This is a genomic window from Burkholderia sp. PvR073 (genome assembly GCF_054055695.1).
The window spans coordinates 1-88,550 of record NZ_JBSRXO010000020.1 but is presented as its reverse complement, the minus strand read 5'-3'; the positions used below and the strand labels follow the sequence as shown (position 1 = coordinate 88,550).

Sequence of the window (88,550 nt, the reverse complement as noted above, 5' to 3'; positions counted from 1 at the left end):
GATGTCCGCTTCGTCGTTGTTCGTGACGTGCGGGATCATCACCCAGTTGCGATGCAGGTTCGCGCCCGAGATCTTCTTGATCCGCGACAGCGGCTTCGCTTCGAACGGGCCGAACTTCGAGAAGTCGACCTTCGGCCACGGCAACAGGTTCAGCTCGCCGCCGCCTGCCGGCGCGGCTGCCGCGGCCGGTGCCGCGCGCTGGCCCGTCATCACGCCCTTCACGAAGCCCGTGATGTCTTCCTTCGTGATGCGGCCCTTCGGACCGGAACCCTGCACGCGTGCGACTTCGACGCCGAGTTCGCGCGCGAACTTGCGCACGGACGGCGACGCGTGGCTTGCACGGTACTCGCCCGACGGTGCCGCGGCCGGTGCAGCTGCAGCCGGTGCCGGCGCAGCCTTCGCGGGTGCCGGTGCGGCGGCAGGTGCCGGCGCGGCCGCGGCCGGAGCCGGTGCGCTCGCCTGCGGCGCGGCGGCAGCCGGTGCGCCGGCGGCGTCGAGCAGCACGATCAACGTGCCTTCCGACACCGAATCGCCCACCTTGACCTTGATTTCCTTCACGACGCCAGCGGCCGGGCTCGGCACGTCCATCGTCGCCTTGTCCGACTCGAGCGTGACGAGCGACTGCTCCTTCTCGACCGTGTCGCCGACCTTCACGCCGATCTCGATCACCGGGACGTCCTTGTAGTCGCCGATGTCGGGCACCTTCACCTCGAGCGTGCCGCCCGACGCTGCCGGCGCGGCGGCCGGTGCCGCTGCGGCCTGTGCTGCCGGTGCCGGAGCTGCCGCCGGAGCCGGGGCCGCCGCCGGCGCTGCCGCGCCGTTCACCTGCGCCGCGGCGCCGCCTTCGAGCAGGATGATCAGCGAGCCTTCCGACACGGAATCGCCCACCTTGACCTTCACTTCCTTGACCGTACCGGCGGCCGGGCTCGGGACGTCCATCGTCGCCTTGTCCGACTCGAGCGTGACGAGCGACTGCTCGGGCTCGACCGTGTCACCCGCCTTCACGAGCACCTCGATGACGGGCACGTCCTTGTAATCGCCGATATCCGGCACCTTCACTTCGATCGCTTGACTCATCTTTTTGTGTCTCCATGGCCGCGCGCGCCCCTCCCGGAAGCGGCGCGCGGCATCACACGGCGCGTGTGCGTTAAACGGTCATCGGGTTGGGCTTCGACGGATCGAGGTTGTACTTGGCGATCGCGTCCGCGACCACCTTGCGCTCGATCGTGCCTTCGTCGGCCAGCGCGTTGAGCGCGGCGACGGTGACCCAGTGACGGTCGACTTCGAAGAAGTGACGCAGCTTTTCGCGGGTGTCCGAACGACCGAAGCCGTCCGTGCCCAGCACGACGAAGCGGCGATCGACCTGACCACGGATCTGGTCGACCAGCGCGCGCACGTAGTCGGTCGATGCGATGACCGGACCTTGCGTGTCCTTCAGGCACTTCTGCACATGCGACAGGCGACGCTCCTCGCTCGGATGGAGCAGGTTCCAGCGCTCGACTTCATGGCCTTCACGCGCGAGTTCGGTGAAGCTCGGCACGCTCCACAGGTCGGCCGCGACGCCCCAGTCGTTCTTCAGCAGGTCGGCGGCAGCGATCACTTCGTTGAAGATCGTGCCCGCGCCGAGCAGCTGCACGCGCGGCGCCTTCTTGTCGGCGTCGGCCTTCTTGAACGCGTACATGCCCTTGATGATGTCGGCCGCCACGTGCTCGCCCTGCGGAATCGCCGGGTGCTCGTAGTTCTCGTTCATCACCGTGACGTAGTAGTACACGTCTTCCTGGTCCTGCACCATGCGGCGCAGACCGTCCTGGATGATCACCGCGAGTTCATAGCCGAACGTCGGGTCGTAGCTCACGCAGTTCGGCACCGATGCCGCCCACAGGAGCGAGTGGCCGTCTTCGTGCTGCAGGCCTTCACCGTTCAGCGTCGTGCGGCCCGCGGTGCCGCCGAGCAGGAAGCCGCGCGAGCGCATGTCGCCCGCCGCCCATGCCAGGTCGCCGATCCGCTGGAAGCCGAACATCGAATAGAAGATGTAGAACGGCACCATGATCTCGCCGTGCGTCGAATACGACGTCGCCGCCGCGATCCAGTCGCACATGCCGCCCGCTTCGTTGATGCCTTCCTGCAGGATCTGGCCGGTTTCCGATTCCTTGTAGAACATCAGCTGGTCGGAATCTTCCGGCACGTACTTCTGGCCTTCCTGGTTCCAGATACCGATCTGGCGGAACAGGCCTTCCATGCCGAACGTACGCGATTCGTCCGGGACGATCGGCACGACGCGCTTGCCGAGTGCCTTGTCCTTCAACAGGATGTTCAGGATCCGCACGAACGCCATCGTCGTCGAGATCTCGCGGCCTTCGCCCGTGCCCTTCAGGAGCGGCTCGAATGCGTCGAGCGCCGGCACCGGCAGCGAGGTCGCCTTTTCGCGGCGATGCGGCAGGTAGCCGCCGAGGTCCATGCGCTTCTGGCGCATGTATTCGAGTTCCTTCGAGCCTTCCTCGAACTTCAGGTACGGCACGTCGGCGATCTGCTCGTCGGCGATCGGCAGGCGGAAGTGGTCACGGAACTTCTTCAGTTGCTCGACCGGCAGCTTCTTCTGCTGGTGCGTGATGTTCATCGCCTGGCCCGACTCGCCCATCCCGTAGCCCTTGATGGTCTTCGCGAGGATGACGGTCGGCGCGCCCTTCGTGTTGGTCGCTTCGTGGAATGCCGCGTAGATCTTGTGCGGATCGTGGCCGCCACGGTTCAGCGCCCAGATGTCGTCGTCCGACCAGTCGGCGACGAGCGCCTTCAGTTCAGGCGTGTTGAAGAAGTGTTCGCGGACGAACGCGCCCGACTCCGACTTGTACGTCTGGTATTCGCCGTCGACGACTTCCATCATGCGGCGCATCAGCGCGCCCGTCTGGTCGCGTGCGAACAGCGCATCCCAGCGGCTGCCCCAGATGACCTTGATCACGTTCCAGCCGGCACCGCGGAATTCCGATTCCAGTTCCTGGATGATCTTGCCGTTGCCGCGCACCGGACCGTCGAGACGCTGCAGGTTGCAGTTGATCACGAACACGAGGTTGTCGAGCTTCTCGCGGCTCGCCATGCCGATCGCGCCGAGCGATTCCGGTTCGTCCGTCTCGCCGTCGCCGAGGAACGCCCAGACCTTGCGGCCGGCGGTCTTCGCGATGCCGCGCGATTCCAGGTACTTCATGAAGCGGGCTTGGTAGATCGCCATGATCGGGCCGAGACCCATCGACACCGTCGGGAACTGCCAGAAGTCCGGCATCAGCCACGGGTGCGGGTACGACGAGATGCCCTTGCCGTCGACTTCCTGGCGGAAGTTGTCGAGCTGCTCTTCCGACAGGCGGCCGAGCAGGAACGCGCGCGAGTACACGCCCGGCGACGAGTGACCCTGCACGAACACGAGATCGCCGCCGTGCTGGTCGGACGCCGCGTGCCAGAAGTGGTTGTAGCCGACGTCATAGAGCGTCGCGGCCGACGCGAACGACGCGATGTGGCCGCCGACGTTGGTGTCCTTGCCTGCGCGCAGCACCATCGCCAGCGCGTTCCAGCGCGTGTACGAACGAATGCGGTGCTCGATGTCCTGGTCGCCCGGGATCTTCGCCTGCGCGGCAACGGGAATCGTGTTGATGTACGGGGTGTTGGCGGAGAACGGCAGGTGTTCGCCGTGCATGCGGGCGAACTCGATCTGCTTTTCGATCAGGTAGTGCGCGCGGCCAGTGCCCACGGAGGAGATTACGCCGTCGAGCGACTCGAGCCATTCAACGGTTTCTTGCGGGTCGTCGTCACGTTCGGCGGCGACATACTTCATCACTTCGTTCGGTACAGCGGACATTCTCGTCTCCTGGGTCCTGGAATGTGAGGATCGCTCTCATGCAGACGACGCGACGCGACCGGCTGCGGGCAAGCTCCGACGGATTGTAATGAGCGTGGACGGGCGCGCGCAACTGAATTTTCGAATTATGAGATCTTTTCTCGCAATGCGAAATATTGCTGCGCTGCACCCATGCATCGGGCCTCCGCGGCGCGCGCCGCGGGCACAAATCCGTTTCCGTTCAACATATCCGGTATAGGTTTTCCATGTATTGCGCTGCGCTACAATCCTGCCATGTTGACCGATCGGCTTTTCGCACGCTCGGCGCGACCGTCGGGCCCGCCGGCGGAGTCGCAGCCGTCCCGTTGGCACCACGGACCGTGGTGGTCCAATTCCTATTTGCTGACGCCGCTGCTGTCGATCCTCGTGTTTCTCGTGGTGATGAGCCTGATTCTATGGAGCCTCAATCGCCGCGAACAGCAGCAACAGGAAGACACGCTGTTCCGTAACGTCGCGTGGGCGCAGCAGCAGATCCGCCTGTCGATGACGGGTGCGCAGGAGCAGTTGCAGGCGCTGTCGCGCGATCTCGCGTCGGGCCGCCTCGACCAGAACGCGTTCCAGATGGCCGTCGCGGACGTGATGCAGACGCATCCGGAAATCCTCTATCTGAACTGGTACACCGCGCCCGGCGTGCAGCGCTGGCCGGCCGTGCACCCGCCGCTGCTCGGCCAGCGGCTCGCGAAGCCCGGCGACGCGCAGATGCAGGACGCCGTGCGCGGCGCGTATGACGAAGCGCGCAGCACGCGCCGCCAGGCCTATTCGCCGCTGATCTACGACGACTTCGGCAACGGCTTCATCACGCTGCAGACGCCCGTGATGCGCGGCGACCGCGAATATCTCGGCTCGATCGCCGCGGTGTTCTCGGTCGAAGGCATCCTGAAGCACGACATCCCGCAGGAGTTGTCGTCGAAGTACAAGATCTCGATCACCGACTCGAACAATCGCGAGCTGTCGTCCACGTCGACGCGCCCGCGCCTGCCGCGCGACTCCCATTACGACCTGCCGCTCGATCCGCCCGGCCAGGGGCTGACCGTGCGCGTGTACGCGTTCCCGCAACTCACGAACCTGACCAACAACACGCTCGTCTGGCTCGTCGCCGGGCTGTCGTGCTTCGTGCTGTGGAGCCTCTGGAGCCTGTGGAAGCACACGCGCCAGCGCTTCGAGGCGCAGCAGGCGCTGTACGCGGAGGCGTTCTTCCGCCGCGCGATGGAAAATTCGGTGCTGATCGGCATGCGCGTGCTCGACATGCACGGCCGCATCACGCACGTGAACCCCGCGTTCTGCCGGATGACGGGCTGGGACGAAACCGACCTGGTCGGCAAGGTCGCACCGTTCCCGTACTGGCCGCGCGACTCGTATCCGGAAATGCAGCGCCAGCTCGACATGACGCTGCGCGGCAAGGCGCCGAGCTCGGGCTTCGAGCTGCGCGTGCGGCGCAAGAACGGCACGCTGTTCCATGCGCGCCTCTACGTGTCGCCGCTGATCGACAGCTCGGGCCGCCAGACCGGCTGGATGTCGTCGATGACCGACATCACCGAGCCGAAGCGCGCGCGCGAGGAGCTCGCGGCCGCGCACGAACGCTTCACGACGGTGCTCGAAAGCCTCGACGCCGCGGTGTCGGTGCTCGCCGCCGACGAAGCCGAGCTGCTGTTCGCGAACCGCTACTACCGCCACCTGTTCGGGATCCGCCCGGACGGCCACCTCGAACTGTCGGGCGGCGGCTTCGACCGCGCGCAGGCGTCGTCCGACTCGATCGACATGGTCGACGCGTTCGCGGGCCTGCCGGCCGCCGCGCTGACGAGCAGCACGGCCGACGCACAGGAGGTGTACGTCGAGAGCATCCAGAAGTGGTTCGAGGTGCGCCGCCAGTACATCCAGTGGGTGGACGGCCACCTCGCGCAGATGCAGATCGCGACCGACATCACGACCCGCAAGAAGGCGCAGGAACTCGCGCACCAGCAGGAAGAGAAGCTGCAGTTCACGAGCCGATTGATGACGATGGGTGAAATGGCGTCGTCGATTGCTCACGAATTGAACCAGCCGCTCGCCGCGATCAACAACTACTGCTCGGGCACGCTCGCGCTCGTGAAGAGCGGCCGCGGCACGCCCGAGACGCTGCAGCCCGCGCTGGAAAAGACCGCGCAGCAGGCGCTGCGCGCGGGGATGATCGTCAAGCGGATCCGCGAATTCGTGAAGCGCAGCGAGCCGAAGCGCCAGCCGGCGCGGGTCGCGGACATCGTCGCCGACGCAGTCGGGCTCGCCGAAATCGAGGCCAGGAAGCGCAGGATCCGGATCGTCACGGAAATCCTCGCAAGAATGCCTATTATTTATGTCGACCCCGTGCTGATCGAGCAGGTGCTCATGAACCTGATGAAGAACGCGGCCGAGGCAATGGCCGACGTGAAGCCGGCGTCGGTGGACGGCGTGATCCGCGTCGTCGCCGACATCGATGCGGGTTTCGTCGACATCCGCGTGATCGACCAGGGTCCGGGCGTCGACGAAGCGACCGCCGAACGCCTGTTTGAACCGTTTTACAGCACCAAGTCCGACGGCATGGGCATGGGGCTGAACATCTGCCGTTCGATCATCGAATCGCATCGGGGGCGTCTGTGGGTGGTCAACAATGTCGAACCGGACGGCCGCATTTCCGGCGCGACATTCCACTGCAGCCTGCCCATTGGGGAACCCGCTGATCTCGGCCAAGGGGGGCGCGAGGCATCGGCATCACATACCGTTACGGGAGAACTATGAATAGCCCTGTCACCACCACTCAGGAAACCGTCTTCGTCGTCGACGACGACGAGGCCGTACGGGACTCGCTGCGCTGGCTGCTGGAGGCGAACGGCTATCGCGTGCAATGCTTCTCGAGCGCGGAGCAATTCCTCGATGCTTACCAGCCGGCGCAGCAGGCCGGCCAGATCGCCTGCCTGATCCTCGACGTGCGGATGTCGGGCATGAGCGGCCTCGAGCTGCAGGAGCGCCTGATCGCCGACAACGCCGCGCTGCCGATCATCTTCGTCACGGGCCACGGCGATGTGCCGATGGCGGTGTCGACGATGAAAAAGGGTGCGATGGACTTTATCGAGAAACCGTTCGACGAGGCCGAGCTGCGCAAGCTCGTCGAGCGGATGCTCGACAAGGCCCGAAGCGAAAGCAAGAGCGTCCAGGAACAGCGCGCCGCGAGCGAGCGCCTGTCGAAGCTGACCGCGCGCGAGCAGCAGGTGCTCGAGCGGATCATCGCCGGCCGCCTGAACAAGCAGATCGCCGACGATCTCGGGATCAGCATCAAGACGGTCGAAGCGCACCGCGCGAACATCATGGAAAAGCTCAACGTCAACACGGTAGCCGACCTGCTGCGCCTCGCGCTGTCGAAGAAGCAGGCCTGAACGTTGCGTGCGGCCGCGGGGCACCTGCCCGGCCGGCCGCACCCACGCACCCTCGCGCCGCGCAACGCAGCCCACTCGCGCGGCGCGGCCCGGCGCTTCCTCCCCGGGGCGCCGGCATCGCCGCCATGACGCTTTCCTTGTATTCGCTGTCGGACGACAGCAGGCGACCGGTATAATTGCGTGCTTTGCTGCGACGCTTCGTGCGCCGCACACTCGCATTCCAACTTCCCGGCAGGACCACCACCATGACAGCCCTCCTCATCGACGGCAACGCCCTCTCGAAGACCTTGCGCGCGCAGGCCGCCGAACGCGCCGCCGCCCTGACCGCCCGCGGCCACCAGCCCGGTCTCGCGGTGATCCTCGTCGGCGCCAACCCGGCGAGCGAAGTCTATGTGCGCAACAAGATCAAGGCGTGCGAGGACAACGGCTTCTTTTCGCACAAGGATGCGTACCCGGACACGCTGTCGGAAGCCGACCTGCTCGCGCGCATCGACGAACTGAACCGCGATCCGAAGATCCACGGCATCCTGGTCCAGCTGCCGCTGCCCGCGCACATCGACAGCCACAAGGTGCTCGAGGCGATCGCGCCGGAGAAGGACGTCGACGGCTTCCACGTCGCGAACGCCGGCGCGCTGATGACCGGCAAGCCGCTGTTCCGTCCGTGCACGCCGTACGGCGTGATGAAGATGTTCGAAGCGCATGACATCCCGCTGCAAGGCGCGAACGCGGTCGTGATCGGCCGCTCGAACATCGTCGGCAAGCCGATGGCGATGCTGCTGCTCGAAGCCGGCGCGACCGTGACGATCTGCCACAGCAAGACGCGCGACCTCGCCGCGCACACGCGGCAGGCCGACATCGTGGTCGCCGCGGTCGGCAAGCGCAACATCCTGACGGCCGACATGGTCAAGCCCGGCGCGACGGTGATCGACGTCGGCATGAACCGCGACGACGCGGGCAAGCTGTGCGGCGATGTCGACTTCGCCGGCGTGAAGGAAGTCGCCGGCCACATCACGCCGGTGCCGGGCGGCGTCGGCCCGATGACCATCACGATGCTGCTGATCAACACGATCGAAGCCGCCGAGCGCGCCGCCGCGGCCGCCTGATCGCGCTGTTCGCCCAGCCGGCGCGCATTCGTGCGCCGGCATCTCGCCGGTCGCCCTCGCGGCCGCGCGTCACACCGCCACACTCCGCCGCGTTTCGCCCGTATCCGACCCCGCGTCGAGCGTATCCAATCGCGTCGTTAGAAACTAACGATTGGAAAGCGCGCGATGCGCCCCAATAATGTCGATATCGGGCGCCGCTGCTTCGCGCCTCACCCTTTTCACCCCGGTTCATCCGGCAACAGACAGGGAGTCTTAATGTCCGCCAGCGCCAATACCAATCCGCTTCTCGATTTCACCGGCCTGCCCCGCTTCGGCGAGATTCGTCCGGAACATGTGACGCCCGCGCTCGACACGCTGCTCGACACCGCCAACCGCGCAGTCGACACCGCGAGCGCACCCGCGACGCCGGCGACCTGGGCCACGATCGTCGAGACGGTCGAGCAGGCGACGGAGCCGCTCGGGCGCGCATGGGGCGTCGTCGGCCACCTGAACGCCGTCGCCGATACGCCGGAACTGCGGGCCGCCTACGGCGAAAACCTGCCGCGCGTGACCGAATTCTGGTCGAGCGTCGGCCAGAACCTCGCGCTGTACGAGAAGTACAAGGCGATCGCCGCTAGCGCCGAATACGCGACGCTGTCCGCCGAGCGCAAGAAGATCCTCGACAACGCGCTGCGCGATTTCCGCCTGTCGGGCGCCGAGCTGCCGGAAGACCAGAAGCCGCGCTTCGCGGAACTGCAGGAACAGCAGGCCGCGCTGTCGAAGGCGTTCTCCGACCACGTGCTCGACGCGACCAACGCGTATGCGTACTTCGCGCAGGACGAGGCCGAACTCGCCGGCCTGCCGGGCGACGCGATCGAAGCGGCCCGCGAAGCCGCGCAAAAAGAAGGCAAGGAAGGCTGGAAATTCACGCTGCACTTCCCGTCCTACTTCCCGGTGCTGCAATACGCCGAGAACCGCGCGATGCGCGAGACGCTGTATCGCGCGTATGCGACGCGCGCCTCCGAACTCGGGCCGCAATACGGCGGCGGCAAGGCCGAATGGGACAACACGGCGATCGTCGCCGACGAGCTGAAGCTGCGCCGTGAAGAGGCGCAGATGCTCGGCTACCGCAACTTCGCCGAAGTGTCGCTCGCGCCGAAGATGGCCGAGTCGCCGCAGCAGGTCATCGCGTTCCTCGAGGATCTCGCGACGCGCGCGCGCCCGCACGCTGACAAGGACTGGGACGAACTGCGCGCGTTCGCCGCGAAGGAACTCGGCCTGACCGAACTCGCGCCGTGGGACGTCGCGTTCGCGGCCGAGCGGCTGCGCCAGCAGCGCTACGCGTTCTCGGAAAACGAGGTCAAGCAGTACTTCCCGGAACCGGCCGTGCTGAAGGGCCTCTTCACCGTCACCGAAACGCTGTTCGGCGTGCGGATCAAGCCGGACGACGCGCCGGTCTGGCACCGGGACGTGCGCTTTTTCCGCGTCGAGAACCGCGACGGTTCGCTCGTCGCGCAGTTCTATCTCGACCTGTATGCACGCGAAGGCAAGCGCGGCGGCGCGTGGATGGACGATGCGCGTGCGCGCGCGAAGCGCGGCGGCACCGTGCAGACGCCGGTCGCGTACCTGACCTGCAACTTCTCGGCGCCGGTCGGCGGCAAGCCCGCGTGCTTCACGCACGACGAAGTCATCACGCTGTTCCATGAATTCGGCCACGGACTGCATCACATGCTCACGCGCGTCGACGAGCTCGGCGTGTCGGGCATCAACGGCGTCGAATGGGATGCGGTCGAGCTGCCGTCGCAGTTCATGGAAAACTTCTGCTGGGAATGGGACGTCCTGTCGTCGATGTCGTCGCACATCGATACCGGCGCCGCGCTGCCGCGCGAGCTGTTCGACAAGATGATCGCCGCGAAGAACTTCCAGAGCGGCCTCGGCACGCTGCGCCAGATCGTGTTCTCGATGTTCGACATGCTGCTGCACGTCGACTTCGACCCGGCCGGCGCGACCGGCGTGAACGCGTTCGCGCGCGAAATCAACGAGCGCTACCACGTGATCCCGCAGGCAGCGTTCTCGCGCTGGCCGAACACGTTCAGCCACATCTTCGCGGGCGGCTATGCGGCCGGCTACTACAGCTACAAGTGGGCCGAGGTGCTGTCGGCCGACGCGTACGCGGCGTTCGAGGAAGCGGCCGCCGCAGGCGGCAGCGTGCTCGACGCGGCGACCGGCACGCGCTATCGCCGCGAGATCCTCGAAGTCGGCGGCAGCCGCCCGGCGATGGATTCGTTCAAGGCGTTCCGCGGCCGCGAGCCGGAAATCGACGCGCTGCTGCGCCACAACGGGATGACCTCCCCCGCGCACTGAGCACGCGCTGGCCGGTTCGTCCGGCTGCTTCGGAAGGCACCGCTTCGGCGGTGCCTTTTTTCATGGCGCGGGTGTTTCGTCGTTGGCGTCGTTGGCGTCGTTGGCGTCGTTGGCGTCGTTGGCGTCGTTGGCGTTGGCGGCAGCGTCGGCATCGGCATCGGCATCGGCGGCGGCATCGGCGGCGGCATCGGCGGCGGCGGCGGCGGCGGCGGCGGCGGCGTCAGCATGGTCGGCTTCATCGTCGAACAAGGAGAACTGCCCGTGCCGCTCGGCCGTATCCTCGTCGATGCGCACGCCGACGCCCAGCAGCCGCACGGCCTGAGCGCGCCGCTGCAGCCCCTTCGCGAGCAGCGTGACCGCCGTCTGCGCATTCGTCGCGTCGGCCACGCATTCGACCGTCGTGCGCTGGAAATCGGCGAAGCGGATCTTCACGTACAGCTTGCGGATCGCGCGCACCGCACCCGCGCGCGCGATCCGCGCGTCGAGCTGCACGACGAGGCGGCGGATCTCGTCCGCGCATTGTTCGAGCGTCGTCAGATCGGTCACATAGGTCGTCTCGACGCTGACCGACTTGCGCTCCTGGTCGGCCTGCACCGGCCGCTCGTCGATCCCGCGCGCCAGCTGGTACAGCCGTCGACCGAACGCGCCGAAGTCGCGATGCAGGTCGATCAGCGACCAGTCGCGCAACTGCGCGCAGGTCTGGATGCCGAGCCGGTCGAGCCGCGTGGCCGTCACCTTGCCGACGCCGTGCAGCTTGCGCACAGGAAGCGCCGCGACGAACGCATCGACTTCATGCGGGCGCACGACGAACAGGCCGTCGGGCTTGTTCCAGTCGGACGCGATCTTCGCGATGAACTTGTTCGGCGCGACGCCCGCCGACACCGTCACGCCCACCGTGTCGTACACACGCTGGCGGATCTCCCGTGCAATCAGCGTCGCGCTGCCCTGGCACAGTTCGGAGCCGCTGACGTCGAGATAAGCCTCGTCGAGCGACAGCGGCTCGACGTCGTGCGTGTAATCGCGATAGATCGCCATGATCTGCCGCGACGCCGCGCGGTACTTGTCCATCGCGGACGGCAGGATCAGCAGGTCCGGACACTTGCGCATCGCCAGCGCCGACGACATCGCCGAATGCACGCCGTAGCGCCGCGCCTCGTAGTTGCAGGTCGCGATCACGCCGCGCTGGTCGGGCCGGCCGCCGACCGCGAGCGGCCGGTTGCGCAGCGACGGGTCGTCACGCATCTCCACCGACGCGTAAAAGCAGTCGCAGTCGCAGTGGATGATCTTGCGCACGCGCGGCTGCGCTTCGCCAGGCGGCGGCTCGCACGGAGGATCGGCAGGCGGGATGATGGTCGGATTCACGGTGCCGATACTGTACAAAAACACAGTGCCGGTTTCAACTGTCGCGTACTGCCGCGTTCGGGCGCCCCGTACCGGCGCGCTTCGCACGGATCGTACCGCCCGCGCGCACGGGGCGGCCCCTATACTCGTCTGTCACGACATACGAAATGCACAGGTGACGGATGAAGACGATCGGACTGATCGGCGGGATGAGCTGGGAATCGTCGGCGGAGTACTACCGGATGATCAACCGCCATTCGAAGGCGCTGCACGGCGGCCATCACAACGCGAAGAGCGTGCTGGTCACGGTGGATTTCGCCGAGATCGAAGCGCTGCAGCGCGCGCAGGACTGGGTCGCGCTCGGCGAACGGATGGCCGGCGCCGCGCGTCAGCTCGAAGCGGCCGGCGCCGATCTCGTCGTGCTGACGACCAACACGATGCACCGCGTACACGGCGCGATCGAAGCGGCGGTAGCGCTGCCGTTCCTGCACATCGCCGATCCGACCGGCGCCGCGCTGCGCGCCGCGGGCGTCGAGCGCGTCGCGCTGCTCGGCACGCGCTACACGATGGAATTGCCGTTCTATGCGGAGCGCCTGCGCGACAAGTTCGGCCTCGACGTGCTGGTGCCGGACGAAGCCGCGCGCGGCGACGTGCACCGGATCATCTACGACGAGTTGTGTCACGGCGTGATCGATGCGGCGTCGCGCGCAACCTACGTGGCGATCATCGACGAACTGGCGAAACGGGGCGCGCAAGCCGTGATTCTCGGCTGCACGGAAATCACGCTGCTGATCGGCGCGGACGATTCGCCGCTGCCCGTATTCGATACGACCGCGCTGCATGCGAAGGCGGCGGTCGAGTGGGCGGCGGCCTGACCACCGCGCGCCGTCGCGCGGCGGACCTCGGCCGGAGGCCGGCGCGCTCGCCGGCAACCCTCGCCGCGATTTGATGGCCGGATTATTCCACGCGGCGGGAATCACTATCTTGCCCGTCGCATCGCCTCGCGCCCGACGCCTCGCTCTCGCCCGCGGCACGGGGCCGGCGGGAACGATCCGCGAATTAGGCGGCGCGTGTCGCGCGGCCTCGCCGATTCAACTGGTTATCTATTGGTAATAAAGTGGGCGCAAATTGGTATTCGGGCGGCATCGCTTCAATCGGTGCTGCTCGTGCGCTCTCTTTTCCACCAACGGGAAACCGGAACATGAAACGACTCAAGTCCACGGTCGCTGCGATGCTCGCCATGTCGACCATGCTCGGCGCACACGCCGACCCCACCATCCACGCGTCGGCCCCGACGACACCCAACGGCGGTTTCGATCGCCTCACGTGGGACATCACGCCGGACGTCGTACCGACCACGATCAACGCCAGTTACTACTGGGCCACCCAGGTGTCGTCCGAACATGGCAGCCACCCGATCTATACCGGCATCCAGCCGCGCACCCAAAGCACCAACGTCGTGATCTTCAGCGCGTTCGGCGCCGGAACGGCGCCGCTGTCGGCGAATTGCCGCGGCGGTGCCGACGGCGGCTCGGGAACCTCGTGCTCGATCGGCTATGCGTGGAAAACGGGCCATGCCTACCGGCTGCAAATCGTCCATGCGCAGGCCGATCGCGCCGACGGACGCTCGACCATCGAAGGCTTCATCACGGACGTCGCAACCGGCGTCACGACACCGACCGGCAGCATCGCGGTGCCGGCAGACTGGGGCGGACTGTCGAACACCGCTTCCGTGTTCGACGAGTTCTTCCCGTTCAACGGCGCGTCGAGCGACCCGATGCAGCGGCCGTGCGTGCCGTACGTACGCTACACGACGTCGCTGCCGCATTTCTATCTGAAGGGGGTCGACTACCCGACGACCGAACGGTCGATCCGGCTGAATACGGGCAAGGACAAATGCGCGGCGCTGACCGGCACGCCGAACGCGCGGGCCACGCTCGTCAACACATCGACTTATCTGATCGAGAACGGCTTCCTACCGGGGAGCCCCGGCGCGCCGAAATGACATTCGGACGCTGAAAACAAAAAACCCGGCACGAGGCCGGGTTCCTGTCGACGAAGCGCGCATCGGTCATATGCGCTGCACATCGTCTGGTGTGCTTGGTTGCGGGGGTAGGATTTGAACCTACGACCTTCGGGTTATGAGCCCGACGAGCTGCCAGACTGCTCCACCCCGCGCCAGAGAAATAAATTATAGGGTGAGGAAGCACTCACGTCAACACCTTTGTCACAATTTCTTCGCGGGTCGTCGATATCGCGATGCGCGATGCGTGCTTCGCATCGCGTGTCGCGCGCGTTCGCGCCCCGTGCTCGCGGTAAGATGGCGGCCTTCGCATTCACCCCGCACGCATTCCCGTTCATGAAAATCGCCACCTGGAACGTCAACTCGCTCAACGTCCGCAAGCAACACGTGCTCGACTGGATCGCGCACAGCGGAACCGACGTGCTGTGCCTGCAGGAATTGAAGCTGCCGGACGAGAAATATCCGCGCGCCGATCTCGAGGCCATCGGCTACCGCAGCTGGTTCACGGGCCAGAGGACCTACAACGGCGTCGCGATCCTCGTGCGCGACACGCTCGCCGTCGACGAATCCGACGTCGTGCGCAACATTCCCGGCTTCGACGATCCGCAGCAGCGCGTGATCGCCGTGACGGTCGAGGGCGTGCGCATCGTGTCCGCGTATTTCCCGAACGGCCAGGCGCCCGACTCCGACAAGTTCGTCTACAAGATGCAGTGGCTCGACGCACTGCATGCGTGGCTGAGCGCCGAGCTGCAGCGCTATCCGAAGCTCGCGCTGCTCGGCGACTACAACATCGCGCCGGAAGACCGCGACGTGCACGATCCGGCGAAATGGGAAGGCCAGAACCTCGTGTCGCCGCAGGAGCGCGCGCACTTCGCGAAGCTGATCGAGCTCGGCTTCGTCGATGCATTCCGCCGCTTCGACCAGCCCGAGAAGACCTTCACGTGGTGGGACTACCGGATGCTCGCGTTCCGCCGCAACGCGGGGCTGCGCATCGACCACATCCTGCTGTCGCCTGCGCTCGCCGCCAACTGCACGTCGTGCGAAGTCGACCGCCTCCCGCGCACGTGGGAACAGCCGTCCGACCACACGCCCGTCGTCGCGGTCGTCGGCTGAGCCCCCCACCCGCTCGTGCCCGCGCTCAACCGCGCGCGGGTGCGGGCGGGGGCCCGAGATGAGCCCACAGGAAGCCGAATTCCGCCGCATCTGCTTCGGCACGCTCCAGATCGTCGGCGCTGCCGTGGCCGCCGTCCGTGTTCTCCCAGTACCACACCCGTTCGTGTCCGAGCGCATGCATGCGCGCGGCCATCTTGCGCGCATGCGCGGGATGCACGCGATCGTCGCGCGTCGACGTCGTCAGCAACAGCGGCGGATACACGACACCTTCGCGCACGCGGTGATACGGCGAGTAGGCGGCCAGCGCCGCGCCCTCGCGCGAATCGTCCGGGTCGCCGTATTCGTCGAGCCACGCGGCGCCCGCATGCAGCTTCGGATAGCGCCGCATGTCGAGCAGCGGCACGCGGCACAGCACCGCACCGAACAGCTCCGGACGCTGCACCATGCACGCGCCGACCAGCAGCCCGCCGTTGCTGCCGCCCTCGATGCCGAGCTGCGCGGCCGTCGTCACGCCGCTGCGGATCAGATCCTCGGCCACCGCGATGAAGTCGTCGAACGCACGCTGCCGATGCTCGCGCTGCGCGTCGACGTGCCAGCCCGGCCCGAATTCGCCGCCGCCGCGGATGTGCGCGAACACCGCGACGCCGCCGCGTTCGAGCCATGCGATGCCCAGTGCATCGCTATAGCCCGGCAGGTTCGGAATCGCGAAGCCGCCATAGCCTGACAGCAGGCAGGGTCGCGCGACGCGGGCGACGCCGTCGGGATGATCCAGCCCATCGAGTGCGTCACGCGGCCCGATCAGCGTGTACGGCACCACCGTGCCGTCGCGCGAGCGGGCATTGGCGCGCCGCACGGCGAGCCCGGCCGCGTCGAACCGCACCGGCGGCCGGTCGAGCAGCACGCGGCGCGACGCCGCATCGGCCGCGCGATCGGCCAGATCGGCAAGCCAGCATTCGGGGGGATCGAGATAGGTGTCGACGTCCACGTACACGTCGTCGTTCAGCGTAGACTCGACCGGCTCGACGTCGACTTGCGCGTCGCCCGGCCACTCGAACGGCCGCGCGTGCCACGTCCATGCGCCGTCCTCGCCCTGGCGCGGCTGCCACAGCATCGTGCGGTTTTGCACGTCGTCGAGCCAGCTCGCGATCAGCATCGTGCGGGTATGCGTCCACGTGCACGCGGACGTCGACGGCCGCGGTTCGAACAGCGTCGTGAGCTCACGCGCGCCGGCGAGGAACGCCTGCTCGCGGATCGCGAGCAGCGAGCCGCCCGCGTGACGCACGCCGCCGCAGTCCCAGTCGAGCCGCGGCTCCAGCACGAGCCAGCCCTCCCAGAAGCCGACCTCGACGTGCGTCGGCACGTCGTAGCGCGCCCACTCGCCCGCGTCGGTCAGCCAGTACGCGTGGGCGTCGAAGAAATCCACGCTGCGCCACGCGACGTGGCGGCCGTCGATCGGATCGAACGCCGCGCCCGCGCTGATGTCGTCGGGTTCGCCGCGAAACACGACCGGCGCATCGGCAAGCGGCGTGCCGCGTACCCAGCGGCGCGCGTCGTACGGATAGCCGGCCGCGGTCGCATGCGCTTCGCCGCGGTCCCAGCTCACGTAGACGGTATCGCGGTCGATCCAGCCGACCGTGTGATGCCCCGGCTCGTCGATCGTGAACCCGTCGTCGACGAAACGGCGCTGCACGAGATCGAACTCGCGCACGACGACCGCGTCGGCGCCGCCCGGTGACAGCGACAGCAGCGCGCGATCGCCGTCCGGGTACAGGATCGCGTCCTGCTCGAACACCCACGACTCGCCCTCTTGCGCGCCGAGCGCGTCGACGTCGAGCAGCGTTTCCCACTCGGGCCGGCCCGCGCGCCAGTCGTCCCAGCGCGCGCGGCGCCACAGTCCCTTCGGGTGGAGATCGTCCTGCCACAGGTCGTACGCCCACTCGCGCCAGCGGGTCGGAATCACCGGGCGTTCGCGCGGCAGATACGCCTGCGCGAGCCGCGCGGTGAGCGCGCGATACGCATCGTCGTCGCGCAGCGCGGCACGCGTGCGCGCGTTCTGCTCATCGACCCACGCGCGGGCGCGCTTGCTGTCGAGCGATTCGAGAAAACGGAAGGGATCGGCCCCGGCGGGCCAGCGGAAGGAATCGGACATGACGGATCGCACGTGACGGCAAACCGAGATTATGTCCGATCGCGGCATGCGCGATGCCCGCGCATGCCGCGACGGAGGCTCAAGGCTCCAGGTGCAGTTCCTGGATCTTGCGCGTGATCGTGTTACGGCCGATGCCGAGCCGCTCCGCCGCCTCGACCTTGCGGCCGCGCGTGAAGTCGAGCGCCTCGCGGATCACGGCCGCCTCGAAGCGGCGCGCGAGCTCGTCCATCACGTCGGCCGAGTTCTCGCGCAACAGCCGCGCAACTTCGGTGCGCAGCCCGTTTTCCCACATCGGATAACCGGCCGGCGCGCCGTTCGGTGCAGCCGCGACGGGCGCCGCCGTCAACGGCGCCGCACCGAGCGCCGGCTGCACGCGCAGCCCGTCGCCACCGCCGAGGCTCGCGCCGCCGTGCGCATCCATGCCATCGGCCGTCGCAGTCACCGGCGCACCTGCCGGCACGAGGTCGGGCGGCAGGTCCTTGATCTCGACCGTCTGCGCGGGCGCCATCACGGTCAGCCAGTTCGCGAGATTCTCGAGCTGCCGCACGTTGCCGGGGAACGACAACGACGTCAGGTACGCCAGCGCGTCGTCGGACACGCGCTTGGGCTCGACGCCGAGATCGCGCGCGCTCTTCTGCAGGAAGTGGCGCGTGAGCAGCGCGATGTCCTCGCTGCGTTCGCGCAGCGGCGGCAGCCGCAGCCGGATCACGTTGAGCCGGTGGTAAAGATCCTCGCGGAACAGCCCCTGCCGCACGCGCGCCTCGAGATTCTGGTGCGTCGCGGCGATCACGCGCACGTTCGCACGCAGCGGGTTGTGGCCGCCGACCCGGTAGAACTGCCCGTCCGACAGCACGCGCAACAGGCGTGTCTGCAGGTCGAACGGCATGTCGCCGATTTCGTCGAGGAACAGCGTGCCGTTCTCGGCCTGTTCGAAGCGGCCCTGGCGCGTCGTCTGCGCGCCGGTGAACGCGCCGCGCTCATGACCGAACAGTTCGGATTCGAGCAGGTCCTTCGGAATCGCCGCGGTGTTCAGCGCGATGAACGGTCCGTTCGCCCGCGGGCTGTGCCGGTGCAGCGCCCGCGCGACGAGCTCCTTGCCGGTGCCCGATTCGCCGGTGATCAGCACGGTCGCGGCCGAATGCGACAGGCGGCCGATCGCGCGGAACATGTCCTGCATCGCGGGTGCCTGGCCGAGCATCTCGGGCGCCTCGGCCACGCGCTCGTCCTGCGGCGCGCCGCTGCGCAGGCTTTCCTCGACCGCGCGGCGGATCAGCTCGACCGCCTTGTCGACGTCGAACGGCTTCGCGAGATATTCGAACGCGCCGCCCTGGAACGCCGCGACGGCGCTGTCGAGGTCGGAGAACGCCGTCATGATGATGACGGGCAGGTCCGGCAGACGCTCGTGCACCGCCTGCAGCAGCTCGAGGCCGGAGCCGCCCGGCATCCGGATGTCGGATACGAGCACCTGCGGCGTCTCGTGGTCGAGCGCGGCCAGCGCGTCGCGCACGTTCGCGAAACTCTTCGTCGCGAAGCTGTCCCGGGCGAGCGCCTTTTCGAGCACCCAGCGGATCGATTGATCGTCGTCTACTATCCAGATCGGCTTCATAGGTCGGTCAGTATTGGGGAATCCGGTGAATCGCCATGCTGCCGCTCAATGGTCGAGCGGCAGCAGGATCTGAAATTCGGTACGTCCGGGCCGGCTGTCGACCTCGATCATCCCGTCGTGCTGCTGCACGAACGTCTGCGCGAGCGTGAGGCCGAGGCCGCTGCCGTCGTCGCGCCCGGACACGAGCGGGTAGAAGATCCGGTCGCGGATCTCTTCCGGAATGCCCGGTCCGTTGTCGACTACATGCAAGTCCAGTGCCAGCTTGTACAGGCGCTTCGCGACCGTCACCTTGCGCGCGACGCGGGTGCGCAGCTCGATCTTCGCGTCGCCCTGCGCGATCCGTTCGCGCAGCGCCTGCGCGGCGTTGCGCACGATGTTCAGCAGCGCCTGGATCAACTGCTCCTTGTCGCCGCGCAGGTCGGGCACGCTGACGTCGTAGTCGCGCTCGATCGTGAGCCCGCGCGGAAATTCCGCGAGCATCACCGCGCGCACGCGTTCGCACACTTCATGAATGTTCACGTCGCCGACGATGTGCGGATGCCGGTGCGGCTCGAGCAACCGGTCGACGAGCGTCTGCAGGCGGTCGGACTCCTTGATGATCACCTGCGTGTATTCGCGCAACTCGCCGCGCTCGCGCTCGCTCAGCTCGAATTCGAGCAGCTGGGCTGCGCCGCGAATGCCGCCGAGCGGGTTCTTGATCTCGTGCGCGAGATTGCGGATCAGTTGCTTGTTGACCGCGGTCAGGTCGTGGATCCGTTCCTCGCGATCGGTGCGCGACTGCCGTTCGTTCTCGAACAGTTCGACGAGCACGAAATCGGGCGCGGTCTCGAGGAAGCCGACGATCGCATGCACGTGCAGCGCCTCGTGGCCGGGCCGGTCGAGCACCGTGTCGAGATGCGTCGCGTGAAAGCGCTCCTGGCCGATCGCGGTGATCGTCGACGCGAGCTCGTTCGCGTTCGGAAAAATCTCGCCCCACGGCCGCTGCGCGAGCTGCCGCCGAGAGATGTCGAGCATCGCCTCCGCGGACGGGTTCGCGAACGCAACCCTGAGCGTCTTGCGGTCGAGCACGATCACGACCGTCGGCAGTGCTTCCAGCCCCGCAAGCAGGCCCGAGCGCGCGAGCCGCTCGTCTTCCGTCAGTCGCTCGGGCTGCCCCGTCTTCGCCTTGATCAGATTCTTGAGAGCCATCTTGCGTATCGTCGCGCCTCACCGGGTGGGAACATGAAAATTTGCGGAACAAAAAAGGGACGGCTGGACGCCGTCCCCTTTCAGACTCCGCGGTTCCCGCCGCAGGCCGCGCGACGGGAACGAACCGGCATGACGGCGCTCACTCGAAGCGCCATCGCCGATTACAGCGAGTAGTACATCTCGAACTCGATCGGATGCGTCGTCATGCGGAACTTCGCCAGCTCCTGCTCCTTCAGCGCGAGGTACGCATCGAGCATGCTGTCCGTGAACACGCCACCGCGCGTCAGGAACTCGCGATCCTTGTCGAGCGCTTCCAGTGCCTGGTCGAGGCCCGCGCAGACGGTCGGGATCTTTGCATCCTCTTCCGGCGGCAGGTCGTACAGGTTCTTGTCCGCGGCTTCGCCCGGATGGATCTTGTTCTGGATCCCGTCGAGGCCGGCCATCATCAGCGCCGTGAAGCACAGGTACGGGTTCGCCATCGGATCCGGGAAGCGCGTTTCGATACGGCGACCCTTCGGGTTCGACACGTGCGGAATGCGGATCGATGCCGAACGGTTACGCGCCGAGTAAGCGAGCTTGACCGGTGCTTCGAAGTGCGGGACCAGACGCTTGTACGAGTTCGTCGTCGGGTTCGTGATCGCGTTCAGTGCACGGGCGTGCTTGATGATGCCGCCGATGTAGAACAGCGCCAGTTCCGACAGGCCGGCATAGCCGTTGCCCGCGAACAGGTTCTGGCCGTCCTTCCAGATCGACTGGTGAACGTGCATGCCCGAACCGTTGTCGCCGACGACCGGCTTCGGCATGAACGTCGCCGTCTTGCCGTACGAGTGCGCGACGTTATGGATGATGTACTTCGACCATTGCGTCCAGTCGGCGCGCTGAACCAGCGTCGAGAACTTCGTGCCGATTTCGTTCTGGCCCTGGCCCGCCACTTCGTGGTGGTGCACTTCGACCGGGATGCCGAGCTGTTCGAGCAGCAGGCACATTTCCGAACGCATGTCCTGGAACGTGTCGACCGGCGCGACCGGGAAGTAGCCGCCCTTCGTGCCCGGACGGTGGCCCGTGTTGCCGCCTTCGAATTCCTTGCCTGCCGACCACGGTGCTTCTTCCGAGTTGATCTTCACGAAGCAGCCCGACATGTCCGTGTTCCACTGGACCGAGTCGAAAATGAAGAATTCCGGTTCCGGACCAAAGTAGGCCGTGTCGCCGATGCCCGTGCTCTTCAGGTACGCTTCGCCGCGTTTCGCGAGCGAACGCGGATCGCGTTCGTAGCCCTTGCCATCGGCCGGCTCGACCACGTCGCAGGTCAGCACAAGGGTCGACTCTTCATAGAACGGGTCGACGAAGGCGGCGCTCGGGTCCGGCATGAGCAGCATGTCCGACGCCTCGATGCCCTTCCAGCCGGCGATCGACGAGCCGTCGAATGCATGACCGCTTTCGAACTTGTCTTCGTCGAACGCCGAAACCGGCACCGACACGTGCTGCTCCTTGCCGCGCGTATCCGTGAAGCGGAAATCGACAAACTTGCAGTCCTCGTCCTTCACGAGCTGCATGACGTCGGCGACGGTTTTACTCATAACCTCTTCTCCTGATTGAACAATTCCGGCGGACTGGGAACCGCCTCGTTTATCGAGCTGCCCGGAGTCTGGCTTTGGCGCAGCGCGCCCCGGGTCGACCGAATTCTATATAGCAGCTTCCGTGCCAACCATACACAGAAGCGACATGAATCGCGCCAGCCCGCGCCACTGCGGGGCCCTGCTGCGCGATTCCGGGGCCGGGCGCCGCACCGGTGCTCGCGGGATCGCACCGATATGGTGCAACCGATGAGAGGCGCCGGCGCGACGGAATCATTTTGGTGCATGCGCACCATTCTGCACTCTTTTGGTGAGCACGGGGCGGTGCATGCGCGGCAGGCCACGCGCACATCCGCGCGGCGCCGCCGCGCTAGAATGTTCGTTTGACCGAACCATACGGAGACCTCCTGCCATGAGTACGCTCGACCAGCTTTACGCGAAGGCCGAAGAACGCCGCACCCAAGGCGCGCTCAACTATGCCGGCGCACTGCTGCCGGTCGAGGCATTCGAACTGCTGCAGCTCGACCCGTCGGCGCGCCTCGTCGACGTGCGCACCCGCGCCGAGCTCGACTGGATCGGCCGCCCGCTCGTCGGCGACGGCCAGTACCTGCACCTCGAATGGACGCGCTACCCGGGCGGCGTGCCGAACGCCGAATTCGTCAACGAACTGAAGGCGGCCCTCCCGGCCGATACGCCCATCCTGTTCCTGTGCCGCAGCGCCGCGCGCTCGAAGCTCGCCGCGGTCGCGTCGTCGCAGGCCGGCTTCACGAAGGCGTTCGACCTGCTCGAAGGCTTCGAGGGCGGCAAGGACGCCGAAGGCCACCGCAAGACGGTCGACGGCTGGTGCTTCCGGAAACTGCCGTGGATCGGCGCCTGAGCGCACATCCGTTCAGGCACGCCCGACTGCCACATCGTCGAGCCGGGCGATGACATCCCGATGACGGGCCGCGTTGCGCGGCCCGTGGTTTTTGCGCGGTCCGTTTGCGCGATTGATCGCGGGCCGCTCAGGCGCGCGGCGCATCCGGCTCGACGACATCGCCGCCGAGCAGATGCACGCCTTCGCGCAGCTTCACGAACGCGGCCGCAACCGCTTCCGGCTCACCCTTCACGCCGAGATCGATATGCCGGCGCGCGTAGATGCCGCCGCGCTCCGCGTCGCCCACGCTCGGCAGGCTGAAGACGCGCACGCCCGGGAAGTCGCGCTCGATGTTCTCCATCAGCGGCGTCAACGTCGATTCGGGCAGTTCGAACACGAACAGCGAGCGCTCCGCGTGCGGCGTCACATGATGGAGATGCTGGTACTTCGTGTCGAGCACCCATTCGATCATCGGCCACGCCATCACCGGGAAGCCGGGCACGAAATGGAGATCGCCGACCGAGAAACCGGGAATCCGGTTATAGCCGTTCGGGATGATCGTCGCGCCCACCGGAAACACGCCCATGTTGAAGCGGTGCCGGTTTTCCGGCGAATCGAAATCGACCGGCGTGGCCGGATCGGTGTGCGTCTCGCGAATGCGCTCCGAAATCAGCGCCTTCGCTTCCGGATGCAGCGCGAGCGGCACGCCGAGCGCGGCGGCGGCGCACTGGCGCGTATGGTCGTCCGGCGTCGCGCCGATCCCGCCCGTGGAAAACACGATGTCGCCGGACGCGATCGCGCGTGCGAGCGTCGCGGTGATCCGCGCCGGATCGTCGCCGACGTATTCGGCCCAGTCGAGCGCGAGGCCGCGCGCGCCGAGCAGCTCGATGACCTTCGCCAGATGCTTGTCCTGCCGGCGGCCCGAGAGGATTTCGTCGCCGATGATGATGATGCCGATGCTCATGCCTGCCCCATGTCGATTGCAGTGGCGCGCGAACTCGCGCGCAGGTCGTCCAGCGCGCGCAGGCAATAGTGCCCGAACCACAGCGCCGAGAAGACCAGGATGAAAGCGTAAACCCAGATCATCGCCGCCGCCACGAACGGAAACAGCACCATCATCCAGACCGACGACACCCACACGAAGGTCGGCACGGTGCCGAGCAGGCCGGTCGCGACGCCGATGCCGATCAGCGGCCAGCGATGCTGCCGCACGAGCGCGCGGCGCTCGTCGCGGCTCGCGTGCTGGGCGAGCGCGTCGTAGGTCATCACGCGGTACGTGAGCCAGCCCCAGATCACGGGCGGCAGCAGCGCGAAGAACGGCGGAATCAGCCACAGCGGGATCGTGACGACGAGCAGCACGACGCCGACGAGCGCCGCACCGAGCGAATTGACCGCGCTGCCGAGGAATGTGCCGCCCCGCTTCGCCTCGAGCGCGGCGAACTGTCGGTTCGACAGGTGCTTGATCACGACCGGCATCGAGATTGTCGCGATCAGCAGCAGCACGGTCAGCACGATCAGCGGAATCGCGAGCGACACGACGACGAACGGCGCGACGACCGCATGCAGCTGCGACATCCCGATCGCGTCGAACGCGCGGTACAGCGCGGCGGTCAGCACGAAGCCGTCGAGCGCGCCGCGCGCGGCATCGATCAGCGCCTGCCACGAGAACCACAACAAGACGCCCCACAGCAGCGCCGAGACGACGAAGGGCATCAGGGTCAGCCACAGCATGCGCGGGTGCAGCGCGCTGGCGAACGCCCGGATGAAGGAGCGCAGCAAGTCGTTCATGCGAACCTGTATCGACGGAGAAAAACGGGGAAAGGATAAACCACACGGCCCGCATGCGCCAAAGCGCATGCGGGCCGTGTAGGGAAGCGGTTCAACGGGACGGTGACGAGGTCAGGCCGACGCCGCGCCGCGCTTCGCAGGAACGAGGCGCCGGAAGATCCGCACGAACGCGAGGCCGTGCTGCGCCCAGAAGCCGTCGCCGTAGGACACGCCCTCGACCTGCTCGCGGATGCCGGTCGGCTCGACCGTGCGGTTCCACGACGCGGTGCCGAACATGACGTCCCACCACGGGAACAGCACGCCGAAGTTGCAGCCGTACTTGGTGCCTTCATGGCCGTAGCCGACCGCGTGGTGGCGCCGGTGGAAAGTCGGGCTCACGAGCAGGCGCTCGCCGAGCCGGCCGAACGACAGTCGCGCATTCGTATGCTGGATGCTCTGCAAGAAGTTGGTGACCGCGGTCAGCACGACGAACTGCGACGGCGTCACGCCGATCACGAGCGCGATCGCGGCGAAGAAGCACGACTGGAGCACGTCGTCGAGCAGGTGGTTGCGGTCGTCGCACCACAGCGACATCTGCCGCTGGCTGTGATGGACCGCGTGCAGTTCCCACCAGATGCCGAACTTGTGCTGCCAGCGGTGATACCAGTAGCCGGCGAAGTCGAGCACGATGAGGTAGATCGCGAACGCGACGATCGGCTGCGAGGTCACGCCGGGCCACAGATAGTCGAGGTTGAAGTTCGCGACGCCGTGCAGGCGCAGCCACGACTGGAACTTGTCGAACACCGGCTGCAGCGCGAAGAAGAAGAACAGCGTATAGATGCCGAGCTTCGAGATCGCCGTGTAGATCACGTCGACCCGCACCGCGCGGCGGTTCTTCCAGCGCTCGACGGGCGCGAGCGCCTCGAGCGGGCGCAGCAGCGCGAACATCAGCACCATCTGCAGCGCGCCGATGATCACCCAGTACAGTGCGTCGTAGGTGTCCTCGTCATAGTCCATCAGGTTGAACTTGAAGAGGAGCGGCTGCACGACGTCGACGTACAGCCAGGTCTGGATGTCCGACACGAACGCATCGATCAGGTGCAGCATCGTTCGCCTCCGCCCGTCACGCGCCGTTTGCAGCCTTCCACGGCGCGCGGTCGTAGAAGTAGATCCCGTGCGGCGAACGGCCGACGGCGATCGTCTGCACCAGCTTGCGCGATGCCAGATCGATGATACCGACCTTCTTCGCGAAGCGGAACGTCACCCACAGCGTCTTCTTGTCGGCCGACAGCTCCATGTCGTCCGGCCCCGGCAGCAGGCCGGTGATGTCGCCGACGTTGGTGAGGGTGTTCTCGTCGAGAATGCTGATCGTGTTCGCGACCCGGTTCGTGACGGCGACGTGCGTGCCGTCGGCGAGCGAGCGGAAGTTGTGCGCGCCCTTGCCCGTGTAGATCTGCTTGACGACCTTCTGGTTGCGCCAGTCGACGACCGCGACGTAATCCGCGCCGGTCATCCCGACCAGCAGGAACTTGTCGTCCGGCGTGAGCCACAGGCCGGCCGGCACCTTGCCGACCTTCATCTTCCACTTGACCGTCTGCGTCGGCAGGTCGATCGCCGCGATCTCGCCGGACACCTGCAGCGACACGAGCAGCGTCTTGCTGTCCTTCGTGAACGCGAGGTGGCTCGGCATCACCGCCAGCGGCACGCGCTTCGCGAGGTGCACGTCGTGGCCGTCGTAGCTGTAGATGTCGACGCGGTCGAGCCGCAGCCCCGCCGCCGCGAACCACTTGCGGTCGGGCGAGAAGCCGAGCTGGTACGGATCGTCGATCCCTTCGACGGTGCGCTGCAGCTTGCCCGTCTTCGGATCGAGGAACATCAGGCTGTTCGAGATCGAATTTGCGACGATCAGCGACGAATTGTCGGGCGTCGCCATCAAATGGTGCGGCTCCTTGCCGGTCGGCATCGTGGAGACGACCTCGCGAGTCTGCTGGTCGATCAGGGAAAGCGTCGCTTCGGCCGAGTTGAGGATGATCACGTTATTCGCGTGTGCGGCCGGCGCCAGCACGGCGGCGGCCAGCGCGAGTGCGCGGCCGAGGGAAAGGAAAGTGCGCATGAAGACTCACGTCGTGGAACAGCAGTCATTGTAGAACGTTCGACCGGCCCCGCCGGTTGACGCAAGCCGGGGTTGCGCCACATCGACGCACGCCGCGCCGGCCGTGCGGCCGACTGCGGCAGGCGCCACGGGCCGGCCGCGGTCGGCAGCCGGCGCGGGGCCGGCGGGCCGCCGTGGCGCTAGCGCTGCATCGACTCCCACACCTTGTGCAGACGCTTGACAGAGACAGGCATCGGCGTGCGCAGTTCCTGCGCAAACAGCGAAATTCGCAATTCTTCCAGCAACCAGCGGAATTCCGCGAGCCGCGGATCGGCCACGCCGCCGCGCTGCGACACCGCGCGCTGGTACTGCTGCACAAGCGGCAGCAGCTCGCCGGACTGCTTCGCGTCGCGCGCCGGGTCGGCCTTCAGCTTGTCGATCCGCAACGCGATGCCCTTCAGATAGCGCGGGAAGTGCGCAAGCTGTGCGTAAGGCGTGTCGATCACGAAGCGCTTGCCGACCAGCGCCGCGAGCTGCTGCTGGAGATCCGCGTGGGCCTGCGCAAACGGCTTCGCCTGCGCGAGCTTCTTCACGAGCCCCGCGTATTCGGCGAGGATCTGCCCGACGAGCCGCGCGATCTCCTGCGCGAGCAGGTTCAGGCGGCTCCGGCCCTCGTCGCGACGCGCATGGAAGCTCACGTCGTCGTCGGGCAGCGGATCCTGCAGGCACGCGCGGTCGAGCGCCGTGTCGATCAGCTGGTCGCGCAGCTCGTCCTGCGTGCCGAGCGACATGTACTGCATCGCCATCTCGCGCAGCCCCGGCAGGTTCTTCTCGAGGAACTTGATCGGCTCCTTCAATTGCAGCGCGAACAGCCGCCGCAAGCCGGCCCGGTGAATCCGCGCGGCCTCCTCCGGCGAGTCGAACACCTCGACGTCGCAATGCGTGCCGCGATCGACGAGTGCCGGATAGCCGTACAGCGTCTGGCCGCGCCGACGGATCTCCAGCAGCTCGGGGAGCTTGCCGAAGTTCCACGTCGTCAGGTTCTCGTACAGCGCGGTCGCGCCGGCTTCCGCCGCGGCGGCCGTGTTCGGCGCCGCGCCCTTGCCGGCCTTGCCGCCCTTCGCCGCTGAACCCGGCGCGGCAGCGGGCGCCGGCGTGTCGCCAGCATTGCCCGCGTCGCCCGTGCCAGCCTCGCCGCCGGGCGCGATCGTCGACGCCGCCGCGATCTTCTGGAACTGCTGCTGCGCCTGCGCGCCCAGTTCCTGCCGCAGCTGCGCGAGATTGCGCCCCATCGCGAGCTGGCGGCCGTGCTCGTCGATCACCTTGAAGTTCATGAACAGGTGCGCGGGCAGCGTCTCGAGCTTGAAGTCGGCCGTCTTCATCGCGACCTGCGTCTCGCCGCGCACGTCGGCGATCAGCGCCTCGACGAGGCCGCCCGCGCCGAAGCGCTCGCGCCCCATGCGCTCGACGAAGCCGGCCGCGTACTCGGGCAGCGGCACGCAGTGCCGGCGCAGCTTCTGCGGCAGCGACTTCAGCAGCAGCTGCACCTTCTCCTTCAGCATTCCCGGCACGAGCCATTCGCAGCGACGCGCGTCGACCTGGTTCAGCGCATACAGCGGCACCGCGAGCGTCACGCCGTCGCGCGGCGTGCCGGGCTCGAAGTGGTACGTGAGCGCCATCTCGACGCCGGCCATCGTCGCGCGCTTCGGGAACAGCTCGGTCGTCACACCGGCCGCCTCGTGGCGCATCAGGTCGTCGCGCGACAGGTACAGCAGCCGCTGCTTGTCCTCCGCCCGGCCGCCCTTGCTCACCTCGTCGCGATACCAGCGCTCGAACGCGGCGCCCGTGTGGATGCCCTCCGGAATCGCCTGATCGTAGTACGCGTAGATCAATTCGTCGTCGACCAGCACGTCCTGCCGGCGCGACTTGTGCTCGAGCTGCTCGATGTCGGCGAGCAGCTTGCGGTTGTGCGCGAAGAACGGCAGCTTCGTGTCGAACTCGCCCTCGACCAGCGCGCCGCGAATGAACAGCTCGCGCGCTCGCGCCGGATCCTGCCGGCCGAACGCGACGCGCCGGCGGTGGTAGATCGGCAGCCCGTACAGCGTCGCGCGCTCGAACGCGCTGACCTGCGCGGGACGCTTTTCCCAGTGCGGCTCCGACAGTGACTTCTTCAGCAGGTGCGCGCCGATCTTCTCGACCCATTCCGGCTCGATCTTCGCGAGGCAGCGCGCGTACAGCCGGCTCGTCTCGACGAGTTCGGCCGCCATCACCCAGCGGCCGGCCTTCTTCGCGAGCGCGGAGCCCGGCCACAGGTAGAACTTGATCCCGCGCGCGCCGAGATAGTGCGGATCGTCGTCGGCCTTCATGCCGAGGTTGCCGAGCAGGCCCGTCAACAGGGCCAGATGGATCTGCTCGTAGGTTGCCTCGACTTCGTTGAGCCGCCAGCCATGCTCGCGCACGACCGTCAGCAGTTGCGAATGCACGTCGCGCCATTCGCGCAGCCGCAGGTGCGACAGGAAGTTCTGCCGACACGCGTCAATCAGCTGACGGTTCGATTTCTTGTGCGCGACGGCCTCTTCGAACCACGCCCAGATCTTCAGCCACTGCAGGAATTCGGAGCGCTCGTCGGCGAACCGGCGGTGCGCCTGGTCGGCCTGCTCCTGCGCTTCGATCGGACGGTCGCGCGGGTCCTGCACGGACAGCGCGCTCGCGATGATCAGCACCTCGCGCAGCGACTGCTGGTCGCGTGCGGCGAGGATCATCCGGCCGACGCGCGGATCGAGCGGCAGCCGCGCGAGCTCGCGGCCGAGCGGCGTCAGCGCGTTGTCGTCGTCGACCGCGCCGAGTTCGTTGAGCAACTGGTAGCCGTCCGCGATCGCGCGGCCGGGCGGCGGCTCGAGGAACGGGAACGATTCGATTTCGGTCAGGTGCAGCGACTTCATCCGCAGAATCACCGACGCGAGCGACGAGCGCAGGATTTCCGGATCGGTGAAGCGTGCGCGCGCCTGGTAGTCGCTTTCCTCGTACAAGCGGATGCAGACGCCATCGGCCACCCGGCCGCAGCGACCCGCGCGCTGATTCGCGGCGGCCTGCGAGATCGACTCGACCTGCAGCTGCTCGACCTTGTTCCGGTACGAATAGCGCTTCACGCGCGCGAGACCGGTGTCGACGACGTAGCGGATGCCCGGCACCGTCAGCGACGTTTCGGCCACGTTGGTCGCAAGCACGATGCGGCGCGCGTTCGACGCCTTGAATACCTTGTCCTGGTCGGCCGCAGAGAGTCGCGCGAACAGCGGCAGGATCTCGGTATGCGGCGGATGGTGCTTGCGCAGCGCCTCGGCCGCTTCGCGAATCTCGCGCTCGCCGGGCAGGAACACCAGCACGTCGCCGGGGCCTTCGCGGCACAGTTCGTCGACCGCGTCGACGATCGCGTCCATCAGGTCGCGTTCGGCCTCGCGTGCGGTTTTCACGCGGTCGCGGCCGCCCGTGCCCTCGGCGTTCTTCACGGCCGGGCGATCCTCGGCCACCGGGCGGTAGCGCATCTCGACCGGATACAGCCGCCCGCTCACCTCGATCACCGGCGCCGGGCGCTCGTCGCTGCCGAAATGGCGCGCGAAGCGGTCGGCGTCGATCGTCGCGGACGTGACGATCAGCTTCAGGTCCGGCCGCCTCGGCAGGATCTCCTTCAGGTAGCCGAGCAGGAAGTCGATGTTCAGGCTGCGCTCGTGCGCCTCGTCGATGATCAGCGTGTCGTACGCCTTCAGCAGCGGGTCGGTCTGCGTCTCGGCGAGCAGGATGCCGTCCGTCATCAGCTTCACGGACGCGCCCGGCGCGAGATTGTCGGTGAAGCGCACCTTGTAGCCGACCACCTCGCCGAACGGCGTGCCGAGTTCCTCGGCGATCCGCCGGCCGGTCGACGATGCGGCCAGGCGCCGCGGCTGCGTATGGCCGATCAGGCCCGTGCCGCCGGCGCCGAGGCCGCGGCCGAGATCGAGACAGATCTTCGGCAGCTGGGTGGTCTTGCCCGACCCCGTTTCGCCGCAGACGATGACAACCTGGTGAGCGGCGATCGCGCGCGCGATTTCGTCGCGCTTGCCCGATACGGGCAGGCTTTCGGGATACGTGATCGGCGGAACGGGATTCGGTGCGACGGCCGCGCGCGGCGCACGCTCGCGGCGTGGGGTGCGCGCATCCGCCCGCGGTGCGTCCGTCGCCGCGGCCGGCGGGTGCGCGTCGCCGCGCCGTTCGTCACCGCGCGGCCCGCGCGGCGGCTTGCCTGCCTGCTGTTGCTGCGGCTGGCGCGGCGGCTGGCCTTGCTGCTCACGCGCATCGGCCGCACCATCCGGGTGCCTGGCCGACGGCGCTTTGGCCCGCGTCGGCGCGGGACTTTTAGGTACATTCGACATGGGGGCGCATTATAATCCCGCCCATGAATTCCCAAACCGACCTCCCTCCCGCCCAGACCGGTGCCGCGACGCCGCCGGCTGCCGACGATTCGGCCGCCAGCCACGCGCAGTTCGTCGACTGGATGCGCTCCGTCGCGCCCTATATCCACAAGTTCCGCAACAGCACGTTCGTCGTGGGGTTCGGCGGCGAGGTGGTGCAGCAGGGACTCCTGAACGCGCTCGTGTCCGACATCGCGCTGCTGCAGGCGATGGGCATCCAGATCGTGCTGGTGCACGGCTCGCGCCCGCAGGTCGAGGAGCAGCTGAGCCTGCATGGTGTCGAATCCGAGTTTTCGCACGGACTGCGCATCACCGATGCGCGCGCGCTCGAATCCGCGAAGGAAGCGGCCGGCGAAGTGCGTCTCGACATCGAGGCCGCGATCAGTCAGGGTCTGCCGAACTCGCCGATGGCGCACGCGCACATCAGCGTCGTGTCCGGCAACTTCGTGACCGCACGGCCGGTGGGGATTCTCGACGGGGTCGATTTCGCGCACACGGGCATCGTGCGCAAGATCGACGCCGAATCGATCCGTCATTCGCTCGCGAGCCGCAAGCTCGTGCTGCTGTCGCCGCTCGGTTTCTCGCCGACCGGCGAAGCGTTCAACCTGTCGATGGAAGACGTCGCGTCGGCGGCCGCGATCGCGCTGCGCGCCGACAAGATCATCTTCCTGACCGAGGCGCCCGGCATCGTCGGCGACGAAGGCGAGCTGGTCCGTGAAATGTCGCTCGACGCAGCCGCCGAGCTGCTCGATTCCGGCAACGTCCAGGGCGACGACGCGTTCTTCCTGAAGCACTCGATCCGCGCGTGCCGTGGCGGCGTGACCCGTGCCCACCTGATCCCGCAGTCGCTCGACGGCAGCATGCTGCTCGAACTGTTCCTGCACGACGGCGTCGGCACGATGATCTCGTACGAGAATCTCGAGAGCCTGCGCGAAGCGACGCCGGACGACGTCGGCGGCATCCTGTCGCTGATCGAGCCGCTCGAGTCGGACGGCACGCTGGTACGGCGCGGCCGCCACCAGATCGAACGCGACATCGACCACTTCTCGGTGATCGAGCACGATGGCGTGCTGTTCGGCTGTGCGGCGCTGTATCCGTACCAGCAGGAAAAGATCGGCGAGATGGCGTGCCTGACGGTCGCGCCGGAAGCGCAGGGCTCGGGCGACGGCGAACGCCTGCTCAAGCGCATCGAGCAGCGCGCCCGCGCGCGCGGCCTCACGCATATCTTCGTGCTCACGACGCGCACCGAGCACTGGTTCCTCAAGCGCGGTTTCGTCAAGGTCAGCGTCGACGACCTGCCGGAAGACCGCCGCAAACTCTATAACTGGCAGCGCAAGTCGCTCGTGCTGATGAAGCAGCTCTGAGCGCAGGCACGACTGCCCTCCCCCAGTCCGATTACAGGAGAAGTACACGATGGCTCGAATGATTCAATGCGCGAAGCTCGGCAAGGAAGCCGAGGCTCTCGATTTCCCGCCGCTGCCGGGCGAACTCGGCAAGCGCATTTACGAAAGCGTGTCGAAGGAAGCGTGGCAAGGCTGGCTCAAGCAGCAGACGATGCTGATCAACGAGAACCGCCTGAACATGGCCGACCCGCGCGCGCGTCAGTACCTGATGAAGCAGACCGAGAAGTACTTCTTCGGCGACGGCGCGGACCAGGCGTCCGGCTTCGTGCCGCCGACGGAAGGCTGAGCACCGCGCATCGAGCGGGCCGGCCGTGCCGGCCTCGCGCGAAGCAGTGCAAGGCAAACGGCACCGTGCATCGCACGGTGCCGTTTGCTTTTGGGGACGGGCAATCGAGCCGATGCGAGTCTGCCCGGCGCATGCGATGCCGCCAGGTCAGGTCGCGCCGGCCTGCCCCGCCGGCTTCAACGTGCCGCGCTCGTCCGGCTGCGCGGACTCGCCGGCCGCGGCGTCGGCGCTCGCGCTTGCGCTTGCGATGCCCCATTCGGCCGCATCGCTGCGCTCGGCGCTCGACAGCTCATCCGCACGGTAGCCGGTGCGATTGAGCAGCGCGAGCATGCAGCCGAGCGACACGAGCGCGTACAGCCCCGACGCGATCGCGACGCCGACGATGCTGCCGGTCGCGTTCAGGATCGCCTGCGCGAGCACCGGCGTGCCGCCGCCGACGACGAGCGCGCTCAACTGATACGCGAGCGACAGGCCCGTATAGCGGATGTTGGCCGGAAACACGCGTGCGAGCACGCCGCCGACCGCACCGTAGAACATCGCCGACGGGATCGTCGAGATGCACATCCCCACGACGGCGACCCAGTACGACCGGGTCGCGAGTGCATGGAACATCACCGGCATCAGCACGATCTCGGGAATCAGGATCCAGCACATCGCGCGGCGCATGTCGATCTTCGACACGAACCACGCGCCGATCGGCTGCATCAGGAACTGCACGACGAGCGAGATCGACAGGATGCCGAGGAACGTGCCCTGCGCGTAGCCGAGCTCCTTGGTCGCCCACGACAGCGCGAACGTGCTGCGGAAATACGTGACGTTGATCACCGGCAGCGTGCCGGCCGCGAGCAGCACGACGGCCCAGTGGTCGCGCACGACGTCGCGCAGCGGCAGCTTCACCGTCCGCTTGCGCGCGAGCACGCGCTGCATGTCGATCGATTCCTCGAGCCGCAGCCGGATCACCATCCCGATGATCACGAGCACCGCCGACAGCAGGAACGGAATGCGCCAGCCCCACATCAGGAACGACGGCGTCGGCAACGCGCTCAACGCGAAGAAGGCGACCGTCGCGAGCAGGTTGCCGGTGGGCGAGCCCTGCTGAGCGAATGCCGCATACAGGATGCTGCGATGCTTCGGCGCGTTCTCGCTCGCGATCAGCACCGCACCGCCCCACTCGCCGCCGACCGCGATGCCCTGCAGCACACGCAGCACGACGAGGCCCGCGGGCGCCCACACGCCGATCGACGCATAGCCGGGCAAGAGGCCGATGCCGGTCGTGGCAAGCCCCATCATGATCAGCGTGATCACGAGCGCGGTCTTGCGGCCGACGCGATCGCCGAGATGCCCGAACACGATCCCGCCAAGCGGCCGCGCGGCGAAACCGGCCCAGAACGTGACGAACGCGAGCAGCGTCGCGACGCCGGGATCCATCGTGCTGGAAAAGAACACCTTGCCGAACACGAGCGCGGCGGCGGTGCCGTAGATGTAGAAGTCGTACCACTCGATCGTGGTGCCGACGAAGGCCGCGAGGGCGGCGCGGCCGGGCCTTGGCGGCACGGCGGACGGGGATTGCGGACGGCTCATCGATGTCTCCATGTTTGTGATCGGCGGCGCGACTGTCGCGCGCCTTGCCGGATGGCCGGCCTTGCGCCGCCGGCTGGCGGTGTTGCTTTACGGCTTTACGTTCTGCTGCTTTGCGTTCTGCTTCCTCGGCCGGGAACGCTCACCCGCGTGCCCCGTCGGCCGGTCACGTCTGGTCCGGCGCGACCTTCAGCACGCCGGCGTCGAGCAGTTGCTGCTGGAGCGCGGGATCGACGCCGAGGCGATCGAGCACCGCGCGCGTGTCGCGGCCGAGCGCCGGTGGCGGCGAGCGATAGGTCGCCGGCGTGCGCGACAGCTTCACCGGCGATGCGGTGCCGCGATATGCGCCGATCTCGACGAACAGCTCGCGGTGCAGCGCATGCGGGTCGCGCGCGACATCGGCGACCGTGCGCACCGGCCCGCACGGCACGCACGCCGCCATCAGGTCGCGCGCGAGCGGCTCGCACGGATGGGCGGCAAGCCGTGCCTCGAGTTCGGCCTTCAGCTCGGGCCGGTGCGCGCAGCGGCTGCGGTTGTCGACGAAGCGCGGATCGCCGGCGAGCGCCGGCGCGCCGAGATGCGCGACGAGCCGTGCGAACTGCCGGTCGTTGCCGACCGCGAGGAAGATCGGCACCGTCGCCGTGCGGTAGCTGTCGTACGGCGCGATGTTCGGATGCGCGTTGCCGCTGCGCTCGGGCACGCGCCCCGAGCCGAAGAAGTTCGGCAGGTGCGGATGCAGCAGCGACACGCCGCAGTCGTACAGCGCGATGTCGATCGACTGGCCCTGCCCGCTCTTCTCGCGCTCCGCGAGCGCGAGCAGGATGCCGGCCAGCGCGTTGAGCCCCGTGACCATGTCGACGATTGGCAACCCGATGCGCATCGCGTCGCCGTCGCGCTCGCCGTTGACGCTCATCAGCCCGGCCATCGCCTGGATCACCGCGTCGTAGCCAGGCAGCCCGCCGAGCGGACCGTCTGCGCCGAAGCCGGTCACCGCGCAGTGGATCAGGCGCGGGAAGCGCGGCCGCAGCTCGCGCGCGTAGTCCATCCCCCAGCGCGCGAGCGTGCCGGGCTTGAAGTTCTCGACGAGCACGTCGGCGTCGTCGAGCAGGCGCCACAGGATCGCGCGCCCTTCGTCGCGGGACAGGTCGAGCGCGAGCCCTTCCTTGTTGCGGTTCACGCCCATGAAATACCACGCGGTGTCGCCGAGGAACGGCGGCCCCCAGCCCCGCGTCTCGTCGCCGTCCGGCGGCTCGATCTTGATCACCGTCGCGCCGTGGTCGGCGAGCGCCTGCGTGCAGTACGGGCCGCCGAGCACGCGGCTCAGGTCGACGACCTTCAGGCCGTCCAGTGCGCCGCGCGTCGCGTTCGTCGTGTTCGTCACGTTCATCGTTCGACCTCCGGCAGCAGGTCGAGCGCCATGTCGAGCGGCACCGGCGTGCCGCGCACCAGCGCGTCGAACGCCATCGCTTCGTCGTCGCGCGACGACGGCGCGAACGGGTCGATCGGCAGCAGCTTGTGACGCACGATCAGGTGCGCGAGCGCAAGGCGCCGGTAATCGGGCGCGAGCCGCACGCCCTCGCACGCCATCAGCACGGCCGCGCTCGCGTAGTACAGCGCCGACGCGGCCTGCCGCACGCACGCGTCGTCGCCTGCCGCCGCAACCCGGGCGAGCGCATCGCATGCGCGCGCGAGAATGCGCCGCAGCGCCGCGCGACTTGCGTCGGGCAGCGGCGCCGCGCCGAGCCGATCGCCGAGGAAGGTGCGCAGCGCGTCCAGTGCCTGCTCGCGCTGCGCGGCGCGCGCGACGTCGAGCGCGACGATGTTGCTGGTGCCTTCCCAGATCGAGCCGAGATGCGCGTCGCGCACGATGCGCGCATCGCTCCATTCCTCGATGTAGCCGGTGCCGCCGCGCACCTCCATCGCGTCGCCGGTCACGCGGCGCGCATCGCGGCACGCGCGGAACTTGATCAGCGGCGTCAGGATGCGCACGCAGCGCGCGGCCTGCTCGTCGCCCGCATCCGCCTGCGGCAGCAGCAGCGCGATCTGCATGAACATCGCACGCGCGGCCTCGGCGGGCAGCAGCATCTTCATCAACTGGCGCTGCATCAGCGGCATCTCGATCAGCGTGCGGCCGAACGCCGTGCGGTGCGCGGCCACGTGCAGCGACTCGTTCAGCGCGCGCCGCATCAGCCCGGCCGCGCGCACGCCGTTCGACAGCCGCGACATGTTGATCATGTCGGCCATCTGGTGAAAACCGCGGCCGATCTCGCCGATCAGGTAGGCCTGCGCGCCTTCGAGCGCGATCTCGCCGCTCGCCATCGACCGGCTGCCGAGCTTGTCCTTCAGCCGCACGATCCGGTAGCGGTTACGCGTGCCGTCCGGCAGTGTCTTCGGCAGCAGGAACAGCGCGAGCCCCTTGATGCCGTCCGGCGCGCCGTCGGGCCGCGCGAGCACCATCGCCAGATCGGCGTCGGCGTTCGAGCAGAACCACTTGTCTCCGTACAGGCGCCACACCGCTTCGCCCGGCGCGTGCGTTTCGCGCACCGCGCGCGTCGCGATGCGGCCGACGTCGGAGCCGGCCGCCTGCTCGGTCATGAACATCGCGCCCTGGAACAGCGTGTCGAAATCGCGCGACGCGAGCCTCGGCAGGTAGTGCTCGACGAGCGCCGGTTCGCCGAAACGGCGCAGCGTGCGCGTGAGCGAGTCGGTCATGCTGACCGGGCAGCACAGCCCGAATTCCGCCTGCACGAACAGGAACGTCAGCGCGTACTTGACGAGCGGCGCCACCGCCTCGGGCTGGTGGCTCAGCGCCGCGAGCCCGAGTTCGGAATACGCGACGCGTTCGAGCGCGACGTACGCCGGGTCCTTGTCGATCCGCTGCACGGCCTCGCCGCGCCGGTTGCGATGTTCGAGCACGGGCGGATGCTTGTCCGCGCGCGACGCCCATTCGTCGAGTTCGCCCGACACGCGCGCGCCGAGTGCATGCAGTTGCGGTTCGAGTCGTGCGTATTGGGCGGCGCCGAGGTGCAGCCTCAGCAACGCGCCGAGATCGGGATCGGCCGTGAAGAAATTGATGCCCCGGCTGTCGGGGATGTTGCCGGATGCGCCGGCGTCCGGCGTGCGAGCGGTGTCGTTCATGCATGCGTCTCCATGGTGGCCCGGCTGCCGGCCGGCGCCCGCACCGTGGCGGCGCGGCGGCCGATGCCAGGCGTTACGCAGAGCCTAGGCGCGTGATCGATAAGCGTCCAATACAGGATTTGTCCGGTACGATAGACAGAATTTATCGTTGCCGGAGCCGGGAGGAGACAGCATGGAACTGCGGCAGTTGCGCTACTTCGTGGCGGTCGCCGAGGAACTGCATTTCGGGCGCGCGGCGAAGCGCTTGTTTATCTCGCAGCCGGCGCTGAGCTTCGACATCCGCAAGTTCGAGGAAGCGCTCGGCGTGCAGCTCTTTTCACGCACCAACAAGACGGTCGCGCTGACCAATGCGGGCGCGGTGCTGCTCGGCGAAGCGCGCCGGCTGCTGCTGCAGGCGAGCGAGGCCGAGCGTCTCACGGTGCGCTCGGCGTCCGGTCTCGCGGGTCGGCTGCGGATCGGCTTCGTCCATTCGATGCTGTATCGCGGGCTGCCCGATGCGGTGCAGCGCTTCGAGGCCGACTATCCGGGCGTGGAGATCGTGCTGAGCGAGATGAACACGCACGCGCAGGTGCAGGCGGTCCAGCGCGGCCAGATCGATCTCGGTTACGCGCACTGGGGCCACTGCCCGCCCGAGGTCGAATCGACGCCCGTCTACGCGGAACCCTTCGTATGCTGCCTGCCGGCCGCGCATCCGCTCGCGCGGCGCCGGCAGGTCGCGCTCGCCGCGCTAGCCGCGGAGCCGTTCATCCTGTTTCCGCGCGACGCGGCGCCGCACTATCACGACCTGACCATCGCGCAATGCGTGAACGCGGGATTCAGCCCGCTGATCCGTCACGAGGCGCGGCTGTGGCAGACGATCCTGTCGATGATCGAGTTCGGGATGGGCGTCGCGCTGGTGCCGCGCGTGCTGCAGCAGGTGAAGAGCGACCGGCTCGCGTTCCGGCCGCTGAAGGATGCGTCGCTCGAATCGCGCACGCTGGAACTGAAGCGCAGCGGCACCGCCGAACCGGTCGCGCTGCGCTTCGCCGACTACGTGCGCGCGTCGATCGACGCGCTGCCTGCGCTCGCGGGGTGAGCCGCCGCCGCTACTTCGCGTCCGGCTGCAGCACCGGCTGCGCGCGCCGGTACCACACCGCGTACACGACCGACAACGCGATCAGGAACGGAATGCCGAAGATCAGCGTCATGTGGAATTCGGCGGTGAAGTAGGTCGTCACCATCACCGCGAGCATCAGCGCCGCGCCGAGCAGTGTCAGCAGCGGAAAGCCGCGCATCCGGAACGCGGGCGCCGGCAGGCCAAGCGCCGCGCGACGCCGCCGGAAGCAGTAGTGCGTGACGAAGATCATCATCCACGTGAACAACGCGCCGAACATCGACACCGACATCATGATCGTGAACGATGCATCCGGATACAACACGCTCAGCACCGTCGCGAGCGCGATGCCAAGCGTCGACAGCATCAGCGCACCGAACGGCACGCCGCGCGCGTTCACCTCGCCGAGCGCCTTCGGTGCGTGGCCCGCGCGCGACAGGCTGAACATCATCCGCGTCGTGATGTAGAGCTGGCTGTTCATCGCGGACAACGCGGCGATCAGCACCACGAAGTTGATCAGCCCGGCCGCGCCCGGCAGGTGGATCGCCTCCATCACCTTCACGAACGGGCTCTCGTCGCGCCCCGCCGCCGTCCACGGCACGATCGCGAGCATCAGCGCGAGCGTGACGAGGTAGAACAGCACGAGCCGCACGATCGTCGAGCGGAACGCGCTCGTCACCGCGCGCTCGGGATCTTCCGCCTCGCCCGCCGCGACCGCGATCATCTCGATGCTCAGGTAGCTGAAGATCGACACGATCACCGCGACCCACATCCCCCACATGCCCTTCGGAAAGAAGCCGCCGCGATCGGTGTAATGATGGAAACCCGCGCGCGCCGCGCCGTCGCCGACCAGCGCCGGATTGCCGAAGACGACGTACGCGCCGAGCACGATGAAGCCGACGATCGCCGCGATCTTCACGACCGAGAAACCGTATTCGACCGCACCGAACACGTCGACGCTGCGCGCGTTGACGAACACGAGCAGCGCCGAGAAGCCGACGATCCACAGCCAGCCCGGCACGCCCGGGAACCAGTACTTCATGTACAGCGCGATCGCGGTGACTTCGGTGCCGACCGCGAGCACGATGCACGCCCAGTACGCATAGCGCACGAGAAACCCGGCCCACGGGCTCACGTAATGTTCGGCGTAGGCGCCGAACGATCCGGAGGTCGGGTGCGCGACCGTCATCTCCGCGAGACAGCCCATCAGCAACAGCGAGATGAACGCGCCGATCGCGTAACTGACGAGCACGCTCGGGCCCGCGAAGCCGATCGCGAACCCGCTGCCGAGAAACAGACCGGTGCCGATCGCACCGCCGATCGCGATCATCGCCATCTGTCGTGCGGAAAGCGTGCGGCGCAGACCGTGCTCGCGCGCCGCGATGTGCTGGAATTGCCCTTCTGGTTGCATCGAATGACCTCGTTCTAAAGCGTCAGTCCGGTCGAAACGTCCACGGCGCACGGGCCGGTGCCGGACCGCACCGGCCACCGCGCGCCGCGTACTCAGAACAGGTGGCGCAGGCCGGCCGCGATGCCCGTCTGGTTGCCGCGTCCGGGCATTTCGGTGAACGCGCCGCCGCTCACCCGGTTGTAGTCGAGCGTCGCATAGACCTGCGTCGCCTTCGACAGCGCGTACTCGGCCTCGAGCACGCCCGTATAGCGCTTGCCGCCGTTACCTGCCACGCCGTTCACGTTGCGGATGTCGTCGTAGTAACCGACGCCCGTCACCGATACCGCCGGCGTGACCTTCACACTCACGCCGGTATAGAAGATCGCGTCGCGGCGCGGGTTGTCGGCGAACGAACCGTAGGTCACGTCGCGGCCCGGCGCGTTCAGCAGCTGCCGATCGAGCATGCCCGTGCGGTCGATGCCGCCGAGATAGCCGGCGTACAGCGTCGCCGCGCCGAACGCGTAGCGTGCGCCCGCGCCCCATGCCTGCTGTGCACGGCTGTTCAGGTCACGCACCTGCTGGTAGGTCGCGCCGACCATCAGTCCGCCGAGCGTGTACGACACGTGCGTGCCCCAGTACGCATTCGCGCCGAGGCTGCCCGCGACGCCGCCGAAACCGTAGCTCGCGCCGACGTCCAGGCCGCCGAACGTGCCGTCGTAGCTGACGGCGTTGCTTGCGCGGCCCTGCGTGAGGAAGTACGGCCACATGTTGGCCGTGTAGTTGCCGACCGTCAGCGGATCGAGATCGCCAAACAGGTTGAACGCCTCGGTCGCCTGCCGGCCGAGCTTCACGGTGCCCCAGTCGCTCGCGAGGCCGACATACGCGTAGCGGCCGAACAGCGCGCCGTCGAGCTGCCCGTTCTGCGGCTCGAAGCCGCTCTCGAGCTGGAAGATCGCCTTCATGCCGCCGCCGAGCGCTTCGCTGCCCTTCAGGCCCCAGCGGCTGTTGGTGATCGCGCCGTTGGTCATCTGCACGCTCGCGTCGTTCGACGCATTCGCATGCGTCGTGTAGCGGATGCTCTGGTCGACGATGCCGTACAGCGTCACGCTGCCCTGCGCCATCGCGCCGCTCGCGGCGAGCATGCCCGCCATCGTCGGTAGTGCTAATCGAATCATTCTCGTCATGTTCGTCTCCATCCTTGTCTTTATCCTTGTTGCACTTCTTGGGGTTTTCTGGTGATTGCGGGTGATTACGGGTACTGCAAGCCGCGCCACGCGGCATGGTGCTAGTCGCGCGCCGCCGGCAGCGCGACGTACGCGACGAGTTCGACGCGCATCGTCGGATGCGCGAAGCCCTGCACGCCCACGCATGTGCGGTTCGGATACGGTTCGCGGAAGTGGCGCCGGTATTCGGCGTCGAATTCCGGCATCGCCTTCACGTCGGACAGATAGACAAGCACCTGCGCGACGTCGTCCATCGTCGCGCCGGCCGCCGCGACGGCCTTCGCGAGATTGTCGAGCGTGGTGCGCGCCTGGTCGGTCATCGTGTCGCCGGCGATCGTGCCGGATGCATCGACCGGCCCGTGGCCGGTAAACATCAGTCCGCCCGCGCGGGTTGCCCACGAGAACGGCTGGGCCAACTGCGGCAAGTCGACCGGGATCGTGTCTGCCATGGTGTCCTCCTTCGGTTCGGGATCGGCCGCTCAGGCGGCCTGGCGCGACGTGCCGCCGAGCACGTCGGCGATCGCGTTCGCGACATGGTCGACGTTCGCGTCGTTCAGGCCGGCAATGCACATGCGGCCCGAGCGCAGCAGGTAGACGCCGTGCGACGCACGCAGGCGGTCCACGTCGGTCGCGGCGATGCCCGTATAGCTGAACATCCCGCGCTGCGTGACGAGTGCATCGAACGCGGGTGCGGGCAGGCGCGCGTCGAGCCGCGCCTTCAGCGCGCCGCGCATGCGCTTGATGCGCGCGCGCACCTCCGCGACTTCGTCCTCCCAACACGCGCGCAGCACGTCGTCGTTCAGCACGGTCGACACGAGCTGCGCGCCGAACAGCGGCGGACTCGAATAGGTGCGGCGCACGCCGGCTTGCAACTGGCTCAGCACCGTCGCCGCTTCGCCCGCGCTCGCGCAGACGATCGACAGCCCGCCGACGCGCTCGCCGTACAGCGAGAAATTCTTCGACAACGAGTTGCTGACGATCGCCGGCAGCCCGGCTTCGACGATCGCGCGCACGGCCCAGGCGTCGTCGTCGAGCCCGTCGCCGAAGCCCTGGTACGCCATGTCGAGGAACGGAATCAGCCCGCGGCGCGCGAGCACGTCGATCACCGCGCGCCACGCGTCGCGGCCGAGGTCGAGGCCCGTCGGGTTGTGACAGCACGGCTGCAGCAGCACGATGCTGCGCGCGGGCAGCGCATCGAGCGCCGCGAGCATCGCGTCGACGCGAAGATCGTTGCGCGCTTCGTCGTAGTACGGATACGTGTGCACGTCGAGGCCGGCCGCCGAGAAGATCACGCGATGGTTGTCCCACGTCGGATCGCTGATCCAGATCGCGCTGTCGGGGAAATAGCGCTTCACGAACTCGGCGCCGAGCCGCAGCGCGCCCGAGCCGCCGAGCGTCTGCAGTGTCGCGATGCGCCCTTGCGCGAGCGCCGCGCAGCCGGCGCCGAACACGAGACGCTGCACGCCGTGCCGGTACGCGGCGAGCCCTTCCATCGGCAGATACGTGTGCGGCGCGCCGGCTTCGCGCAGGCGCTCGGCCGCCAGACGCGTGCTCTCCAGCACCGGGATGCGGCCCGCGTCGTCGTAGTAGAGGCCGATGCTGAGGTTGACCTTGTGCGGATGCGCATCCTGCTGGAACGCCTGAAACAGCGACAGGATCGGGTCGCCCGGATAGGCGGGAACATGTTCGTACATGGCGGAATGACGGTAGGAGTTGAAGGCGGCGATACGGCCGGCGGCGTGACAGCGCGTCAGGCCGTGCGGTCGAGGCATGGGGCGCATGTTATCGAGGACGAAATAGAATGAGCTTCACTTTTCGATGACGAATCGCGTCGATTGCAGTAGAGTCTGCGCCTGGTATCTCAAAATTCACGGGATTCTGCGAAATGACTTTGGATCGAACCGACATGCGGATCCTGCGGCACCTCGAGCGGGACGGCCGCATCAGCAATCAGGACCTCGCGAACGCGGTCGCGCTGTCGCCGTCGGCGTGCCTGCGGCGCGTGAAGCTGCTCGAGGAACGCGGCGCCATTGCGGGGTACCGCTGCACGATCGAGCCGAAGAAGGTCGGCGTCGCGTTCGAGGCGCTGGTGCATGTGTCGATGCGGCCGGACGTGCCCGAGTGGCACGACCGGTTCGTCGAGGCGATCCAGGCGTGGCCGGAAGTGATCGCCGCGCAGATCGTGACGGGCGGCTCGAACTACGTGCTGACGGTGCGGGCGCGCGACCTCGACCACTACTCGGACTTCGTGATCAACCGGCTGCACCGCGCGGCGGGCGTGATGTCGATCAATTCGAGCATCGTGCTCGCGACGCTCAAGCGCGACGGCTCGATCCTCGATCTCGTCGAGCCGTCGACGGCCGGCTGATGGATTGCTGCACGAGCCCGAAAAATATTTGGAGAAAGGGCTTTACGAACCCTAAAAGCTCTGACATAATTTCAGCTTCTTTGGGCGGTTAGCTCAGCGGTAGAGCACTGCCTTCACACGGCAGGGGTCACTGGTTCGATCCCAGTACCGCCCACCAAAGAATTCAAGGGCCTGCGTCTCACGACGCAGGCCCTTTTCGTTTTGCGGTCGCTTTTCTGCGCCCCTCCTCTGCTGCCGAATGCTTCGGGCTCGCCCACCCCGTTCAAGAGTCGGCGCTTCGACGGCATGTCATCGAAGCACCGCGACCATTCACTTGCCTCGCCCCACCCGCTCCGCCGTCGCGTCGAACGCACGCCGCGCCTTGTCGACGATCTCGTCGACTTCCTCCTCCCGGATCACGAGCGGCGGCGACAGCAGCATCCGGTCGCCGGTCGCACGCATGATCAGGTTGCCGTTGAAACAGAAGTCGCGGCAGATCGTGCCGATATCGACGTCCGCGCCGAATCGCTCGCGCCGGCTCCGGTCGCGCGCCAGCTGAACGCCCGCGACCAGCCCCGCTCCCGCGATCTCGCCGACGATCGGATGATCGCCGAGGGCTTCCCGCAGCCGGCGCTGGAAATACGGCCCGATGTCGCGCTTCACGCGCTCGACGATCCCTTCGTCGCGCAGCAGCTTCAGGTTCGCGACCGCGACGGCCGCCGCCACCGGGTGACCCGAGTACGTGAGGCCGTGATTGAATTCGCCGTTGTCGATGATCGGGCGCGCGATGCGCTCGTGAATGCCCACCGCGCCCATCGGCACGTAACCCGACGTCAGGCCCTTGGCCATCGTGATCAGGTCCGGCTCGAAGCCGAAGTGCTGATGCGCGAACCATTCGCCGGTGCGCCCGAAGCCGCCGATCACTTCGTCGGCGACGAGCAGGATGTCGTACTTGCGGCAGATCCGCTGGATTTCCGGCCAGTACGTCGACGGCGGGAAGATCACGCCGCCCGCGCCCTGGAACGGCTCGCCGATGAACGCGGCGACGTTCTCCGCGCCGAGTTCGAGAATCTTCGCCTCGAGCTGCTGCGCGCGTGCCAGGCCGAACGCTTCGGGCGTCTCGCCGGCTTGCGCTTCGCCGAAGAAATACGGCTGGTCGATGTGCACGATGTGCTCGACCTTCGACGGCATCTGCTCGTGCATGTAGCCCATTCCACCGAGCGTGCCGCCCGCGATCGTCGAGCCGTGGTAGCCATTCTTGCGCGAGATCACGAACTTCTTCTGCGGCTTGCCCTGCACGCGCCAGTACTGGTGCACGACGCGCAGCACGGTGTCGTTGCCTTCCGAGCCGCTGTTGCAATAGAAGAAGTGGTTGAAGCCCGCGGGCGTGACTTCGGCAAGCAGCGCCGACAGTTCGATCACCGGCGGGTGCGTGGTCTTGAAGAACGTGTTGTAGAACGGCAGTTCCTGCAACTGGCGATACGCGGCGTCGGCGAGTTCCTTGCGGCCGTAGCCGACGTTCACGCACCAGAGGCCGGCCATCCCGTCGATCACCTTGTTGCCGTCGGAGTCCCACAGGTAGACGCCGTCGGCCTTCACGATCACGCGGCTGCCCGCGCGATTGAGCGCGCCCATGTCAGAGAACGGGTGAATATGGTGCGCGGCGTCGAGCGCGCGGTATTCGGCGGTCGAGTGCGGCGGGAAGGCTTCGTTTCGATCGGTCATGTTTCCTCCGTAAAACAGCGCCGCACACTCACACGTGCAGCAGCAAATGGCGGCGTTCCCACGAGCTGATCACGCGGAAGAACGCTTCGTATTCGGTTTCCTTCAGCGCCAGGTACGCCTTCACGAACTTGTCGCCGAGAATGCCGGCGAGCGGCGTGCACGCGGCCATCAGCGAGATGCCCTCCTCGAGATTGCGCGGCAGCTGGTACGGCAGGTCGTAGCCGTCGGACGCGATCGGTTCGGTCGGCGCGAGTTGCTGCGTGAGGCCGAGATAGCCGGCCGCGAGCGTGGCCGCGAACGCGAGGTACGGGTTGCAGTCGACGCCCGGAATCCGGTTCTCGATGCGCCGCGCGACCGGCGTCGACTGCGGGATGCGGAAGCCGACCGTGCGGTTGTCGTAGCCCCACTGCACGTTGATCGGCGCGGCCATGAAGCGCGACAGCCGGCGATACGAGTTGATGTACGGCGCGAAGATCGGCATCAGCGCGGGCGTGTACTTCTGCAGCCCCGCGAGATAGCTGTGGAACATCGGCGACACGACCCCGTCTTCTTCGGCGAACAGGTTGCGACCGGTGTGCACATCGGCGAGGCTCTGGTGGATGTGCATCGCGGAGCCCGGCTCGCCTTCCATCGGCTTGGCCATGAATGTCGCGTACATGTTGTGCCGCAGCGCCGCCTCGCGCACCGTGCGCTTGAACAGGAACACCTGGTCGGCCAGCGACAGCGCGTCGCCGTGCACGAAGTTGATCTCCATCTGCGCGGCGCCGACTTCGTGGATCAGCGTCTCGATGTCGAGCCCCTGCATCTCGCAGTATTCGTAGATGTCCTCGAACAGCGGATCGAACTCGTTGACCGCCTCGATCGAATACGACTGCCGGCCGGTTTCCGCGCGGCCGGTGCGCCCGATCGGCGGACGCAACGGCAGGTCGGGATCCGCGTTCATGTCGACCAGATAGAACTCGAGCTCGGGCGCGACGACGGGATTCCAGCCCTTCGCCTTGTACAGGTCGAGCACGCGGCGCAACACGTAGCGCGGCGAGATCTCGACCGGCGAGCCATCGAAATGCACGCAATCGTGGATCACCTGCGCGGTCGGATCGACGGCCCACGGAACCAGGCAGATCGTCGATGGATCGGGCACGCACACCATGTCGGGATCGGTCACGCCTGTCAGCGTGCCGTCCTCCGGATAGTCGCCCGTGACGGTCTGCACCATCACGGCCTGAGGCAGGCGCATCGATTCGCCGGATTCGAATTTGTTGCGCGGAATGATCTTGCCGCGCGCGATGCCGGCCATGTCGGGAATGATCGCCTCGACTTCGGTGATGCGGTGCTGACGCAGGAATTCGCTCAGTTCGGGTTGCATGATCGGCCTCGTTCAGTCGATGTCGGATGCGGCTTGCGACGGCATGGTGCCGCCGGCCGCATGAATGCGGTGTGTCATGCGCGCGCGGCACGCCGCGCCGAATGCCGCGAAGATGTCGCGCGACAGCGGCTGTTCCGCGAAACGCCATTCGGGATGCCACTGCACGCCGAGCGCGAACGCGCGCGCACCGCGCACGCTGACCGCCTCGATCAGCCCGTCGGGCGCGCTCGCTTCGACCGCGAGCCCCGCGCCGAGCCGCGCGACGCCCTGGTCGTGCAGCGAATTGACCATCGCGTCGTGCGCGCCGCGCGCGATTCGTTGCAGCAGGCCGCCCGGCGCAAGCTGAATGCGATGCGCGGGGCCGTACTGGCGCTCGAGCGGATCGCCGTCGCGCTCGCGATGGTCATGGAAACCGGGGCTCGCATGCAGCCGCTGATGCAGCGTGCCGCCGTACGCGACGTTCAGCTCCTGCATGCCGCGGCAGATCGCGAGCACCGGCACGCCGGCATCGATCGCCGCGCGGATCAGCGGCAGCGCGGTCGCATCGCGCGCGGGGTCGTGCAGCGTGTCAGGCGTACTCGCCGGGCCGCCGTAGTGATGCGGCTCGACGTTCGAATAGCTGCCGGTCAGCAGCAGCCCGTCGACGGACGCAACGATCGCGTCGACCGGCTGCCGCGCACCCAGTGCGGGCAGCACGAACGCCAGCGCGCCGGCGCCGTCGACCAGCGCGACGAGATACTTCTCGCCGGCCGTGTGGTTCGGATGGGCGCCGCGCAGGATGCGGTCGGCGGTGACGGCTACGATCGGGCGTGCTCGCATGATCGCCTCCGCGATAAGCGCGCGACGCGTCCGGACGCGCAGGACGATGGAAGCCCGCCGTGGCGAAGCATGCGCCCGTGCGCGATCATGCCGCGCGCACGGTGCGGCAACAGACGGTACGACCCGATGCGAACACGGAAAACGACACTAGGGCAACAATGAAGCGCTGCCGTCGCGCTGCACCGCGCTGAACAGGTGCGCGGTCACGAGGTTGAAGCGGCGCAGGCCGCGATGGGACACAGCGAAGAAACCAGGCTCGCGTATGAGGGCGGCGCGCGTGCCGCGATCAGCATGCCGGATCGGCCCGGCCTGAGGCGGCGCGCCCGCCGACGGACTTCGGGTCCGGCGTATCGAAGGGCTGGCGGCTTTCACGATCGTACTCGACTGACTGATGAAGACAGGACACGTGTCGCGGTGAAGCGCAGGCGGCAATGCCGTGCGGCGACACGTAGGCAAGGTGTCTCGCATCGGATTCCGGCACGGTACGGCGCCAATCGACGCCGTCGCCGCCGGTGCGCGCGTGACGACTTCCTGACATTCAGCTTATATCACCTAAAAATTGCGTCAAATTTTAGGGTGCCGATCCCGACATCGATCAGACAAAAAAAACGGCATCGACCGTTCGGATCGATGCCGTTTTGTGCGCTGCGTCAGCCTGCACACCGCGTGCCGGCAAGCCAGTGCGGAAAATATTACCGCACCGCCGCACGCAGCGTGCCGACGGATCAGCGATGCGCGAGCGCGGTTTCGACGAGCGTTTGCAGCAGCGGCACGAGCCGCGCGGCGCGCGCTTCGTCGTACGCGTACGGACGCGTCTCTTCCATGTAGGTGATCTGCGACAGTTCGAGTTGCACGGCTTCGACGCCGGTGGCGGGCACGCCGTAGTGACGTGTGATGTAGCCGCCCTTGAACCGCCCGTTCGCGACCGCCGTATAACCGCCGTGCGCGTTCACGCATGCGGCCAGCGCCTCGGCAAGGCCGGGCGCGGCGCTCGCGCCGCTCGACGTGCCGAAGTTGAAGTCCGGCAGGCGGCCTTCGAAGAAACGCGGCACGTGCGAGCGGATCGAATGCGCTTCCCACACGAGCACGCGGTCATGCTCGCGCTTCAGGCGCGCGATCTCGCCTTGCAGCGCGTCGTGATACGGGCGCCAGTAGCGGTCGCGGCGGCGCATGATCTCGTCGTTGCCGGGCAGCGCGTTCGGCGGATACAACGGCGCCTTGTCGAACGTGTCGACCGGCACGAGCCCGGTCGTATCCTGTCCCGGGTACAAGTTCTCGTTGTCGGGCGGACGGTTCAGGTCGACGACGTAACGCGCGTGCGACGGCACGAGGATCGATGCGCCGAGCGTCGCCGCAAACCCGTACAGCCGCTCGAGATGCCAGTCGCAATCGTCGACGAAGCGCGCATCGGGCGTCATCGTCGCGGCGATGTCGTCGGGGATGTGGGTGCCTGCGTGCGGGATCGAGATCAGCAGCGGCAGCGTGCCCTGCTTCAGCGTGAATACAGCCGGTTGTTCAGTCATGTCGCCTCACCGTAAAAGTCTGCCGGCGCACGCGCGCGGCGTGCGCCGGGTGCCGCGCGTCAGCGCAGCAGTTGCGCCAGCGCGGCGCGGTAGTCGGCATAAGCAGCGGTTTCGTCGCGATGACGGCGGCCGCTCACGACGCGTTCGCCGCCGGTGTAGACGTCGAGCACCGGCGTATCGCCGTGCTCGGCGAACACCGCGCCCGACAGCCACGCCGCGCTGCCGTGTTCGGCGATCGCGGGATGATCGGGATCGAGCACGAGCCAGTCGGCGCGGCAGCCTTCACGCAGCGCACCGATGCGCCGCCCGCTTGCCTGCGCGCCGCCCGCGAGCGATGCGTCGAACAACCGGTCGGCGACATGCGCCTGCGTGTCGCTCGCGAGCACGTTGCGCGCGCGATGCACGAGCCGCTGCCCGTATTCGAGCAGGCGCAACTCCGAGCGCCAGTCGACCGATGCGTGGCTGTCCGAGCCGACACCGATCACGCCGCCCTGCGCAAGATAGTCGAGGGCCGGGAACACGCCGTCGCCGAGGTTCGCTTCGGTGGTCAGGCAGAGGCCCGCCACCGCGCGACGCTTCGCGAGCGCCGCCGTTTCGGCCGCATCGACGTGCGTCGCGTGCACGAGGCACCAGCGCGCGTTGACGTCGAAGCGATCGAGCAGCCATTGCACGGGCCGCGCGCCGTAGGCACGCACGCAGTCGTCGACTTCGGCCGTCTGCTCGGCGATGTGGATATGCACCGGCGCGTCGTCGGGCAGGCCGTCGAGCAGCACGCGCAGCCCGTTCTCGGACACCGCGCGCAGCGAGTGCGGCGCGACGCCGTAGCGCAGCCCGCCGTGCTCGGGCGCGACGCGGCGCATCGCGTCGAGCAGTTCGAGCAGGCCGTCCGGCGTGTTGATGAAGCGGCGCTGGTCGTCGCGCGGCGGCTTGTTGCCGAAGCCGGCGAACTGGTACGACACGGGCAGCATCGTGATGCCGATGCCGGCCGAGCGCGCCGCGTCGATCACGCGCGTGCCGAGCTCCGCGAGCTGCGGATAGCGCGAGCCGTCCTGCGCGTGATGCACGTAGTGGAATTCGCACACCGACGTATAGCCGCACTTGAGCATCTCGACGTACAGCCAGCGCGCGATCGCCGCGAGCGCGTCGGGCGTGATCTTCAGCGCGAAGCGGTACATCAGGTCGCGCCAGCTCCAGAAGCTGTCGGCGGGATTCGCACGGTATTCGGTGAGCCCCGCCATCGCGCGCTGGAACGCGTGCGAATGCAGGTTCGGCATGCCGGGCAGCACGGGCCCGGCCGCGCGCGCGACGCCCGCCGGCGCATCGGTGTCGGGCGTCACGTCGGTCAGCGTGCCGGCCGCGTCCCAGCGCAGCAGCACGTTGCGGCGCCAGCCGTCGGGCAGGTAGGCATGGTCCGCGAACAGCGTCATTTCGGTCATGGTGAGTCTCGTCTCCTGCAAGGCTAGCCGTTCATCCGGCGAAACACCGTCGCACCGCTGCGCACGACCTGCTCGCACAGCGGGCGGCCGATCCAGTAAGCGAGCTCCGACAGCGAGCCGACCGACCAGACCGCGAAATCGGCCTGGCGACCGATCTCGAGCGCACCGTGCCGATCAGCACGGCCGAGCGCCGCGGCCGCATGGCGCGTCACGCCCTGCAGCACCTCGGGCACCGTCATCCGGAACAGCGTGCAGCCCATGTTCAGCGTCAGCAGCAGCGATTCGAGCGGCGACGTGCCGGGGTTGTGATCGGTCGCGAGCGCGATCGGCACGCCGTGCTTGCGCAGCAGCTCGATCGGCGGCAATTGCGTTTCGCGGATGAAGTAGTACGCGCCGGGCAACAGCACGGCGACCGTGCCGGCCGCCTTCATCGCCTCGATGCCGGCTTCGTCGAGAAATTCGAGGTGGTCGGCGGACAGCGCGCGATAACGCGCGGCAAGCGCGGTGCCGCCCGCGTTCGACAACTGCTCCGCGTGCAGCTTCACCGGCAGGCCGCGCCGCGTCGCGGCCTCGAACACGCGCTCGGTCTGCGCGAGCGAAAAGCCGATGCGCTCGCAGAACACGTCCACCGCGTCGACGAGGCCTTCGTCGGCCAGCGTCGGCAGCATCCGTTCGCACACTTCGTCGATGTATTCGTCCGCGCGGCCCGCATATTCCGGCGGCAGCGCGTGCGCGCCGAGGAACGTCGTGTAGACGGTGACCGGGAAGCGCTCGCCGAGCTCGCGCGCGACGCGCAGCATCTTGCGCTCGCTCGCGAGGTCGAGCCCGTAGCCCGACTTGATCTCGATCGCGCTCACGCCTTCCGCGAGCAGCGGCTGCAGACGTGCGGCGGCCTGCACGAACAGCGCCGTCTCGTCGGCCGCGCGCGTCGCGCGCACCGTCGACACGATCCCGCCGCCCTGCCGCGCGATCTCCTCGTAGCTGACGCCGGCGAGGCGCTGCGCGAACTCGTCGGCGCGCGTGCCGCCGTACACGAGGTGCGTGTGGCAGTCGACGAGGCCCGGCGTCACCCACGCGCCGTGCAGGTCTTCCCGCTGCCAGTGCGCGTAACCGTGCGGCAGCGCGGAGAACGCGCCGAGCCACACGATCGTGCCGGTTTCGTCGACGGCGATCGCCGCGTCGTCGATGGTTTCGTCGGGGTGGCCGTGCGGACACAGCCTCAGGTGATGCCAGACAGTCGGTTTCATGCGTTCAGTCTCGTTCGCCGACGGCGAGCGACACGGCGAGCAGCGCGCCGCCTCCGCTCACGACGACGTCAAACGCACGCTGCGGCCCGTCGAGCCGCAGCGTGTCCATTTCCTGCAGCGCGTAATGCGCGCCGTCGATCTCGACGCCAACTGCGCCGGTCGCGCAGAACAGCAGCACGGTATCGGCGCGCTCGACGCGGTGCGTGCCTTCGGGCCACACGTCGACGGTCCCGCGCGCGGCCGAGCGGCGCGTCATCAGGTTGAAGTCGCGGGTCGGGCCGTCATGCAGCGTCGCGTCGATCGCCGTTTCGCCGGCGAAATCCGCACGGGCGAGCGGCGCGTCGAGCACATGGCGCGCACCGCTCGCTTCCGTGAGCGTCATGCCCGCGCCGGACAGCAGCACGAGCGTGCGATCGATGCCGTCGAAACGCGAGAACGGCCCGGCCGCGTCGACGTTCGCGACGCTCACGCGCCATGCGAACGCATCGAGCGCGGCGCCCGGCAGCGCCCCGGAGGACGTTTCCCGAGGCGAAAATGCCGCGATTTCGCGCGTCACGCCACCGCCGTTCTTCCACGGCGACGCAACGAGATCCGCCGAGCGGATCATCGTTGCGTGCACCGGCGCCTGGTCGAGCGCCGTCATGCTCAGCGGCCGAGCATCGGCAGCTTCAGGCCGGCTTCGCGGGCCGTCTGCTGCGCGAGTTCATAGCCGGCATCCGCATGACGCATCACGCCCGTCGCCGGATCGTTCAGCAGCACGCGGCCGAGACGCTCGTGCGCTTCGGCGGTACCGTCGGCGACGATCACGACGCCCGAGTGCTGCGAGAAGCCCATCCCGACGCCGCCGCCATGGTGCAGCGACACCCACGATGCGCCGCCCGCGGTGTTCAGCAGTGCGTTCAGCAGCGGCCAGTCGCTCACGGCGTCCGAACCGTCCTTCATCGATTCCGTCTCGCGGTTCGGGCTCGCGACCGAACCGGTGTCGAGGTGGTCGCGGCCGATCACGATCGGGGCCTTCAGTTCGCCGTTCTTCACCATCTCGTTGAACGCCTGGCCGAGGCGATAGCGATCCTTCACGCCGACCCAGCAGATCCGCGCCGGCAGGCCCTGGAACGCGATGCGCTCGCGTGCCATGTCGAGCCAGTTGTGCAGGTGAGCGTCGTCGGGGATCAGCTCCTTCACCTTCTGGTCGGTCTTGTAGATGTCTTCCGGATCGCCCGACAGCGCGACCCAGCGGAACGGACCCTTGCCTTCGCAGAACAGCGGGCGGATATAGGCCGGCACGAAGCCCGGGAAATCGAATGCGTTCTCGACACCCATTTCCAGCGCCATCTGGCGGATGTTGTTGCCGTAGTCGAGCGTGGCCGCGCCGCGTTCCTGCAGCGTCAGCATCGCGCGCACCTGTTCGGCCATCGACTGCTTCGCGACCTTCACGATGCTTTGCGGATCGACCTTCTGCGCCTCGCGCCATTGCGCGACGGTCCAGCCTTGCGGCAGGTAGCCGTTGATCGGGTCGTGCGCGCTCGTCTGGTCGGTCACGCAATCCGGCGTGACGCCACGCTTGACGAGTTCCGCGAACACGTCGGCCGCGTTGCCGAGCAGGCCGATCGAGACCGGCTTGCCGGCGCGCTTCGCTTCGTCGATCATGCCGAGCGCTTCGTCGAGCGTCGTCGCCTTCTTGTCGACGTAGCGGGTCTTCAGGCGGAAGTCGATGCGCGTCTCGTCGCATTCGACCGCGATCATCGAGAAACCTGCCATCGTCGCGGCCAGCGGCTGCGCGCCGCCCATGCCGCCCAGGCCGCCCGTCAGGATCCAGCGGCCCGACGGGTCGCCGTTGAAATGCTGGTTCGCGACCGAGAAGAACGTCTCATAGGTGCCCTGCACGATCCCCTGGCTGCCGATGTAGATCCAGCTGCCGGCCGTCATCTGGCCGTACATCATCAGGCCCTTGCGGTCGAGCTCGTGGAAGTGATCCCAGTTCGCCCAGTGCGGCACGAGGTTCGAGTTCGCGAGCAGCACGCGCGGCGCATCCGTGTGCGTGCGGAACACGCCGACCGGCTTGCCCGACTGGATCAGCAGCGTTTCGTTGTCCTCGAGATCCTTCAGCGACGCGAGGATCTGGTCGTAGCATTCCCAGTTGCGCGCCGCGCGGCCGATGCCGCCGTACACGACGAGTGCGTGCGGATGCTCGGCGACTTCCGGATCCAGGTTGTTCTGGATCATCCGGTAGGCCGCTTCGGCCAGCCAGGTCTTGCAGACCTTCTCGCTGCCGCGCGGTGCGCGGATCGTGCGCGTCGGATCGAGACGGGGATCGATGTGTTTCGGATGGTTCATGACAACTGCTCCCGAAGGAAAGTGAAGATCAATTGGAATCAGAAATGCCCGGTGAAGCGATAACGACTGCCCGGGTGCCACAGATTCGCCACCGAGGCGACGACGCCCTGCGACCAGGTACGCCGATGTAAAACCAGACACGGCTCGACGTCGTCCATCCGCAACTGCTCGCGCCGCTCGGGCGCCGGAGCCGCCGCTTCGATCCGGTACTCGACGCGCTGCAGCGGGGCCGCGCGCATCAGGTACAGGTTCGGCGTCGTGTTCGTGAAATCCTGCTCGGCATAATCCGGCGCGACCGCCGGATTCACCCATCGTTCTTCGAGCTGGACGGGTTCGTCATTCTCGAAGTGCAACACCTGCGAATAAAACAGCTTTGCGCGCACGGCCATCTGCATCTCGTCGGCGAGCGCCTCGTCGGCGCGGATCGTGTCGAGGCCAAGCACGCTGGCGCGGTACGCATGCCCGCGCGCGTCGACCTCTTCCGAAATGCTGCGGATCGCGACGAGCGTCGACTCGTACTTCGGCCGCGCGACGTAGGTGCCCGCGCCCTTCATGCGCGTGAGCACCTGCTCGGCCGTCAACTCGCGCAACGCGCGGTTGACGGTCATGCGCGCGACCTTGAACTCGCGGGCCAGTTCGTTCTCGGAGGGCACCTGGTCGCCCTCCGCCCACTCGCCGGCGTGAATGCGGCCCAGGATGAAATCCTTGATCTCCTGGTAGACCGGCGCGCTCATGGGCTTACTGTTCCGATGCGAACGAGAACGGCGCGACCTTGGCGAACGCGCGCTCGCTGACGAGCTTCGCGATCACCGCGATGTCCGGTGCGAAGTAATGGTCGAGCTCGTAGTGCGCCACATGGCCGCGGATCGTTTCCATCACCGGCGCGAGCTTCGGGCTCGTGTGGTACGGCGCGCGCAGGTCGACGCCCTGCGCGGCGGCCAGCAGTTCGATCGCGAGGATGTACTTCGTGTTGTCCGCGATGTCGGCGAGCTTGCGCGCGGCGAAGGTCGCCATCGACACGTGGTCTTCCTGGTTCGCCGAGGTCGGCAGCGAATCGACCGATGCCGGATGCGCGAGCGTCTTGTTTTCCGAGGCCAGCGCGGCAGCCGTCACGTGGGCGATCATGAAGCCCGAGTTCACGCCGCCGTCCTTCACGAGGAACGGGGGCAGGCCCGACAGCGTCGCGTCGATCAGCAGCGCGATGCGGCGCTCGGCCAGCGCGCCGATTTCGGCCGCGGCGAGCGCGAGGTTGTCGGCCGCGAATGCGACGGGTTCAGCGTGGAAGTTGCCGCCCGACAGCACTTCGCCGGTATCCGGGAAGATCAGCGGGTTGTCCGACACGGCGTTCGCTTCGATCAGCAGCACGTCGGCCGCGTGGCGCATCTGGTCCAGGCACGCGCCCATCACCTGCGGCTGGCAGCGCAGGCTGTACGGATCCTGCACCTTGTCGCAGTCGAGGTGCGACTGGTTGATCGGCGAGCCGTCGAGCAGGTCGCGATACGACGCGGCCGCGTCGATCTGGCCGCGATGGCCGCGCAGCTCGTGGATGCGTGCGTCGAACGGCTTCACCGAGCCGGCTGCCGCGTCGACCGACAGCGCACCCGCGACGAGCGCGGTGCGGTACAGGTCTTCGATCGAGAACATGTTGTCGAGCGCCAGCGCCGTCGAGGCCTGCGTGCCGTTCAGCAGCGCGAGGCCTTCCTTCGCCTGCAGCGTCAGCGGCGCGAGGCCCGCGACGCGCAGACCATCGAGCGCGCTCGCGCGCTCGCCGCGGATGAACACTTCACCGACGCCGAGCAGCACGGCCGACATGTGCGCGAGCGGCGCGAGGTCGCCCGATGCGCCGACCGAGCCCTTCACCGGGATCAGCGGCAGCACGTCGGCGTTGAACAGCGTGATCAGCGCATCCATCACCTCGCGGCGGATGCCCGAGTGGCCGCGCCCGAGGCTCGACAGCTTCAGCGCCATCAGCAGGCGCACCGACGAGCGTGCCATCGGCTCGCCCACGCCGACCGCGTGCGACAGCACCAGGTTCTTCTGCAGCAGCTCGAGCTGGTCGTGCGGGATGTGCGTGCTGGCCAGGCGGCCGAAGCCCGTGTTGATGCCGTATGCCGGCTCGCCCTTCGCCGCGATGTCGGCGACGGCCTTCGCGCCGGCGTCGATCTTCGCGAAGCTCGCCGGGTCGAGCGTGAGCTGCACGGATTCGCGCGCGATCTTGCGCAGTTGCGGGAGGGTCAGGTGGCCGGGGGTCAACGTAATCATGTGAGCAATCCTGTCTAGACAAGTTCGGGATGGATTGCAGTGTAGCCATCGGAACTTGTCTAGACAACCCCGTTTTTAATGATTTCGACTTGGGAGTTTCCCTGATGTCGGGTGCGGCCCGCGGGAGTAGCCGGACAGGCTCCGCAATTAACATATGTTGCAATTATTTTGTCTTTGGCAACATACGAATCCGCACCTTCCTGCCATCCGCCTTCGGAGACCTGCCATGACCATCCCGCCCCGGTTGACCGCCCTTTTCGGCCGCAGCCTGCTCGTCGCCGCGTGCGCGCTCGCGTGCGGCGCGTCGCTTGCCGCGGAGCCGCTGTCCGGCACGCTCGAGAAGATCCGGCAGGCCGGCCTGATTTCGATCGGCCACCGCGAAACGTCGGTGCCGTTCTCCTACGTCGACGCGAGCGGCAAGGTGATCGGCTTCTCGCAGGACCTGTGCGATCGCGTGATCGCCGCCGTGAAGGCGCGCACCGGCAAGCCCGACCTGCAGGTGCGCTTCATCCCGGTCACGTCGCAGAACCGCATCCCGCTCGTGCAGAACGGCACCGTCGATCTCGAATGCGGGGTGACCACCAATCTCGCCGCGCGCCACGCGCAGGTCGCGTTCTCGACCACCTTCTTCGTCGCGACGACGCGCCTGCTCACGCGCACGAGCTCGGGCATCCGCGACTTCCCCGATCTCGCCGGCAAGACGGTCGTGACGAACCAGGGCACGACGTCCGAACGCCTGCTGCGCAAGATGAACGAGGAAAAGAAGCTGAACATGCAGATCATCAGCGCGAAGGACTACGGCGAAGGACGCCTCACGCTCGAATCGGGCCGCGCGGCCGCCTACATGATGGACGACGTGCTGCTCGCGGGCGTGCGCCAGCTCGCGGCGAAGCCGGCCGACTGGCAGATCGTCGGCACGCCGCAGTCGTCGGAAGCGTATGGATTCATGCTGCGCAAGGACGATCCGCAGTTCAAGGCGCTCGTCGACGGCGTGCTCGTGCAGCTGATGAAGAGCGGCGAGATCAATGCGCTGTACGACAAGTGGTTCATGAAGCCGGTGCCGCCGAAGGGGCTCGCGTTCGACTTCCCGATGAGCGACGTGATCAGGACGCGCTACGCGGCGCCGAACGACGCACCGCTCGAGTGAGCGCCGCGCGGTGACCTCGGCTCATGCGCGCGTCCACGCGACGCACGCCGCGTAGCCGGGCGCCGCGTCGAGCCAGAGCGCGTCGAACGCCGCCACGCCGGCCGCCGGCGCGCCCGGCTCGACGATCGTCGTCGCGGGCGTCGCCGCGTCGCGCGGCGGCACGACGGCGAACGCGCGCAGCCCACCGCCGATGCCGGTGCCGAGCGCCTTGAGCAGCGCCTCCTTCGCGGACCACACGCGCATGAACGCGTCGGCACGCGCGCCGGGCGGCAGGCCGTCGAGAAACGCGGCCTCGGCGGCCGCGCACACTTCGTCCGTCAGCGCGCGCCAGTCGGTCGTGCGGTTGCAGCTTTCGATATCGACGCCGACGCGCCCCGTCTCTGTCCATGCGATGAGCGCGTGATCGCCCGCGTGCGACACGTTGAAATCGAGCGATGCGCGATGCGCGGGATCCAGCGACGGCCGTCCCGATGCATCGACGACGATCGCGATATCGTTCGGCGCCAGATCGAGCGCCGCGCCGAGCACGTCGCGCAGCGCGGCGCGCGTCGCGGCGCTGCGCACCGCATCCTCGTGTCGAAGATAGCGCCCGGCACGCGCGCGCTCGGCGTCGCTCAATGCCGCATAGGCGGGCGACGCGAGCGGCACGCGCCAGTCGAAATCGATGCGCGCGACCTGCACGCCGGCACGCGACGCGGCAGGCGGCAGGTCGAGCAGGTGCACGCGCCATGCGCGCGACAGGTCGGCGGAAATCTCGGAATCGGGCGGAACGGACATCGGCACGCAGCAGGCAGTCGAATCAAACGTCCGATGTTAATCGATCGCGCCGGGTGCGGATCGATGCGTCGCGACCGGAATCGCCGGCAGCGGCAGGTGGCGCGGCCATCTGATCGACGCGGCCACCCGGTTGCGGGCGCGGTCAGCCTTGTGCGACGGCACCCGGCACGCCGCTTCCCGCCAGCCGCGCACGCTGCGCCGGATGGCGCGCGTGGACGTGGCCCGGCGCATCGGCCGGCAGCACGCCGTGTTGCAGCCAGTACAACGCGGCGGGCCACAGCGTGTCGGTGAAGCGGCTGTGGAAGAACGCAAAGTGGCCGATCGCATCGACGCCGATGTCGCGCGGCGCGATCCGCAGATGCGTGACGTCGCTGCCCGTGTAGTAGCCGACCAGCCGTTCGATCGCGTCGACCGTGCCGAAGCCGTCGTCTTCGAGGCCGATCGCGAGCATCGGCGCCGACAGCCGCGCGAAGCGGGTCGGCAACGCGGCGCGGCTCGCCGCGGTTTCGGCGAGCAGGCCATGCGTGTAGGCATCCTCGAAGCGCGGTTGCGCGCGCACCCACGACAGCGCGACGCCGCGCGGCGTGTCTTCCATCCAGCCGAGCCGTTTCGCGGGCACATAGCCGAACACGGCCGCGAGCGCCGGCATCGCGACGTGCCACTTCAACCACATGCGCCGCCGCTCTTGCGGCCGGTAGTCGCGCCAGTACGCATACTGCGCGCCGACGGTCACCACATGACGCACACACGCGTTCGACGCCGCGAGCCCGAGCACGCAGCCGCCGATGCTGTGCGCGACGACGTCGAGCGGCTGGCCCGCAAACGCGTCGCGCGCGTACTGCAGCGCGGCCTCGCAATCGAGCCGCCCCCAGTCGAGCCAGTTCGCGCGCAGCGTCGCGAGCCGCGCGGGGCGCGATCCGCCGATGCCGCGATAGTCGTAGACGAGCACGTCGCGCCCCTGCGCGAACAGCCACGCCGCGAAGCGGAAGTAATAGTCGCAGCGCACCGACGTCGCGCAATTGATGACCGTCACGGGCCGCCCGGCGCCACCGCCGCCGCCGCGATGGCGCCACACGTAGCCGCGCAACGCGTAGCCGTCGGCCGCGGTCAGCGTCACGGGCTGCGGCGGCAATACGCCCGCCGCTCGCTCGGCCGCGCGCGCCGTCCCGCCTGCTTCGTTCGAAATCGTCATCCTGTCTCCTGTGCGGCACCACCTGACGCGGCGCCCGCCCGTCGGCCAGCCTCCATTGAACTTGACGCGCCCGGCGTTCTCAACCAATCTTGCTGCTCCGTTCGCATGAGCCCTACGCATGTCAACGCCGCTCGTCCGTCTCCCGTCGCTGGACCTCGTGCGCGGCTTCGTCGCCGTCGGCCGCCGCATGAGCATCACGCTCGCCGCGCAGGACTTGTGCGTCACGCAGTCGGCCGTCAGCCGCCAGGTGCATGCGCTCGAAGCGCATCTCGGCGTCGCGCTGCTGCAGCGCGGCTATCGGAAGATCGCATTCACGCCCGAAGGCGAGCGGCTGTTCCGCGCCGCGGATGCGGCGCTGCTCAGCCTGCAGGACACCGTCGCGTCGCTCGCCGCCGCGCGCGAGCGCCAGCCCGTCACGATTACCGCGAGCATCGGCGTCACCGCGCTGTGGCTGCTGCCGCGACTCGGGCGCCTGCAGGCGCGCCTGCCCGAGGTCGACTTGCGCGTCGCCGCGAACGACAAGGTACTCGATTTGCGCGCGGAAGGCATCGACCTCGGGATCCGCTACTGCCCGCGCGAGCGCGCGCCGGCCGGCGCGGTGCGGCTGTTCGACGAGCTCGTCGTGCCGGTCGCGCACCCTGCGCTGGCCGCCCGGCCCGTCACCGACGCGGCCGTGATCGCGGACCACGTGCTGCTCGAATTCGACGGACCGCCGCAAACGCAGCTGCAATGGCGTGCGCACCTGCACGCAGCCGGGCTCGGCGACGCGCGCCCCAAGGGCGTGCTGCGCTTCAACCAGTACGACCAGGTGATCCACGCCGCGATCGCCGGCCAGGGCGTCGCGCTCGGACGGCTCGCGCTCGTCGCGCCGATGCTCGCCGACGGACGGCTCGCGGTGCTCGGCCCACGCTCGCAGGCGTCGTCGGATGCCTATGGCTATTGGCTGTTCCGGCACGATCCGGCACCGCGCCGCGAAGTCGCCGACGTGCGCGACTGGATTCTCGCCGAAGCGGCCGAGTGCGACGCGGCGATGCGCGCATACGACGTGGCGCAGCGGTAGCCGCGCGCGATTTTCCGCGTCGAGCCGATGCCGGCGCGGCGGCGATCGTTGTGCGACGGATCACGCCGCCGCAGGCGATGGACCGGCGCCGTAACAGCGCATCGGCCGCGTGTTGCGCCGGCCGCCTGCGCGGCAGCGGCTCCACGCACCCGGCCCGCACCGCCCTCCTCTCCGGCAGCGCGTCCGACCCGTCTCGCATTCCCTGCACGCATGCGAACCCGACCGAATGATCGCTTGAGCGACACCGCGACCGGATCGTCTAATCGGATCGAACGCGGCCGTCGCGCCGCCCGCATTCATCCGGAGACACGCATGACCCCGATCGAACGAGACGCCCGGCGCCGCTGGCTGCCGGTACTCGCAGGCGGCCTGATCATGGGCGCCGCGCTCGGCATCCGCCACGTGCAGGGCTTGTTCCTCGCGCCCGTCACGCTCGACCACGGCTGGTCGCGCGAAGCGTTCGGTCTCGCGCTCGCGCTGCAGAACCTGATCTGGGGCATCGCGCAGCCGTTGACCGGGATGATCGCCGACCGCTTCGGGTCGGTGCGCGTGATCGTCGCCGGCATGCTGCTGTACGCGGCCGGGCTCGTCGCGATGGCGCTGGCGGCGTCGATCGGCGTGTTCACGGCCGGCGCGGGGTTCGTGATCGGCATCGCGTTGTCGGGGTCGGCCTTCGCGTCGATCTACGGCGCGCTGAGCCGGCTGTTTCCGCCCGACCAGCGCGGCTGGGCGCTCGGCGTCGCCGGCGCGATCGGCGGGCTCGGCCAGTTCTGCATGGTGCCGGTCGCGCAGGTCCTGATCGGCGGCATCGGCTGGCAGCATGCATTCGTCGCGCTCGCCCTCGTCGCCGCGCTGCTCGCGCCGCTCGCCGTGCTGGTGCGCGATCGGCCCGCGCAGGCCGCGAGCCGTGCCGACGGCACCGACCAGTCGATCGCGGCGGCCGTGCGCGAAGCGTTCGCGCACCGCGGCTTCTGGCTGCTGAACGCCGGGTTCTTCGCGTGCGGGTTCCAGCTCGCGTTCATCGCGACCCACCTGCCGGCCTACCTGCTCGATCACGGGCTGCCCGCGCGCCATGCCAGCGTCGCGCTCGCGCTGATCGCGCTGACCAACGTGGCCGGTACCTACGCGTGCGGCCATCTCGGCGGCCTGCTGCGGCGCAAGTACGTGCTGTCCGTGCTGTACCTCGTGCGTGCGCTGGCGATGGCCGCGTTCGTTGCCGCGCCGTTGTCGCCCGCGAGCGTCTACGTGTTCGCGGCCGTGATGGGCTTCACGTGGCTCGGCACGGTGCCGCTGACCAACGGCGTGATCTCGCAGGTGTTCGGCGTGCGCTACATCGCGACGCTGTTCGGCTTCGTCTTCTTCGGGCACCAGCTCGGCAGCTTCTTCGGCGTGTGGCTCGGCGCGCTCGTGTACGACGCGACGCATTCGTACCTGCCGCTTTGGATCGGCTCGATCGCGCTCGGCGTGCTAGCCGCGCTGCTGCACCTGCCGATCGACGACGCGCGCATCGCGCGCCCCAGGTCGGCCAAGGCCGCATGGGCCTGATCCGTGCGGCGCTGGCCGCCGGCGTGCTCGCGTTCGTCGCGTGGTGCGGCGCGACCTACTTCGATTCGGGCATCGCGCTCGCGCTGCTCGAGCACGCGGCGTTCTGCAACTGACGCGGCACGTTACACCGCGCGCGGTTGACCGGCGGCGCTCGACTTCGGCAATGTGGCCAGCGCATCGAGCGCACGACGGCGCGCGCCGTCGTGATCGACGATCGGCGCCGGATAGTCGAGCCCGAGCCGCACGCCGGCCGCCGCCAGCTGCGCCGCGGACGCCTCCCAGGGCGCATGAATCGCCGCCGCGTCGAGGCCCGCGAGTTCCGGCACCCAGCGGCGCACGTACACGCCCTGCGGGTCGAACTTCCGGCCCTGCGTCACCGGATTGAAGATGCGGAAATACGGCGCGGCGTCGGCCCCGCAGCCGGCCACCCATTGCCAGTTCGCCGGGTTGTTCGCGGCGTCCGCATCGACGAGCGTGTCGTGGAACCAGCGCTCGCCCGCCCGCCAGTCGATCAGCAGATGCTTGACGAGGAACGACGCGACGACCATCCGCACGCGGTTGTGCATCCAGCCGGTCGTCCACAGCTCGCGCATTCCCGCATCGACGAGCGGGTAGCCGGTGAGCCCGCGCTGCCATGCGCGCAGCGCGGCGGGATCGTCGCGCCACGGCATCGCGTCGAACTGCGCGCGAAAGTTGTCGGTCGCGAGCGCCGGGAAGTGATACAGCAGCGCGTGGCTGAATTCGCGCCAGCCGAGCTCGCTCAGGAATTTCTCGGCACCGGCCGCGCACGCCGCACCGCCCGCCTGTGCCGCCCCCTGCACCGCATGCCACACCTGTCGCGGCGACACGTTGCCGAAGCGCACGAACGGCGACAGCCGGCTCGTCGCGGGCTGGCCGGGTCGATCGCGTGTGTCGGCGTAGCCGGCCAGCGACTCGTTCACGAACGCATCGAGCCGCGCGTGCGCGCCGGCTTCGTCGGGTGCCGGCCACGCGTCGCGCAGACCGCCCGCCCAGTCCGGCGCGTGCGGGCGCAACGCGAGTGTGTCGAGCGCCAGCGCGCGTTCGCGCACGCCGGCCGGCCACGGATGAAACGCGATCCGCTCCGGTTCGGGCAGCGGCGCCGCCACCGTGCGATCGCGCCGCACCGCGCGCCAGTATGCGGTGAACACCTGGAACGGCGTACCGGCGCCCGTCATCACTTCCCACGGTTCGTTCAGCAGGCTGCCGTTGCTGCTCTCGACCTCGAGGCCGTGCGCCTTCAGCGACGCCTTCAACGCCGCATCGGCATCGCGCTGCGGCTGCGCGTAGCGGCGGTTCCAGTACACGGCCGCCGCGCCCGTGTCGTGCACGACGCGCTCGATCTCGCGCTGCGCATCGCCGCGCAACAGCAGCAGGCGTCCGCCATGACGCGCGAGCGCCGCGTCGAGTGCGGCGAGCGAGCCGTGCAGCCACCAGCGCGCCGCGCCGCCGAGCGCACGCCCCGCCCCCTCGCCCGTATCGTCGACATACACGCATACGAGCGGCCGGCCCGACGCGACTGCGCGCGTCAGCGCGGGCTGGTCGGTCACGCGCAGATCGTCGCGGAACCACACGACGGCAGGAGCAACGGACGACTTGGCTGACACGGGCACCTCGCGGCAGGAAATTGAAAGTGACCCGTATTGTCGCGGCAGGCTCGCGCGATGTCGATGCATGCAATGCATGCGGCGCGCGTGCGCGCATCGCGTGCCGACGCCGGATCGCCGGATCACCGGCCCGGTGAAACGCCTTAGTCCATTCCGACGATTCTTCGTCGCATGCGCCGGCCTACGCTCGATGTCGGGTTCGCCGCGACGCGCGACACGCGCCGGCCGCACACCGGTCACGCGCATCGCGCGACGCCGGTGCCCTGCTCGCCGGCGCCCGCGCGGACCGCTCCGTCCGTCGCAGTGCGTCCGGCCGTGCGGCCACGCAGTCCCGCAGTCCCGCAGTCCCGTCCTCATCATCAATCTCACCCGATACCGCCATGACCAAACCAGCCAATCTCGTCACCTCGATCACCGTCGCGATCGACGCGCCCGCTTCCGTCGTCTGGGAAGTGCTGACCGACTTCCCGCGCTACGGCGAATGGAACACGTTCTGCGTCGGCCTCGAAACGACCGGCCGAATCGGCGACTTCGTCCACATGCAGGTGCGCATTCCGGGCACGGAGACCGTCATTCCCGTCAACGAAATCCTCGTTGCCTGCGAGCCGGAACGCCTGCTGTCGTGGGAGCAGCGCCCGACCGACGACAACCGGGACGCCGCGCGCCGCGACCAGTACGTCGAAGCCGACGGCGCCGAACGCTGCCGCTACTTCACGACCGATCAGTTTCTCGGCATCAACGCGGAAACGATCATGCGCGAGCACGGCGGCTGGGTGAAACAGGGGTTCGACCAGTGCGCGCGGGACGTGAAGCAGCGCGCGGAAGCGCTGCACGCGGCGCGCGGGCGCTCGGGCGCGTGACGGAAAGCAACCGATGCGGGGTTCACGCGCGACGCGGCGATCGACTCTCGCGCGACGGACCTCGCCGACGCAACCGGCTGAGGCTGCGCGACGCGCGCGCCGTGGCATTGCAGCACGGCGCGCGCGTCGCAGGCCCGCGGGTCAGTCCAGACGGAACGCCGCTTCGAAACGCTCGGCGAACGCGTCGAAGTCGGCTTCCGGCAGATGGTTGATGCCGCCCGCGCGCTTGCGCCCGCCGCCGGTCGGGAAACCGCGGCAGAACTCGTCGGCGCCGAGCGGCCTGTCGTCGGGCACGCGCACGCTGACCACGAGCCCGCCCTGCGCACGCGGCGACAGCACCGCAAGCGCCGCATGCGGCGCATTGCGCATCCGTTCGTTCGCGAGCATCCCCGACACGCGCCGCGCCCACGGTTGATCCGGCATCCTGATCAGCGTCGCGCCCGGCACGTCGCGCAGCGGCACGAGCGCGCATGCCCGCGCCATGTCGTCGCGATAGCCGTCGCGCAGCGCGGCGAACACCGGCGTGTCGCGCACGAAGTCGAGCGGATCGACGCACGGCAGCATCGCATCGGCCAGCACCGCCGGATCGAAATGCAGGTCGCCGACGCAGTCGCCGTACGCGTTGTAGTTCAGGTAGAGCCCGAGCTCGGCCAGCGTGCAGCGTTCGGCTTCGTCGATTCCGTATTCGCGGGCGAGCGCGTCGCCAAGCGCCGGCAGTTCGTCGCCGAACGCCGCGACGATCGCCCAGCGCACGTGCCGGCCGCCGAGATAGCGGTTCACGAGCGCGCTCGTGCAGATGTCGGCGGCCGTGTCGATATACGCATCGAAACGCGGATCGCCGGGCAACGCGCCCGCGAAGTGATGATCGAAGTAGCGAACCGCGGCGCCGTCGCGCAGCAGCCGCGCGCATGCGTCGCGGTTCTGGTCGTGCGACACGTCGAGCACGGTCACGCGATCGCCGGCCCGCGCGTCGATTCGCTCGAGCAGCTTGATGTCGCGCTTCACGCCCGTCACGAGCGTGCCGCCCGCGCCCTCCGCGAGCCGCAGCTGTTGCAGCGCGCAGAGGCCGTCCGCGTCGCCGTTGAACGCGAAGAAATGCCGTGCCTGTCGAGTTTCCTGCATGATTCGCTGCTCCCTCCTCAGGGCATGAAATCGCCGCCGTTCGCGTCCAGCGTCGCACCGGTCACCGCGTTCGCATAATCCGACGCAAGGAACAGCGCCGCGCGCGCGCAGTCGTCGTCGGTCGGCAGCTTCGCGAGCGCGATGTTCGACGCGACCGGCGCGATGATCTCCTCCTCCGTCATCCCGTACTCGGCTGCCGCCTGCCGGAAATACGTCTGCGTCGGCACGCCCCACATCCACCCCATGTGGATGCTGTTCGCGCGGATCCCGTGCACGCCGAGCTCGCGCGCCAGATATTTTGCCGCAACCGCGAGCGCGCCCTTCGATACAGCGTAGCCCGATTCCCCTGCAAATGGCTTGCGAGTCGCTTGCGTGTTGATCATCACGATCGCGCCGCGCTTCTGCCGCTTCATGTGCGGCACGATTTCCTGCGTGAGCGTCATCGTGCCGAACACGTTGGTGTCGAACACCGCGCGCCAGCCGTCGAGATCGGCGTCCTCCACTGCCTCCGGAAACGTGCCGTGCACGAACGCGCTGTTCACGAGCGCGTCGATCCGGCCGAAGCGCTCGATCGCCAGCGTCGCGAGTTGCCGGCATTGCGCGCGCTCGGCGATGTCGGTGCGCACCTTCAGCACGTCGCACGCGACGCCGAGTGCGCCGATCCGTGCTTCCGCATCCTCGAGCTTCTCCATCGTGCGCGCCGCGACGACGACGCCGCGCGCGCCCTCGCGCGCCGCCTCGACGGCAAGCTTCACGCCGAGCCCCGGCCCGATCCCGGAAATCACGACGATCTTGTCCTTCAGCAACATGGGTTGTCTCCTGGTGATCGTTGGTCTCGCGGGCGCGCCGTCAGCCGGCCGCCTGCAGGTGCCGCGCGCGATACGCGGCGAAATCGTGCGCCAGTTGCGCAGCGGTGAAGCCGAAGCGCGCGATCGAATAGTCGTGCGCGGCGCGCTTGTCGCGGCCGTTACGCGCCATCCAGTCCGTCATCGCCGCGCGCTGCCGCGCATCGAGCGGCATGCCGGCAAAGCCGTACACGGCTTGCGCGACGCCGAGCGGATTCGACACGGTGTCCTCGAAACGCACGTCGAGAAATCGCTCGGCCGGCAGCGCGTCGCGCGCCGTCATCGCCGCGCCGACCGCACGCGCCATCCCCGCGTTCCACTGCGTGCCGACCGTGCGCGGATCCGGGTCGTCCGCGTACATCTGCCACAACGTGTGCGCCATGCTCGCCATCGACGGAATCGTCTGCGCCGGCTCGCGGTGCGTGAGCACCACCTGCGCCCGCGGGAACACGCGGCACAGCACGTCGAGCGCGTGCAGGTGCTGCGGCGTCTTGAGCAGCCAGCGCTCGGCCGGCGCGACGCCGCGCCGCGCCTTCTGCCACTGCAGGAACTGCAGCATCCGCTTCAGGTACGTATAGACCGGCGTCAGGTCCTGCTTCGCGAGCCACGCCGTATACGTCGGCACGTTCGCGTACGAATCCATCGCGCACACGAACGCGTGCTCCATCAGCATGAACTCCTCGTCGGCGAGCATCGCGTCGAGCGGATGAATGGCCAGGATCTGCGGAATGCAGTCGATCATCATCGCGACCTCCGCCTGCGCGCGCGCGATGCGCACGGTCGGTGCGTCGAGCGTCTCGCCGGCGAGCGGCGCCGGATAGCGCGTTTCCCACCACGCGGCGGAATAAAAGCGCGGATCGACGGCGAGCAGCCGCTGCAGCAGTGTCGTGCCGGTGCGCGGCAGCCCGACGATCACGAGCGGATCGTCGATCGCGATGTCGGCGATCTCCGGATGGCGGCGGCCGTAGTACTCGACGACGAGCCGGTTCACGAGCTGGCCGACGAGCTTCTCGCGCATCATCTCCGCGCCGCGCGCGGACAGCTTCGCTTCGTCGATCAGCGATGCGCACATCACGTCGAGCGCCTCGCGATACGGCCCGTCGCCGAACGCGGTGAGCCCGCCCGTGCGCGACACGGCCTCGGCGATCAACCCGTCGGCGTTAAGCTGCGCGCGGATCTGGTCGAGTGGCGCGTTCATGCCGCCGCCTGCAACGTGGCGAGCTTGACGACGCGCGTGCGCGGATGCACCGGCTGCGCGGCCCCGACCCAGCGCCAGCAGATCGTGCCGGTGCGATGCCCGGCCGTATCGAGCCAGTTCGCGTCACCCAGCCGCGACGCGGCGACCACCACCGTCACGCCGCCGTCGGCATTCAGCCGCGCGCCGTGCTTGTTCACGCAGATGTCGAAGTGCCGGTAGTCAAGCGACTCCATCCAGTAGTTGTTGAGCTGCACGTTCCAGAAGTCGCAGTCGGGCACCGTGTCGACGTCGATCACGAGCGCCTCGTCCTCGGCCAGCGACCAGCACGAGTGGTAGTAGTAGATGTTCGGATCGCCGCCGACCGACTGGCACAGCGCCTGATCGGCGGGCGGCAGCGCGTTCACGTGCGACCCGTAGCTCGCGGCCCAGTCGGCGAACAGCTTCGACGTCTGCTCGACGAACCGCGCGGCGCGCGTGAGGCCGCCCTGCAGCACGAGCGGGTCGAGCGGCGCCGGACGATCGTGCGCGCCGATGCGCTCGATCTTCAACTGCGCCGGCGTCTCCGCGCGCCGGTCGAGGAAGGTCTGGCGCACCAGCAGCGCGTTCGTGTCCGGCTCCATGCGCACCCAATTGCCCGCGCGCGGCGTCTCGCTCAGCACGATCTCGAAGCTGCCGTCCGGTGCGAGCTCGAGTTGCTTCGCATCGAGAAAGCCGGTCTGCAGCATCTTGCCGTCCGTCTCGTAGCCGCCCTTCTGCGTGCCGAAGCTCAGGTACGCGACCGTGCCGCGCCGCCCCGTCACGCGATATTCGCAGCGGCCGTCGAGGCGCGCGTACTGGTACAGGTTGTCGGGATTGTCGGCGCCGATCTTCGCGGTCTCGTGCGACGGCGAGAAGAAGCCGGGCCACGCGCCGTCCGCGAACTCGACGTGCATCTCGAGCGCGATGCGCATCAGCCGGCTCAGGTAGCGGAACCCTTCCGCGCGCGTGAGCGGATCGTCCGGCGCCTCGGCGCGCAGGATCTGCTGGCCGCTGCGTTTCAGGGTGTCGCAGAAATCGGCCCAGGTCTGGCCCGAAAGCAATTGCGTGGCACGTGTGTCGTCCGTCATGTGTCGTCTCCGCCGATGGTCGAGCGCTCACCTTAAGCGAGCGCCGCGCGCACCACTTCGTCCGGGTGGACTAAGGAAAGATCCGCTGCGCGAGCGCACCGCGGTTTAGTCCACCCGGACGAAGAACGGCCTCCCCTCGCTCGATACCGTTGGCGTCATGCACGAAACGCCGCACATGTCGCGCGGCGCCGGCATGAAACAAGGAGACGAACGATGTTGACCCACTTGGAGCGACTGGAGGCCGAAAGCATCCACATCATGCGCGAGGTGGTCGCGGAAAGCGAAAACCCGGTGATGCTCTATTCGATCGGCAAGGACAGCTCGGTCATGCTGCATCTCGCGATGAAGGCGTTCTACCCGGCGAAGCCGCCCTTTGCGCTGCTGCATGTCGATACGACGTGGAAGTTCCGCGAGATGATCGCGTTTCGCGACGAGACGGTCGCGCGCCTCGGCCTCGACCTGCGCGTGCACGTGAATCCCGACGGCGTGTCGAACGGCATCAATCCGTTCACGCACGGCTCGGCCGTGCACACCGACGTGTGGAAAACCCAGGGACTCAAGCAGGCGCTCGACCACTACGGCTTCGACGCCGCATTCGGCGGCGCGCGCCGCGACGAGGAGAAGTCCCGCGCGAAGGAGCGCATCGTGTCGCTGCGCTCGGAACAGCACCGCTGGGACCCGAAGCGCCAGCGCCCCGAACTCTGGTCGCTCTACAACGCGCGCAAGCGCAAGGGCGAAAGCCTGCGCGTGTTCCCGATCTCCAACTGGACCGAGCTCGACATCTGGCAGTACATCCAGCTGCACGATATTCCGATCGTGCCGCTCTACTACGCGAAGGAGCGGCCCGTGGTCGAGCGCGACGGCGCGCTGATCATGGTCGACGACGAACGCCTGCCGCTGCGCGAAGGCGAAGTGCCGCAGATGCGCAAGGTGCGCTTTCGCACGCTCGGCTGCTATCCGCTGACGGGCGCGATCGACAGCGACGCGACTTCGCTCGACGACATCGTGCAGGAGATGCGCGACACGCGCACGTCCGAGCGCCAGGGACGGCTGATCGACAGCGATTCGGCCGGTTCGATGGAAAAGAAGAAACAGGAGGGCTATTTCTGATGGCACACGTTCTCACCGCGCCCGACACGCGCGCGCAAGCGACACCCGACATGCATGCCGACGCTGCACCGACGCAGGACCTGCTGCGCTTCATCACCTGCGGCAGCGTCGACGACGGCAAGAGCACGCTGATCGGTCGCCTGCTCTACGAATCGAACATGCTGTTCGACGACCAGCTGACCCAGCTCGAGGCCGATTCGAAGAAGGTCGGCACGCAAGGCGGCGAACTCGATTTCGCGCTGCTCGTCGACGGTCTGTCGGCCGAGCGCGAACAGGGCATCACGATCGACGTCGCGTACCGCTTTTTCGCCACCGCGCGACGCAAGTTCATCGTCGCCGATACCCCCGGCCACGAACAGTACACGCGCAACATGATCACCGGCGCGTCGACCGCCGATCTCGCGGTGATCCTGATCGACGCACGCAAGGGCCTGCTCACGCAGACGCGCCGCCACAGCCACCTCGTCGCGCTGATCGGCATCAAGCGCGTGGTGCTCGCGATCAACAAGATGGATCTGGTCGACTACGACCGCGCCGTGTTCGAGCGCATCGACGCCGACTATCGCGCGTTCGCGGCCGAACTCGGTCTCGAGGAGATCGTCAGCATTCCGATGTCCGCGCTGCGCGGCGACAACGTGATCGCGCCGGGCACGCGGATGCCGTGGTACGCGGGCCCGACGCTGCTGCAGCATCTCGACACGCTGCCGATCGTCGAGCGCGTGACACGCGACGAACCATTCCGGCTGCCCGTGCAATGGGTCAACCGTCCGCACCTGAACTTCCGCGGCTACGCCGGCAGCATCGCGTCGGGCGAAGTCCGCGTCGGCGAACGCGTGCGCGTGCTGCCGTCCGGCAAGGAAAGCCGCGTCGCGTCGGTGATCACGACGGCCGGCGAAGCCGAGGTCGCGCGCGCCGGCGCAGCGGTGACGCTCACGCTCGTCGACGAAATCGACATCAGCCGCGGCGACATGATCGCGCGTGCCGACGCGCCGCCGGAGGTGGCCGACCAGTTCGAGGCGACGCTCGTGTGGATGCACGACGAACCGCTGCTGCCGGGCCGGCCGTATTTCGTGAAGCTCGGCACGCAGACGGTCGGCGCGACCTGCGCGACACCGAAGTACAAGATCGACGTGAACACGCGCGAGCATCTCGCCGCACGCACGCTCGCACTGAACGAGATCGGCGTGTGCAACCTGAGCTTCGACCGGCCGGTCGCGTTCGATCCGTACGACCGCAACCGCCACACGGGCGGCTTCATCGTGATCGACCGCTTCACCAACGACACGGTCGGTGCCGGCATGCTGCACTTCGCGCTGCGCCGCGCGCACAACGTGCACTGGCAGGCGGTCGACGTCGACCGCGACGCGCGCGCGGTGCAGAAAGCGCAGACGCCGCGCATCGTGTGGCTGACCGGGCTGTCGGGGGCGGGCAAGTCGACGATCGCGAACCTCGTCGAGCGTCGACTGCATGCGCTCGGCAAGCACACCTACCTGCTCGACGGCGACAACGTGCGGCACGGGCTCAACCGCGATCTCGGCTTCACCGAGGCCGATCGCGTGGAGAACATCCGGCGCGTGGCCGAGGTCGCGCGGCTGATGCTCGATGCCGGGCTCGTCACGCTCGTGTCGTTCATCTCGCCGTTCCGCGCGGAACGCGACATGGCCCGCGCGTTGGTCGGCCCCGACGAGTTCGTCGAAGTGTTCGTCGACACGCCGCTCGCGATCGCCGAGGAACGCGATCCGAAGGGCCTGTACAAGAAGGCGCGCCGGGGCGAGCTGAAGCACTTCACGGGCATCGACTCGCCGTACGAGCCGCCCGCGCGGCCCGAGCTGCGCATCGATACGGTGGCCGAGTCGCCGGAAGCGGCGGCGGAGCGCATCGTCGCGTACCTGCTGCGCGAGCGCGCGGCATAAGCGACGTAAGCGGCATAAGCACGCTCGGGCAGCACAAGCGCCGCCGCATAGCCACGGCCCGCGTCGTCTACTCCGTTCGGATGACGCGGGCCGCTGGCCGGTCGGTATGCTGGGTCGGCAGCATTCACCCCGACCCAGGAGAACACGAGCATGCGGATCGCGCTGGCGCCCGGCGACACGGCCGCGCACGACGGTTTCGACGACGCGGCGTGGACGGCACGCGAACTCAGCGCGTGGCTCGGGCTCGTCTATCAGGGGCCGTCCGAAACGACGCCGTGGGCGGACTTCCTCGAAGCGATGCGCGTGCGGCTCGACGCGAGCTTCACGACGCTCGTGCTGCGCAACCCCGGCGGCTCGCGGCGCGGGCTCATCATCAACGCATCGGCCCACGGCCCGCTGCTGCCCGGCGAGCCGTCGTACAGCGAGCAGTTCTACGCGCTGTGCCCGTTTCTCGACCAGCCGCCCGGCCAGGTGTTCACGGCCGACGCGCTGTTCGGCGCCGCCCGATGGTGCGCGCACGATTTCTACCGGCAGTACCTGCAACCGCTCGACCTGCGCTTCATCCTCGGTGCGGTTCTGCGCGGCGAGGGCGGCGTCGAGTGCGCGTTCTTCGTGAGCCGCGCGCATCACGGCCGCGATTTCGACGCGGCCGAACGCGCGCAGGTCGCGACGCTGCTGCCGCATCTGCAGCGCGCGGTCGAGCTGCATGCGGCGCTCGACGTGCTCGACGCCGAGCGCGCGCTGTACGCGGGCGCCGTCGACAGGCTCGACGTCGGCACCGCGATCCTCGACGAGGACGGCCGTGTGATCAAGCACAACCGCATCGCCGAGCGGCTGATCGAGCAGCAGGACGGCCTGTGCCTGCGCCAGGCGCGGCTCCATGCGTCGTGCCCGCTCGACGAGCGCCGGCTGCAGAAGGCGCTGCAGGCCACGCTCGAGCATTTCCGCGCGGGCGCGCTCGGGCGCATCGAGGCCACCACGCTGTCGCGCCCCGGCGGCGCGATGCCGTTGAACGTGCTGCTGCGCCCGCTCGCGCCGTATCACGGCGCGCAGGACCGCCAGCACCGGCCGGCCGTCGCGGTGTTCGTCCGCGATCCGGCGTCGTCGCCGCAGACCTCGCGCGACATGCTGCACCGGCTGTTTCGCCTCACGCCGATGGAAACCGAGATCGCGCTGCTGCTCGTCGACGGCCTGACACTCGACGAAGCGGCCGCCGCGACCGGCATCACGAAGAACACCGCCCGCGCGCACCTGCGCGGGATCTTCGCGAAGACGGGCGCGACGCGGCAGGCCGTGCTCGTGAAGACGCTGCTGAACAGCGTCGTGTCGATGGCGTAGCGGGCTGCGGGGGAACCCCGCCGGTTGCCCCGAGGCCGAAGCCCGCCGAAGCGCGGCGCCGCAGAGCCTGCCGAGCGCCGGCTGTCAGCCGGTGTTGGCGATCCCACGTCATACGTCATCAGATGTGATTGAACCCGTCGACGCCCTCATGATATTCCCCAATATTTGGGCATATTCGGGGTAAACCCGCGACGCCACGCCTGGTGCTCCGGCGTACCATGTCATACGACGACATACTACTCAAATCACCATCCTGACGCCGACGCGGGCCGCCACCCCGTTCGCCGCCCGACCGGAGACACCCTTGACCTCACCCGCCCTGCCCGGCCGCGACCCGCTCGCGTCCGCCGTTTCGAAAGTGAAGTGGCACGTGCTGCCGCTCGTGCTGATCATGTTCATCGCGAACTATATCGACCGCGTGAACGTCGGCTTCGTCGACCGCCACCTCGAAGCGTCGATCGGAATCGGCGCGGCCGCGTACGGGCTCGGCGCCGGCCTGTTCTTCGTCGGCTACGCGCTGTTCGAAGTGCCGTCGAACCTGTTGATGCAGCGCTACGGCGCACGCATCTGGCTCGCGCGGATCATGGCGACGTGGGGCATCGTCGCGGCCGCGATGGCGTTCGTGTGGAACGACACGTCGTTCTATGCGCTGCGCTTCCTGCTCGGCGCGGCCGAGGCCGGCTTCTTCCCCGGCGTCGTGCTGTACCTGTCGCAATGGCTGCCGCCGCAGGAACGCGGCAAGGCGATGGCGATCTTCCTCGGCGGTTCCGCGTTCGCGTCGGTCCTGTCCGGGCCCGTCACCGGCGCGCTGCTGTCGATCCACGGCTTCGGCCTGCAGGGCTGGCAGTGGATGTTCCTGATCGAAGGGATGTTCTCGGTCGCCCTGTGCGGCGCGAGCTGGCTGCTGCTGAAATCGCACATCCGCGACGCGACGTGGCTCACCGCCGACGAACGTGCGGCGCTCCAGAACGCCCTCGACGAAGAGCGCGCGACTCGCGACGTGCGCTCGAAGGTGCACGTGTCGGCCACCACGCTGCTGCGCGACCCGCAGATCATGCTGTTCTGCTTCCTGTATTTCGCGATCCAGCTGACGATCTACGCGGCCACCTTCTGGCTGCCGACGATCATCCGCAAGATGGGCGGCCTCACCGACTTCCAGGTCGGCCTCTACAACACGATTCCGTGGATGATCGCGATCGGCGCGATGTACGGCTTCGCGGTGCTGTCCGCGAAGTGGAAGCATCCGCAGCGCTGGCTGTCGTTCGCACTGGTGCTGGCCGCGTGCGGGCTGTTCGCGTCGACGTCGCACGATCCCGTCTGGTCGTTCGCGTCGATCTGCTTCGCCGCGCTCGGCTTCAAGGCCGCGTCGTCGCTGTTCTGGCCGATCCCGCAGGGCTACCTCGACACGCGCGTGGCCGCGGCCGTGATCGCGCTGATCAACTCGATCGGCAACCTCGGCGGCTTCGTCGCGCCGACGGCATTCGGCTATCTGAAGCAACATACGGGTTCGATCACGGGCGGCCTGTATGCGCTCGCGATCGCGTCCCTCGTCGCGGCGGTCGCCGCGCTGTTCGCGCGCACGCACCGGCGCAGCGATCCGCCGCGCGGCCTGCCGGCCGACGAGTCCTTCACGAACACCGCGATGCTCCGCCATGCCGAACACTGATCGCCTGACCGTCGTCGTCTCGAATGCCGTCGACGGCGACCTCGCCACGTTCTCGCTCACGTCCGACGGCGCGCTCGCGCCGCTCGCCCGCTACCCGGTCGGCGACGCCGCGATGCCCATCGCCGTGCAGCCCGATCGCGCGCGGCTGTACGTCGCGACGCGCGGCGAGCAGCCGACGATCGTCGCGTTCCGCGTCGCGACCGGCACCGGCGCGTTCGCACGCATCGGCGCGACCGCGATCGACGCGAGCCATGCGTACCTGTCGCTCGACCGCAGCGGCCGCTGGCTGCTCGGCGCGTCGTACGGCGGCAATTCGCTGAGCCTCTACGACGCCGCACGCATGCGTGACGGCGACGGTGCGCCGCTGCAGGTCGCGCACGGCATCACGAACGCGCATGCCGTCGTCGTGTCGCCGGACAACCGCTTCGCGTATGTGAGTTCGCTCGGCTCGGACCGGATCTTCACGTTCGCGCTGGTCGAGGATGCCGGCGGCCTGCGTGCGCTCGAACACGGCGAAACGCGCGCGCCGGGCGGCTTCGGGCCGCGTCACCTGCGCTTCGCGCGCGACGGCCGTGCACTCGTCGTGGTCAGCGAATTCCAGGCCACGCTCGCGACCTTCGCCCGCGACACCGACAGCGGCCGCCTCGGCGACGCGCAGGTCAGCACGCGGCACCCGGCCGTCGCCGACCTCGCGCAAGGCCATGCGCGCCCGCCCGCGCCGACCGGGCCCGCCGTGTGGGCCGCCGATCTGCACCTCACGCCCGACGAGCGCTTCGCGTATGTCAGCGAACGCACGTCGAGCCAGTTGCTCTGCTATCGCCGCGCCGCGGACGGCAGCTTCGAACCCGCGCACGCGACGATCACCGAAACGCAGCCACGCGGCTTCGCGATCGATCCGTCGGGACGCTGGCTCGTCGCGTGCGGCGAACAGTCGGAATACGTGTCGGTCTACGCGATCGCGCCGGACGACAGCACGCTGGCGTTGCACGCGCGCGTGCCCGGCGGGCGCGGCGCGAACTGGGTTGCGCTCGTCTGATGGGTCGAATGACCGATGGATCGACGCGGTGCGCACGGCCGGCACCGGATCGCGCCGCCCGGCGCGCCGTCAGCGCCGCTCGCTCGGCGCGACGCCCGTCCAGCGCTTGAACGCGCGCGTGAAATTCGCGCGGTCGGTATAGCCGACCCGCTCCGCGATCTCGTCGACCGGCAGGCGCGTGCCCTCCAGTAACCGGAGCGCATCGCGCAGCCGGATCTCGTCGAGCAGCGCCGAATAGGTCGCGCCGAATTCCGCGAGCTTGCGTTTCAACGTTCGCGCCGATACATGCAGTTCGCGCGCGACGTCGTCCACCGACGGATAGCCGGCGTCACCGCAGATCAGCAGGTTGCGCACGCGCTCGACGATGCTTTCCGCATAGCCGAGCCGCGCGAGCTCGGCCTCGCATTGCTGGACGATCATCTGCGCGGTCTGCGCGTTCGCGGTGCCGATCGGCTCGTCGAGCAGCGCGGCGTCGCAGCGGATACGGTTCGCGCTCGCGTCGAAATGACAGCGCGGCAGCCGGCCGCGATAGCGCTCGAACCACGGCGGCTCGGGCCATTCGAAATGCAGCTCCGCACGCGACTGCAGCGTGCGCCCCGGCGCGGGATCGAGCAGCGAGTTGAACAGGATCGCCGTCTCGACCAGGAAGTTTTCCACCGCGAACTGGCGCAGCCGGCCGAGCGCAAACGCCTCGAGCACGTCGATGTCGACGATCCCGTCGAGCTGCGTGAGCCGCACCGAAAAGAACGGCACGCGTGTCGGCAGGTAGCGGATGCCGAGCGCGATCGCTTCGCCGAGCGTCGCGCAACTCATCAGCCCGAAGCCGATCAGCCCGGATTTCGTCAGGCTGCTGCGCAGGCCGATCTCGATCGCGATCGACGGATCGTTCGTCGCGTCGAGCAGGTTGAACACGATCGCCGCCTGCTGCCGCGGCGTGATGCGTGCGTCGGGCTGTGCGAGCCGGTCGCGCTCGACGCCCGAGCCGGCGAGAATACGCTCGCCCTCGATGCCGCGCTCCTCGGCGAGCATCAGCATGAACAGCGCATACGCGGACGATACCGTCGCCTTGTTCAGCTGGCGCGCGGCATCCGGGGCAGACAGGGCCATGCGGCGGACTCCGGTGCGGTTTCGGCGGATTGTAGCGTCGCTGGCCCGCAATGACACCACGGCGGCACTCTAGCCGCGCGGGGCCGCATCGGGCGCCGTCGCGCCGGCGATCGTGGCCCGAAATGACACCATCATTGGCACCGGCGGCCCTCGTGTGCGCGACGGGGTGCGCCTATGCTTGTCACATCGGCATTGCGCCCCACTCTTTCCGCACGGATTCCGGTCGATGAGCCAACCTGCACGAACCGTCTTTCGACACGACGCCGACAAGGTCGCGTATGTCCGCCGCGAGGTGAACGCCGCGAGCGACGCGATCCGCGCGCGCTTTCCGCTGCTCGACAACCAGAACCTCGTCGGCGCGACCGTGATGGCCGTGTCGGTCAGCGCGATGCTCGCGATCGCGTGGCTGTATGCGCGCGGCGCAATCGCGTGGTACGTCGCGCTGCCGCTCGCCGCGTTCGTCACGTCGCTGATCCACGAACTCGAGCACGACCTGATCCACCTGATGTACTTCAAGAAGACGCCGTGGGCCTATCACCTGATGATGGCGCTCTGTTGGCTCACGCGGCCGGGCACGATCAACCCGTGGACGCGCCGGCGCATGCACCTGCATCACCACAAGGTATCGGGCGGCGAATCGGATCTCGAGGAATTCGGCATCACCAACGGTGAACGCTGGGGCGTGAAGCGGCTGCTGATGATCGCGGACGGGATGCTCGCCGTCGTGTTGCGACCGGATGCGATGCGCCGCAAGGTCAAGCAGTACGTCGCCGCGCAGTCGGTGCAGGATGCGTCCGAACGTGTGCAATTGCGTGTCGAGCAGGTGTCGTCCTACATGCCGATCGGTCACGCGTACTACGCGCTGTGGCACGCGTTCATCGTCTATCACGTCGGGCTGTTCGCGCTGCATGCGTTCGGCCATGCGATCACCGTGCCGGCCGTCGTCGAGCGTGTGATGCACGTCGTCGATTTCCTCGCGGTCGTGTGGCTCGGGCCGAACTTCGTGCGCAGCTTCTGCATCAACTTCGTCAGCTCGAACATGCATTACTTCGGCGACATCGATTCGCGCAACGTGATCCAGCAGACTCAGGTGCTCAACCCGTGGTGGATGCTGCCGTTCCAGCTGTTCTGCTTCAACTTCGGCAGCACGCACGCGATTCATCACTTCGTGGTGCGCGATCCGTTCTACATCCGGCAGTTGACCGCGCGCACCGCGCATGCGGCGCTGCGTGAAGTCGGCGTGCGGTTCAACGATGTCGGCACGTTCGGGCGGGCGAATCGCTGGGGCGCGTATCGTCCGACTCGCGAGATGCGCAGCGTGCAGCGGGCCGACGCGTAACGGCGGCACGCGGAGCAGCTCGGCGCCCGCGTCAGTCCATCAGTCGCCGATCGGCGGCATCGGTCCGTGCCCGCGGATCCATGCCCAGTTCGCGAGTTCGGCCATTTCCTTGTCGCCGCGGCTGTCGCCGTAGGCGAACAGTTTCGCGGGCGCCCGATTTCCCCACCAGCCGCGCAAGCGCACGACTTTCTGCGGGCCCCAGCAGTTCTCGCCGTTCAGCCGCCCGGTGAACCTGCCGCGCTCGAACGCGAGGCGCGTCGCGAGCACCGTGTCGATGCCCGCCGTCTTCGCCCACTTCTCCAGATACAGTGACGGCGACGCGCTGACCAGCACGACTTCGTGCCCGCGCGCGCGATGCTCGCGCACCCGTTCCAGCATGTCCGGACGCACGAGGTTCGGCAGATAGCCGTCGACGAACCGGCGCGCGAGCGCATCGAGCGCGTCGTCGCCCATCGGGCCGAATGCAAACCATGCGAACTTCGCCTTCGCATCGCCGCGCGACAGCAGGCCGGCTTTCATTGCGACGATCCACGGCAGCGCGCGCAGCCCGGCCCACGCGAAGCGCGGCGTGCCGACCGCGTAACGGACGAAATGGCGGAAGCTGTCGGTGGTCGTGATGGTGCCGTCGAAATCGAACGCGGCGACGATGCGGTCAGTCATGGAGAGGCGGAGGAAGCAATGAGATGCCGGGGAAGATAGCAGACTTGGGGCCGGGTGCTGGTCATCCCCGATCACGTCGATCGAGACGATCGTCGCCGCGAGGATCGCGTACAGCTGCACGGACGCGCTGGCCGCGGAAAGCGGATTTCCGGCAGCTTACAGCCGCTCGTCGAAGGGGGTGGCGGGAGGCCGCCGGAGTTTGCTATACTCTTGGTCTTCCGGAGAGATGGATGAGTGGTTTAAGTCGCACGCCTGGAAAGCGTGTATAGGTTAATCGCCTATCGGGGGTTCGAATCCCCCTCTCTCCGCCAGGACACCAGCAAAGACGGGCCTCTCGGCCCGTTTTTTATTTGTACCCGCCAAAGAGCCCATCAATCGTCGGCGTGGCCTGTCGTCGCTCAAATAACACCCATCGAGACTAGCTACATTCCTCTCGATTTCCTTTCGCCCCGTCACAACGATGGACGTTTATGTTCCGCGATAGCGTGCGCAGACGTAGCCAGCTTTGCCTCGTGCCAAAGAATGCCGTTTTCAAGTCGCATGCAAAACTGCCCAACATCTCCGGTCCGGAAGACGCATGAGGCTCGCGGAACTAACAGATGGCCATTCAGAGGCTCGACGTCGACAGGTTTACATAGAAGCAGCCTTGGCATGTGGACTCAACAGATGTCCGCCGCAGAGCAACCGCGGCGGGATATACCAATTCCACCGCGATTAGCCCGGTACGCCGAAATTTCTTCTCGTTCGCTATTGAATCGATCCCCTCGATTGATCTGTGGAGGTCAGCACCCCCGCGACCTCCTTCAATTGCTGTCGAGAAATCAAAGTGTCGACCGCCTGTTCAAGCACGCTTCGTATCTGACTGCTCGTGTTACGGATGCCAAATCCACGCGACACGGCCTGGATAACCTGATCTCGCGTCGCGCCGAAACTCCTTTCAATCAGTTGGAGAGCAGCAACTTCGATCTCCGCCGGTGGCAGCATATCGGCTCGACGGAGGGCGATGGCATTGACCGCTGAACGATCACGAGGCACGGGCACACTGTCAGGCGTAGACAGGAATTCCCCCGATCGCGCGATACGACCTGTCTCGGCTGCAATGTCAATGGATCGCCCGACCGCGTCTTCGATTCGGCCACCGGTCCGCTTCAAGCCCCACGCCTCTCGCATCCGTGTGACGATGTGGTCCCGATGTACCGGGCCCTCGACTTGGACTGCCTGGACCACCAATTCAGTCAGCGCTCCCAGCGGCGCCTCATAGAGTTCTCCGACGAGATGGCTGGGACGCACCAACGTCACTTCTTCATATGGCGCAAAACCGGCGGCGTCTTCTGCGTCGGTCACGGCCTCACGCTCCACATAGGGTGCCTCTGCATCCAACTGCTCCGTTAGCGCAACGTCCTCCTGCAGTTCGTCGAAATCGACCTTGAGAGCCTCGATACGACGAATCAACGCGTCTAATTGCTCGGTTGGACGCTGAAACCAATCCGTACTCCAAATCCGGTGGATGGCCCAACCGTGCTCCTCCAAGATTGTTTGCCGCAGTCGATCGCGATCTCGAGCCGAGCGAGCACTGTGGTAAGCCGCACCATCACATTCGATACCCAACAAAAATCGTCCCGGTCGGTCGGCATCGAGGACAGCCAAATCAATAAAGAACCCGGCCAGGCCCACTTGCGCCTGAACCTCATAGCCTCTCGCTCGGAGCGCGTTGGCCACCTGCGCTTCGAAAATGCTGTCGTGGTCGCGCCCCGTGACCTCCGCCATCGGCAGGCGTCCCGTGCGCGCATACTGGAGGAATATTCGGAACGCGTTTACCCCGGCCCGCTCCGCCGCATAGGCCGGGTCAATATCCTCGTCTGTCAGGGATGCAAACACGTCGCATCGCTGCTTGGCTCGACTAATCAAAACATTCAGCCGTCGCTCACCTCCCGCTGTACCCAACGGACCAAAACGCATCGGTACTCGACCGTTAGGTACAGATCGACCATAGCCGACAGAAATAAAGATGACGTCACGCTCATCACCCTGGACGTTTTCCAGGTTTTTAACGAAGAACGGTTCCGAGCGATGCGCCTTGAAGAAGTCCTCAACCTCTGAGGACAGCCCGCGGCGCAAAAGTTCAAGTTCGTCAATGATGGCGCGACGCTGGGCGGCAGAAAAAGCTGCTACGCCCAGCGAGAGCTTCGGGTACGTACGTGCGTGGGCAATGATCGCCTGTGCCACTGCCTTCGCTTCGATCAAGTTAGTACGCTTATTACCTGCGTCGAACAAACCGTCGTGTATATGGTGAAATCTCAACCCTCGCCCACCCTGCGCTGTATAGGGACTCGGCACGATATAAAGCTTGTTCTCGTAGAACTGACGATTGCTGACCGCAATCAATGACTGGTGGCGGCTGCGATAGTGCCAGCGCAACATCCTCGTAGGCAGGCCACGAGCTGTGAATAAGCCCAGGATGCTCTCGATATCAGCGACCGCAGTCGCTCCATCGTCATCCTCGTCTTCGTTGCTCGAGGTCATCTTGGCAAAAAAGGCGGTGGGCGGCAGTTGCTTTGGATCACCGACCACAACGACCTGCCTTGAACGCGCGATAGCTCCCAAGGCGTCAACGGGCTGGATCTGACTTGCCTCATCCATCACCAGCAAATCGAACTCCATAGTGCCCGGTACAAGGAACTGCGCCACCGACAGCGGACTCATCATGAATACCGGTTTGAGGGCCCGTAGAGCTGGACCGGCTCTCTCCACGAGCTTGCGCAGCGATATATGACCTTTCATTTTTTTGAATCTCACCCCGCAGTACACCAAGCGGGCCCAGCGCACCGCCATCCCGCGGAGGAACGTTCTGGTAACGCGTCCGCACTACTTCCGCACTTGCGGCAACAATCCGCTGCCGATCCAGGGCGACAAATTCCTGCACGAGGCGCCCATGAGTAGCCCCATCAAACCGGGCAAGATCGGGTTCGAGGCGAACCATGCGCGCATAAATCGCTTCAAAATAGGCCATCTCGAACGCGCAAGCCAGCGCTTCCGGTGCCAGTCGGCCATCGTCCAGGCGCGCCACCAAATCGCTGCAACCCTGAGCTCGGGCCCGCGCCGAGCGATCGCGGTAGTTCACCCAGCGAAAGAGCTGTTCATGCTCCTCGCTCCAGCGTCGCAGCCGCCAAACAAGGACATCAAGCCTTGCATCTAGAATCGTGCCGCCAATTGAAGCCTCCAAATCCAATTGGAGTTCGTCAGTCAAAGCCTTAAAGCTCGCCTGGATGAACGCCTGCGATGCCGCCAATACTTCTGCGCGCGGCGTCAAACTCTCTCGTTCGCCTATCCGACCAGCTAAAGCTCGGATATCTGGGTTCTGTCCGATCCAGTCCGCGGCCGACCGCAGCAACGCCCAGTTCGACTGTTCCGCTTGCCACTCACCATCGAAGGCGGCCCGCCCGCACATTAATCCCTCGCGCACTGCTTGACGATCGCATTGACCAGCGACCAACGCCTCCAAGACAGCGCGAATTTCTCCGACGTTGGAGACTCCATCCGGGATTAGCACACGTGCGGCCGAATACGCGCCCGTATATCGCACCGCGAGCTGGAGCAGCGAATCTAAATCGGCACGCTCCACCGCCGCGACTTCGCCAAATACAGGATCCCGGGCTATTCCAAGATCCGCCCATACCTCAATTAGCCCACGTTCAATCTGCTGGCAGACAGACGAGAGTTGCTGAGCACGTGCCGCCACCTCCGTCTTTGCCGGGCTGCGCGCGGCAATCAATCGCGGCTCTGCGCCCAGTCCTTTCAGGGACCGCATCCATTCGACCAACGCCAAGAGCGGCGCTGACTGCGACTTCGCCCCACGCCAATCATCGCCAAACGCGCTACGCCCAAAAGCATCTTCCGCGTCGACAATCTTTTTCGCGTCCTGCCCCTTGGTCAGCGTATCCAGCAACCCCAATACGATGGAAAGCGGCTGATTGGGTGTCGCGAGAACGGATCCGACCAATCGATTGGCCGCACGCCATTCACCACTCAAAAAACGAAAAATGCTTGTGCCACGCGATGCCAATGTCGCACGTGCATGCGCCAAGTTGAGGGACCATGCCGCCTCGGTCAGTTGAACTCCAATGGCGGCCTTGGCGGCTTCATAGTCGGCAATTGCTTGAGCGACCTCTCCGGCTCGCTCGACCCCGCCATCCCACAGATCCGACGCGAATGTTTCCGGGCTGGCAGGCGGCGCAGATGCCACTCGCTCCCCGATACGGGCCAGCGTCCGAAAATCTTCAAACGTGGATCCCGGCTCTCGCCCCAATTGGCGCGCAAGCGCCGCCGCCTCAGTCAGTAAGCGGGGCAGTTCTTCGGATATCCGGGCGAGGCGTTGGAACTGCTCCGCACTAAAAGTCTCGGGAAGCTCCGTGAAGGCACCGAGAGTGTCATCGAGGTTGGTATCCCATGCGTCCTCGACAACTCGTCCGATCAGGGCCTGTCGTTGTACCGCATACCGCTGACCCAGCTCGAGCAGATGCAAGATCGGATCTGGGGTTTTCCAACTGTCATGTCCCAAGGCAGACGCGGATAGTTTGGGTGCCTCCGCGATGCGCTTGAGCAGTTCCACCATCGGAGGAAGATCGGACAATCGAAGCGGCGGTTCCAGTTCCAAGAGTTCGGCGACAGCGTCGAACTGCTGCTGCTCTGCCAAGACCCGTTCAAGTAGCTGCTGAACACGCGCGACCAAACGCTCAGCATCCATCGGTGAGATCGCAGCCAATCCCACTCCTACCCAAGCATGATCGGCCGGCCGACCAATCTCTGTCACACGACTCGCCAAATCTGCCAGTAAATCCTGTCGCGCAGCGAAACCATCCTTACCCCACTGCTCCGGACTCTCTAGTTGAATGTCATTAGGACGCTCGCCCTGTTCGCGCAAACGAACCAAGTGACCAATGACCTGGAACGGTGATAGCTCCGATTTCGAATCGACGGTATGCAAATTCCTTGCATGGGTGTTGAGGCTGTCGCGCGCCTCAGTCAGACGCGCGAAAAGGCTTCCCGGGTCTGCAACCTTGGGAGCACCCAATTCCCACGTGCGCCGCAACTCATCCAACACCGCGCGCTTGTTGGCCTTGTTACTGTGCAGCTCCAAGCAAGCGTCGCCGACGCCTTTGTCATCGAGACGGCGTTTTACCACATCCAACGCGGCCATCTTTTCGGCCACAAAGAGTACGCTCTTTCCGTCCTTGACTGCGGCAGCGATGATGTTGGCGATCGTCTGGCTCTTACCTGTCCCCGGTGGCCCTTGGATGACTAAGTTTTTACCTCGCCGCACTTCATGGATCGCTAGTGCCTGTGAGCTGTCGCAATCAAGAATGTGGAGCATTTCAGATGGAGGAATCAACGCATCGATGTTAGCGTCCTCGTGTGCGAGGTCCTCGCCACCAGCAAATCCGTCCGCCAACAGCGAGCGGACCAGCGGGTGGTCACCTATCGCGGCGCCCTTGGGCCAAACCGCTTGATCCAGATCCCGATACATCAAAAACTTAGCGAAGGAAAAAAATCCCACCGACATCTGGTCGGGGAATACCTCCCACCCATCCTTCGTCTCAACGCTCTGCCGAACCAACTCCATGTAGTCGAGCGGATTGAACATGTCGCTCGCCTCAAAAGTTGGCATACGGAGCGCATGCACTCGGTCGAGATAAGCTTCAAGGGAAAGGTTGGACGCAAAGTCCTCCTGTCTTGCCTTTAGATTGAAGCGTTCACCGGCATTGCCTCGATCAAGCTGAACAGGAACGAGTAGAAGTGGTGCGTAACGCGTGTTCTCTGCATTGTTGGGATCGACCCATTTCAGGGCGCCCATCGCCAAGAAGAGTACATTGACACCCTGCTCCTCCTCCAACGTGCGTGCATCCAGATAAAGTTCCAAGAGACGCTTCTGGAGACCCTTGCTGGTCAACCGGGTTTGCAGGCGAGTGTCGGTGTGTCGTCGCAAGACACCCCGCTCGTCCGTGCTGTCATCTTCTGGCTGGGCCAATTCCTCGATTTCATCGGGTTCGACCAGTACTTGTTTCGAACCTTCGTCAGATTCCGAATTCTTGGTCTCTACGGCGCGTCCCGCCAAAAAGGTGAAAGTTTTCCCCTCTCGGACCAGCAACCGAAATATCTCACCGACTTTCTCATCGATGATTTCGATGAAGCGGCTTCCCCGTGCACCCCGTGGCACATTAAGCAGGCGGTTGCGTGCGGATAAATCGAGCAATTCAACCCGCGCTCGCTCCAGTTTTTCGGCGAGCGGCAAGTTACTCTGGAAAATAGATTGATCTTCACCTGCCGCAGACGCGACTTGCCCCTGTACTGGTTCCATGACTTCCCCCGGTCATTTCTTGCCTTCTCCTCGAAGGCATTCTATTCATTGACAGACACTATAACTCTCTATGAAATATACGAGCAGGACGGACGCAGACTGATGGCTATTTGCGAACCAAATACGATGTTGCCCGCACTCTCCCCTCACGGATGCCGAATATAATCCACCAACGCCCTTGTATACTCATCCGGCGGCCGATCGAGCAGACTGACCACGATCGCCACCACAAACCCCGCCGGCACCCCGAACACACCTGAACTGATCGGCTCGATCCCGAACCACGTCCGCCCCGCAAATCCCGTCAACTGCGTGAAATAGGGGTACGTCGACACGATGTAGTACACGCACACCGCAAGCCCCGTCACCATCCCGGCGATCGCACCGCGCGTCGTCGTACGTTTCCAGAACACCCCCAGCACGAGCACCGGAAAGAAACTGGACGCCGCGAGCGAAAACGCCGCACCGACGAGAAACAGAATCTTCCCCGTATTGAGCGAGGCGACATACGACGCGAACAGCGCGACGCCGAGCAGCAGCACCTTCGAGACGGTCACGCGCCGCTGGCTCGATGCGTCGGGCGCGACCATGCAGTAATAGACGTCGTGCGACAACGCATTCGCGATCGTCAGCAGCAATCCGTCCGCGGTCGACAGCGCCGCGGCCAGCGCACCGGCCGCGATCAACCCCGACACGACATACGGCAGCCCCGCGATCTCCGGCGCGGCCAGCACGACCATGTCCGGTTGCATCTGGATTTCCGACCAGTGGACGATGCCGTCGCGAATCACCTCGACGATGCTGATCAGGTCCGGTTCGAAGTGATGCCACTGCGTGACCCACGCGGGCAGCTCGGCGATCGGCCGCCCGACGAGGCTGGTGAGAATCTCGTACTTGATCATCACCGCCAGCACCGGCACGCTCAGGTAGAACAGCGCGATGAAGAACAGCGTCCAGCCGACCGAGCGCCGCGCGGACGCCACCGACGTCGTCGTGTTGTAGCGCGTGAGGATGTGCGGCAGGCTCGCGGTGCCGAGCGACAGGCACAGCAGCAGCGCAAGGAAATTCCGCTCGCGCGGCTTGCGCTCGTCATCGCTCGCGGCGGGAAACGGCTCGTGCATCGGCACGGGCGGCTCGGCGCGCGCCAGCAGGTCGTCGCGCGCCTGGGTCCAGGTCACGCGCGCTCCCGTCGGGTCGCGCGGGAAGTCGGCCAGCTCACGCTCGCGCTGGTTGATCTCGCGCAGCGGCCCGTTGTGGCGCCGCAGGTCCGCAAGCTGGTCGACGAGTTGCCGGCGAGCGTCCGCATACGATCCGGGCAAGCGATCGAGCTGCACCTGGACGAGCGCGGCCTGCCGGCGATACGCATCGCGCACCTGCTGCTCCTCGGCCGCGTCGCGCACCTGCGCCTCGCGCGCCGCCACGCGCTCCATCACCTTGCCGTAATTGAACTGCGGCACCGGCCCGAGCCCGTTCTTCATCGCGATCAGCGACACGGGGATCAGGATCGCGCTGATCAGGATGATGTACTGCGCGACCTGCGTCCACGTGACCGCGCGCATGCCGCCGAGAAACGAGCACACGAGAATGCCCGCGAGCCCGCAGAAGATGCCGATCGCGAAGTCGACGCCAATGAAGCGCGTCGCGATCAGCCCGATCCCCTGGATCTGCGCGACCAGATAAACGAACGAGCACAGGATCGCCGCACCGGCCGCAAGCGCACGCACGGCCGTACTCGAAAAGCGCGTGCCGAGAAAATCGGGAATCGTGTAGCGCGCGAGCTTGCGCACGTACGGCGCGAGCAGGAACGCGACGAGGCAGAACCCGCCTGTCCACCCCATCACGTAGGCGAGCGCATCGTAGCCGGTTGCGTAAAGCGAGCCGGCGAGACCGATGAACGACGCCGCCGACAGCCAGTCGGCCGCGGTTGCCATCCCGTTGAACGCGGACGGCACGCGCCGCCCGGCCACGTAGTATTCGACGAGATCGGACGTGCGCGACAGCAGCCCGATCACCGCATACACGGCGATCGGCACGAACAGGAACACGTAGCCGATCCAGACGCCGGAGCCGGCCGCGCGCTCGATCCGCCACAGCAGCAGCACGAAGCCCAGAAAGCCGAGCGTGTAGAGCGCGTACGCGCGAATCAGTCGATGCGTCAGCATGGATCAGCGGGCATGGTGCGGATTGCCCGCGTGCTCGTCGTACGCACGCCGCAGCGCGCGGTCCGCGCGCTGCATCAGGCCGATGTAGACGACGATCAGCACCAGATACACGAGAATCGCGCCCTGCGCGCCGACGTAGAACGGCAGGCTGAAACCGGCGAAGCGGATGCCCGCGAGCGCGGGTGCGAAGAACGGCACGACGAACGACACCGAGAAACCGATCGCCATCAGCACCAGGATCAGCGCGACGTTGAAGCGCCAATAGCGCGCATGGGCGCGCGCGAGCGGCTCGGGAACGGGCGGCGGCGCGGCACGCGCCGGACGGGACGGAACGGTCATGCCGTTATTTAGCAAAAAGCCCCTGCGCGGACAATCGGGATTGCCGCGCGGGGGCTCGTGCGCACGACGTGCGCAACAGGTGCGATCAGCGCACTTCGGCGAGTTGATCGAGGATCGCCGGGTTCTCGAGCGTGGACGTATCCTGCGTGATCGCCTCGCCCTTCGCGAGCGAGCGCAGCAGGCGTCGCATGATCTTGCCCGAGCGCGTCTTCGGCAGGTTGTCGCCGAAGCGGATGTCCTTCGGCTTCGCGATCGGCCCGATCTGCTTGCCGACCCAGTCGCGCAGCGTCTTCGCGAGCGCCGCCGCTTCCTCGCCTTCCGGACGCGAACGCTTCAGCACCACGAACGCGACCACCGCCTCGCCCGTCGTGTCGTCCGGACGGCCGACCACCGCCGCTTCCGCCACCAGTTCATGCGAGACCAGCGCCGACTCGATCTCCATCGTGCCGAGCCGGTGGCCCGACACGTTCAGCACGTCGTCGATGCGGCCCATGATCGTGAAGTAGCCGGTGTCCTTGTCGCGCACCGTGCCGTCGCCGGCCAGGTACAGCCGGCCGCCGAGTTCCTCCGGGTAATAGCTCTTCTTGAACCGCTCCGGGTCGCCCCAGATCGTGCGGATCATCGCCGGCCACGGCCGCTTGACGACGAGGATCCCGCCTTGCCCGTTCGGTACGTCCTGGCCGGTCTCGTCGACCACCGCGGCCATGATGCCCGGCAGCGGCAGCGTGCACGAACCCGGCACCGTCGGCGTCGCGCCCGGCAGCGGCGTGATCATGTGGCCGCCGGTTTCGGTCTGCCACCACGTGTCGACGATCGGGCAGCGCTCCTGGCCGACATGCTTGTGGTACCACATCCACGCTTCCGGATTGATCGGCTCGCCGACGGTGCCGATGATGCGCAGGCTCGACAGGTCATAGCTCTTCGGATGCACCTTGTCGTCGGCTTCGGCGGCCTTGATCAGCGAACGGATCGCGGTCGGCGCGGTGTAGAACACGGTGACCTTGTGATC

General features: G+C 67.3%; 65 protein-coding genes, 3 tRNA genes and 2 pseudogenes. 25 read left to right on the top strand and 45 right to left on the bottom strand.

The annotated features are described in order from the left end of the window. The 3 genes and pseudogenes from ACVK00_RS33185 to ACVK00_RS33175 form a co-directional block, all read right to left on the bottom strand. Positions 1-1,077: biotin/lipoyl-containing protein (locus ACVK00_RS33185; protein ID WP_456826984.1), on the bottom strand; the 1,077-nt coding region annotated here is incomplete at its 3' end. A 70-nt stretch (positions 1,078-1,147) separates the two neighbouring features. Next, a complete protein-coding gene (aceE, locus tag ACVK00_RS33180; protein ID WP_228904856.1) occupies positions 1,148-3,844 on the bottom strand; it encodes a pyruvate dehydrogenase (acetyl-transferring), homodimeric type in 2,697 nt (898 codons plus the stop codon). Between the two features lie 136 nt (positions 3,845-3,980). Next, positions 3,981-4,198: pseudogene (locus ACVK00_RS33175) on the bottom strand (hypothetical protein); the annotation flags it as partial. Between ACVK00_RS33175 and fixL the strand changes: the two are divergent. The 4 genes from fixL to ACVK00_RS33155 all read left to right on the top strand — a co-directional run bounded on the left by fixL (position 4,118) and on the right by ACVK00_RS33155 (position 10,715). Next, complete coding sequence (gene fixL / locus ACVK00_RS33170) at positions 4,118-6,634, top strand: oxygen sensor histidine kinase FixL (RefSeq protein ID WP_228904858.1); 2,517 nt, start codon at positions 4,118-4,120, stop codon at positions 6,632-6,634. The pseudogene ACVK00_RS33175 and the gene fixL overlap by 81 nt on opposite strands. Next, positions 6,631-7,269 carry an oxygen response regulator transcription factor FixJ gene (gene fixJ, locus ACVK00_RS33165; protein WP_006493245.1) on the top strand — a complete coding sequence of 213 codons (639 nt, stop codon included), beginning with the start codon at positions 6,631-6,633 and terminating at the stop codon, positions 7,267-7,269. The genes fixL and fixJ overlap by 4 nt, the downstream gene beginning before the upstream one ends. A gap of 245 nt (positions 7,270-7,514) precedes the next feature. Next, on the top strand, positions 7,515-8,372 hold the full coding sequence (folD, locus tag ACVK00_RS33160; protein WP_284901449.1) for a bifunctional methylenetetrahydrofolate dehydrogenase/methenyltetrahydrofolate cyclohydrolase FolD: 858 nt from the start codon (positions 7,515-7,517) through the stop codon (positions 8,370-8,372). A gap of 255 nt (positions 8,373-8,627) precedes the next feature. Further along, entirely contained in the window at positions 8,628-10,715 is a 2,088-nt protein-coding gene (locus ACVK00_RS33155) for a M3 family metallopeptidase (RefSeq protein ID WP_284901447.1), read from the top strand. 60 nt (positions 10,716-10,775) lie between these two features. On the opposite strand, the gene dinB is transcribed toward ACVK00_RS33155, so the two are convergent. Beyond that, on the bottom strand, positions 10,776-12,101 hold the full coding sequence (gene dinB / locus ACVK00_RS33150; RefSeq protein WP_354122993.1) for a DNA polymerase IV: 1,326 nt from the start codon (positions 12,099-12,101) through the stop codon (positions 10,776-10,778). Positions 12,102-12,238: 137 nt separating this feature from the next. Between dinB and ACVK00_RS33145 the strand changes: the two genes are divergently transcribed. Continuing rightward, complete coding sequence (locus tag ACVK00_RS33145) at positions 12,239-12,931, top strand: aspartate/glutamate racemase family protein (protein WP_284898925.1); 693 nt, start codon at positions 12,239-12,241, stop codon at positions 12,929-12,931. Positions 12,932-13,257: 326 nt separating this feature from the next. Further along, positions 13,258-14,061, top strand: a complete 804-nt coding sequence (locus tag ACVK00_RS33140) for a DUF3472 domain-containing protein (RefSeq protein ID WP_284898922.1) — start codon at positions 13,258-13,260, stop codon at positions 14,059-14,061. Positions 14,062-14,157: 96 nt separating this feature from the next. Here the strand turns inward: ACVK00_RS33140 and ACVK00_RS33135 are convergent. After that, positions 14,158-14,234 (bottom strand) — tRNA-Met (locus tag ACVK00_RS33135). A 181-nt stretch (positions 14,235-14,415) separates the two neighbouring features. On the opposite strand from ACVK00_RS33135, the gene xth reads away from it, so the two are divergent. Beyond that, entirely contained in the window at positions 14,416-15,192 is a 777-nt protein-coding gene (xth, locus tag ACVK00_RS33130) for an exodeoxyribonuclease III (RefSeq protein ID WP_228904872.1), read from the top strand. Between the two features lie 25 nt (positions 15,193-15,217). Here xth and ACVK00_RS33125 read toward each other — a convergent pair whose 3' ends face one another. The 4 genes from ACVK00_RS33125 to glnA form a co-directional block, all read right to left on the bottom strand. Further along, the gene (locus tag ACVK00_RS33125; protein WP_284898921.1) at positions 15,218-17,341 is read right to left on the bottom strand and encodes a prolyl oligopeptidase family serine peptidase; all 2,124 of its coding nucleotides are present in this window, start codon (positions 17,339-17,341) and stop codon (positions 15,218-15,220) included. A gap of 79 nt (positions 17,342-17,420) precedes the next feature. After that, the gene (ntrC, locus tag ACVK00_RS33120) at positions 17,421-18,947 is read right to left on the bottom strand and encodes a nitrogen regulation protein NR(I) (RefSeq protein WP_284898919.1); all 1,527 of its coding nucleotides are present in this window, start codon (positions 18,945-18,947) and stop codon (positions 17,421-17,423) included. 45 nt (positions 18,948-18,992) lie between these two features. Then, complete coding sequence (gene glnL, locus ACVK00_RS33115) at positions 18,993-20,135, bottom strand: nitrogen regulation protein NR(II) (protein WP_006755023.1); 1,143 nt, start codon at positions 20,133-20,135, stop codon at positions 18,993-18,995. 161 nt (positions 20,136-20,296) lie between these two features. Further along, on the bottom strand, positions 20,297-21,712 hold the full coding sequence (gene glnA / locus ACVK00_RS33110) for a type I glutamate--ammonia ligase (RefSeq protein WP_228904876.1): 1,416 nt from the start codon (positions 21,710-21,712) through the stop codon (positions 20,297-20,299). A gap of 409 nt (positions 21,713-22,121) precedes the next feature. Between glnA and ACVK00_RS33105 the strand changes: the two genes are divergently transcribed. Continuing rightward, on the top strand, positions 22,122-22,586 hold the full coding sequence (locus ACVK00_RS33105; RefSeq protein WP_166724911.1) for a rhodanese-like domain-containing protein: 465 nt from the start codon (positions 22,122-22,124) through the stop codon (positions 22,584-22,586). A gap of 127 nt (positions 22,587-22,713) precedes the next feature. Here ACVK00_RS33105 and ACVK00_RS33100 read toward each other — a convergent pair whose 3' ends face one another. From ACVK00_RS33100 to hrpA, 5 genes are all read right to left on the bottom strand, one after another. Beyond that, positions 22,714-23,529 (bottom strand): competence/damage-inducible protein A, encoded by an 816-nt coding sequence (locus ACVK00_RS33100; protein ID WP_166724912.1) that lies wholly within the window; start codon positions 23,527-23,529, stop codon positions 22,714-22,716. Continuing rightward, a complete protein-coding gene (locus tag ACVK00_RS33095; RefSeq protein WP_166724913.1) occupies positions 23,526-24,353 on the bottom strand; it encodes an EI24 domain-containing protein in 828 nt (275 codons plus the stop codon). The genes ACVK00_RS33100 and ACVK00_RS33095 overlap by 4 nt, the downstream gene beginning before the upstream one ends. 111 nt (positions 24,354-24,464) lie before the next feature. Further along, positions 24,465-25,439, bottom strand: a complete 975-nt coding sequence (locus tag ACVK00_RS33090; protein ID WP_228904881.1) for a sterol desaturase family protein — start codon at positions 25,437-25,439, stop codon at positions 24,465-24,467. Positions 25,440-25,455: 16 nt separating this feature from the next. Then, a complete protein-coding gene (locus ACVK00_RS33085) occupies positions 25,456-26,445 on the bottom strand; it encodes a YVTN family beta-propeller repeat protein (RefSeq protein WP_284898915.1) in 990 nt (329 codons plus the stop codon). Between the two features lie 179 nt (positions 26,446-26,624). Continuing rightward, on the bottom strand, positions 26,625-30,830 hold the full coding sequence (gene hrpA, locus ACVK00_RS33080; RefSeq protein ID WP_284898913.1) for an ATP-dependent RNA helicase HrpA: 4,206 nt from the start codon (positions 30,828-30,830) through the stop codon (positions 26,625-26,627). A 23-nt stretch (positions 30,831-30,853) separates the two neighbouring features. Between hrpA and argA the strand changes: the two genes are divergently transcribed. Next, entirely contained in the window at positions 30,854-32,233 is a 1,380-nt protein-coding gene (gene argA, locus ACVK00_RS33075) for an amino-acid N-acetyltransferase (protein WP_011657403.1), read from the top strand. Positions 32,234-32,282: 49 nt separating this feature from the next. Then, on the top strand, positions 32,283-32,558 hold the full coding sequence (locus ACVK00_RS33070) for an oxidative damage protection protein (RefSeq protein ID WP_006755553.1): 276 nt from the start codon (positions 32,283-32,285) through the stop codon (positions 32,556-32,558). A gap of 147 nt (positions 32,559-32,705) precedes the next feature. Here the strand turns inward: ACVK00_RS33070 and ACVK00_RS33065 are convergent, their stop codons facing one another. From ACVK00_RS33065 to ACVK00_RS33055, 3 genes are all read right to left on the bottom strand, one after another. Then, on the bottom strand, positions 32,706-34,139 hold the full coding sequence (locus ACVK00_RS33065; RefSeq protein ID WP_228904883.1) for an MFS transporter: 1,434 nt from the start codon (positions 34,137-34,139) through the stop codon (positions 32,706-32,708). A gap of 163 nt (positions 34,140-34,302) precedes the next feature. Then, a complete protein-coding gene (locus ACVK00_RS33060; protein ID WP_284898909.1) occupies positions 34,303-35,523 on the bottom strand; it encodes a CaiB/BaiF CoA transferase family protein in 1,221 nt (406 codons plus the stop codon). Further along, positions 35,520-37,274: an acyl-CoA dehydrogenase family protein gene (locus ACVK00_RS33055; RefSeq protein WP_284898908.1), complete on the bottom strand. Its 1,755-nt coding sequence runs from the start codon at positions 37,272-37,274 to the stop codon at positions 35,520-35,522. The genes ACVK00_RS33060 and ACVK00_RS33055 overlap by 4 nt, the downstream gene beginning before the upstream one ends. Positions 37,275-37,446: 172 nt before the next feature. Between ACVK00_RS33055 and ACVK00_RS33050 the strand changes: the two genes are divergently transcribed. Further along, a complete protein-coding gene (locus ACVK00_RS33050; protein WP_354122994.1) occupies positions 37,447-38,349 on the top strand; it encodes a LysR family transcriptional regulator in 903 nt (300 codons plus the stop codon). Between the two features lie 10 nt (positions 38,350-38,359). Here the strand turns inward: ACVK00_RS33050 and ACVK00_RS33045 are convergent, their stop codons facing one another. The 4 genes from ACVK00_RS33045 to ACVK00_RS33030 form a co-directional block, all read right to left on the bottom strand. Continuing rightward, positions 38,360-39,778, bottom strand: a complete 1,419-nt coding sequence (locus tag ACVK00_RS33045) for an amino acid permease (protein ID WP_228904889.1) — start codon at positions 39,776-39,778, stop codon at positions 38,360-38,362. Between the two features lie 92 nt (positions 39,779-39,870). Continuing rightward, positions 39,871-40,932, bottom strand: coding sequence for a porin (locus ACVK00_RS33040; RefSeq protein ID WP_284898929.1), 1,062 nt, complete (start codon positions 40,930-40,932; stop codon positions 39,871-39,873). A gap of 110 nt (positions 40,933-41,042) precedes the next feature. After that, complete coding sequence (locus tag ACVK00_RS33035) at positions 41,043-41,429, bottom strand: RidA family protein (protein ID WP_354122995.1); 387 nt, start codon at positions 41,427-41,429, stop codon at positions 41,043-41,045. A gap of 30 nt (positions 41,430-41,459) precedes the next feature. Continuing rightward, entirely contained in the window at positions 41,460-42,674 is a 1,215-nt protein-coding gene (locus ACVK00_RS33030; protein ID WP_284898901.1) for an amino acid aminotransferase, read from the bottom strand. Positions 42,675-42,865: 191 nt separating this feature from the next. On the opposite strand from ACVK00_RS33030, the gene ACVK00_RS33025 reads away from it, so the two are divergent. Continuing rightward, positions 42,866-43,348 (top strand): Lrp/AsnC family transcriptional regulator, encoded by a 483-nt coding sequence (locus tag ACVK00_RS33025; RefSeq protein WP_034176545.1) that lies wholly within the window; start codon positions 42,866-42,868, stop codon positions 43,346-43,348. 82 nt (positions 43,349-43,430) lie between these two features. Continuing rightward, positions 43,431-43,505: transfer RNA gene (locus ACVK00_RS33020), tRNA-Val, on the top strand. A gap of 152 nt (positions 43,506-43,657) precedes the next feature. On the opposite strand, the gene ACVK00_RS33015 is transcribed toward ACVK00_RS33020, so the two are convergent. The 10 genes from ACVK00_RS33015 to hutH all read right to left on the bottom strand — a co-directional run bounded on the left by ACVK00_RS33015 (position 43,658) and on the right by hutH (position 56,039). Further along, positions 43,658-45,052 carry an aspartate aminotransferase family protein gene (locus ACVK00_RS33015; protein ID WP_284898881.1) on the bottom strand — a complete coding sequence of 465 codons (1,395 nt, stop codon included), beginning with the start codon at positions 45,050-45,052 and terminating at the stop codon, positions 43,658-43,660. Between the two features lie 28 nt (positions 45,053-45,080). Next, complete coding sequence (locus tag ACVK00_RS33010; RefSeq protein WP_165751698.1) at positions 45,081-46,418, bottom strand: glutamine synthetase family protein; 1,338 nt, start codon at positions 46,416-46,418, stop codon at positions 45,081-45,083. Between the two features lie 12 nt (positions 46,419-46,430). Beyond that, positions 46,431-47,237 (bottom strand): gamma-glutamyl-gamma-aminobutyrate hydrolase family protein, encoded by an 807-nt coding sequence (locus ACVK00_RS33005; RefSeq protein WP_284898879.1) that lies wholly within the window; start codon positions 47,235-47,237, stop codon positions 46,431-46,433. A gap of 725 nt (positions 47,238-47,962) precedes the next feature. After that, positions 47,963-48,760 (bottom strand): N-formylglutamate deformylase, encoded by a 798-nt coding sequence (gene hutG / locus ACVK00_RS33000; RefSeq protein WP_228904900.1) that lies wholly within the window; start codon positions 48,758-48,760, stop codon positions 47,963-47,965. Positions 48,761-48,819: 59 nt separating this feature from the next. Next, on the bottom strand, positions 48,820-50,196 hold the full coding sequence (locus tag ACVK00_RS32995; protein WP_284898876.1) for a formimidoylglutamate deiminase: 1,377 nt from the start codon (positions 50,194-50,196) through the stop codon (positions 48,820-48,822). Positions 50,197-50,219: 23 nt separating this feature from the next. Further along, the gene (gene hutI, locus ACVK00_RS32990) at positions 50,220-51,443 is read right to left on the bottom strand and encodes an imidazolonepropionase (RefSeq protein WP_284898874.1); all 1,224 of its coding nucleotides are present in this window, start codon (positions 51,441-51,443) and stop codon (positions 50,220-50,222) included. A 4-nt stretch (positions 51,444-51,447) separates the two neighbouring features. Next, positions 51,448-52,086, bottom strand: coding sequence for a HutD/Ves family protein (locus ACVK00_RS32985; RefSeq protein WP_284898872.1), 639 nt, complete (start codon positions 52,084-52,086; stop codon positions 51,448-51,450). Positions 52,087-52,088: 2 nt separating this feature from the next. Beyond that, positions 52,089-53,777 carry a urocanate hydratase gene (gene hutU / locus ACVK00_RS32980; RefSeq protein WP_166725203.1) on the bottom strand — a complete coding sequence of 563 codons (1,689 nt, stop codon included), beginning with the start codon at positions 53,775-53,777 and terminating at the stop codon, positions 52,089-52,091. A 38-nt stretch (positions 53,778-53,815) separates the two neighbouring features. Next, positions 53,816-54,511: a histidine utilization repressor gene (gene hutC, locus ACVK00_RS32975; protein WP_006754586.1), complete on the bottom strand. Its 696-nt coding sequence runs from the start codon at positions 54,509-54,511 to the stop codon at positions 53,816-53,818. 4 nt (positions 54,512-54,515) lie between these two features. Continuing rightward, positions 54,516-56,039, bottom strand: a complete 1,524-nt coding sequence (gene hutH / locus ACVK00_RS32970; RefSeq protein WP_284898871.1) for a histidine ammonia-lyase — start codon at positions 56,037-56,039, stop codon at positions 54,516-54,518. Between the two features lie 226 nt (positions 56,040-56,265). Here hutH and ACVK00_RS32965 point away from each other — a divergent pair, with 226 nt between their 5' ends. Further along, complete coding sequence (locus ACVK00_RS32965; protein ID WP_175670762.1) at positions 56,266-57,186, top strand: glutamate/aspartate ABC transporter substrate-binding protein; 921 nt, start codon at positions 56,266-56,268, stop codon at positions 57,184-57,186. Positions 57,187-57,207: 21 nt separating this feature from the next. On the opposite strand, the gene ACVK00_RS32960 is transcribed toward ACVK00_RS32965, so the two are convergent. Next, positions 57,208-57,963, bottom strand: a complete 756-nt coding sequence (locus ACVK00_RS32960) for a 4'-phosphopantetheinyl transferase family protein (RefSeq protein WP_228904906.1) — start codon at positions 57,961-57,963, stop codon at positions 57,208-57,210. Between the two features lie 142 nt (positions 57,964-58,105). Further along, positions 58,106-59,155 carry an alpha/beta hydrolase family protein gene (locus ACVK00_RS32955; RefSeq protein ID WP_228904908.1) on the bottom strand — a complete coding sequence of 350 codons (1,050 nt, stop codon included), beginning with the start codon at positions 59,153-59,155 and terminating at the stop codon, positions 58,106-58,108. 118 nt (positions 59,156-59,273) lie between these two features. On the opposite strand from ACVK00_RS32955, the gene ACVK00_RS32950 reads away from it, so the two are divergent. The 3 genes from ACVK00_RS32950 to ACVK00_RS32940 all read left to right on the top strand — a co-directional run bounded on the left by ACVK00_RS32950 (position 59,274) and on the right by ACVK00_RS32940 (position 61,873). Next, complete coding sequence (locus ACVK00_RS32950) at positions 59,274-60,215, top strand: LysR substrate-binding domain-containing protein (protein ID WP_284898867.1); 942 nt, start codon at positions 59,274-59,276, stop codon at positions 60,213-60,215. A gap of 312 nt (positions 60,216-60,527) precedes the next feature. Next, positions 60,528-61,760 (top strand): MFS transporter, encoded by a 1,233-nt coding sequence (locus tag ACVK00_RS32945; protein ID WP_284898865.1) that lies wholly within the window; start codon positions 60,528-60,530, stop codon positions 61,758-61,760. Further along, entirely contained in the window at positions 61,751-61,873 is a 123-nt protein-coding gene (locus ACVK00_RS32940; protein WP_284898864.1) for a hypothetical protein, read from the top strand. Before ACVK00_RS32945 ends, ACVK00_RS32940 begins: the two co-directional genes overlap by 10 nt. A 9-nt stretch (positions 61,874-61,882) precedes the next feature. Here the strand turns inward: ACVK00_RS32940 and ACVK00_RS32935 are convergent, their stop codons facing one another. Further along, positions 61,883-63,385: a cryptochrome/photolyase family protein gene (locus ACVK00_RS32935; RefSeq protein WP_284898863.1), complete on the bottom strand. Its 1,503-nt coding sequence runs from the start codon at positions 63,383-63,385 to the stop codon at positions 61,883-61,885. A 380-nt stretch (positions 63,386-63,765) separates the two neighbouring features. On the opposite strand from ACVK00_RS32935, the gene ACVK00_RS32930 reads away from it, so the two are divergent. Beyond that, on the top strand, positions 63,766-64,245 hold the full coding sequence (locus ACVK00_RS32930) for an SRPBCC domain-containing protein (RefSeq protein ID WP_284898861.1): 480 nt from the start codon (positions 63,766-63,768) through the stop codon (positions 64,243-64,245). A gap of 141 nt (positions 64,246-64,386) precedes the next feature. On the opposite strand, the gene ACVK00_RS32925 is transcribed toward ACVK00_RS32930, so the two are convergent. From ACVK00_RS32925 to ACVK00_RS32910, 4 genes are read right to left on the bottom strand one after another with little or no spacing between them, the layout of a single operon-like run. Then, positions 64,387-65,367, bottom strand: a complete 981-nt coding sequence (locus ACVK00_RS32925) for an acetyltransferase (RefSeq protein WP_284898858.1) — start codon at positions 65,365-65,367, stop codon at positions 64,387-64,389. A gap of 17 nt (positions 65,368-65,384) precedes the next feature. Then, positions 65,385-66,176, bottom strand: a complete 792-nt coding sequence (locus tag ACVK00_RS32920) for an SDR family oxidoreductase (protein ID WP_228904918.1) — start codon at positions 66,174-66,176, stop codon at positions 65,385-65,387. A 40-nt stretch (positions 66,177-66,216) separates the two neighbouring features. After that, positions 66,217-67,410 carry a sulfotransferase family protein gene (locus tag ACVK00_RS32915; protein WP_284898854.1) on the bottom strand — a complete coding sequence of 398 codons (1,194 nt, stop codon included), beginning with the start codon at positions 67,408-67,410 and terminating at the stop codon, positions 66,217-66,219. Further along, entirely contained in the window at positions 67,407-68,516 is a 1,110-nt protein-coding gene (locus ACVK00_RS32910) for a DUF1214 domain-containing protein (protein ID WP_284898851.1), read from the bottom strand. Before ACVK00_RS32910 ends, ACVK00_RS32915 begins: the two co-directional genes overlap by 4 nt. Positions 68,517-68,705: 189 nt before the next feature. On the opposite strand from ACVK00_RS32910, the pseudogene cysD reads away from it, so the two are divergent. The 5 genes and pseudogenes from cysD to ACVK00_RS32885 all read left to right on the top strand — a co-directional run. Then, positions 68,706-69,626, top strand: a pseudogene (gene cysD, locus ACVK00_RS32905) (sulfate adenylyltransferase subunit CysD); the annotation flags it as partial. Continuing rightward, positions 69,626-71,539, top strand: coding sequence for a sulfate adenylyltransferase subunit CysN (gene cysN / locus ACVK00_RS32900; RefSeq protein ID WP_284898849.1), 1,914 nt, complete (start codon positions 69,626-69,628; stop codon positions 71,537-71,539). The pseudogene cysD and the gene cysN, both read left to right, overlap by 1 nt. A 150-nt stretch (positions 71,540-71,689) precedes the next feature. Next, entirely contained in the window at positions 71,690-72,877 is a 1,188-nt protein-coding gene (locus tag ACVK00_RS32895; RefSeq protein WP_228904925.1) for a helix-turn-helix transcriptional regulator, read from the top strand. 304 nt (positions 72,878-73,181) lie between these two features. Further along, positions 73,182-74,543: an MFS transporter gene (locus ACVK00_RS32890; RefSeq protein WP_166725450.1), complete on the top strand. Its 1,362-nt coding sequence runs from the start codon at positions 73,182-73,184 to the stop codon at positions 74,541-74,543. After that, on the top strand, positions 74,530-75,579 hold the full coding sequence (locus ACVK00_RS32885; protein WP_284898846.1) for a lactonase family protein: 1,050 nt from the start codon (positions 74,530-74,532) through the stop codon (positions 75,577-75,579). The genes ACVK00_RS32890 and ACVK00_RS32885 overlap by 14 nt, the downstream gene beginning before the upstream one ends. Before the next feature lie 69 nt (positions 75,580-75,648). Here the strand turns inward: ACVK00_RS32885 and ACVK00_RS32880 are convergent, their stop codons facing one another. Next, the gene (locus ACVK00_RS32880; RefSeq protein ID WP_284898844.1) at positions 75,649-76,686 is read right to left on the bottom strand and encodes an AraC family transcriptional regulator; all 1,038 of its coding nucleotides are present in this window, start codon (positions 76,684-76,686) and stop codon (positions 75,649-75,651) included. Between the two features lie 226 nt (positions 76,687-76,912). Between ACVK00_RS32880 and ACVK00_RS32875 the strand changes: the two genes are divergently transcribed. Beyond that, the gene (locus ACVK00_RS32875) at positions 76,913-78,025 is read left to right on the top strand and encodes a fatty acid desaturase (RefSeq protein WP_354122996.1); all 1,113 of its coding nucleotides are present in this window, start codon (positions 76,913-76,915) and stop codon (positions 78,023-78,025) included. 39 nt (positions 78,026-78,064) lie between these two features. Here the strand turns inward: ACVK00_RS32875 and ACVK00_RS32870 are convergent, their stop codons facing one another. Then, complete coding sequence (locus ACVK00_RS32870; RefSeq protein ID WP_228904935.1) at positions 78,065-78,685, bottom strand: HAD family hydrolase; 621 nt, start codon at positions 78,683-78,685, stop codon at positions 78,065-78,067. 220 nt (positions 78,686-78,905) lie between these two features. Between ACVK00_RS32870 and ACVK00_RS32865 the strand changes: the two genes are divergently transcribed. Further along, a tRNA-Ser gene (locus tag ACVK00_RS32865) sits at positions 78,906-78,996 on the top strand. Positions 78,997-79,432: 436 nt separating this feature from the next. Here the strand turns inward: ACVK00_RS32865 and ACVK00_RS32860 are convergent. From ACVK00_RS32860 to ACVK00_RS32840, 5 genes are all read right to left on the bottom strand, one after another. Then, positions 79,433-81,391 carry a DUF3320 domain-containing protein gene (locus ACVK00_RS32860; protein WP_354122997.1) on the bottom strand — a complete coding sequence of 653 codons (1,959 nt, stop codon included), beginning with the start codon at positions 81,389-81,391 and terminating at the stop codon, positions 79,433-79,435. Further along, the gene (locus ACVK00_RS32855; RefSeq protein ID WP_354122998.1) at positions 81,318-85,040 is read right to left on the bottom strand and encodes a DUF4011 domain-containing protein; all 3,723 of its coding nucleotides are present in this window, start codon (positions 85,038-85,040) and stop codon (positions 81,318-81,320) included. Before ACVK00_RS32855 ends, ACVK00_RS32860 begins: the two co-directional genes overlap by 74 nt. Positions 85,041-85,186: 146 nt before the next feature. Further along, positions 85,187-87,202 carry a sodium:solute symporter family protein gene (locus ACVK00_RS32850; protein ID WP_284898841.1) on the bottom strand — a complete coding sequence of 672 codons (2,016 nt, stop codon included), beginning with the start codon at positions 87,200-87,202 and terminating at the stop codon, positions 85,187-85,189. A 3-nt stretch (positions 87,203-87,205) separates the two neighbouring features. Next, positions 87,206-87,541 carry a DUF4212 domain-containing protein gene (locus ACVK00_RS32845; protein ID WP_284898838.1) on the bottom strand — a complete coding sequence of 112 codons (336 nt, stop codon included), beginning with the start codon at positions 87,539-87,541 and terminating at the stop codon, positions 87,206-87,208. Between the two features lie 85 nt (positions 87,542-87,626). Next, positions 87,627-88,550 (bottom strand): AMP-binding enzyme (locus ACVK00_RS32840; protein ID WP_456826983.1); only part of this gene is annotated, 924 nt, incomplete at its 5' end.

What these genes read in the sequence shown, in the direction of transcription:
- aceE (WP_228904856.1), bottom strand. Translation starts at nt 3,844, where the DNA reads ATGTCCGCTGTACCGAACGAAGTGATGAAGTATGTCGCCGCCGAACGT.
- fixL (WP_228904858.1), top strand. Translation starts at nt 4,118, where the DNA reads ATGTTGACCGATCGGCTTTTCGCACGCTCGGCGCGACCGTCGGGCCCG.
- fixJ (WP_006493245.1), top strand. Translation starts at nt 6,631, where the DNA reads ATGAATAGCCCTGTCACCACCACTCAGGAAACCGTCTTCGTCGTCGAC.
- folD (WP_284901449.1), top strand. Translation starts at nt 7,515, where the DNA reads ATGACAGCCCTCCTCATCGACGGCAACGCCCTCTCGAAGACCTTGCGC.
- ACVK00_RS33155 (WP_284901447.1), top strand. Translation starts at nt 8,628, where the DNA reads ATGTCCGCCAGCGCCAATACCAATCCGCTTCTCGATTTCACCGGCCTG.
- ACVK00_RS33145 (WP_284898925.1), top strand. Translation starts at nt 12,239, where the DNA reads ATGAAGACGATCGGACTGATCGGCGGGATGAGCTGGGAATCGTCGGCG.
- ACVK00_RS33140 (WP_284898922.1), top strand. Translation starts at nt 13,258, where the DNA reads ATGAAACGACTCAAGTCCACGGTCGCTGCGATGCTCGCCATGTCGACC.
- xth (WP_228904872.1), top strand. Translation starts at nt 14,416, where the DNA reads ATGAAAATCGCCACCTGGAACGTCAACTCGCTCAACGTCCGCAAGCAA.
- ACVK00_RS33125 (WP_284898921.1), bottom strand. Translation starts at nt 17,341, where the DNA reads ATGTCCGATTCCTTCCGCTGGCCCGCCGGGGCCGATCCCTTCCGTTTT.
- ntrC (WP_284898919.1), bottom strand. Translation starts at nt 18,947, where the DNA reads ATGAAGCCGATCTGGATAGTAGACGACGATCAATCGATCCGCTGGGTG.
- glnL (WP_006755023.1), bottom strand. Translation starts at nt 20,135, where the DNA reads ATGGCTCTCAAGAATCTGATCAAGGCGAAGACGGGGCAGCCCGAGCGA.
- glnA (WP_228904876.1), bottom strand. Translation starts at nt 21,712, where the DNA reads ATGAGTAAAACCGTCGCCGACGTCATGCAGCTCGTGAAGGACGAGGAC.
- ACVK00_RS33105 (WP_166724911.1), top strand. Translation starts at nt 22,122, where the DNA reads ATGAGTACGCTCGACCAGCTTTACGCGAAGGCCGAAGAACGCCGCACC.
- ACVK00_RS33100 (WP_166724912.1), bottom strand. Translation starts at nt 23,529, where the DNA reads ATGAGCATCGGCATCATCATCATCGGCGACGAAATCCTCTCGGGCCGC.
- ACVK00_RS33095 (WP_166724913.1), bottom strand. Translation starts at nt 24,353, where the DNA reads ATGAACGACTTGCTGCGCTCCTTCATCCGGGCGTTCGCCAGCGCGCTG.
- ACVK00_RS33090 (WP_228904881.1), bottom strand. Translation starts at nt 25,439, where the DNA reads ATGCTGCACCTGATCGATGCGTTCGTGTCGGACATCCAGACCTGGCTG.
- ACVK00_RS33085 (WP_284898915.1), bottom strand. Translation starts at nt 26,445, where the DNA reads ATGCGCACTTTCCTTTCCCTCGGCCGCGCACTCGCGCTGGCCGCCGCC.
- hrpA (WP_284898913.1), bottom strand. Translation starts at nt 30,830, where the DNA reads ATGTCGAATGTACCTAAAAGTCCCGCGCCGACGCGGGCCAAAGCGCCG.
- argA (WP_011657403.1), top strand. Translation starts at nt 30,854, where the DNA reads ATGAATTCCCAAACCGACCTCCCTCCCGCCCAGACCGGTGCCGCGACG.
- ACVK00_RS33070 (WP_006755553.1), top strand. Translation starts at nt 32,283, where the DNA reads ATGGCTCGAATGATTCAATGCGCGAAGCTCGGCAAGGAAGCCGAGGCT.
- ACVK00_RS33065 (WP_228904883.1), bottom strand. Translation starts at nt 34,139, where the DNA reads ATGAGCCGTCCGCAATCCCCGTCCGCCGTGCCGCCAAGGCCCGGCCGC.
- ACVK00_RS33060 (WP_284898909.1), bottom strand. Translation starts at nt 35,523, where the DNA reads ATGAACGTGACGAACACGACGAACGCGACGCGCGGCGCACTGGACGGC.
- ACVK00_RS33055 (WP_284898908.1), bottom strand. Translation starts at nt 37,274, where the DNA reads ATGAACGACACCGCTCGCACGCCGGACGCCGGCGCATCCGGCAACATC.
- ACVK00_RS33050 (WP_354122994.1), top strand. Translation starts at nt 37,447, where the DNA reads ATGGAACTGCGGCAGTTGCGCTACTTCGTGGCGGTCGCCGAGGAACTG.
- ACVK00_RS33045 (WP_228904889.1), bottom strand. Translation starts at nt 39,778, where the DNA reads ATGCAACCAGAAGGGCAATTCCAGCACATCGCGGCGCGCGAGCACGGT.
- ACVK00_RS33040 (WP_284898929.1), bottom strand. Translation starts at nt 40,932, where the DNA reads ATGATTCGATTAGCACTACCGACGATGGCGGGCATGCTCGCCGCGAGC.
- ACVK00_RS33035 (WP_354122995.1), bottom strand. Translation starts at nt 41,429, where the DNA reads ATGGCAGACACGATCCCGGTCGACTTGCCGCAGTTGGCCCAGCCGTTC.
- ACVK00_RS33030 (WP_284898901.1), bottom strand. Translation starts at nt 42,674, where the DNA reads ATGTACGAACATGTTCCCGCCTATCCGGGCGACCCGATCCTGTCGCTG.
- ACVK00_RS33025 (WP_034176545.1), top strand. Translation starts at nt 42,866, where the DNA reads ATGACTTTGGATCGAACCGACATGCGGATCCTGCGGCACCTCGAGCGG.
- ACVK00_RS33015 (WP_284898881.1), bottom strand. Translation starts at nt 45,052, where the DNA reads ATGACCGATCGAAACGAAGCCTTCCCGCCGCACTCGACCGCCGAATAC.
- ACVK00_RS33010 (WP_165751698.1), bottom strand. Translation starts at nt 46,418, where the DNA reads ATGCAACCCGAACTGAGCGAATTCCTGCGTCAGCACCGCATCACCGAA.
- ACVK00_RS33005 (WP_284898879.1), bottom strand. Translation starts at nt 47,237, where the DNA reads ATGCGAGCACGCCCGATCGTAGCCGTCACCGCCGACCGCATCCTGCGC.
- hutG (WP_228904900.1), bottom strand. Translation starts at nt 48,760, where the DNA reads ATGACTGAACAACCGGCTGTATTCACGCTGAAGCAGGGCACGCTGCCG.
- ACVK00_RS32995 (WP_284898876.1), bottom strand. Translation starts at nt 50,196, where the DNA reads ATGACCGAAATGACGCTGTTCGCGGACCATGCCTACCTGCCCGACGGC.
- hutI (WP_284898874.1), bottom strand. Translation starts at nt 51,443, where the DNA reads ATGAAACCGACTGTCTGGCATCACCTGAGGCTGTGTCCGCACGGCCAC.
- ACVK00_RS32985 (WP_284898872.1), bottom strand. Translation starts at nt 52,086, where the DNA reads ATGACGGCGCTCGACCAGGCGCCGGTGCACGCAACGATGATCCGCTCG.
- hutU (WP_166725203.1), bottom strand. Translation starts at nt 53,777, where the DNA reads ATGAACCATCCGAAACACATCGATCCCCGTCTCGATCCGACGCGCACG.
- hutC (WP_006754586.1), bottom strand. Translation starts at nt 54,511, where the DNA reads ATGAGCGCGCCGGTCTACCAGGAGATCAAGGATTTCATCCTGGGCCGC.
- hutH (WP_284898871.1), bottom strand. Translation starts at nt 56,039, where the DNA reads ATGATTACGTTGACCCCCGGCCACCTGACCCTCCCGCAACTGCGCAAG.
- ACVK00_RS32965 (WP_175670762.1), top strand. Translation starts at nt 56,266, where the DNA reads ATGACCATCCCGCCCCGGTTGACCGCCCTTTTCGGCCGCAGCCTGCTC.
- ACVK00_RS32960 (WP_228904906.1), bottom strand. Translation starts at nt 57,963, where the DNA reads ATGTCCGTTCCGCCCGATTCCGAGATTTCCGCCGACCTGTCGCGCGCA.
- ACVK00_RS32955 (WP_228904908.1), bottom strand. Translation starts at nt 59,155, where the DNA reads ATGACGATTTCGAACGAAGCAGGCGGGACGGCGCGCGCGGCCGAGCGA.
- ACVK00_RS32950 (WP_284898867.1), top strand. Translation starts at nt 59,274, where the DNA reads ATGTCAACGCCGCTCGTCCGTCTCCCGTCGCTGGACCTCGTGCGCGGC.
- ACVK00_RS32945 (WP_284898865.1), top strand. Translation starts at nt 60,528, where the DNA reads ATGACCCCGATCGAACGAGACGCCCGGCGCCGCTGGCTGCCGGTACTC.
- ACVK00_RS32940 (WP_284898864.1), top strand. Translation starts at nt 61,751, where the DNA reads ATGGGCCTGATCCGTGCGGCGCTGGCCGCCGGCGTGCTCGCGTTCGTC.
- ACVK00_RS32930 (WP_284898861.1), top strand. Translation starts at nt 63,766, where the DNA reads ATGACCAAACCAGCCAATCTCGTCACCTCGATCACCGTCGCGATCGAC.
- ACVK00_RS32925 (WP_284898858.1), bottom strand. Translation starts at nt 65,367, where the DNA reads ATGCAGGAAACTCGACAGGCACGGCATTTCTTCGCGTTCAACGGCGAC.
- ACVK00_RS32920 (WP_228904918.1), bottom strand. Translation starts at nt 66,176, where the DNA reads ATGTTGCTGAAGGACAAGATCGTCGTGATTTCCGGGATCGGGCCGGGG.
- ACVK00_RS32915 (WP_284898854.1), bottom strand. Translation starts at nt 67,410, where the DNA reads ATGAACGCGCCACTCGACCAGATCCGCGCGCAGCTTAACGCCGACGGG.
- ACVK00_RS32910 (WP_284898851.1), bottom strand. Translation starts at nt 68,516, where the DNA reads ATGACGGACGACACACGTGCCACGCAATTGCTTTCGGGCCAGACCTGG.
- cysN (WP_284898849.1), top strand. Translation starts at nt 69,626, where the DNA reads ATGGCACACGTTCTCACCGCGCCCGACACGCGCGCGCAAGCGACACCC.
- ACVK00_RS32895 (WP_228904925.1), top strand. Translation starts at nt 71,690, where the DNA reads ATGCGGATCGCGCTGGCGCCCGGCGACACGGCCGCGCACGACGGTTTC.
- ACVK00_RS32885 (WP_284898846.1), top strand. Translation starts at nt 74,530, where the DNA reads ATGCCGAACACTGATCGCCTGACCGTCGTCGTCTCGAATGCCGTCGAC.
- ACVK00_RS32880 (WP_284898844.1), bottom strand. Translation starts at nt 76,686, where the DNA reads ATGGCCCTGTCTGCCCCGGATGCCGCGCGCCAGCTGAACAAGGCGACG.
- ACVK00_RS32875 (WP_354122996.1), top strand. Translation starts at nt 76,913, where the DNA reads ATGAGCCAACCTGCACGAACCGTCTTTCGACACGACGCCGACAAGGTC.
- ACVK00_RS32870 (WP_228904935.1), bottom strand. Translation starts at nt 78,685, where the DNA reads ATGACTGACCGCATCGTCGCCGCGTTCGATTTCGACGGCACCATCACG.
- ACVK00_RS32860 (WP_354122997.1), bottom strand. Translation starts at nt 81,391, where the DNA reads ATGATGAGTCCGCTGTCGGTGGCGCAGTTCCTTGTACCGGGCACTATG.
- ACVK00_RS32855 (WP_354122998.1), bottom strand. Translation starts at nt 85,040, where the DNA reads ATGGAACCAGTACAGGGGCAAGTCGCGTCTGCGGCAGGTGAAGATCAA.
- ACVK00_RS32850 (WP_284898841.1), bottom strand. Translation starts at nt 87,202, where the DNA reads ATGCTGACGCATCGACTGATTCGCGCGTACGCGCTCTACACGCTCGGC.
- ACVK00_RS32845 (WP_284898838.1), bottom strand. Translation starts at nt 87,541, where the DNA reads ATGACCGTTCCGTCCCGTCCGGCGCGTGCCGCGCCGCCGCCCGTTCCC.